This window comes from Paenibacillus silvestris, assembly GCF_009882985.1.
Taxonomy (GTDB): domain Bacteria; phylum Bacillota; class Bacilli; order Paenibacillales; family NBRC-103111; genus Paenibacillus_E; species Paenibacillus_E silvestris.
This window is the reverse complement of record NZ_WTUZ01000037.1, coordinates 1-115,343: the sequence shown is the minus strand read 5'-3', so window position 1 is coordinate 115,343 and position 115,343 is coordinate 1. Positions and strand designations below refer to the sequence as shown.

Here is a 115,343-nt window from a genome sequence, read left to right as displayed (position 1 = left end):
GATATCGCCGGAGCGCTTACGAAAAGGGGACATGAAGTTGAGGTCGTTATACCCAAGACGGCAACGGTAAAATATAACATTCCTTGTAAGTTGACGATTGTTCCGAAGTTGGAACCAGCGCATATTCCTTATGGCGATATCCTTTTGCCCAATTTCTATACAACCTTTCAATCGGCCTTTGAGGCGTGGCCAGAGCAAACCGTTAGATTAAGCCTTGGTTTTGAGCCGCTTTGGGTACCTAACCGTGAAGCAGCTCTATGGACCTACTCCCAAGATGTTCCGATTATTTCCATTTCCAGCTGGTTGGATCAACAAATATTTGATCACGTAGGGCAGCGCAGCACCATTGTGTCTCTCGGTATAGACCCTCGCATATTTCGTCCACAGGGTCCTCGCATTCATCCTCATCCTAGCAAGAAAACAACGAAGGTGATCCTGTACATCGCACGGGATAGGAGAGATTATGCGCTGAAAGGATTTGATGATTTCCATGCTTGTATGGAAATCATCAAGAATGAGTATGTAGGCGATTATATGGTCTATCTGATCTGCCCCGATGGCCAAGTTTCACTCGTGTCGCTTGGCGTTCCAGAGCGCATTTTTTATCCCAAAAATGAATTTGAGATGGCGAAGCTCTTTCGGACTGCAGACGTTTTCGTAGCCTCATCATGGTTCGAAGCCTTCTCGCTGCCGCCACTCGAAGCAATGGCCTGCGGCACAGCTGTCGTGACGACGAATTCAGGCGGAGTGATGGATTTCTGTTCGCATATGGAAAGTGCGTATGTGACCAAACCAAGAGATCCTAGAGACCTGGCACAGGGGATTTGTGCCGTGTTGTCTGATCCCCTGTTGGCGGAGAAACTCGCTCTTGGCGGCAAGGCTAGTGCAGCACGCTTAACCAAAGCCCATTTTGAACGTAATATCGTGAACACATTGGAGGAAATATACAACAAACGTACCTCGCTGAACTAAGAACAAGGTAGGTGTTACCAACGTGAATGCAAATTCGAAAGTCTCCATCGTGATCCCTTTCTATAACTGTGCTTATGTCCAGACAGCGGTTGAAAGTGCGCTGAGCCAAACCTATCCGAATATCGAAGTTATCGTCGTTAATGATGGTTCAACCCAGCACATGGAGAAAATTGTTCCGTATATGGACCGAATTATTTATGTGGAAAAAGAAAATGGAGGTACAGCGAGTGCGCTGAATGCCGGTATCAGGCGCGCTACTGGCGAATATTTCGCATGGCTAAGCTCCGACGACCTATTTGAACCGCACAAAGTAGCTAGACAATTGGCTTTTATGCAGGAAAAAGGGGCGAAAGTCAGCTATACCTCCTATGTTCATATCGATGGACAGGGAGTGATCTTTGGAGGATCTTCAGGCATTGGATGCTCCAGCAAAATGGAGTTTTATAAAATCATGCAAAAAGGCTGCATTATCAACGGCTGTACCGTGATGCTGCATATGGATGTATTTCAGAAGACCGGTTACTTTAATGAAACTCGCAAATATACGCAGGATTATGATTTATGGCTGCGGATTATGAAACGTTATGACTTTTATTATCTCAATGAATGTCTTGTCCGGTACCGTGTGCATCCCGAAATGGGATCCCGCAAGCATGAGAGTGCAATCGTCAAAGAGATCGGCCTGGTTCAATCCACCTATCGGAAACAGCTGGATGGATTGATAGCCAAGGAGAGGATGACGATTACATTTCCTATTATTACGCTCAGCATCGGAGGAGCTCAGAGAATGCTGGCAGAGCTGGTAAATGGGCTTTCGGCAAAAGGTCATGACGTTACTGTTTTAATGCCGCCTGAAGGCACCGTCAATTACACCATTAATGCCAGAATCCTCCGCACGAAACAACACTTTATGATTCATGAGAAAGATTACCCCAAATCGGATATCATTGTATCCAATTTCTACACGCTTGTACCCGGGGCACATCAAGCAAGCTTGAATGGCAAAGGTGTGCACGTCCGCTTGAGCCTTTGTTATGAACCTGCCTTTCTGCCGGAAAATCACATCTCGTTTCCCACGTATCATATTTCGAAGCATATGGTTGTTCTCTCCAATTGGCAAAAGCAGCTCATATCCTTGAATCACGGTCATCAGGCGCATATTGTGCCGGTAGGCGTCGGTACGGCCTTTAAGAACATGCATATTCGCAGTACACAGACACAACTGCACGTATCAGCGATTATGCGGAGGCCAGAAGGCGGCTATTCCTGGCATAGAGAGCAGGATTATTTAATCAGCCAACTTGAAATCGTGCAAGCCAAGTACCCCCATGTCCGTATCAATCTGATGTCTCCTCCAGATGAATTTCGCAGCTCTCCCCAGTTACAGTCGATCAAAGCCAATCATCCCACCTTTCGCTACTTAACTCCTGGGCACGATGGTGCTATGGCCTATCACTATAATGAAACGGATATATTCGTTAACTCTTCTACTTATGATTCTGCCTCTCTACCAGGACTCGAGGCTATGCGCTGCGGGGCAGCTTTGGTCACGACCTACAACGGCGGAAATATGGACTACTGTCGACATGAACAAAATGGACTTATGTCTTATCGCTACGAAAACCGCTTGGCAGCCGATATCGGCCGCTTGATTGAGGATGCCGATTTGCGCAGAAGATTGGCGGCTGCGGGGGAACTCGAGGCATCGAAATGGACATGGGAGCGCAGTGTAGATGCCTTTGAAAGAGTACTATATGACATTCGAGACTCGCGATAGATACCCAGATTTATATTTTTAGGTGATAGTCTAGGACGAGGGTCTACTCCGCTGAGTAGTATAGGAATGTGAAGAGATCCAATTTTTGTTAGTCTATGTAAAAACCTTGGAGGTGCACTATGTCTCATATAACAGAAGACTGTGTGGTTAAGAAAACCACTCGTGTTGTAAAGAAAAAAGACTGCAGCACGAGGAACAAAAGCAAGAAAGGTAAGTGCCATGTATGCAAGAAAAGGGTAGGTAGAAGAACGATCAAAGTCATCTGCAAGCAGCCTAAAGCCCCTATCGTCAATCTGACGACCCCTCCTGCTGAAGTCAACGTGCAAACAAATCCCCCAGAAGTTCATGTTACGACACCAGCTCCAGAGGTTCATATCACAACACCAGCCCCAGAGGTTCATATCACAACACCGCCTCCTATTGTTAACGTAGAGACCCATAAACCTGATGTTCACGTCAAAGTGGAGACACCGAAAACAGAAGTGAAGGTGAAGGTTGATTACCCAGATGAGGGTTGTAACGAAGAGTTGAGAGAGTTATTGCGGGAATATTGGGATACGGAAGTTGAGCTGTTCACATCGAGCGGAGCAGGTTCAGGGGGAGAGCCGCCAAACCGGATCGGAATGGTTGAGAAAATTGGGAAATCGACCTTAGTCCTTCGTCCAACAACGGGGAACGATATGGATCAAATTGTTATTTTCTCAATTTGCCACATCATCGGTTTCAGACCTTATTCAGCGGTTGCGGCCCCATAACGGCAAATCAGATCCTATTACAACCTAATTGAAGGAGGAAGTATTACATGGATGTTGTAGTTATTATTGCTGGTAACAGTTATGCTACGCAGCGTGCCGTTATTAACTGTTATGACGCTACGTTAGATTTTCCCGGACTTGAAGTAGGTGCTAAGTTAACACCTGTGCTTGCCTCATTAATGGAATCAGGATTTTCATTGGTGGATTACGACGGTAACGGTAACGTTACAACGTACTTCATGGTCCGTGAAGCGGTAGTCTCAGCTTGCAATCCGTTAAGTGCAGTTGAGGGCCGTTTAAATACACAGGTTACGATTCAAACAGGCGCAGGAACAGAGAGCGGTACGCTGATTCTCATTGGTTCCGATGTCATTGAAATTCTTGAGCCGTCAGGAGATATTCTCCTTATTCCAGCTTCCAGCATTGAATCAGTGATATAAGGAGGAGAAACTATGTCATTCGCAGAGTTACTGGTGAGTTTTATCGGTAGAACGGTTGAGGTGTACTTCACAAATAATCCGCCTATTATTGGCGAGTTAATTTCGGTTGAAAGTTGTTATTTTACGGTGCAAATCAACAACACGTATTACTATAGTCCACCGGTAGTAGTGACCATCGTGGTGGATCAAATTGACTATATTCGCGTAGTCGCGTAAACGGAAGGGAGGGGATCACGTAGATGGCCGTGTATCTCCTCCATCCCCTCGTGGGAGATCGGTTTGCTCTTTCATCCATGTCATCCAGCCGGCATACTTCTCGGAATGTTGATGCGTAATGCTGGACTTGCGGACTCTCCGATGATAGAGAGGCTCTGGCAGATGCCTTAATTGATGAGAGCGAGACAAGCGGATGATGATTTCGAAATCCTCGTATAACCTACCCTCGTAAGGAGCATTCACCATCCAGCCATGGATGCTGTGAAGGGTCTCAATCCGATAGCATCGCGGTGCTATCGGAAGAGCTCCAGCAAGAAGCGCCTCCGCATGAAACTCAGCGGGTGTTTTGCGTATCCCTCCGTAAATAAGCTGTTGTCGTGCGCCTTCGGTCCATTCATAATAATGTCCGTACAATAGTGAAGTATCTGGTGTAGCTGTATTGGCTGCGTTAAGTAAAATCCGGATGGCATCTGGAGGCAGCCAGTCATCTGCGTCAAGCTCCAGCAGCCAAGGGGCTTCAGCTACAGATAAAGCAACATTTAAACAATGTGACTTGCCATAATTAGAATCGTTGGTATACATACGAATGCGCGGGTCTGCGGGCAAAGATGCCAGTTTCTTCTGCGTGTTGTCGCTGGAGGCATCATCGATAATAATCAATTCCCAATCAGGCCTGCTTTGTGCATAAACGCTTCGAATTGCCCATGGGAGATAATCGGCATTATTGAAAGTACATATTACGATGCTGATGGCGGGAGTTGGCTTAACTTTGGGCAGGAGTGTAGTTGATTCTGCTTCCAGGATAGGTCGAATCAGATCCCATTCTTCCTGGGCTTTTTGCCATTTGGGGTAATGCTTAGCCTGGGGCTGCCACCCGTCACTTTGGATGGTCTCCCACGACCAGTCTTGCTTTAAGTGAAACAGGTTATCATGAAGCAAATAAGCCACAAAGGGCAGTTCATCCTTTTCGAGGAAAAAGGGACGGCCACTGGATCGCACAGCACTTGTTCTCCAAATAAGAGGAGGGGAAGAATAATTGTGCAGGGTAGTTGCTGCCCCGCGTTCATAGATAATGCCAGCACAGTGCTCAGGAAGTACTGCGAGCTGTCTGGTAAGCTCTGAGACAGAGCTGGCGCTCAGTAAGTCTCCCGCATACAGAGTCATAAAGAAGGGTTGATCATAAGCATGTAGATGATCGTTCAAGGCTGCTGCGTCGTAATCACGATCGCACAGTACGGACCAATTCGGAGCAATATGCGATAGATTGGCAATTGTAGCATCTATGTGAACTTTATTGGACGTTCCTAGCACGTAAACCAGCATAGGCGAACAATTCCCCCGATCATCAGCAGGTTTATTGTATTCTATGCGAATGGCAGGGGTGTGGTTCTGCTGCGGGCAAGCTCGCACTAAGAATAGTTGAGCCTATTCCTAGGGACTTGTCCCGAGCAGGACACGGACTTAGCGTGTATAACTCGATTGTGGGGCAATCACGTTATGAACAATGAGATAGTCATAGATTTGAGAGGTAGATGCTTGTAGGGTTTGCTGATTGGACGAAATGACGATTTCGGGTCTACACGGCGGCTCATAAGGTGCTGAAATCCCCGTAAAGTTAGGAATAACGCCTGCCCGCGCTTTCAAATAGAGACCTTTCGGATCTCGTTTCTCGCATATTTGCAGCGGACAATCGATGAAAATCTCGATAAATTCTCCAGCAGCGAATAAAGAGCGAGCTAGTTCCCGATCCGCACGGTAGGGCGAAATGAGAGCGACAATGGTAATCATACCTGCGTCGACAAGCAGTTTGGCCGCTTCGGCCGTCCTGCGGATGTTTTCACTGCGATCATTCGGAGAAAAACCAAGGTTGCCGTTTAAACCATGCCGAAGATTGTCTCCATCGAGTACATAAGAGCGTATGTGTTGAGTGAAAAGCAATCGTTCCATTTCATAAGCAATCGAGGATTTGCCTGAGCCGGACAGCCCTGTGAGCCAAAGCACACAGCTTTTGTGGGAATTCAGGTGGTGCCTCTCGCTCCTGGAAACGTTGGAAGGCTGCCACTGAATGTGTTTATCGGACAAAAGGTTCCCCTCCTTAGCTTGTATTGCTATATGTATATGCTAGAGGAGAATGGGAGGTTCTGGTCTGAAATCCTTATAGGAATCCAAACATACTAGAAGAACTAGATTTTGGAAAATTGGATGAATGGGGAGTATTCCCACTTCCACCTATGCCGCATATGCTAAATGGGAAAGCCTAAGCGCACGAGGAGGGAAATAAACATGCAGGATCAGATTACTTCGATTCTGGAGCATATGGCGAAGTCGCAGCACGAATTGGCGCGTACCCTGGAGGCCAAGCGTGAGGTGATTGCACATATGGCGAAGATGGTTAGTGAAATCCCTGACCAGAATCCTTCCTTCGGAGAAATCGAAGCATTAATGGAACATTCTCTGAGCATTACCAAAGGGTTAACCAGCTATTTAAACAGTCTTGCTGATTTAGAGGATGCCATCGCGGATAATCTTTCGCCGATTGTGAAGGCCATGAAAGAACAGCCCGGTGATGAATAAATGTGGGGCAGGGAGTGGAGACATTGAGCAGAACGGATAGTTACTTATCTTACCTGGATGCTACCGCCAAAATACAATATAATGTAGCACTTATTCTAGAAGCTAAGGCGCTGCATGCCGAGAAGTCGCGCAACTGGATATGCCAGCACCTGTCTACAGCTGCGTACGAAAGCAATGCCGATCATGTGAAGCAAGCGGTAGATATCCATGAACAGCTTATCGAGGTCATCGATGGCATTACCAAGATGGAGGTAGCCTTCGCCAAGAACTTAGGCGTTCTCATTGTGGAAGAAGATAATTCCAGTCTTGGCGGCAGTGCTGGTGGCGGTTTCGGTGATTTGTTCGGAGGTTCTGGCCTTGACTATGCCAAATGAAGATCAATGAAAGAGAGCAGCTAATTAAGCTGGATATACTAGAATCACTCGCAAGGAGCCAGCGGGCCTTGGCACGAATCATAGAGAGTGTCGCCGATTCGGTAGAGAGTTCGCCGCAGCTAGCGGGTCAAATCGCTGACAATCTGACATCTATTGTGGGTTATCAACGGATTCTGGCAAAGAAAATTATAGGATTGCCTATTCGCTTGAAACAAAAAGGAATACCAAGACAGCCATGGTTGAACGCGAGTACGGGCGTTCATCAAGGTAAGCGCAAGTCCCCCTCTTCTTCGAAGGAATAGAAGAGGATGGGGGCTTTTTTTTATTTAAGCCAACAAGTGACCCTGATCTGCTTTTTTCTATAAGCGCTTTCACTAAACGGTAGTAGTCATTAGCCAATTTCTAGCCAAGCTGGGTAAGTGCATATGAATCTGTCCCAAGGCAGTCATACTATAAAAGCAGGTCGAACGTACATGATCCAGTTGCCTTGCGAAGGAAAGGCGATCTGTGATAGATGTCCTATTTTGAGCTAGAGATGATACGGGCTTAAACGGATGCCGTGTCCATCGGGATGGATAAACATACAATGGGTACGAAAACGAATGCACATCACAGTGGGAGGGTGTGGACATGAAACAGCGTGGGCAGCGAAAGTTGTTAATACCCAGGAGGAGAACGAGGCCTGTTTTCAAGCCCATTTCAAATCATGAATCGCCAAAAGTATCTGTCGTCATCCCTGCAATGAACGAAAGGAAAACAATCGCGTCCGTCATTCGTCAAGCCCGATTGGTGCATCCAGCTACAGAAGTCATTGTGGTCGTCAATGGCTCCTACGATGAGACAGAGCGAATCGCCCGCCAGATGGGGGCACGAGTTATTTCATTTAAGGAATCGTTAGGTCATGATGTCCCCCGAGGCATTGGCGCGAGTCATGCGAGAGGGAGCACCATCCTATTCATTGATGCGGATATGGTGATTGCAGCCAAAGATTTGCGGCCCTTCGTGCAGGCGGTGGATCGTGGGGTCGATGTTGCGCTTAACAGCTACTCTGGCAAAACAGATAAGGTGGATGTACATCCTGTTGTGCTAGCCAAACACGCGCTTAACGTGGCACTCTCTCGGCCAGACTTACGAGGAGCTTCGATGACGACAATCCCGCACGCCATTAGTCGTAAAGCGCTAAACGAGATCCAAGCCGCTAATTTAGCCGTACCGCCACTCGCTCAAACGATAGCAAGTGTTAAGGGACTCACGCTCCACAAGGTATACAACGTCAATGTGGGCCGGACGAATCCTCGAAAACGAAGAAAATTTAAGGTGGACCCGCTGCAAAATCTTATTCTTGGAGATCACCTCGAAGCCCTGAATTGGCTGCATGAACAGACGAATGAGCGTGGTCAGCTAACGGATTTAACAAGGGACCGAACCTTTGTGGGGTGAAGCTGTTGAATAAACTAGTGAAGAAGCGTGTGAAACAAAGGCCAAAAGTGAGAACGGTCATCGGCGTACGCCGTATGCGCAGGTCCATCAGACCTACGAGAACGATGGCGATGTCCCTGTTAGCATTAAGAAGAAGAGTACACGCAATTGGTACCCGCTATGCCACAGATCATCCCTTGATAGAGGGGATGGACCCAAGAGCGTATATCAGCTCCCTCTGGTATTGCTTCTATACATCCAGAGAAATTGGAACGATTTCGACGGGGCAGTATCTTCCTGTCTCGCGTGCGTTCCTTGAAGGCTATAGCACGAAGATGGGGATTCCCGTCCCGAATCTCGTACTTGTTCCGACAAGGCAATCCATAGGAGCAGTCATTACAGTATCTAATGAAGAAAAGACGATTGCGCGCGTGCTGAATGCGCTGGAACGATTACCGATTAAGGAAATTATTGTCGTCATTAACGGTTCAACCGATAACAGCGTTCATATCGCTAAGCAGTGCCCTCATGCAACCATCGTTCATTATCCGAATCTTGTTGGCCATGATGTTGGGCGATCTATTGGCGCCAAGCTCACCTCAGCAGACATGGTGTTATTCCTGGATGGCGATATCCCTGTTCAAACCGAGGAGTTGTTGCCCTTCATTCGAGCCATCGACCAAGGATGGGATATTGGTTTGAACAATATTTCCCCTTACCTTGGTCACTTCACGCATCGCGATGGCGTCTCAATGGTCAAACAATTCGTAAACCGTGTCCAGGGTCGACCAGAGCTTAATGCGAACTCCATGACGGCGATTCCCCATATGCTTTCCCGCAAAGCGCTCGAGATCATCGGAAGCGCAGCGTTAATGGTACCTCCTAAAGCGCAGGCGAAGGCAATCCGTTATGGATTGCGTATTTGCGCACCGGCAAGCATCGATGTAGTGACTGCCAACAAACCTACCCGCTTGAATACCGGGACCACGAATCCGGTTTCTAATCTGATTGTAGGCGATCATTTGGAAGCCCTCCATATGCTGCTGCATGAACATGGAAGAAGACTTGAGTTTAGAGATGTTCTTCGTACGCGAACTGCACTGGCGGGGGGATCCATATGAATAGCACAAGTATCATCATCCCATCCTTTAACGAAAGACAGCTGCTTTTAGATTGCATTTATTCAATCCGAGAGCATACACGGACCCCCTATGAAATTATTGTGGTCGACAATGCCTCAACCGACGGGACACTGGATGAGTTGGTTCGTGAGCAGATTCCCTTCGTATCCTTTTCCGAAAACCGTGGTTTTCCAGCAGCCTGTAATGCGGGTATGAAGCTGGCTAGGGGCAGCTCCGTACTCTTGCTGAATAATGACGTCCTGCTTACACCAAATTGGTTGGATCATATGCTCACTTGTCTGTATCACCGTAATGATATTGGGATCGTAGGTCCGATGACCAACTATGCCAGCGGGATCCAACAAATGAAAGAGCCATACACGAATATGTCGGATATGATTCTGAAATTCAATGTGGGAAATAAAGGGATATACACGGAAGTGACGCGTTTGATCGGCTTCTGCTTCTTAATCAAACGAGAAGTGATGGATAAGATCGGTTACCTGGATGAACAATTCAGTCCCGGCCATTACGAGGATGACGATTATTGCTATCGCGCAAGGAAGGCTGGCTACAAGCTGATGCTGACCGAGGACACCTTTATCTTCCATCATGGCAGCGCCAGCTTCGGCAAGAAAAGCGAAAGCCAGCTGCAAGCAATTGTGGAGCGTTCGCGCAAGCTCTTTATAGAAAAGTGGGGCGTGGATCCCCAAGAATTTTTTTGAGAAAGCAATGAGGAAAGGATGTCGTTGCTATGAAGGGAGTCATTCTAGCAGGGGGAACAGGCACACGTCTGCGACCCTTGACGAAAATGATTAACAAACATCTTCTACCCGTCGGTAAATATCCCATGATTTATTATGGGATTGAGAAGCTGAGAGCAGCGGGAATCACCGATGTCCTTCTGATCACGGGTAAACACTCGGTTTCCCTCTATACGGAGTTCTTGGGTAGCGGGAAGGAGTGGGGCGTTAACATTTCTTACAAAATACAGGAAGAGGCTGGCGGTATTGCTGATGCTCTGGAGCTTGCGCAGAACTTCGTGCACCCAGGTGAGAAGCTGTTAGTGCTGCTTGGCGATAACCTGTTCGAAGATTCGCTGGCTGGGTATGTGAAGCAATTTGAAGATCAGTCAGAAGGAGCCAAAGTGTTCTTGAAGGAAGTGGAGGACGCTAGACGATACGGGGTACCGGTTATGGAGGGCGGGCTGATCAAGCGGATTGAAGAAAAGCCCGAGCATCCGCAATCCTCGTATTGTGTCACAGGTATTTATTTGTACGATTCTACTGTGTTCGACTTGATTAAGACGGTAGAGCCTTCTGCGCGTGGCGAGATGGAGATTACCGATGTGAATAACTTATATGCGATGCAAGGCAAGCTCAGCTATCACCTGCTGACAGGGTGGTGGATCGACGCCGGCACATTTCCTTCATGGTTTGAAGCGTTCGATAAGCTGCGCGAGTACTCGCATATCGATTCTGCAGATGCTAAGCCCAGCGCCGGTGATGACAAGTGAGGAAGTACGATTACATCATCATCGGAGCGGGGATTATTGGTTTAACGATTGCGCGTGAGTTGAAGAAAAGAGAGCCGGGAGTGTCCATTTGTATATTGGAAAAAGAGTCCGATGTAGCTGCACATGCAAGTGGGCGTAACAGCGGAGTCCTGCACGCCGGCTTCTATTATTCAGCCAACAGCTTGAAAGCGAAGTTCACGAAAGAAGGCAATCAGGCTATGCGAGCTTATTGTAAGCAGAATGGCCTGCAGCTGAATGAATGCGGCAAGCTGGTCGTCGCCAAAGATGAAACCGAGTTAGCTGGCTTGGAAGAGCTGAAGCTGCGGGCAGACATCAACGGCGTACAACTCATTTGGATGAATGAGCAAGAGATAGCTGCCATTGATCCGAATGCGAAGACATACCGGAAAGCACTGTATTCGCCAACAACGGCGTCGGTTGATCCCATAGAGGTTTGTAGAACCTTGAAGCGTGAAAATACAGAGAACGGTGTAGAGTTTCATTTCCTAACGAAATATCGCAAGCATCGGGGAGATCTCCTTTTTACGAGCTCAGGCACCTTCAAGTATAACTATTTGATCAATTGTGCAGGACTTTATGCTGACAGCATTGCCCATGATTTCGGATTCGGTCAGAAGTATACGATCATTCCGTTCAAAGGCATTTACTTGAAATATACGAAAAACAAAACAGATGTCGTCACGAACATTTATCCCGTCCCCAATTTGAAAAACCCGTTTCTCGGGGTTCATTATACCAAAACAGTGGATGGCAGCATTAAGATCGGGCCTACGGCGATGCCGGCTTTTTGGCGGGAAAATTACCAAGGATTACAGGGCTTTAATCTGAAGGAATTTCTGCAAATTGTCGGCTTTGAGTTGAAGCTGTTTATCACCAATTCGTTTCACTTCAGGCGCTTGGCTTTTCAGGAAATGCGCAAATATATCAAATCCTATTTCGTCGGTCTAGGGATGGGGATGGTAAGGGAGATCGACCCGAAGGGCTTCGGACATTTTCTAAGACCGGGAATTAGAGCGCAGCTGCTCAACGTCGAGACCTTGGAGCTTGTTCAAGACTTTGTGTTCGAAGGTGACAAACGCTCGATGCATGTACTCAATGCGGTCTCACCGGCATTTACATGTTCGATGCCTTTTGCCGCTTATGTCGTGGATCATATTATGAAACAACGAGGAGGAGCCCTTTCATGAAAGTGATTTCGACCAAGCTGCCGGGGGTCTTGGTGCTCGAACCGAAAGTACATGGTGATCATCGTGGTTTTTTTATGGAGAGCTACAACCACCAAACGTTAGCTGGCCTGGGCATTGAACATACCTTTATTCAAGATAACCAATCCTTGTCGGTAGAAGCGGGTGTTCTTCGAGGTCTGCACTACCAATTGGCGCCGAAAGCGCTCACGAAACTCGTTCGAGCTGTATCCGGGGCCGTATATGACGTCGTAGTTGATATTCGCAAAGGTTCCCCAACCTACGGACAGTGGATTGGCGTTATTCTAAGCGCGGAAAACAAACGCCAAATCTTAGTTCCGAAGGGTTTTGCCCATGGCGTATGCACCCTAGTTCCGAATACGCAGCTGCTGTATAAAGTCGATGATTATTATTCGCCTGAGCATGACCGGGGCATCGCGTGGAATGATCCTGACCTCAATATCGATTGGCCTGTATCGAATCCGATCTTGTCCGATAAGGATCGTCAGCAGCCTTCTTTTGCGCTAGCGGACAATAACTTTGTATATGGAGGGGACTTATCATGAAAACCATTATGGTTACGGGAGCGGGCGGCTACATCGGCAGTGTGCTGGTGCCGAAGCTGCTGGATAAAGGCTATGCCGTGAAGGCGGTTGACCGCTTTTTCTTCGGTATCGATAAGCTCCCGCAGCATCCTAATCTGGTAACGATCAAGGAGGACTCCCGCCGTCTGAAGGAGGAAGCCTTTGCTGACGTGTATGCCGTCATTGACTTAGTGGCGATCTCCAACGATCCGAGCGGAGAATTGTTTCAGGAAGCAACACACCAAATTAACCATATTTCCCGTGTAAGTACGGCACATAAGGCGAAGAAACTTGGCGTGAAACGATACATTCTTCCATCTTCCTGCAGCTTATACGGCTTTCAGGCGCCAGACGTCATCGTCGATGAAACTTCTCCAACGAATCCGCTCACGACGTATGCCAAAGCAAACGAAATGGCGGAACATGGCGTACTTCCTTTGGCTGATGGTGCGTTCACCGTCGTTGTCATTCGGCAGGCCACCGTCTACGGCCATTCCCCCCGCATTCGCTTCGATTTGGCCATTAATGGCATGGCATTAGGTGCTTATCAGAATGGGGTTATTCCCTTAATGAGAGACGGTTCTCAGTGGAGACCGTTCGTTCATGTTCAGGACACAACGGATGCCATGTGTTTGCTGCTGGAAGCTGATCCGAAGATTATCAATGGCGAAATATTCAACGTTGGGTCAGGCAGTAACAATTATCAGCTTGGTCAATTAGCACAAGAAATTACCGGAGTAATTCCTAAGCCTGTAACGATTGCTTGGTATGGAGCGCCGGATCACCGTTCCTATCGGGTTAGTTTTGACAAAATCGAGAAGTCTTTAGGATGGCAGGGCAAATGGACGGCTGCGCAGGGTGCGTTGGAGATATACAACGCTTTGGCTGCAGGCGAAGTGCCGAGCATGGATCAAACGATTACGCTGGATTGGTACAGCGAGCTTATCAAATGGCACAAGATTATTAAGGATGCCACCCTGTATGGCGGTATTTTGGATATTCAAGGAACGAGTGAGTAATGAAACGGATTGCGCTGCTAGGCGCCAAAGGTCAGCTAGGCTCCGATATCCATCGGGTATTGCAAGAAAACAGCCAGTTCGAGGTTGTCCCGATTACGCGGGATATGCTGGATGTGGAGAACACGGAAACGATTATCCCCCTTCTTGAGAAGCTTGGCCGCATTGACGTGCTCATTAACTGTACGGCGTTTCATAACACCGAACAGTGTGAAGCCGACCCGCTGAAGGCTCTCCGCATTAACTCTATCGCTGTTCTGCGCATGGCGACTTATTGCAAACAGAATAGCTCGCTCTTCATTCATTTTAGTACGGATTATGTGTTTGACGGCTGCAAGCAAGCGCCATATACGGAAGAAGATCAGGTGAGTCCCTTGAATGCTTACGGCAGCAGCAAAGCAGCAGGAGAGGAAGCCATTGCAGCTTACTTGGATACCTATTTTATTTTTCGTGTATCCTCGTTGTTTGGCGAGGCTGGGGCCAGCGGGAAGGGCGGCAACTTTGTAGAAACCATGATTAGACTTTCGAAGCAAGGGAAGCCCATCTCGGTTGTGCAGGATGTCATCATGTCCCCGACGCACACACAAGATGTTGCCGAAACCGTGCGCGCTTTCCTCGAACAAGAGATTAAAGCGTACGGTGTATATCACTGCTCCGGTGAGGGCGCCTGCAGCTGGTATGAGCTGGCGGTCCAAACGTTCGCGGTTTGCGGCATCACCTGCGAGACTATACCGATTATGAACAGCGCATATGCGGCCAAAGTGCGCAGACCGCTATACAGTGTGCTGGATAACGACAAATTGAATCGTATTTATCCAATGAGAAGCTGGCAAAGCGCCTTGGAGCAGTATTTGCAGCGTAAAGGATACGTCCTTATCCGTGGAGGTGAGATCGAATGAGCGCTTTAAGAGCTGTAAGAGCGAAGAAACTACCGCTCAGATCGCTGAAGAGTCAGCGGCAACGTGTGCGCAGAGTGGTGAAAGTGAGGAAGCAGCCGGCTCCCCGGTCTCGCTACCTGGAAGAGTGGCGTAATGGGAGTGACCAGGGGTATGGAAAAGGCTGGTCACATGGATTTCACATGGGGCGCTGCCAAAGCTTGATGCGGGACATTCCGCAAGAGCGTGGCATTCTTTGGGATCTGAAGGTGATGTTCGTTAGGGCTAACGGACTGCCTTATACGGCGATGGATGAGGGTATCGAGGGCAGCCTGCGGGATATGGTGAGAGAAGTCATTGTCGTTAATCCAGCCGATCCTCTTGTTCAAATTGCGGCGGAGACAAGACCCGACCTTATGCTCGTGCTCGACGCTTTTGGGCAATCATTACCGGGAGATGTCGTGCAAGCGATTAGGGCGCATGGCATTCGTACAGCAATCTGGCTGCCGGATGATCCGTATCACTCAGATCACTCGATGGGACGCGTCCCGCACTTTGATTATGTATTCACACTAGAGAAGAGCTGTGTTAAACCCTATAAGCTGCTTGGCTGCCAGAATGTGCATTATTTGCCGTTCGGTATTAACCCAGATGCGGTTAAGCTGGACTATGTGCCTACGAATTTTCGCAAAGATATTTGTTTCATTGGCACAGCTTTCTGGAATAGAGTCGCCTTCATCGATGAAATGGCCGATTATCTGAAAGACAAGGATGTCATGATTAACGGCTACTGGTGGGATCGGCTAAGCTCGTATGACAAGTTATCCCCCAAAATTCAAGGCTACTGGTTGAGTCCACAAGAAACGATGAAGTATTACCAGGGGGCCAAAATCGTGATTAATCTTCACAGGGCTACCGAAGACAAATCTCATAACAGCAACAGCAGGCAATTCCCCGCTTTCTCGCCTAATCCACGGCTTTTTGATATTACAGCGTCTGGAACCTTGCAGCTAACAGATGTCCGCGACGACCTGACGAATTTCTATAAACCTGGGGAAGAACTCGACATCTTCAGCTCCCCACAAGAGCTTATCCAGAAAATTGAATACTATTTAACACATGAAGAAGAGCGGCAGCATATCGCTTTGCGAGGATTGGCGCGGACACTGAAGGATCACACGTATCGCAAACGATTGAATGAATTGTTAACGATAACGAACAAAGGCGGGTGAACGTATGTTGCCCATAAAAAAGAAACAAAGCGCTAAGAAGTTAGGCAAAGTAATCTCCTTCCGGCGAAGCAAGCTTTCGCGCAAGAGCAAAGGACTTTTTTCTTCTTTCCGCAAAAAGAAGAGACGGCGGAGACTGCGCGTAGCACCGCTGCGCCAGCTCGTGCCGATTGAAACCGTGGCTGTCTACGATCAGGGCTATAATGCCGGATATGACAGAGGCTTCGATAAAGGCTACCGGGATGGGAAGCATGACGGGGGCGATGCGATTGTCGATCGATTGCTGCCAGACTACCAGATCCTGCCGGAAATCACGATTGAGCAAATTGTTGCTGCCGGCGTAGAACATTTGCGTTCGCATATCTATCACCTGCTTACCGCGAGGGACCTAGGGGATCAAATTATTGCTGCACTTGATGCCAAAACCCCATTTTCCCTCGTGCGACTTGGAGATGGTGAGCTGCTGACCTTAGCTCAGGAAACCATTTTACCGATTGAACAGATTAAGCAAGATGGCCCGTTCCTCCCTTATGCTGGGGTAGAAGTGCCAGACCTAGAAATTAAAGCGGAGCTCGTGCAGGCGATTCGCGGAGCTAACGTTGTAGGCATTCCGAAGCTGCGGGTACGCAACTTCCAACCACTCGCGTTCGCTGTGTTTAAAGCGGAACATATTAACTACCATAAGCTTACTTTGACGGATTCACTGGTGAATTATTATATCTATCACGAGGGTTACCTGTCGCGTATTACACAGGGCAGAAGAGTCCTGCTGGTCGGTAATTTGGCGCCTCATTTGGCAGAAGTGCTCCGCGCGCATGGCGTGAATATTGTCGGCGAGATTACGCCGGTCCATGGCGTGAAGGATATCCCGCACATCAAGGAGAGCATCGCCGGCTACGATTTTGATATCGCGCTTGTATCAGCGGGAATCTCGGCCGTCATTATTTCGGAATGGATTGCGTCAAGCATGGGGAAAGTAGCGATCGATTTCGGACATTTGGCGGATTCTATTGTGAAAGGGGAGGCTCCTTACCGATGAGAACAACGACTAAACGGCGTGTCCAGAAAGCCATGGGCAGATCACGCAAGTTTCGCAAGTTTGGCAAACTAGGCAGGCTAGGTAAGCTAGGTAAGGTTGCCCCCCAATCAGGAAGCTATAATCGCGGATACAATGAAGGTTTTAACCTGGCCTATGACAGCGCACACGATCATGCCTACCAGCTTGGCTGGGATGCAGGGATAACTCCTTCGAAGTTTCAGGGAACGAGCATCATTATCGTGACAACGAATGATCAGCGCCAGCATCTTCAGAATTGTATCGACAGCATCTACGAATATACGCCGGAGCCTTTCGAGATCATCGTCATCGACAATGCCTCGACGGATGATACGGCGCAGTACCTGAAATCCCTAACGGGGAAAATCCGCTACAGGATTTTTACATCCAATCTCGGCTTTGCCGGAGGGACGAATCAAGGACTAAGGATGGCGCGCGGCTCCAACCTGCTGTTTTTGAACAATGATACGATAGTGACCAAGGATTGGTTGAAAAATATGTTAACTTGCCTGAACAGTAATGAGAAATTCGGCCTTGTGGGTCCGATGACGAATTACATTAGCGGCGAGCAACTGCTGCAGACGAATTACACATCCACAGAGGAAATGCACCATTTCGCTGTAAACTTTAATCAGTCGAACGCTGCAAAATGGCATGTCACCACGAGATTAACTGGTTTCTGTGTACTTATGCGCCGTGAAGTGTTCGAGCGGCTAGGGTATCTGGATGAAGGGTTTGAGATTGGGAATTGCGAAGATGATGATTTCGGCCTCCGGACGCGGATGATGGGATTAGAACTCGTTATTGCTAAGGATACTTTCATTCATCATGTCGGGAGCGTTTCTATTAAAGCACTGGGTGAACGTCGTTTTGAAGAAGTATATGGCAAGAATCTGGAATTTTACGCTCGCAAATGGGGAGACACCCACAGCTTGTTGGATGAAGTTCAGCAAAAGCTGGGAAGTAAAAATGCAGCGATGCTTGATTTCTATCCGAGTCATGTCGTCGTTCGAGGCGTAACACCGGAGCTTTATTGGATTGAGAATGGTCACCGCCACCCGATTGAAGGGGAAACGCATCACTTCTCTGTGACTCGTGTCTCGCAGGTAGATCTGCGTAACTGGCCGAAGGGGCATTCCCTATCGCAGCTTGACGTACAAAATAAGCTTGCTGCGCTTGCACAGGGAGCTTACATCGACGGGCACTTGCAAGAAGGTGCGCTTGCGCGGACCGAGGATAATGCGGTCTATCAAGTCAAAAACGGCAAGCTCCAGCGCTTCATTAATGAGTGGCCGCTGCGCTATTGGAACTTGGATTTGCGTCACCAATCGACCATTAGCTGGGATGACTATCATCGGTTTGCTCCAGCATTGCCACTTATAGCACCTGCCATTATCGCGGCGAATAATGTTTAAAGGAGTGAGAAATCTATGAAAGTGAAGTCATCTGTACGCAGAAAAGCAAATGGTAAGCTTCTCGGGAAAGCGAAGCCGATTCGCGGTAAGAAAGTGCTTCTGAGAAAGAGAAAAAGCCCTGCCAAAGCGCTCCTTACTCATAGAGGAGGCTTCGATAAGGGCTTTGATAACGGATACGATAGAGGTTATATGGATGGGTTTCACAAAGGCTTTGAACAAGGCTTCGACCATCAATATTCAGCCTCTTAAGCAAGGGGCGGCAGCTTGAACATTCGGCTTGCCTCACTGCCGCCTCCTTTGTTTAGCTAATCAAGGAGATTGTTAACTTTTAACCCTAGCTTAACCCCAGCTTATCCCCAGCGTAAAATAACTCCAGCGTGTGTAAGTCCCCCGCCAAAACCATAGAGCAGAAGGGTATCGCCTGCCTGCACTCTGCCATCTTTTACGCCGAGATCAAGCGCTAGAGGAATAGAGGCAGCAGAGGTGTTGCCGTAATACTCAAGGCTGTATATGGCCTTCTCGAAAGGAATTTCGCTCTTTTCACAAATGGATTGAATGATCCGCAGGTTAGCGCTGTGCGGGATGAACCAATCAATCGCGGAACTCGGCAGACCGCTCTTGGATAGCAATTGCTCGATACCATCCGGTACGGTTGATACTGCAAATTTGTACACTTCGCGGCCATTTTGGACGAGCTTTCCGTCGCCAGTGAGCTGTACGTCCTGCCACTTCTCGGCTAGGCCAGTGCGATAAACGTGCTTGCCGCCGGAGCCGTCAGAGCCGACATGATGAGCTAGGAATGCCGGGTGCTCATCCTCGCGTTCCACAACAACGGCTCCAGCGCCGTCGCCGAACAGAATGCAGGTCGACCGGTCCGTGTAGTCGGTGATTTTGGACATCGAGTCGCCGCCGACCACGAGCACCTTGCGATGCAAGCCTGCCGCGACTAGTCCGCTTGCAGTGTGAACGGCATAGGCGAACCCAGCGCAGGTGGCGTTAAGGTCGTAGGCGCCGACGGCTGGGAGGCCGAAATGAGCTCCAATCATACAAGCTACAGGCGTCGAAGGCAGATCTGGCGTATGCGTAGTGACAATGATCAGCTCCACATCGCTTAGCGATTCTGGGTATCTGTCAAGCATGTTTTGGACGGCTGCTATACATAAATGGCTAGTGAATTCCTCCGCAGCGGCGATTCTGCGTTCCCGCATGCCGGTACGTTGCACGATCCACTCATCGTTTGTTTCCACCATAGTTTCAAGGTCGGCGTTACTTAAAATATGCGAAGGCACGTAGCTGCCTATTGCTGAAATACGGGCGTTCAATGGGTTTGAGACAGGCATGAGAAGCTCGCTCCTTTATTATCAAGTATTAGTACCAGGTACTAAGTTATAAGTAAACTTTACTTGAAAATGTGGTTGCTGTCAATGGTACATGAGCACAATAACAGAGCAGCTAACGATCTTGGAGGAACTAGGGTCCGCTAATCTACAGGAAGGTACCGATTATCACCTTGATTGGGAACTATGGTCCTTTATTCCCCTTACTACAACCTCAATGTAAGGTTATTAGCACAATTAAAACCCTGTAGTTCCGCAACGACCTTCCTATCGCCAAATATCACACAAATAGCGTCCTGTAGCTCCCACTCCTTCGATGCATGCTCAAATATTCATAAAAACACAAAGAATCCCCATTCAGGGGATTCATCTATGTTGTAACGCAATTTCATGCAATAAATTTTCGCTGCTTTGTTCCAGCTTCATAGGGAATAGCTGCGTTTTATCAGGTTGCAACTCCTTCAGTTCGGCAAATACAGCAGCGGAGGCATAAATTTTGTGCGAGTGCTGGAAAGCTTCATTCAATCGTTCAGGTTCGTTCATCCCCACGATCTCAACATGAAGCTGATGAACCCCTGCTTCCCGAATACGGTTAGCCATCCATTCTCCGCCTGTTCTTCCCAGACAAACGAAGGCGACATGTGTGCCTGGCTGCAGCTTGGCGATCTCAAGCAGCTTAGAGGCTTCAAGGATTGCCCCGATGACAATGACTTTACTGTCGAAGCGAGCAAACAATGCTTTGGTTTCTTCGGCATGATTCAAGGTTGTGATGACAACATCGGAACGCATGGCCGCTTCTCTTACAACATCATCACTTAGGGAACTATCATCGAGAAATAAAGTTTCTACTTCCCCCTCGGTTGCTCGTTCGATTTCTTGGCGGTAGAAAGGATAGTCATGTTCTCTGCACTCTACCAGCAAAATTCGCAGCTTGCGGGCAGGGGAGGGTGGCTGCAGCAAGGAATAGGCAAGACCAGCGATGAAAAAGGATGGCAGATCAAATCCCATGGCCGCGGCTTCGCGAATCGTATTATTCAAAAGCTGCTGCATGGGTTTGCGTTCTTCCAGGAGATGCTTGGTCTCGGATCCATCAGCGATCTGCGTACCGCGTCCTTTCTGTATCGTAACAAGACCTTCGTCACGCAGTTGATTGTATACCCAGTTGACTGTATTTCGATTAAGGCCAAGCTCATCCGCCAATTGACTAGCAGTAGGCAGCATATCGCCAGCTTCCATTTGTTCGATTCCGATTAACCATTTAAGTTGTTCTTTGATTTGTGTATTTACGTTAAAGGTCAAATGGGGATTAACCTGAAGGAAATAGTGTTTATCTTCTTCCACAGTAAACGACCTCTTTTCATAGTTGACTAGTTATATTATAACGCTTATTCAAGCAAAATAAAACAAATACTACGGGAATCGATCGATAAAAAACAGTTGACACACCGAAAAATAAATTATATAACTAGTTTACTAGTTCTTTAACGCAAGGTGGTGAGTGACATCAATAAGAATGACGAGGCAGGATTTTGGCAGAAAATGAGAAGCAAAGACAGAAGTCCATTAAAAGTCGTTCCAAAGAATGCGCTGATCGGCTTCATTGGCGGATTCATCGCCATAGCACTATTAGCTTTCTTAACGAATTTGACCGCAAATGCGTGGATCATGGCTCCATTTGGTGCAACCTGCGTGTTGGCTTTTGGTCTCTGGGATGCACCATTGTCCCAGCCGCGCAATATTATCGGGGGGCATTTGATTTCCACCTTGGTAGGACTGCTTTGTTTTCATCTTCTTGGCCGAAGCGCTTGGGTTATGGCCCTTGGAGTTGGCTTAGCCATCGGCTTGATGATGCTGAGCAAAACAACACATCCTCCTGCAGGAGCCGATCCTTTGGTCGTTATCCTGAGCGGCAGCAGTTGGTCTTTTCTGATTACACCGGTATTGATCGGATCGGTGCTTATCGTAGTTGTAGCTTTGATCATTAACAATCTAGACAAAAAACGCAGGTATCCAACATTTTGGCTTTGATTGGAGGGAAGCAGCATGAATGATGTGTTTCATCAAGGAGAGTTGTCCGTTCAGAATTTGGCTGGCGAGGGAGCGGTTGCTGCCCAGAACTCGAAGATGATCAGTTCTCACTTCTCGAACGGGATCGTTAAATTCCTCCAAACGCAACAGTTCGCCGTATTGTCGTCCACGGATCGCAATGGAAACGTATGGGTAACATTTTTGACAGGACAGCCGGGGTTTGCAGAGGTATTAGACGAACAGAGGTTAGCAATCAGGGCCGAATTGCTTGAAGCTGACCCTCTTGCGGAGGAACCGGAGAAAGAGAAACAAATAGGACTGCTCATTATCGATACGAACCGGAGAATCAGGCTTCGAATTAACGGAACGGCCAAGATGGACAAAGAATTCATGGTGACCGCTCAGCAGATTTACGGGAACTGTCCCAAATATATACAGAAAAGATCGTTTCGTCCGGAGAAAGATGCTTCTAGATTATTGAAGTCGGCGCAGCGAAATGAGGCACTGAGCCAGCGGCAACAGGATTGGATCGCTCATGCCGACACGTTTTATATTGGCAGCATGAACGATAAAGGGGAGATGGATGCCTCGCATCGAGGAGGAAATCCGGGCTTTATTCATGTGCTGGATGCGAAGACGATCCTATTTCCTGACTACTTCGGTAATTCAATGTTTAATACATTGGGAAATATTTATTCGAACCCTAGATCAGGGCTTCTATTTATCAACTATGAACACGGACATTCCCTTCATTTAACTGGCTTGGCGGAAATTATTTGGGATGAGGATGAGTCCTCCGTATTTCCTGGTGCAGAAAGATTAGTGCGGTTTGAGATCAGCGAAGTCGTACAGTTGGAGAATGCTAATGATTTGCGATGGGAAGATACAGAATTGTCACCATACAATCCGTAAAGCAAGTTAAACGGTAGGCTCTTTGAGAGGGGGTGAGGGGGACGCCGAGGACGTTCGCATGGATGAAACACGACTATGAATAACCAAAACTTGTACACATGGGAGGAATTTAAGCATGAATACGAATAAATATTTGATCATCATTCAAGCGAATCAGCAGGATATGGGGAAAGCTATGCATGGACTTTTGTACGGTCAAGAATTGCATGAGGCAGGGATGGAAGTTGAACTGTATTTCGATGGAGCAGGAACGCAGTGGCCAAATGAATTTGTCAAAGCGGATCACTCGCTTAATCCCTTGTACAAGCAAGTGATGAAGACTGGGATTATTAAAGGTGGCTGTGGAGCATGCGCTGGAGCTTTTGATGTCGTGGAGGAAGTACAGCAAGCCGGAGTTAAGTTAGTTGGAAGTGACGCTAACAGCGGTCATTTACCTTTTGCACAATATATGAAGGATGGTTTCGTACCTATTATTTTATAAAAATTGACATTCTAAAATTGAAAGAGGTGGATAGCCATGAATATTCAAAAGCTTCCTTGGGCTGGTATACGGGTTGAATTAGAAGGCTTTGCAATTGCCATCGATCCGCTTTATCATTTCCCTGCATCCAGGTTAGGCGAACCTAAAGAGCCGTTTTTTCCTTTGGAGTCGTTCGGTTCAGCAACAGCCGTCTTGATCACGCATCAACATGCGGACCATTTCGATCCGCAAGGCATTATTTCAGCTTATGGCGCCGACGTTTCGGTATTCGTCCCTAAGGAAATTGTGGATTTAGCGACTAGTAGTGGTTTAAACCACGTAACTGGCGCTTCGATCGGCGAAACCTTCAACGTCGGTCCATTCACCATAATCGCGGCTCAATCCGTGGATGGTTCAGGTGACCCGCAAGTTTCCTGGATCGTACGCGGTGATGGCAAGCAAATGATCCATGCTGGAGATACATTATGGCACGGGTACTGGTGGAAGCTGGTTCAAGCTTATGGTGCGTTTGATGCTGCATGTTTGCCCGTGAATGGCGCGGTTTTGCAATTTCCTGGCGTTGCGCCTCACAGTGACCAGCCCATCTGTTTGACACCAGAACAAGCGGTTATGGCTGCACAAATCCTTGGGGCCAAGACACTCATTCCAATCCACTATAAGGCAGCGCATCATCCGCCTGTTTATACGCAGACGCCAGATCTGATGAACCGTTTAACTCAAAGCGCAAAGGATCGCGTTCATTTAAGTATTTTACAAACCAAAGAGATTGTTACGATTTGAGTATAATTCTGAGTTCAGCTGAAAGGTCTAAGGACCACTTGGCCGCTGAAGGTAAAGTTCATCACGTCGCAAAGAGTATGATCACACTTATAGAAGGAGAACATGATGAACAATAATCTTCGCCCTGCTTTTTTGGACGCTCTTGCCGAGGATGTTGTTCTAACTTCAACATTTCTGAAGGGAAGCATTACAGGCCGAGCAGACACCACTAAGATTGTCGAAACGGTGGGCTCTTATTATACATCTTTGTCGCGCAGCTTTCATGAATCCATTGGCAACCGGGAATTTATAGCGTATGACGCCGAGTTGACAGGTGGACTTAAGCTTCAAGGTCTGATTTCTATGATTAAAAATGATGAGGGAGCAATCTCGCAATTATCCGTTACTCAAAGTCCGATCGAATCTGTCATCTGGTTATCAACGGAACTGGGAAAAAGGCTTTCAAAGGACTACGGAGATGACGTTTTTCTATAGATGAGAGTAGCATGATCATACTTTGGAACACGGACGTGAACACTTCAGCGTCCGTGTTTTTATATACATGGAGACAGGATCATTATTGGTCCTATCGTACAAAAGTTATCCTTTCAAACAAAAATGTGCGTACTGTTCAGAACTACGAAGAATTGCTAACCTATGAAAGAAGAAAGGAGGCTTTAAATACAAATAAGTTTATTTCATTGAGTCAGGATCTTGTGGCTGGAAATTTTCCACATATGTCGCCCCAAATTCATATAGCATTTGCAATATTGGCACGGTTTGCAAGCCCAAATCAGAGAGGTAATATTCAACCTTTGGCGGTGCGACTGGATAAACTTTACGGATAACCAATCCATCGCGTTCAAGATCTCTTAATTGCATGGTAAGCATTCGTTGGGTGGCCTCAGGCAGCTGCCTTTGTAATTCGTTAAATCTTAAGGTGCCATTTGATAGCAGATTAAGGATCGGCACTTTCCACTTTCCGCTAATCAAGTGCAGAAAAATTTCAGAAGTGCAGCGATAGTTCACATTATTAAAATGTATCATGAAAAACCATCCTCATTGTTTGTGAATTCATTCTACTACTTACAAATTACAGCAATTATTGCGACGTGGAGGTACTACACATGTTTAATGATAACCAAAGAACGATGCAAAAACCAATTCCTACTAACTTCGGACCAAGAACTACAGCCACAGAAGCATTAGGGGGACAAGATTTAACAGGGAAAGTCGCGATCGTCACAGGTGGTTATTCTGGGCTTGGTTTAGAAGTTACAAGAGTTCTTGTGAAAGCAGGAGCCAAGGTAATCGTGCCTGTTCGAACGCCTGAGAAAGCAAGAATTGCAGTTGAGAGTATTCCAGGCGTTGAACTGGTGAGCTTGGATCTTATGGTGCCAGAGTCGATTGATGTTTTCGCACAAAGGTTCCTTGACTCCAATCGTCCACTGGATATTCTGATTAATGCCGCGGCTATTATGGCGACTCCTCTCACGAGGGACTCGCGCGGTAATGAGTCACAGTTCGCTACGAATCATCTGGGACATTTCCGTTTAACAGCACGCTTGTGGCCCGCTCTGAAGAAAGCTGAACAGGCAAGAATAGTATCTGTCACTTCAAGAATAGGTAAACTCCATCAAATAGATTTGGAAGATCCTAACTTTGAGAAAACAGATTATGAAAAGTGGATGGCCTATGCCAGATCTAAGCTAGCGAGCTCCCTATTCTCTGTTGAGATGGACAAGAGGGGGAAAGCACATGGCGTGCGTGCATTCACCGTTCATCCTGGTACGATCATTACGGACCTCGCACGCAGCTTGTCAGACGATGAACTACGCGTCATGGGAGCTTTGAATGAGAAAGGTGAGCGTGCTTTACCTTATTTTAACGATGAGTTCAAGACGATTGAAGAAGGTGCAGCAACCATCGTTTGGTGCGCTGTAAACCGTCAATTAGACGGAATGGGTGGCCTTTATTGCGAGAATAACGACATCGCAGAAGTGGTTGCTGAAGATAGCAATCCTTTTGAAGCAGGTGTATATCAAAGAACGATTGATCCAGTTTTGGCAGAAAAACTTTGGGAATTAAGCGAGAAGTTAATTGACCTCCAGTTTGCGATATAAAAAAGAGCGTTTAAAGATATAAGTGACAGGGGGGTCTGGAACTTGAATAAGATTTGGATTGTTTATTTACTTGCTTTTGGCTGCTTTGTCATGGCAACATCGGAAATGGTTGTAGCCGGAATTTTAGGTATGATCGCAAAGGATACGAATGTATCAGTAGGTGTCGCTGGTCAATTAGTTACTGTTTATGCGGCTGTTTTTGCAGTTGCTTCACCGCTGCTTTTAGCGCTGGCTTCTAGAATGGAACGAAAGAAGCTTCTGCTTCTATCCTTACTACTTTTTATTGTTGGTAATCTCATTGCCTTCCTTACACCCAATTTCTCGATTTTACTTGTATCGCGGGTTGTTCTCGCAGCAAGCGCAGGTGTATTCACCGTTGTTGCATTGACAGTAGGATCCAATCTCGTGACGCCAGAGAGGCGAGGGAATGCTATTGGCATCATTATTATGGGGTTCAGTACGGCCCTAGTGCTCGGAGTTCCCCTTGGCACTTTGGTAGGTGAATATTGGAATTGGCGCTTAGTTTTTATGTTGATCGCTATTTTATCTATTCTTGCATTTATCGGTATCGCCGCTTTCGTTCCAAGAATGGATACGAAAGATACGGTTTCATTGAAAGCTCAAGCAGCAGCTCTCAAAAATAAACGAATGATTAGTGGATTATTGATTACATTTTTTTGGATCATAGGTTACCAATTCGTATTCACTTATATATCTCCATTTCTACAGCAATCTGCAGGGCTGAACACAACGATGATTAGTGTTGCGCTATTCATATGTGGCATCTTTGCCGTTGTAGGTTCGCGAATAGGAGGGTACGGGGCAGACCGCTGGGGGACGTATCGTACGCTGCTTTTCAGTATCGTATTACATGCTGTAGCATTGATATTGCTCCCATGGGTGGCAACCAGTTTGGTAGGAGCTTTATGCATGCTGGCTATTTGGATTGGAGCTGCCTGGACGACTACACCAGCTCAGCAATATTATCTGGTTTCACTCTCTCCAGAATCCGCTGGATTAGCATTAGGCTTGAATAATTCAGTGCTTCAACTTGGAATCGCCGTGGGAGCGGGTGTTGGTGGATGGGTTGTAAGCCAAACTTCTTACATGCATGTAAGCTGGTTTGGGGCTCTGAGTATCATTTTCAGCTTGTTAGCCGTACTTTACTCATTTTCTTTCACCTCAAGCCGCGTGCACTCGGAGTGAATTTGAATTGTTGAGGATGTCTGGTCTTATGCGAATTATTCATGCAAATGGATAAAATCCAAAAAATAGGTCACTCTAAGGGCTATCGCCCGTGTCGGGCGAATGATACTGACGACGACGGGGAGTGAACCTAAACGCATGTTTCATGGCAAGAAAAAGCATGTCTGGATCATACTAATCTGTATCGCACTGTTCTGCTCTACCTCAACGACCGCTTTTGCCTATGGAAAAGGGGCTAAGGGGCCGGATGTTTATGCAGTTCAAGGGATGCTGAAATCTCTGGGTTACTATAGCGGGCCCATTACAGGCTACTACGGCAATCAAACACAATCCGGTGTTAAAGCGTTTCAAAGCCGATATGGCCTTCCGGTTACCGGGAATGTCGATGATCAGACGCTGCAGTCCATCCTATGGGCATATGGGAATTTGAAAATTCCCAAAAAACAGGCGCCGCCACAGGCACCAACCCCACCGCCTTCCGAGCCTCCACCGCCTTCGACGGAGCCTCCTCCAGCACGAGAAGCTCCGCCGAGCACGGATCTGACGGCAGAGGAACAGCAAATGCTGGATTTGGTGAACAAGGAGCGCGCTGCTGTGGGATTAGCTGCGCTTGTCGCCGATGCGGAGCTGACCAAGACAGCAAGACTCAAAAGCCAGGACATGGTCGATAACAAATATTTCTCCCACGATTCACCGACGTATGGCTCACCTTTTGATATGATGGAGAAATTCGGTATTACCTATAACGCGGCAGGAGAAAATATCGCTTGTAATCAAACAGTGCAAGCCGCCCATGAGGCGCTGATGAATTCGCCTGGTCACAAAGCGAATATTTTGAGCAAGGATTACACGCACATTGGCATCGGTATTGTTGCCGGAGGACCATGCGGCAAAATGTTTACCCAGCAGTTCATCGGTAAGTAAAATATCGATCTAACAGCCTCTGCCTGCAAGAAGGGCAGGGGCTTTTTTGTGTATGCAAAAAATAAAACCCTCCGTAGAAAGTTTCTACAGAGGGTGTATAAGAATTAGTGCGTTTATTAAAATTTAAGTTGCAGAAACCGGCTTAATCGCTTCTGTCCAATCCGTATAAGTCTTAAGAGCAGTTCCTTGCTCGATGGCATGGCGAGCCATGTAGATGCCTTCTTCAATGGAGCCGGCTTTCTGGGATACCCAGAGGCGAACGGCACTGTTCAGCAGCACCATGTTCAAGTAAGGAAGCTCAGCTTCTCCGCGCAAGACGGCCATAGCCGTTTCACCCTGCAGCTGCGCTGTCCATTCAACTTCAGGCACTTCCACCATTAATTCATAGATCTCTGGATCTACAATGAATAATTCACTGGAGCCATTTTGAATCACATAGGTCCTCGTGCGTTTTTCGATGGAAAGATCTTCTGAGCCTTCCATGCCTTGCACAACGATTCCACTCGTGATCCCTAGTTCAATGAGCAAATTCGTAATTTTCTCGAAAACTGTGCCATGGAAGACGCCGACAGCCATGAACGGGGCTTCCGTGAAACGAAGCAGCTTCTCCGCGGTGTTGAACACGGTCCGCAAGCCAAGCTCCTTGCGGAGTTCGCGCAGCTCACCAAGCGGTGCGCACCAGCTTTCCGTCGGCGCGAATAGGAAGCCTGTTCGTGCCGCTGCGGACACCAGCGCTTCGCGTGACGAGGTTAGCGCCGGCACGCCAAGTGCGTCTAGCACATCCGTCAGCGTGACGCCCCATTTGGGCGGCATGCTCGGACTGCCGTGCAGTGTAGTTGGGAGACCGCAAGCCGCAAGCACAAATGCGGTCGGCAGGGTCGCAATGAACGTACGGGTGCGACCATCATAAGGTCCTGCGCAGTCCATGCTGCCAGGTATCGGATAAGTAAAGGTGCGTTTACGCAGTGCGTGGATGAAGGCTTTGATTTCATCCGGCGATTCCATTTTAATCCGTTCAGCCACTAGGAACGCACCCATTTGAGCCTGGGTAGCACCGCCGGTAAGCATAAGTTCTGCTGCTTGGGAAGCCTCTTCATACGTAAGATCTCTCGCTCCGCGTTTTCCGCGGCCTACTTCTTTTAGTAAAGATATCATCGTTTTCGGCCTCCTTGACTTTGATCTCGTAGTATTTGATACACCTTGACGATGGAGGTAGCGACATCTACCATACGTTTACGCTCATTCATGGCTTGTTTGCGCAAAAAGTCGTAGGCCTCTGCTTCGGAGATCCCTTTAATCTCGCATAAGATCCGCTTGGCTTGATCGACCCATTTGCGCTCCTCTAGTTTGGAGAGGAGCTGCTCGCGCTCCTGCTGCCATTCGGTTCGCTGAAAATAGTGATTCACGCCAAGCAGCAGAGCACAGTGAATTTCAAGCGGACTCATCGTTGAACCGATTAAACCATCTATACCTGCATCCATTCTGCATTCATTAGAAGGAAAAGTGTGCGTATCACACCACCAGAAGACGGGAAGGCTGCGTTCTGCCAATACGCGTTTGCGCCATGTCTCCACTTGATCGGGGCTTACACTTAACAATACAGCATCAACTTTAGGAATAATGAAGGAAATTTCTTTGATCGCAGATGCTGTATAGACGCGAAAGCCTAGATCCTTCAACACCTCGTCAGGCAAGGATGCTTGTGTACGATTAGAAGAGCTCATCTCATTGGTGGATGGCGAGGAGGTAGCTGAGCGAGTTTGCTTCAACTCGTCGATCAGTATAAATGATTGCAACATTTGAATACCTCCATCGTTGTAAACTGTTTACTTCATGGTAACTTTATGTGAGGTTTCTTTGATGGAATGAATGATTATACGGCATTACTATAGCATATAAATCGGTTTTTTGTCGATACAGTAGCTGACATGGCATGTTTGAAATTATTTATGTTATGTTTATTGACATACACAAAAAGCCGTACTATAATCAAGTTAGAAATCGGCACAATGATGTGCCCCTAACGCAGGCAATGGCGCCTATCCCCTTACAAATTCGTAACCGGATAGGCTTTTTATGTTTACTTTACGAATAATCATCTAACATGCTGTTCACGATGATGTGGCAGCAGTGGCAAAGAGGCCGACAAACATCCCAGTGTATGTAGGGGTATGTTTGTCGGCCTTTTCTGTCCATGGGTGTCCAGACAGACAGAAATCAGGATAGGGAAAAAAGAAGGCGAAAAGCCTCACAAAAGGAGAGGGAAGCGCATGGTTGATCGGAAAAGTTTTATGCAAGTGGGACACAAAGGGTCTTTGTTCAGTGCATTTTTGTATTTTGACATGAGCTTTATGGTATGGGTGCTTTTAGGACCTCTGGCGGTCGTACTCGCGAATGATTTCCACTTAAACGCTGCTGAAAAAGCGAACCTCGTTGCCTTGCCTACATTAGGCGGAGCGGTGCTTCGACTGGTACTAGGCGTACTAACCGATAAGATAGGTCCTAAGCTTACTGGGCAAATCGGACTGTCGCTAACCTTAATTCCACTATTCTGGGGATGGCAGTTCGCTGACACGATGGGCGATATGTATTTCGTGGCGCTGATGCTCGGTATTGCTGGAGCAAGCTTCGCAGCTGCATTGCCGTTAGCCAGTTCTTGGTACCCACCGCAATATCAAGGTCTGGCGATGGGAATCGCCGGAGCAGGGAACAGCGGGACGATCTTCGCTACGCTCTTTGCTAATCGGATTGCGCAGCATTATGGCGATTGGCATGTAGTTTTCGGCATTGCGATGATTCCAATTGCGATAACATTAGTTGTTTTCAGTATTTTGGCAAAAAACAGTCCGAATAAACCAGCACCCAAAACCGTTGCTGAATACGGCAAAGTTCTGAAGCAGAAGGATTCTTGGTTGTTCTGTATTTTATATAGTGTCACGTTCGGCGGCTTCGTCGGGATGTCCACCTACTTAACCATCTTCTTTAACACCCAATACGGGCTTTCACCTATCCGTGCGGCTGATTTTACAACTCTATGCGTGATTGGTGGTAGTTTCTTCCGACCTGTAGGCGGTTGGTTAGCCGATAAAGTTGGCGGCATTCGGATGCTGATGGGATTGTACGGGGTTGTCGCATTGATGATGGCGGGGATTTCAACACTTCCAGCACTTTCGGTAACAACAGTCTTATTATTCGTCGCTATGATGGCTTTTGGCATGGGGAACGGTTCAGTCTTCCAACTTGTGCCTCAGCGTTTCAAATCAGAAATCGGCGTGGTGACAGGGATTGTCGGCGCTGCCGGCGGTTTAGGCGGATACTTCCTACCTAAGATTCTCGGAAATGTGAAGTTGGCAACGGGTTCTTTCGCGCCTGGCTTCTTAATCTTAAGTGCAATCGCTGTGTGCTGTGTTATTTTGATCGCATCTGTACAAGGACAATGGAAACGCAGCTGGATTGGTGATGGCGGCAAAGTGAAAGTAGCTCCAACAGCAATTGATAGCGTGCATGCTTAAATAATGGGGGAACTGCTGATCCTGTGGTGAGTTAACAGCAGGATCAGCAGCACCTATCAGCAGCACCTTAGTTAGAGTAAAGTGTTTGCTCATGCAGCTTGAGGCATTCCTGCAGGCTATATGAGCAAAGACGTTTACGACTTGCCGTCTTTGGTAGTTCAATCGAGCTACTTAAGCTCCATATCCCATCATTGCCATTTGGGCGTATTCGCATAGACGGCTGCTCCCAAGTGGACCTTTTTCACCAACAGGATATGGATAACTAAATGGGATATAGAGATAGAAACACTAGAGAGGAAGATGAGACCATGACTCAAAAAGAAAAGTTGGTATTAGTCGGAAATGGCATGGCTGGTGTTAACGCAGTTGAACATTTGCTTAAACTGGCTCCGGATAAATATGAGGTAACTATTTTTGGGAGTGAGCCTCATCCGAACTATAATCGGATTTTGCTGTCCTATGTCCTTTCGGGAGATTCCAAAGTTGAGGATATCGTTATTCATCCTTATGAATGGTATAGAAACAACCATATAACCCTTTATACAAACCAAACAGTGACGGGAATCGATACGGCAGCTCAAACAGTCACGAGCGATAAAGGCGTAACGGTGTCCTACGATAAATTGATTTTGGCAACAGGGTCCAATCCTTTTATGATTCCAATGCCTGGCGCAGATAAAGAAGGAGTCATGGCCTACCGGACCATCCGTGATTGTGAAATTATGATGGAATCTGCGAAAAAGTATAAAAAAGCGGTAGTCATCGGCGGAGGTTTGCTAGGACTAGAAGCAGCCAGGGGTTTCCTGAACTTGGGAATGAAAGTAGATGTCGTTCATATCACCGACTCGATCATGGATCGTCAGTTGGATCGCACAGCGTCCAAAATGCTGCAAGCAGCCCTGGAGGAACAAGGGATTAACTTCTTGCTAGCGAAGCAATCCGCAGAAATCGTCGGTCATAAGCGGGTTACTGGTTTAAAATTCAAAGACGGCACGATGACTGAAGCGGATCTGGTCGTCATGGCAGTAGGGATTCGGCCGAATGTAGAACTCGCTAAGAATTCTGGCGTAACGTGCAATCCTGGTATTATTGTAAATGACTACATGCAAACAAATGTTCCTAATGTGTACGCAGTAGGGGAATGTGCGATGCACCGTGGCGTTGCCTACGGGCTGGTTGCGCCGCTCTACGAGCAAGGTGCTGTGTTAGCGAAGCATTTGGCAGGCGTGGAAACAGGTCCTTATGAAGGCTCTGTGCTCTATACGAAGTTGAAAGTATCGGGCGTTGACGTTTTCTCTGGCGGGAAATTCGGTGATGAAGAAGGAACCAAAGCGATTCGCATTCATGATGAGTTCACAGGTGTATATAAGAAGGTCGTCATTAAGGATAACAAAATTGTCGGTGCTGTGCTCTTTGGGGATACGGCGGACGGCACGCGGCTCATGCAAATGATTCGTGAGGAAACCGATGTCAGCGGGATGGCGAAGACAGCGATCTTGACGGATTCAGCAAGCGGTGGCGGAGCAGCTTCTGGTGTTGCTGACATGAAAGACGATGCGATTATTTGCGGATGTAACGGGGTGACCAAAGGGGCGATCTGTTCAGCGATTAAAGATCAGGGCCTAACCTCCGTTGAAGAGGTGAAAAACTGCACGACAGCTTCCCGTTCTTGCGGCGGGTGTAAACCGCTTGTGAGTGATTTGCTAGCCTTTACGCTAGGCTCCTCCTACGACAAAAATGCCGCTAAAGAATCCATTTGCTCTTGTACGGAACATACCCGGGATGAGGTTGTCGAAGCGATTCGCGAAAAAGGCTTGTCGCATGTCCGTGAAGTCATGAGCGTGCTTGATTGGAAAAATGAAGAGGGCTGCTCCAAATGTCGCCCTGCACTTAACTACTACCTGGGCATGATTAGCCCTGAAACATACAAGGATGATAGCACTTCGCGCTTCGTTAACGAGCGTATGCATGCGAATATTCAAAAGGATGGTACGTACTCCGTTGTTCCACGAATTTATGGCGGTGTAACGAATCCGACGGAACTGAAGCGGATTGCTGAAGTAGCAGAGCAATTTAATGTCCCAACTGTGAAGTTCACAGGCGGACAACGACTAGACTTGCTTGGCGTGAAAAAAGAAGACCTTACAGCGATGTGGGAAGCGCTGGATATGCCTTCCGGCTATGCCTACGGCAAAGCTTTACGTACGGTCAAAACATGCGTCGGTGACACGTTCTGCAGGTTCGGTACAGGTGATTCCATGGCGGTGGGCATCGAGCTGGAGAAGCGTTTTGAGCGCTTAAACGCACCAGCCAAAGTGAAGCTGGCGGTATCAGGATGTCCACGGAACTGCGCAGAATCCGGTATTAAGGATCTAGGCATCGTATCCGTAGATGGCGGTTGGGAGCTGTATGCCGGAGGTAACGGCGGTGTGAAGGTACGTGTTGGCGAGCTATTAACAACGGTGAAAACAGAGCAGGACATTATTGAATACACCGAAGCATATCTGCAATATTATCGCGAAACCGGTAAATACGGCGAGCGTACAAGCGAATGGGTACACCGTTTGGGGATCGAACATATCCGTGATGTCGTTGAAAATGAGGAAGAGCGCAAACAACTATGCGACCGGATTGAACAAGCGCTTGCTGTTACGAAGGATCCGTGGAAACAAGCGATCGATAGCAAGAAAATTCAACGTGATCTATACGAAGTCGTCGAGCTTACCTAACTAAATCACTCAGGAGGAGAAGACCATGAAAACACAAGAAGAGCAAATGATTTGGGTTGAGGCCGTATCTTATGAGGATTTAGCGGTGAATACAGGCAGAACGATTCGGTATCAGGGGGAAGAAGTAGCACTTTTCAAGATGAAAAGCGGCAAGCTGACCGCGATTCAGAACCGTTGTCCGCACAAAGCAGGCGTGCTTGCGGAAGGCATTGTCTGTGACGAGCACGTCTTCTGTCCCATGCATGACCGCAGAATTCATCTTTCTACGGGGCTCGTGCAAGCCCCGGATACGGGCTGCGTGCAGACCTATTCGACGAAGGTGCATGATGGAACTGTTTTCATAGGTTTTCCCGTAGGTAAAGAATTGGCTTGTTAAAGGTGGGGAGAACATGAGATCACCATTACTAACTATAGCGAAAGATCAACCCTCCTCGCATTGCTGCTTTTGCAGCATGCAGTGCGGGCTTGAGATTGTCATAAGCGACAAAACATCCGGTCTCATCACCAAACCAAGCCCGAATTTCCCGGTTGCCACTGGTCGTCTCTGTCAAAAGGGGCTGAACGCTTTAGATCATGTTTTTCATGCTGAACGTATTCTCGAGCCTTTGGCAAAGGCAACTAGCGGGTCAGAGCGCTGGCAAAATGTGACATGGGACCACGCCTATGGCGACATTGCGATGCGCATCCAAAGACTGCAAGCGGAACATGGCGCAGATGCAATTGGCGTATACGGCGGCGGGTCTTTAACCAATGAAGTTTGTTATTTGCTCGGCAAGTTCACTCGGGTTGCTTTGAAAAGTAAATATATTGATTACAATGGCCGTTACTGTATGTCCTCTGCAGCAGCGGCTTCCAATCAAGCCTTCGGCATTGACCGAGGGATGTCGATGCCTTTGTCTGAGATTCCGAATGCGAAATACATCATACTAGCTGGTACAAACATTGCTGAATGTCAGCCGACCATGATGCCGTATCTGCTTGAAGCGAAGAAGAAAGGGGCAGTCATTGTTACGATTGACCCACGCAATACCATGACTTCCAAGGTTGCTGATATTCATGTTCGTTTGCAGCCTGGGTTCGACTCTGTGTTTGTTAATGGTCTTCTGCATGTCATGTTGGCAGAGAAGCTCGTTGATGAACATTTCATTCAGGAGCGCACATCGGGCCTCGAGAGCTTGAAGGAAGCGGTGAAATCTTTCACGCCAGAGAGAGTGGAGGAGCTGACAGGTGTTCTAGAGCCTGTGATTCGTACCATTGCTCGCGGCTTCGCCAAGGCGGATACGGGAATCGTTCTAACGGCAAGAGGGCTGGAACAGCAATCGAATGGTGTGGAGAATACGCTTAATTATATTAATTTATCCTTGGTCACGGGCAAAATAGGGCGTCAGGGCTGCGGCTATGGCGCCGTAACCGGTCAAGCAAACGGTCAAGGCGGTCGCGAGCATGGTCAAAAGGCCGATCAATTGCCTGGCTATCGCTCTATTGAAGACCCTGCTGCGCGTGAGCATGTCGCAAGAATATGGGGGATTGATCCCAGCGAACTTCCTGGTAAAGGAGTCTCCGCCTACGAACTGCTGAAGAAGATCGACGAGGGTGAAATCAAAGCGTTACTTGTGCTTGGATCCAATCCCCTAGTCTCAAGTCCGAATAACCGCATGGTGGAACGGGCGCTGCAAAAGCTGGAGTTGCTTGTTGTTGTGGATATGTTTGAAACGGAAACGGCGCGTTATGCTCACTATATCCTGCCTGGCTCTTCCTTCGCAGAAGCGGAAGGTACGATGACCAATCTGGAGGGGCGTGTGTTCCATCGTCCCCAAGCAATGGAGCTGCCAGGTAACAGCAAGCTCGACTATCATATTATTTGCGAGTTGGCAGAAGCATTAGGGCGCGGAATGTACTTTCAATATGAAGGCATCGAAGACGTGTTTCGCGAACTGGCAGCCGCAACCGCAGGCGGGAAAGCTGATTACAGCGGCATCACGTACCAAAGGCTGCAAGCAGAAAAAGGGCTATTCTGGCCATGTCCAACGCCTGATCATCCGGGAACACCGTATTTATTCACCGAACAATTCCATCATCCGGATGGCAGAGCCAAGTTATTCGGCATTCAGCCGAAAATGCCAGCAGAGCCGATCGATAGCGAGTATCCATTCGTTCTGACCACAGGCCGGCTGGCGAACCATTATTTGAGCGGTGTACAAACACGCCGGACGGAAGCTCTGCACAAGAAAGCTCCCGTTCCCGTCGCGGAAATACATCCATGGCTAGCAAAGCGAATCGGGCTTGGCATGGATAGCAAAATCCGCCTTACAAGCCGCCGAGGTTCTCTTGTTTTCGAAGTTAAGGTAACCGAGGGTATCCAGCCTCGTACCGTTTTCGTCCCTTTCCATTGGGGGGATGAGCACTCCATCAATGTGTTGACGAACGATGCGCTCGACCCGACGAGCCGGATGCCGGAATTTAAAATATGTGCTGTACAAGTGGAACGTGCGTAGAGGACCGTATCAGCTTAGTTGGCTAGGCCAAAGAACTAAGCTGGTACGGTCTTTTTCTGCGCCTAGAAACTTAAGAATTTCCTGTTCAGGCGCATCGGAGATACGAACCCCGTTCCAAGTGTCGATAACGATTTTGCGCAGCTGATGTTGTTTAAGCAATTGCCGGAACATGAGCTTGAGCTCGTGAGCAGCCTCCGCCAAGTCGTCATTCTGTGCAGTTAGCTGATAGATGCGTTTCCCGTTATTTTCGATCCAGTACAACCACTCGCTGCCTTTGAGAGCTAAGTAGTTGCCGCTTTTGCGTGAGAAGGAAATATCGGGCTTATCAGGCCAGGGGACAAGCAATCCAAAAGGATTAGCCGGATCGACAGCGCTAACTAACGTGAAGGAAGACGGATGGTCAGAAGCTTGTGCCGCTGGCTGATGCAGCAGACGAATAAAGTCTTTCGTTGCGAATTGGAGCGCATGTAAATCGGCAATGAACAAACCTCGCACGACTAGTCCCCATTCTTCCAATTGACGCAAAGCGGTATGAATCGCTTCCCATGGAAAGGGGCAAAGCGCAGCGACGAGGTCTTTGGTAATGAGACCATAACGCTCCAACAGATGATGCGTCCACTGCATAGATGAAGCTTGTTTATCGAAGGCGGCGTTATGCAGTGTACTTAAGGCATACCAACGGCCAAGTCCGGATTGGAATTTGTCCCCTCTCTTGGAAGAGGAAGTGCTTGTGGCATGAAGCCGCAGCGGCGCGAACTGATCGTTAGCCGCCTGACCCTCCCAGACGAGCTGGAGTAACTCTTCTAATAAAAGGGAGGGGGTCCTGCCAGTTTCAAGGCCAAGCTTACTGAGAAAAACGGCACCTTTGGCTTCCATGAGGCCTAGTAGCTCAGGAGAAGAAGCGGGTCTATGGCGCGTCCCAGCAAGACAGGGTTCGAAAAGTGCGGGGCTTTCTGCGAGAAAGAAAGCGATACGACCTTCTTTTTCACCCTCCTCTTTATGACCCATCCAAAAAATCTCGCCTGATGAACATAACATATCTAAATCCTGTTTCCGGTAGGCTAACTGCCTTGTCGGGAAGAAAACGGACTCCCACAGTGAAACGGGCAGGAAAAAGCCTTGCAAATCCGTGATTATTTGCCGCAGCTGCTCCATTCCTGGAACATCTGTCCGACCTGTAAGCTTGTGCATAAGCGGCATATGGGACAGATAGGTGATCGGAAGAATCGCCGAGCTCTCGCGTCTGAGAATCTGCAGCGACTGGCGTATTAAGCGAGAAGCGACCTTGCTGCTTGTCCAAAGTGACTCCAATTCAGGATCAGCGAAAGGTGCAGACTCCAACAGGCGGGCAGCGACAGCTTCCTCGATCCAGCGTTCAACGATCGAAGCGTCCATTTCGTAGCGATCCGCAAGCTCCTCAGCCGTGAAAGACAGTCTCCCGTCTGCATATCTTTGGAAGATGAACGTTCTGGAGAGAGGATCTATGGTGAGCGAAGCATAGAATTCGACTTCATCGCGGCATATATAACGCGGCTCGCCTGTGAAGGGAGTGGCTGCGGCTTGGCCTTGCTCAAGCAGGGCATTCATCCAGGCCTCAGATGAGGATTCGGTGGTTGAGCCAGCCTTGGCGAGCTCGGAGAGGGAAGCATCCCCGCGTTCTTTTAAATAACGAAAGACAGACTGAGCTGACGTCCACGCTTCTTCCGTCCCGGAAAGCTTGTTCTCTTCGGCTTCGAGGACTTGAGGACTTATGGCATTGCGTACGGTCTCTGCTCCAAAAATATCGGCTGCCATCTGCCGGCTGAAGCCTAGTAATTCGACTTGCAAATCCTGTGATAAGCTATCGGATTCGTATATTTTTTGGGCCACATAGTCAGATTGAAATTGAGCCGCCAGTGGGGAGGGAAAGTGGTTGCGATGAACGGCAAAGTGGATTTCACCGGCATGAATCTCGTCCAGAATACTTTGCAAATGCTCTAAATCTACATGCTCCTCCAAGCATTCACGCATGGCCTCTTGAAAAAGTGGAAATCGCTCCTTGTAGGGCAGTGCTTCTTTCATTAGCTCCTGACCTCGAAGCCGCTTGAGCCAAGCGGGCATCCGCGTGAAACTGCGGGAAAGAAGCAGGGAGGTTTCTGCAAGCCGCTGGAAGGCCGCACCGAACATGCCGGACTCAGCTACTGCTCCGATGACCAAATGTTCCGCTTCATTATAAGAAAGGGACATGATGGCATACAGGGCGGATTCTTGATAGCTTGGAAAAATCAGCTCGATCCCATTATCCTTCGCATTTGTATAGATGGCTGAATGTCCGTTGTTTCCCAGATGCTTTTCTAAGGCCATAAGCCAAGTACGGTTTATTTTGCGCCCAAATAAGCTGTGCAGCACATAGTGGGTTTGGTTCTGCTCATCCGCAAAGGTCTCAATCACAACGGTTTGATCCGTTGGTACGGTATTGACCGCAATTTGGTTGCGAACGAGCCCTATTAGAGAATGACTAGCTTCAGTATCAAAAAAGTACTGCTCCATGAGCCATTCTTGGACAGAGACATCTCCTTCTGTATGAGACTGCGTGTTCAAACGATCGCGCAGCTCGCGCCAAAGCAGTCCTGTCTGAACTCCGAGCTGATAGGATTTTCCGCCAGTTTCCCCGCGCCAGAAGGGGATCTCGCTGTACCGGTTCTCGGCTTCCTGCACATAAATGCGTTCCGGACGCTTGCGGACGATTCGCCACGAAGCCGTGCCCAGCTGGAATACGTCGCCAATCGACGATTCATGAATGAACTCTTCATCGAGCTCGCCCAGATGAAGGCCGGTTTCGTTATGATGCACGGGATAAGCCGTGCTCTGGGGAATCGTGCCCGCGCCGGTCAGCGCGGCCATCTGTGAGGCCGCTACGCGCTGCAAGCGGCCGGTTTCGCGGTCCCATGCGATGAGCGGACGCGCAAAGGGGTAGAGGCCCGCGAGCACCTCCAGCATCGCGAGCCAGCGCTCTTGCGGCAGCTCGCGGAAGGAGTCGCTCTGCGCGAGCAGGCGCGCGAGGAGCGCGACATCCAGCTCGTCGCCCAGCGCTGTCATCGCGACGAGCTGCTGCGCCAGTACATCGAGGCTGCCCCGCGGGATGCGGATGGCCTCGATGTCGCGCGCGGCGATCCGCCGGCTGAGCACGGCGAGCTCCGGCAGCAGGCTGCGGCTGCGCGCGAGCAGCACGCCGCGGCTAATGCTGCCGACGGCATGGCCGGCGCGGCCGATCCGCTGGATGCCTGCGGCAGCGGTGAAAGGCGAGTCGATCTGGATGACCAGATCGACATGGCCGACGTCGATGCCGAGCTCCAGCGACGAGGTAGCGACCAGGCAGCGAAGCTCGCCGGCTTTGAGCTGGCGCTCGACCTCGAGCCGGATCTCGCGGGCTACGCTGCCGTGATGGCTTCGCGCGATCTCATGACCGACATGGTCATTGAGACGCAGGGTTAGCCGCTCGCACAGCCTGCGGCTGTTGGCGAAGATGAGTACCGTGCGGCAGCCTTCCATTAGCTGCAGTACACGTTCTACAAGAGGCGTCCAGATGGCCTCTTTATCCACTCCTGCTCGCGCCGGCTCAGGCATCGTCACCTGCAGGGCGTAGTGCTTTTCGGCTTTGCTCTCGATAATCGCGACAGGGCGCGGCTTGTCCTCTTCCCATCCGCCGAGATAACGTGCGACGCGTTCAATAGGCTTTTGTGTGGCGGAGACGCCGATCCGCTGCACGGAGCGGCCGCACCACAGGTCTAGCCTTTCCAGCGTCAGGGACAAATGCATCCCGCGCTTATCCGCTGCCAGATCGTGAATCTCGTCGATGACGACTTGTTCCACGCTCTTGAGCATTTCTCTTGCGCGCGGCGAGGTAAGCAGCAGGTAGAGTGACTCTGGCGTAGTCACCAGCAGATCAGGCGGATGCTTCAACATAGAAGCTCGCGTACTTTGGGTGGTATCGCCGGTGCGAACGCCGACACGCAGTCCGTGCCAGGCGGTGTCCTTGTCAAAAGAGGCAGCAAGCTCCTCGATCTCCGTCATAAAATGAAACAAATGATCATGAATATCATTATTCAGCGCTTTTAGCGGCGTAACCACCAGCACGCGAACACCCGGTGCGTAGGGCTCACCGTCAGCTTGTTTCTTTTTCACAACACCGTCCATACAAGGCAGTAAGGCTGCTAATGTTTTACCTGAACCCGTAGGAGACGAGATGAGGGTATGCTTTCTGGCGGCAATCTCTTGCCACGCCATCTTCTGTACGTCGGTGGGCTCGCCGAAGCGTGAACGGAACCACTCTTTCAGAATTGGGTGAAAATGAGAGAGAGGTCCCTCTGCATGTGCCTTCATTTCGCTCGCTCCCTTGCTCATAATTTCTTCCAACATAGCATAATGTAGGCGCTTTCGCCAATGACATGCTCCTGCAGGGCCTATAATGAGAAAAAATGAAAGGAAAATAAAAGCCCACCCTCCTAAAAATAACCAATTCAACGAATTGATCTGTTAACTGATACACGCAGTTATCTAAGGTGAAGGAGTGTTGAAGCTTGATGTTCAAAAAAGTAGTCGCGACAGGCCTTGCTTTCGTAACGATCATGGGGAGCAGTACAGCCGTTCTAGCCACTGACAATGGCAATGGTAATGGCAATCGGAAAGATAACGGAAAAGTCGAAATCCATCTCACGTTTAATGATTTGAAAACCGCAGAATGGGCCATACGCTATATCGCAAGTTTAGCATCGAAGCGTGTGTTCGAGGGGTACGAGGATGGTACATTTAAACCGCAAAACACCGTTTCACGCATTGAAGCGATTACAGCAGCCGTTCGTCTCATGGGGCTTCGCAGCCAAGCAGAATCTTCAACCGAAATGAGCACTCATCTCAATTTTAAGGATGCCAATCAAGTTCCAACGTGGGCAGTAGGGTATGTAGCGACTGCGTTAGAAAATGATTTATTTTCCGAAAATGACGACACCGTTCAGCCTCAGAAAGAAGGCGATCGGTTATGGGCGACAACGCTTTTGGTCAAAGCACTGAAGCTGGACGCTCAGGCCAAAGCGAAAATGAACACGACCCTGCCGTTCAAGGATGCGAAGCAAATTCCAGCAGGTTCTGTTGGTTATGTCGCTGTGGCCATTGAAAAAGGCCTAGTCGATGGCTTCGAAGATAATACGTTCAGACCGAATCAGCCGGTTACTCGGGCTCAGCTTGCGGCATTGCTTGATCGTACAGGCGGTCAATTACCGGATCAAGGGAATAATACACTAACGGGAACTGTAAACAGCGTTGTTAACGGAAACACAGTAGTGCTGGCAACTTCAGGTACGACATCAACTTTTACCTTGCATCCAGATGTTTACATTTACAAAAACGGCGTGAAAGTCAGTCCTTCTGACTTACAAGCTGGAGACGTAGTGAGTGTGCGGACTTTTAACAATCAAATTATTTATATGGAAGTCACCAAACCTGTGCAAACCGTCATCTACAGCGGTACCGTCAGCGCAGTGGTTGCCAACAATACTCTGACGCTTACCAAATCGGGTGTTACCTCATCTTTGCAGTTCCATCCGGATGTTGTCGCTTATCGTAATGGTGTGAGAGTGAACCCGTATGAGCTGAAAATTGGGGATGAAATCAACATTCGCACTTCGGATAACAAAGTCATCTATGTTGAAGTTACCAAATCGGTTGTTCCAATATCGAGCAGCGGTACAGTCTCAGCGGTCGTTAGCAACAATGTGCTGAAGCTTACCAAATCAGGAGTTACAACAGACTATACGCTGCATCCAGAAGTCGTTATTTATCGTAATGGGGTAAAAGTTGCTGCCTCTGCCCTGCAGGTTGGCGATGAAGTGAATGTTCGGACATCGGACAATAAAGTGATCTTTATTGAAGTCACACAAACGGCGCAAGCGATTACGAATAGCGGAACAATCACGGCAGCTGTGGCGAATAATGTGATTAAACTCAAGAAGGATAACTACAATTTTGAAATAGCGCTGCATCCTGATGTTGTCGTTTATCGCAATGGCTTGAAAGTGGCTCTAGCTGCACTTCAAGTTGGGGATGAAGTCAACGTTCGCACCTCGGAGAACAAAGTCATTTATATTGAAGTGACCAAAATGGTGCAGCCTATCACGAACAACGGCACCGTTAGCGCTGCAGTCAGCAACAATGAATTGAAGCTCACGAAGTCGGGTGTTACAACCGCTTTTGCTTTGCATCCGGATGTCATCGTCTATCGTGGTGGCGTGAAGGTTAGAGCCATTGACCTTAAAGTAGGCGACGAAGTTGATATTCGCACCTCGGACAATAAAGTTATCTACATTGAAGTTACGAAATTGGTCGACGAGAATTTGCCTTTTGATCTGCAAGGGAAATTAAAAGGAACGACCCTTAATGCGCAAGGCGGTCTTGCCACGATTACGATCGTGCAATCGATTAACGGCAAGGATCAGACGACCGTGTATCAAGTTGCTTCTAGTGTGACTGTTTCCGGCAACTTGGCGCTGTTTAAGGAAGGACGGCTTGTTCAGCTGAAGGGCTCGAATAAGATTGTGACTTCTATAACGGTTAAGTGATAGTGGTGGATTGAGGGAGATAGGGAAAAGGTAGAAAAAGAGAGAGAAGAAAAGTAGGCTGTCCCAAAAGGTTCGAAAAGAGGCGCTCCCTCGGTCATTGGATGACTAGGGGCAGCCTCTTTTTTATGGCGCCACCGAATCGAATAACTGGAAAAACTCCCTGTATTTCAAGTGAGCTCCTGCTAAATATGCCTAATAACTGGAAAAACTCCTGTTAATTCGCTTCTATAACCTGTTTCCAAGCTAAATCGCCCGCATGAACTGGAGAAATTCCATTTATTCATGCCTGTAGTGTGTTTCGCCACGATTTAGCGGTAGAATTTCCAGTTAATTGAAAGAGGCGCGGGAACTATAGTCCTTCATTTCCGCGAAAAGGGGCATTTTCCGCATCGGCATGGGATAAGACCCTGTAGTTCTGCTCAGCGAAGAAACAGCTCGGTTTTCATCAAGTAGAGGACTCAAGTTCCCTAAGAAAACTTTGAGTAAAGCCTTAGCCTGATTCAAGGCTAGGGATTTTGATATTTGTTATTGGCAGTTGAGTGGAAGTTGGCAGTATGGTGAGTGGTGTGATTGGATGGTGGGGGTTAGTGAAGTAGCTAGCACTACAGCATGACGGCGTTTGATCCGTCATGGTTTTCGTATGTGTTCAGCTTTTACATGACATGGGTAAGATAATTTCTCAGAGTGCGTTTGATTGAGAATGCGGACAAGGCTGTCTCAACAATGTGGAGGTTGTGGGCAGGCTGTGAGACATCCGAAAAGTCTGCCTCAAGCACTATTGCCCCCGAAAACGGGGGCAATGCGGCGTGAGCGGTAGAAAAAGGCTCTCTCACGAGCCGGTAAGACGTAGAATTGCTCTGAGACATCCGAAAGGGACGTCTCACTGACGTGCAAGCTGGGTCATTTTCCCGTTGCGCTGTTAGACAGGCTAAACACCCAAACGGAGCTCTCCCCAAAGCTCTCCCAATGCGCTCCTGGACCTCGCAGGCTCCATCCAAAACCCCACACCGTCCTCGCTCCACCTGACATACCGCCAAGCAACAAAAAAGCCCATTAATAATGGGCTAAAATCACAGCAATATCATTATCATTGAATTGGAAGGCGCCTTCCTCTGATTTCGTGAAATGATGGCCCCTTGACTCAATATACTGGCAGAGACGATAAAGAATGCCTGGTTCCACATTCAGGAGTTCTGACAAGGAAAACACATTTTTTTGCTCGGTAATCATTTCGATCATGGATTGAAATAGCCCCCTAAAGGTGTGATGTACTTGTTAGTTATTATCATAGTACATGCCTAAGATCATTTACTGTCGAAACGTTGGGTTAACAAAACGTTCACTTTTTCACGCTGCCCGTAAGCACATAAAAGCCCTCGAATCCTCCAATAGGAGGCCTCGAAGGCTTACATGGATCCCTCTGCTGACGGAATCAGATCTTTAATTCCCCAAGCTTGATCAGTTCTACAACCGCTTGTGAACGACCCTTTACGTTCAGCTTTTGCATGACATTGGAGATATGATTTCTCACAGTTTTTTCACTGATAAAAAGCTGCTGTGCGATATCTTTCGTCGTTTTGTCCTGCACTAATAGTTCGAATACTTCGCGTTCGCGGTTCGTAAGTAGAAATTTGTTTTTGTGGTCGCTGCCCATGGATGTGTGTCACCCCTCCTTGCTCGGGTATTGGGAAATACAAGGTTAAGGGATACAGTCAAAATTAGTTTATGAAGGGCTGCTGCCAATGGTGCGACTATGCGCAAAAATAGGCGATATCTGCTTTTGAGTTTCTATCCGAGGCATGGTAAGCTGAAACGAGGACTATCATTTGGGCAAAGGAGGATGTTCTAATGTTCAAACGTGACTATTTTATGCGGCAGATTGAGCAAATGACTCAGGTACTGCATCGCATTCTTTTTAATAAAGAACATATTCCACTGGCAGATGCCCAGCAGCAGCTGGATGAAGCTAGTCGGCATTTACTGGGGCTCAATGTTCGTTCATTACAAGCTTTATCAAGCAAGGATATCCTAGAGCTGCTTTCTTATAACGGAAATTTGGATACTGCAAAAGCGATGGTCATTGGAGATATGTTCGTTGGCCACGGAGATCTGCTGAAGCAGCATGATCAAACGGATGAGGCATACCGTGCGTATGTAAAATCTCTTGATTTACTGCTCCACTTGTCTCTTTCTCCTGAGGTTAATCCTAAGGATGATGAGAATTTAGAGGTAACTGCTCGCATACAAACCAGTCTGGATCGGCTTAGGGCATGGATGGTTCCGGAGGATATGAAAAGGTTGCTTTTTACCCATTATGACAAACAAGGCGACTACGCGAAGGCTGAGGACGTGCTGTTTCATTATATGGAGGACCATCCGGACCAATCGGAGTTCCTGTGGCAAGGTGTTGCCTTTTATAGAACACTGTTAGATAAGGAAGAAGGTTTGCTCGAAGCTGGCAACTTTAGTCAGGAAGAAGCCGCCGATAGCTTGCGACAGGTACAGCAGAAATTGGACTCTTTTGAAACTCCTAATGATTATAAATAGAATTGCAGGTGATACAATGGCTTGGTATCAGGAAAGCTTTGGGAATGATTATTTATTAGTTTATAAGCATCGGGATATGCAAGGCGCTAAGCATGAAGTGAAAAAAATGATGGATTGGCTTGACCTGAAACAAGGGTCCGAGGTATTGGATTTGTGCTGCGGGATGGGACGTCACTCGTTGGCTTTGGCTGATTTTGGATACGAAATTACAGGTGTTGACTTGTCTGAAGTGCTTTTGAATGAGGCTGTACTATTGGATAAGCAGAAACGTGTGACTTGGGTCCGCGGTGATATGCGGGAAGTGCCCCTGGGGCATCAGTTTGATGCAGTTGTGAACTTATTTACATCATTTGGATATTTTGACGAGGAAGACCAGAATGCTAAGGTTTTTTACGAGATGAATCGTCTTTTAAAAGAGGGCGGTCGTTTTATTATCGATTTCCTGAATCCGATTTATGTTCAAACCCATCTGGTTCCGCAATCACAGCGAGTGGAGGGAGATATTCAAATTCTCGAAACGAGAGCCATTGAAGATGGCTGCGTGCGGAAGCGAATTGTGATATCACAGCAGGGCGGTCCTGAACGGCGGTATCTGGAACAGGTGAAATTATACGATCGAACGGCGTTCGAGGTCATGCTGCAAAAGGCAGGTTTACATATTGATCACGTATACGGCAGTTATGACGGTCATGCTTATGAGGCTGATGTATCGTGCCGGATGATTTTTGTAGGGCATAAGGAAGGATGACTACTCGCAGATGGACATTGTAACTGAACATACAGATGAAATTACGCAAGTGAAGGTGCCGCTGCCTTTTCCGCTGCGCTGGGTGAACGCTTATCTAGTCCGCGGCAGCTTAGGCTACACCGTCATTGATCCGGGACTGCATACCCCGGATGCGGAAGCGCTCTGGCTGCAGGTGCTGCAGGAGCGCGGGATCGGCTTCGAGCACATCGAGCAGATTGTGCTCACCCACCACCATCCCGATCACTACGGGATGGCCGGTTGGTTCCAGGAGCGCACGGGCGCGCCGGTCCTCTTATCGGAGACCGGGTACGCGCAAGTGCAGCTCCTGTGGGGGCCTGAGCAGCCGATGTCGGAGCGGCTGCTGACGCTTTTTGCCCGGCATGGCTTCCCGGAAGCCGGGCTGGCAGAGATGACGAAGCACATGGTGAGCTTCGTCGACTTGGTTTCCCCGCAGCCGCAGGTTACACTGCTGCGAGAGGGCCCTGTGCGCCTCGGGAACCGCGTGTACGAAGCCATTGAGACCCCCGGCCATGCCGCGGGTCACCTGGTCTTCTACGACGCTGAGGCGGAGGTGATTTTTTGCGGCGACCACGTCCTGCCGCAAATATCGCCGAACGTTTCCTTCCTCCCGCAGGTGGAAGAAAACCCGCTCGGCGAGTACTTGCGCAGCCTGCAGGAGATCGGCAGGCTGCAAGTCAAGATGGCTTACCCGGGGCACCGGGAGCCTTGGGCTGGCTTTGGCGCACGCACAGAGGAGCTGGTGCGCCACCATCATGAGCGGCTTGCGCTCATGGAGGATCAGCTAAGCGCGCCGCTTAGCGCTTATGAGGTATGCCGCGCGACCTTCGGAGACCGGCTCAGCGTGCATCAGATGAGGTTCGCGTTGTCGGAGACGATCGCTCACCTCATCCTGCTGGAAGCGGAGGGACGCATCCAGCAGGTCGATCCTGCCGCGGAGCTTGTTCACTACGTGGCAATTAGCCGCTAAATGAATAAAAGCACATCAACTGCGCTTGTTGAGCGAAGGTTGATGTGCTTTTTTTGTCATAGCTCCCTTCATTAAAATTTTTCAATTAAATTTTTTAATCCCCAAGAATATGTGTTAATAGTTTCATTGTCTTTTGTTACGAAAACTAAAGTAACTGGCGTCCCGTCATTGTAAAGAATTTTTTTATCTACTGTACTTTCATATTTGCTTTGACCATCAGATACTTCAATTCGATGATTTGATATAATATCAGATCCGTTATTATCTTGTATATTAGCTTCCGATTGGGGATAAACAAAAATATATGATTTCTCAACCAATGGATTATCTTTTCCAGCACGACCAAAGTATTGATCAACAATGATGATGATTTGCTTACCATCCTTTTTTGCTTCATAGGCATAATAATAGGGACTCGTATGAAGTAAGTCTGTAGAAACTTGTCCAAGCAAATTAACGTTGGAAACCTTAAAATGTTTAGCAATCGTCTGTGTTTTAGGGACAGGTCGTTCCATTTTAGATAATAATAAGTTATATCCAAAAAAACAGATTGCAATTAGTGAGAAAATGGATATCCCTATATTCAATAACTTTTTATTGCTTTGAAACATAGTGATTTCACTTCCTAATTTTAGATTTCCTTTATTATACAAGAAATATTAAAAAAATAGCGATTCATCTCCTTCCGATTAATACAAGGAAGGAGAATTCTCCGCTATATTTATGAGTTTAATTAACTATGATAGCAGTAGCGTAGGTGTAAGCACTTAAACCTGGGATATTTAAATACGCCGTAGTTCCTGAAGCTTGCCAGTGATCGTTAATAGCCATGAAACTGTCAATACCTGTATAATTATAGCCGCCTTTGATGAAAGAATAACTGAATTGATCGACACCTTTTACAGTTACCGTATGAGATCCGTATGGTGCTTGAGTCATGCTCCAGTAAAAGGGTCCATAAGATTGTAACCAACTTAAAACAAAATTAAAATTGTTAGTATTCATATATTGCTCAGGATCATCAGAAGTAGACTGCACAGGCTTCCCTATGGATTCAGCACCTACCTTGAAAATCTGATCGTTATTAGTAGGACCAACGCCACCATTTGCTTCACTAAAGTATGAGGATGCTACTATAGCATTGTAGGCAGTTTGTCTATTAGCATCCGTCATAGTAGGAAATTTATATTTCATGATTTCAAGTGTACTGACTATTGCACAGTCATTACCTAGACTCGACATATAGCTATATCCATTATCTTGATTTATATTTGGTACATTTAACGAATAACCATTCGTATAGGTTGCAGTAAAATTAGTACCTCCATAATAATTTGACATCCAAGCGTATTCATTTGTAATCGTATTATTTCGTGAGGTTCCTTCATTGTTTCCTGCGTACCAACCGTCAAAGATGTTCTTTACATCTGTTTTATTCAACTGACCCCACTTTTTATTTTTCTCTTTCACTTTTTTAACGGTATTGGAATTAGCTTTTTTCTTTACTTCCTGAATATTCAGTTTCTTAAATTGTCCATCTTGAACTTCGTTACTTACGACCGAAAAATGTCCATGCGATACTTCATATAGTTTTTCAGACTTTAATAGATATTCCATATTCGGGGCGTCAAATGAATATTGAACCAGTTCCCCGTTTTCTGCATCAACAATTACATAACCTTCATTAAATACTACCATGATTTCCGATACCGCATCATTTAGATCGTAGATAGGAATAGTATTTTTCAGTGCTAATGTTCCATTTTTAAAAGCAGTAGAGAAAGCATTTGATGAATATTTAGAGACAAGTCCAACTGTTTCCAATAAACCGTATGCAACCCCATTAGTAAACATATCAGTATCAGCTTGACCTTTTTTGAAGAAACTTTTCATTTTTTCAGGAAGCAAGTTGGTAATATCGGCGGGATCGGATTGTGTAATTTTCACATTCGTACTTACACTTGCATCCACTTTTGCATTTGCAACATATCCATAAGAATTTAAAGCTAAACAACCAAGAACAGTACAACACAATACACTTTTTACTAAATTTCTCAATAAACCTACCACCTATCAAAATTGTATTTTTTTACAATTTTGATTATATTCCATAAACTACCAATTAGTAAAGGGATTTAATAATAAGGAAAAACACTCTGTCAAAAATCCATAGATTAAGTGCCTTCTTGAAACTTTTGACTAATATTCTCTTGAAATTAGTTATTCTAATCAAATATCAGCCATCTTCCTCCTACTGGCAGGTTAATCCATATGGTCATATTATAAATGCGTCTGTTTTTTGTTCGTGACATACTAGCGGCGGGTTTGCATTGTTCGACAGTAAGGTTCTTTAATTTATGGGAAGAGAAGTTCAGTACACCATTATTCTCTGTTTTTTAGTGAGGCAGATATTGTGGGAGAGTTTTTTCTATTGCGATCGCCTACTAAATGAAAAAAAGCACATCACATCCACATGTTGAGCGGATGTTGATGTGCTTTTTTTCGTTGGCGACGGCCTTATCCCAATTGGGAGGGAACTATGGTCCGCTATTTGCGCGAGAAACAGTCACTTCGTGGTTTGAAGGGAACTACGATCCGCTATTCTCCTCATTTTAGCTGAAATTCGGCAGTTTGATACAAAATAGCGCCCTGTAGTTCCGCTATCATCCAAAAATCGCTCATTTCCCGTGAATAGCGCCATCTAGTTCCCTTAACCTACTCCTCGTTCGCTCAAACAGCTCTCCACCTTCATCATCCCGGCATTCCGCCAGTTCGCGTTGCGCGGCAGTTTCCGTTTTCATCTTCTGGGCGTCTCCGCCAGTTCGCGTCGCCCGCCAGTCTCTGTCTTCATCTTTCCGGCATCTCCGGAGTTCGCGTTGCGCAGTAGTCTCCGTTTTCATCTTCCCGGCTATCCGCGCCCCCGCCCTTACTTCAAAGGCTTGCTGTAAGTAGGAATATTATTATGCGCTAACCGTCCGCAGGCCGCCGCCACAATGCCGCAAACCATATCGTCGATAAACGTATTGCATTTCCCCTCAGAGTGATCGCTGTCGAGCTCTTTAATAATCCCGATTTTCTCTTTGTCCAAGTAACCGAAATTCGTAAGCGCAATCGTTCCATACATCAGAGGAACAGCGGTTGCGATGCTTTCATCGACCCCGAAAAGTCCTTCATCTTGCCCGACAATATGATTATATTGCGGATTGAATTCGCCGGCTTCGACGGCGGTATCTATTTTGATTGCCAGCTGCAGCGCGTGGAAGGTCTGCTGTTTACGCAGCACGGCGACAATATGCTCTTCACATAGGCTGCGCTCCATGTCCGGATTGTAGGGACGCTGGAGCTGATCTAGAATTTCTACCATATCCTCAAGCTGGACGCCTCTCTCCGCAAGCAGTGCGAGATTGCGCTGCGAATAATCAACTTTTACATTCTCCGAAATGATGACACTTGCTGTTGAAGCGACAATCGCGCAAATCCCTTTTGATATAAACGATTTAGGACGTTTTGTCGGAAAGAAGAAGCGGAATTTACAATCCAAGAAGCCAAAAAGGGAGGCTGCGCCGCTGCCATACAGGCCACAGATGGACATGGCAATGGTGCGATGCACGTTGTAGGCAGGGTCTTTCATGCTCGCTAACAGCTCGGAATCATGTTTGACCTTTTTTTGCAGCTCCATGAGCGTAGTCATCACATTATAGGTCTCGGTTTTGCTCAAAACTCCTAATAAAGTCGTGGTGATCATGTCATAAGGGATTTTTTTGATGCCTTTGATTTCCACAAGCAGGCGGGCAACAGCCTCTTCGATGATGGCTTGCGAATAGTGACTGAAAACTTCATCCCGGAATTCGTTGAAAATGAGCGTTTTATCTTTGAGGAATGTTCTCATCTGTGCGCCTCCAGTTAGATCAAATCTGTCTATTTTTACAAGTATAGCATATCAAGGTAATATGCCGAAAAAGGCAGGGACTCAGCTGAAAAAAAGTGGAGAATTCTCTTTGTCTACTTTTTTGAGCATGTGGACAAAAAGTAGTTATAAATCGGACAAAGCCTCGTATACATAATAATACGAAAAAGCAATGTACAGGCCATACCGAAAAGTAAATAAGCGGCAGATGCTTCAGATGAGGCTTCTGCGAAAACTCGAAGGAGGAAATAAGCAAATGAAACATCAACATTGGATTCGTTCAGCCGCTATCGCGGGGGTGATTGCCTTGCTGACCACAGGATGTTCGGTCCTAGGCACTGGGAAGAAAGCTGACATTGATGCACCTCCGACCACGGGTGCGGAAGCTGACGTTAAGACGACATCAGCCGCGGTCACGATCGATATGATCGATGATAATTCATCTCAGATGACGGTGTATGTGAAGGATGCCAAAGGTTTCGTCGCTCCACTAAGTCTGGGATTGCCGAAATCGGTGTCGGTTGCGAAAACGACGCTTGAGTACATGGTGGATGGAGGTCCGGTCGCAAGCTTGCTCCCATCTGGATTCGAGGCTTTGCTGCCGAAAGGAACGAAAGTTATAAGCTTGAATGTCACTTCAGACAAACGCGCGATCGTTGACTTTTCAAAAGAGTTTCTCACGTATGATCAGCAAAATGAAAGAAAAATATTAGAAGCTATCACTTGGAATTTGACAAACTTCCCAACGGTAGAGAAAGTACAGCTGCGTGTTGATGGCAAGGACCTCAAGGAGATGCCAAAAGGCAAAACACCACTTGATACTCCGCTTGCTCGTTCAATGGGGATTAACCTAGAGAAAGCAGAGGATGCGGAATTCGGTCAATCTACGCCAGTTACGCTCTATTTCCTTAATCAAAATGATCAAAACTACAAATATTATGTACCTGTGACAAGGCTCGTCAAAAGAACGGATAATGTCGCTAAAGCCGTTGTTGATCAACTGATAAAAGGGCCTGATCAAAAGAAAGGGCTGGCTAGCGTTCTCAACGCCGCAACGGAAGTGAAAAGTATTAATCCGGCGGACGCCTTGATTACAGTTGACTTCTCCAATAAGCTGCTTGGCGCTGATCAGAAAGCGCCTGAAGATGCTCTGAAGTCGGTAATTCTTTCCTTGACGGAGAACACAGGCTTCAAGCAAGTTCAGATCAAAGTGGATGGCGCAGTGAAATTTACATCTTCGGATAGTACTCAAAACTATACGAAGCCTGTTGCTAGACCCGCTCATATTAATCCGACCAAGTTATAATCAGCTTGCTTCGCTCCATGGACCTCTATGCAAAGAAATTTTGCATAGGGGTTTTCACTTTTCTCAATCTTATGATCAGCCGGGCATCATTGTTCGTGATGAGGGTGCTTTTCTCCGGCTACTTTGTTACAATGGGGCGAGAGTATTTAGCTTCCCTTGGAAGCGACAGGAGGAGAACACGATTTATGCGAATTGGCGGAAGAACGAATGAAGAGTTGCGCCCAATGAAAATAACCCCCCATTATATAAAACATGCTGAAGGCTCGGTGCTCATTGAGGTCGGGGATACGAAAGTGATTTGCACAGCAACGGTTGAAGAGCGTGTCCCGCCTTTTATGAAAGGACAAGGGAAGGGCTGGGTAACCGCGGAATATTCCATGCTGCCTCGTGCCACGCAAGTTAGAAATCAACGTGAAGCTGCCAAAGGCAAGCTTGGCGGGCGGACGATGGAGATACAGCGTTTGATCGGCCGGGCGCTTCGTTCCGTCGTGAACTTAGAAGCTTTAGGCGAGAGATCCATCACATTAGACTGTGATGTTATCCAAGCAGATGGAGGTACTCGTACCACGTCGATTACTGGTGCTTTCGTAGCCATGGCTTTCGCGATTAATAAGTTAGCAACAGATAAAAACTTGGCTAAGTTTCCGATTAACGACTTTTTGGCTTCTGTTTCTGTTGGCGTTATTGGTGAAACACCGCGTCTGGATCTCAACTATGAAGAGGATTCACAGGCTAAGGTGGATATGAACGTTGTGATGACGGGGCAAGGCCAATTTGTAGAAATCCAAGGAACAGGTGAGGATGCTCCATTTTCACGCAAGGAATTGGATGAGCTGCTTGCTCTAGCGGAAATAGGGATTCATACGATGATTGAAGAACAGTCCAAAGTGTTAGGCCCTATAGCGGATCGTATTCGGGGTGTACAACATGCGGCTACGAAGTAATATCGTTGTGATTGCAACCCGCAATGAAGGGAAAGTCAAGGAGTTTGAATGTCTTTTTGGCGCAAAAGGGTACAAAGTCCGCAGCTTGGCAGATTATACAGACCTTCCCGAGATCGTCGAAAGCGGCAAGACGTTTGCGGAGAATGCGCGGATCAAGGCTCAAATTATTTCGGCGCATCTGCATGTTCCTGTGCTCGCAGATGACTCAGGCTTGTGTGTGAAGGCGCTTGGTGGGGATCCAGGTGTTTACTCGGCCAGATATGCAGGCGAGAACGCAACGGATGCAGCCAACAATAACAAGCTGCTTCAGGCTTTGAGCGATTCATCGCCGGCAGATGCCTTTCCAATGGAATCTGGGCATCCGAAGTTTTTGAGTGAGGCTTCGTTTGTTTGTGCGCTTACGCTTATCGACCCCGTGGCGAATGAAACCATTGAGGCTGAGGATTCTTGTCCGGGTTACATCATAGGGGAACAACGCGGAGAAAGTGGCTTCGGCTACGACCCACTGTTTTATATTCCAGCTCTGGGCAGAACCATGGCGGAGCTCACGGTAGAAGAAAAGAATGAAATCAGTCATCGCGCTAAAGCGTTACGATTGTTCTTGGATAGGCTGCCGGATCAAAATGAATCCTAAGGAAAAAACCTGCTTCCACATCACGGTGGATAGCAGGTTTTTTTATATTAACGGATTGAAATTTTATATTGTCGCAACCACATATCCACTTGGGCCAAATATGCGAACAACTGAGGTCCTGTCATCAACTGGCCGAACCAGGGGAGATCGAAGTCGTTCTTGTCGGAGCTGGCGAGCGCACGTATTTTTTTCACATCAATGAAGGGCAGCAGGGGGGAACTCGGGTCATCCAAAATTTCCAGCACCCATTTACGAACAGCTGTTAAATAATTAGGATTGTGTGTTTTTGGATACGGGCTTTTCTTGCGGGTTAAGACATCATCGGGGAGAACACCTTTCAGTGCTTTTCGTAAAATGCCTTTTTCCCGATCCCCGGATGTTTTTATTTCCCATGGAATATTCCACACATACTCAACAAGACGGTGGTCGCAGAAAGGAACACGCACCTCAAGCCCGACGGCCATACTCATGCGGTCTTTGCGATCGAGAAGAGTTGGCATGAAGCGGGTGATGTTGAGGTAGGACATTTCCCGCATGCGATTCTGCTGCTGTGTTTCTCCTGCTAGCCGCGGTACTTCGCTTAAGGCTTGCTGATACCGATTGCTGACATATTCCACTGGCTTAATCCAATCGATTAAATCAGGTGCCAGCAGATCGACTCTGTTAGGCAATTTAAGCGACCAAGGGAACGTATTGGCTCCGAGAGCTTCTTCGTTGTGGAACCAAGGATACCCGCCAAAGATCTCATCTGCAGCTTCACCCGAGATGGCGACCGTGGCTTCCTTTTTGATTTCACGGCAAAACAAATAAAGGGACCCATCAACATCAGCCATTCCCGGCGTATCCCGGGCGTAAACGGCTGTTTTCAGGGATTCCACTAGTTCAGGCGTGTCGAACTCAATATAATGGTGCTCGGTCCCCAGATGCTCGGTCATCCGCTTGATCCAAGGAGCATCCGAGTTTGGCTGAAATAGGTTGGCTTTGAAGTGCTTGTCATTATCTTTGTAATCGACAGAAAAAGTGTGCAGAGCGCCTTTGCCGCTTTCTTTGTAATGCTCCGCGGCAAGAGAAGTTAAAGCGCTGGAGTCAAGGCCTCCAGAAAGCAATGTACATATAGGTACATCGGAGACTAGCTGCCTCTGGGCTGTGTCGCTCAGCAGTTGCTGAACCTGAAGCGCCGTCGCCGCAACATCATCTGGATGGGGATGGCTTTCCAGCTTCCAGTAGGTTCTGATGGATAAGCCATTGCGGTCAAAAACAGCGCATTGTCCTGGTTTCAACTCCGACATATTGCGATAAATGCCATGTCCAGGTGTGCGCGCAGGACCTACTGCGAAGATTTCTGCCAAGCCTTCTGCGCCGACTTCTGCCTGAAAGTCGGGGTGAGCGAGAATAGCTTTTGGTTCGGAACCGAATAGAAGGACACTGTTCTGATGAGAATAAAAAAGCGGCTTTACGCCAAGCCGGTCTCTGACCAAGTAGAGGGACTGCTCCTGATCGTTCCATGCTGCGAAGGCAAAGATACCATTCAGACGGTCTACACAAGCCCGCCCCCATTCAATAAAGGCTACAAGCAGCACCTCGGTATCACAGGTTGTTCGGAAATGATGTCCGCGCAGTTCGAGCTCTTTTTTCAGCTCGGGGGCATTGTAAAGTTCGCCATTATATACGATCGTATAGGTGTAGTCTCCTTGTTTCCGGATCATAGGCTGAGCGCCGTTTTCCGGATCCATTACACTAAGACGTCGATGGCCGAGGGCACAGTGCTGTGAGATCCAAGTGCCAGAAGCATCTGGTCCACGCAAATGGAGCGTTTCCGTCATATTTTCTAGAATGGACGGGTACCCGGTCAAGTCTTTCCGCCAATCTATCCAACCCGTTATTCCGCACATAGACGTTCCTTCCTTTCTTTATGAAGAGAGCATGATGATAAAGGGTATGCGAAATGGGGATATATAATGTCTGTCCCAGATTGACGTGGCGGCCATCAGTCAGATTTTGTGTTTTAATTTTAAGCCTGTTATTATTACTAACTAAAAAGCGAAGGTGATGGCGATGAAAAAGAAACATTCCAAAGCACAGATCGATTATCTAGCCTCCAGGGAGCATTTTTTGCAAATTAGTAATCAAGCGGATAAACGGATTGCTGATTTGAAAGAGGCAGGCAAAGAAGTCGGACAAGCTGAACTGGAAGAAATCATTGAACGCGTTGGCCTGCACCGTGCCTATAATGAACTGACGCAAGCGGAGAATTTACTGATCAATTGGACACAAGTCGCCATTAAAACAGAACCTGAATTTATTGAAAATCGCAGTAATTTCGAAGAACTCTATGAAAAAGTCAAAACGGATGCAGAAGCAAGAGGTGCTCTTCTAAATTTAGCCATGCGTTTAAATCTTGAGCTCGCGTGACATTCTAAAGGGGTAGTGCCATTCTTTCTTCAGGAGGCGAATGCTCATGGATAGTCATTTCATTAGCAAGCTGCACGACAAGCAGAGGAAAGCCGCGAAGAATTTCAGGACACAAGGTGACGGTCAGCCAGGCAATAACTTGCCTCACAAGAAGCACTAAAGTCTAATGGCATTAACAAGAGCCTGTGGAGTTAAACTCTACAGGCTCACCTTATCTTATAGGAGGGAATTCATCATGGGCAAGAAAAAAAGCATGAAACAAAGAGAGCAGAGCACGATTGATCATTCGAAACAATCTTCACGCGTGCAGTCGAACTTGGATTCAACAGAGCCTGGCCATCATCAGCCGAATCGGCCTTCTGTGTAAGAAACGCAATTTTTTGTATGTTACAATAATGCTTCAAAAAGCCGCAACCATGGGTTGGCGGCTTTTTCTATTTTGTAATTCGATGAAATAGCACAAAATACAGCGTTACTGAGACACTTGGCGGAGGGGGTAACCTCCTACTAGTGTTAAGTTGGTCAACGTTTTGGTCAACGTTACACCCTTGAGGAATTACAGGCCGTTATTCTAGTAAATTCAGCCCGTTTCCGCGTTCAAGCGGAACTACAGGGCTTTATTTGAGCGCCTAATCCCGTTTTCTTTAAGAAAACGGATAAATAGCGGAACACAGTTCCCCTACGCGCGAAAAAGAGCCTATTTCGATGAAATAGCGCCCTGTAGTTCCCTAGGGCAGAGAGGGAGCACTCAATCAATAGCAGTAAATTTCATGGGGTGGAGTGCTCAACACAAAATAAATCAAGCGTAAGCTTTGTTTGCCCCGGAAACACAAAAAAGACCGCGATTTCTCGCGGCCTTCTCTTCTTGCATGACGTCCCAGGAGGGATTCGAACCCCCGACCGCACGCTTAGAAGGCGTGTGCTCTATCCAGCTGAGCTACTGAGACATAGACCTCTTCTTACCTACCAGCGTGTAGCTGTTTGGCGAAGCAAGAGTTATATTATCATATCTTTTTAAGAGAAGTCAACACTTGTTTTAAAAATATTTTGCAATCACCCGAACAATCAAGTAAACTGTCACCAGCGAGACCAAGATTTCTGAGGTGATCCACATAACCGAGCTGTCGATGAACAATGTTATTCTTTTTCCAAAAACAGAGCAATATTACGAAGAGGAACTTACCCGTTTTCTACGAAACGAACAGTATAGTGACGCTCTTCAACTGCTAACCTTCCTGCTTCAATTTCCAGCCGCCCAATCGGATAAGATTGAGCAGTGGGAAGCGCTGCGGATTTGGCTGCAAACCATGTTTCCAGAAGAGTTATTCCCTATGCCAAGTCCATCGGAAGAGGATTTAGAGGGAGAAGAAGATTTATTAAGGCAGTACATAAGCGAGAAGTCATCAGATGACGGCGAATATGCTCTGAAGCTGCTGGACTTACTTAAAGAAGGCACCCTAGAGCAGCAAGTAAACAGTTTGGAGCAATTGGGCTTTATCGATCAACCAGGCATAAGCTCGGCTATCAAGGAATGGCTTAGCGAGAAGCCGCGGCACCCGCATATTCAGTTCAAGGCTCTGCAAGCGCTTAAGCAAATGGGGGAGCAGGGATTCATCGAGTTTCCGAAAAACGGGAAGATGATTGCCGTCCAGATCGAGGAGACGCCGCTATGTCCGGAGGAATTCCCATCCCAAATTCGTGATATGATTCGCAGAATCGGGGATATTAGTGAGATAAGCCAACCGGATTTTGTCTATTTTGCCAAGCAAACCTGGCAGGAATTTCTGGCCTATGCCTACGGAACCTCCATCTACTCAGACTTGCTCAAAGCAGAAGAGGGCGCCGTTGACGTCTGGGCATCCGCTTTGCACGCCATCTTGCAAGAGCGATTATTCGGAACCGTTAATCGAGACGAATTGCTAGATAATTATGGGATTGTAGGGTCGATGGCGCTGCAATGGAAGCGGGCACATCTCGTGCTGCAAGCGTTTGTGAAGCAGTTTAACCCGGATCCTTTTTAGAGGCGAAAGGCCGCCTTGAAATGAATTTGTTATATGTTATAATAGAATGGTTATAATGAGCGTAACGTGAAAATATGTCATCGTACATTTTTGGAAGGGGAAAGCATAAAATGAAAGCAAGTTGGGAAAAAATAGAGAAGAACGTAGGCGTTCTTGAAGTGGAAGTTGGCGCAGAGCGCGTCGCAGATGCATTGGATAAAGCTTTCAAAAAAGTATCCGCGAAAGTAAATGTTCCAGGTTTCCGTAAAGGGAAAGTGCCACGTTCAATCTTTGAAGCTAAATTTGGTGTAGAAAGCCTATACCAAGATGCACTAGACATCATTTTGCCAGAAGTTTACGTACAAGCGATTGAAGAGGTTAAAATCGAGCCTGTTGATCGTCCAGAAGTAGACGTAGAGCAGTTCGGCAAAGGACAAGTGCTGAAATTCAAAGCGAAGGTTACTGTTAAACCAGAAGTAACGCTTGGCGAATACAAAGGCATCGAAGTTGAAGCTGTAGATGCTAACGTAACTGACGAAGAGCTTGACAGCGAGCTTTCCCGTCTGCAACAGCGTCATGCTGAACTGGTTGTTCTTGAAGAAGGACAAGCAGCTAACGGCGACGTAGTTATCCTTGATTTCGAAGGTTTCGTTGATGGCGAAGCATTCGAAGGTGGAAAAGCAGAGAAGTACTCCCTTGAGCTTGGTTCCAACTCCTTCATTCCAGGGTTCGAAGAGCAGCTTGTAGGACTTGGTAAAGACGAAGAGAAAGAAGTTAACGTTTCTTTCCCTGAGAACTACCACTCCGAGGATCTGAAAGGCAAAGCGGCTGTGTTCAAAGTGAAAATTCACGACATCAAACGCAAAAACTTGCCAGAACTTGATGATGAGTTTGCTAAAGACGTGAGCGAGTACGATACGCTTGTTGAGTACAAAGAAGAATTGAAAAACCGCCTTCAAGAGCGCAAAACAAAAGATTCAGAAGCTGCTCTAGAAACAACTGTTGTTGATAAGGCTGCTGCTAACGCTGATGTTGAAATTCCAGCATCCATGGTAGAAGCAGAACTTGACGTAATGGTGAAAGAATTCGAAAGACGTCTTCGCTCCCAAGGCATGACGCTTGAGATTTACTTCCAGTTCTCCGGTCAAAACGAGAGCGTGCTGAAAGATCAAATGAGAGAAGATGCTGAAAAGCGTGTTCGTAACAACCTTGTTCTTGAAGCCATTGCAGCTGCAGAAAACATCACAGTTTCCGACGAAGAAGTTGACGTGGAACTTGAGAAATATGCACCATCCTACCAAAAAACAACGGCAGAACTTCGTGAGCTGTTTGCTTCTAACGGCAGCCTAGAGGGTCTGAGCAATGATCTTGTGATTAGAAAAACGGTTGACTTCTTGCTTGAAAATAGCAAGCATGTTTCCGCAGCAGTATAAATAAGGTAAGTAAAGGCACGTACGTAAGCAACGTGCCTTTCTTTTACCCTATTTTAGCCACAAACTGCCTCAAAACATAAGAATTTCATTGCATACATAGCAGTCTTCCGAAAAAATGACTTTGCTGCTCAAACATGTTAAACTGTTACTGAATCCCAATTTGGAAAACATGGCTTCGGCCACAAAAGGAGTTGGTACAATGAGTCTTATTCCTATGGTTGTTGAACAAGAGGCACGTGGGGAACGCTCTTACGACATCTACTCGCGTCTACTTAAGGACCGCATTATCTTCATCGGGACTGCCATTGATGATGATGTGGCTAATTTGGTCATTGCCCAGCTGCTTTTTTTATCTGCTCAGGATCCCGAAAAGGATATCCACTTATATATCAACTCACCAGGTGGATCTGTAACAGCTGGAATGGGTATCTTCGATACCATGCAATTTATTAAACCGGATGTATCTACGATTTGTGTAGGTATGGCCGCAAGTATGGGGTCTTTGCTGTTAACAGCAGGCGCCAAAGGCAAGCGATACGCGCTGCCGAATGCTGAAGTTATGATTCACCAACCGCTCGGCGGTGTAAGAGGTCAAGCGACCGATATTAAGATTCACGCGGATTGGATTATCAAAACGAAACAAAAACTCAACCAGATTTATGTGGATCGAACGGGACAGCCGCTTGAAAAGATCGAAAGAGACACCGACCGAGATAACTTTATGAGCGCTGATGAAGCGAAGGCATACGGGTTAATCGACGAGGTTATCACTCGAAACGACTTGAAATAAAGGAGTGATCCCATGTTTAAATTTAACGATGAAAAAGGCCAACTCAAATGTTCCTTTTGTGGAAAATCCCAAGACCAAGTTCGCAAACTAGTTGCAGGTCCGGGAGTTTACATTTGTGATGAATGTATAGAGCTTTGCACGGAGATTGTGGAAGAAGAACTAGGTCACGAGGAAGAACTGGATCTGAAGGATGTTCCGAAACCGAAGGAAATCCGCAATATTTTGGACCAGTATGTCATCGGGCAGGAACAAGCTAAGAAATCGCTTGCGGTAGCGGTGTATAACCACTACAAGCGTATCAATTCGCAAAACAAACTAGAAGATGTTGAACTTCAAAAAAGTAACATCGTTCTTCTAGGACCAACAGGAAGCGGTAAAACACTTCTTGCACAAACGCTTGCCAAAATCCTGAATGTTCCATTCGCAATCGCGGATGCAACTTCATTGACAGAAGCAGGGTATGTTGGTGAAGATGTTGAGAACATTTTGCTCAAACTTATTCAAGCTGCAGATTACGATGTGGAAAAAGCAGAACGCGGCATTATCTACATCGATGAGATCGATAAAGTAGCGCGCAAATCCGAGAACCCGTCCATTACAAGAGACGTTTCTGGTGAAGGCGTTCAGCAAGCTTTGCTCAAAATTCTTGAAGGCACGGTTGCCTCGGTTCCTCCGCAAGGCGGACGTAAGCACCCGCACCAAGAGTTTATTCAAATCGACACAACCAACATTCTGTTTATTTGCGGCGGAGCATTCGATGGTCTTGAGCAAATTATCAAACGCAGAATCGGTAAAAAAGTGATTGGCTTCAGCACAGACGGAGCTAAAGTAGATTTGAAACCAGGCGAGTACCTGTCCATGGTACTTCCAGAAGACCTGCTTAGATTCGGATTGATTCCTGAATTCGTAGGCCGTCTGCCGGTTATCTCTACCCTAGAGCCGCTGGATGAAGCAGCGCTTGTTCGTATTCTTTCCGAGCCGAAAAATGCGCTTGTGAAACAATACCAGAAGATGCTTGAGATGGATAACGTTTCACTCGAATTCGACGCGGAGGCGCTTGACGCCATTGCCAAAGAAGCGATTAAACGGAATACCGGTGCTCGTGGTCTGAGAGCAATCATTGAAAGCATTATGCTTGACGTGATGTTTGAAGTCCCTTCAAGAACCGATGTCTCTACTTGTGTAGTCTCCAAGGAGACTGTTCAGAACAAGATCACGCCTGTGCTGACGACGAAAGACGGCTCACAAGCGGCAAGTAAGAAAAAAGAAGAAAGTGCATAACCCATAATTTCATTAACGAACACACAGCCTCCAATCCGGTTTCCTTATGTAGGAAATTGGAGCGGAGGATGTTTGGTGTCATGGGGAGAGAAACCATAATGTTCCATAGAAAAGACACGCGGCCCGTTCGAGTAGGCGATTTGACAATCGGCGGCAGCAATGAAGTCATCATGCAAAGCATGTGTACGACGAAAACAGCGGATGTAAAAGCCACCGTTGCTGAAATTCTTCGTCTGGAAGAAGCAGGCTGTCAACTGGTTCGCGTAACCGTGAACAACAAGGAAGCAGCTGAAGCGATTAAAGAAATTAAGAAACAGATCCATATTCCACTAGTTTCTGATATCCATTTTGACCATCGTTTAGCGCTTGCTGCGATTGAGAATGGGATCGATAAAGTGCGGATTAATCCAGGCAATATCGGCCGCCGCGAGAAGGTTGAAGCTGTTGTTAAGGCCTGTAAAGATCGCGGGATTCCAATTCGCATCGGTGTGAATGCAGGTTCGCTTGAGAACCATCTTCTAGAGAAGTATGGTTATCCGACGCCGGAAGCTATGGTGGAAAGTGCCTTATTTCATATCAACATTCTAGAAGAATTAGATTTTCATGATATTATCGTCTCTCTCAAAGCTTCTGATGTACCGATGGCGATTGCCGCCTATTCACAAGCTGCGAAAGCATTTAACTACCCTCTTCATCTTGGTATTACCGAAGCGGGAACGCTCTTTACGGGCGCAGTGAAAAGTGCCGCGGGTATTGGAACGCTTCTCAACATGGGAATCGGGAACACCCTTCGTATTTCGCTTAGCGCGGATCCGGTTGAAGAGATTAAGGTTGCGCGTGAGCTTCTCAAAACGTTCGGGTTAATTACGAACGCAGCTACGCTCGTATCTTGCCCAACGTGCGGCCGCCTTGACATTGATCTATTCTCGATCGCTAATGAGGTGGAGGACTACATTGCCAAGATTAAGGTGCCAATCAAAGTATCTGTCTTAGGTTGTGCTGTGAACGGGCCTGGAGAGGCTCGTGAGGCAGATATTGGTATTGCAGGTGCTCGTGGTGAAGGTATGCTGTTCCGCTACGGAGAAATGATCCGTAAAGTGCCGGAAGCTGAGCTTCTCAATGAACTGAAGAAAGAAATTGACATCATTGTCAAAGCCTATGAAGAAACAGGTGTTATTCCTGGTCGTAAGCACTAATTTTTCTTTCACATAAACAAAGCCGTTAGGAAGCCCATTAGGGTATCTTAACGGCTTTTTTGTTATTCAGCGCACGCATATTTGCAGCTCAAGAGAAGCATAATGAGAGAACTGGAAAGCTTGCTCAAAAATGCGTAAGTTTTACTAAGGGTGAAGGAGAATGACCATGATTTTGTTAAAAAAAAGCTCCGCAACGCGCCGGATTTCCCTGGCGGTTACTATGGGGATTTCGCTGCTCCTGCTGCCAGTACATTCTGGTGCCGCTGATTACCTGATCCCGAGTCAGCCTGTCGTCGAGACAAAGACGAAAAAGGTAGCCATTGTCATCGATGACTTCGGCAACAATATGGACGGCACAACAGAAATGTTGAATTTACCCATCCCCTTCACAGTGGCTGTGATGCCGTTTCTGCCCTCAACCAAACAGGACGCTCAACTAGCCCATGACAAGGGCCATGAGGTTATTTTACACCTCCCAATGGAGCCTGTGCGCGGTAAGAAGAGTTGGCTTGGCCCGGGAGCCATTACAACGGACTTATCCAGCGAGGAAATTCATAAGCGAATCGTGGCAGCAATCGAGGATGTCCCTTATGCAATAGGCATCAATAATCATATGGGCTCTAAAGCTACTGCGGATGAGAGAGTCATGACAATTCTCGTTGATATTTGCAAAGAGAAGAATCTCATTCTACTGGACAGTCGCACGACGCCGCATAGCCTGATCGGGAAATTAGCGGGACAGAAGGGCGTTCCGTTTTCAGAAAATCAGCTATTTTTTGATGACCTCTATACCTACAGCCACATTAGCAAGCAGATGGTGAAATTTAAGAAATTTGTGAAAGACAGAGACCTGGTCATTGCGATTGGCCATGTTGGCCCGCCTGGGAAGAAAACAGCTCAAGTCATTAAAGAAGCCATTCCTACGATTCAAAGGGAAGCAACCTTCGTTCCACTTTCGCAAACGGTGAATCTTAATGTGAAGTAGAGGGTTCATGAACCATCCCAAAGTATTCATCCACAGCACGGGCGACGGCATCTGCGAGTTTGGCTTGATGATGAGAGCTATTCAGCAGCTTGCGGTCGGATTTATTGGAAATAAAGCCGAACTCCACGATGACAGATGGGCATTTGGTATTTCTGAGCACATAATATTTTTTCCCGAGAATAGGCAGTTCCTTTGAGCCGTACACACGATTAAGTGAGGTTTGCAGCAGATTGGCAAGCAGAATACTTTCGGATCGATTTTGGTGAAAAACAAGAGGTCCTCGTCGATCTGGTTTGCCTGACCAATTAATATGCATGCTTAGCATCATTTTTGGCTTAATCGTGTTGGCTATTCCGGATCGCTGTGCCAGATCTTTGCGATGTCTTCCTCCAAAGGACCATTTATTATCTTGGCTTAAGGCATAATCATCGGTTCGGTTGATAATGACACGGTAGCCTTTTTTCTGAAGCAGCTTGTACGTTTTCTTAGAGATTTCTAAGTTCATATCTTTTTCTTGATATTTGCCGTGTTTAGCTCCAGAGTCAACGCCGCCATGGCCTACGTCAATGATGATATCGGCATAAGGCAGCAGGGGATTTCCTGCATAGGCGTAGGCATCAGAGCCGGCTGCTGCCAGGAGGCAAAGAAAAAGTAGGACAATTGTCAATAAGCGCTTCAAAATGCCACATCCTTTTGCATGAAAGGTCATCTCTTATCCTTCTTCATAAAGGGAGCTAACATACGTCATTCAAAAGTTTGCATGGATTGGATTAACCTTCTTTTACACGGGAATAATGGAAGTTATCGCTAAGGTTTACGAACGTTACGAACGTTTTGCCAAAGCAAAGATGAACTTACGGATGCCGTTTTGCAAAAGGCAAAACGCTAAGGAGGTATGACAAATGAGTCTAAGTATTATTTTAATGGTAATTCAAGTGTTTTTTGCGGTTGTTATCGGGCTGTATTTCTGGAATTTGCTGCGCAACCAACAGACGAATCGTTCTGCTGTCGATAGAGAATCCAGAAAAGAATTGGAGAAGCTCAGAAAGCTTAGATCCATTTCACTGACAAAGCCGTTATCGGAGAAAACAAGACCTTCCTCTATGCAGGATATTGTTGGTCAAGTTGAAGGCTTGAAAGCTTTGAAGGCTGCTCTGTGTGGTGCTAATCCTCAACACGTACTAATTTATGGCCCTCCGGGTGTCGGAAAAACCGCTGCTGCCCGCGTCGTACTGGAGGAAGCTAAGAAAAATCAAGAATCTCCTTTCCGCCCAGATTCCAAGTTCACGGAGATCGATGCAACAACGGCTCGCTTCGATGAGCGTGGAATTGCCGATCCACTGATCGGTTCTGTTCACGATCCCATTTATCAAGGTGCAGGCGCAATGGGGGTTGCGGGGATTCCTCAGCCGAAGCCAGGTGCTGTGACTAAGGCGCATGGAGGCATTCTGTTCATCGATGAAATCGGTGAATTGCACCCAACGCAAATGAACAAATTATTAAAAGTGCTGGAAGACCGTAAAGTATTTCTTGAGAGTGCGTACTACAGCTCCGAGGATACGAATATTCCAGGCTATATTCATGATATATTTCAGAATGGCCTTCCTGCGGATTTCCGTTTAGTGGGGGCTACGACTCGTACGCCGAGCGAGATTCCACCAGCTATTCGTTCACGGTGTTTGGAAATCTTTTTCCGCCCTCTTTTGCCTGAAGAAGTAGGAGAGATTGCACGTAAAGCTTTGGATAAGATTGGTTTTAAAAAATGCGAAGCTGCCGTTGGGGTTGTCATGAGATATGCAACGAACGGTAGGGAAGCTGTGAATGTTATTCAACTTGCTGCTGGTATCGCTTTATCGGATAAAAGAGATGAAATTACGGCCTCCGACATAGAATGGGTTGTAAATTCATCACAAATTCCTCCCAGACCTGAACGCAAAGTCCCTGCCCAGCCGCAAATTGGATTTGTTAATGGGTTAGCCGTTTATGGCCCTAATTTGGGTACTCTACTAGAAATTGAAGTATCCGCAATTCCGGTTGCTGCCGCAGGTACAGGGAAATTCAACATCACAGGTGTGGTGGATGAAGAAGAAATGGGAGGAGGATCACGGACGATTCGTCGAAAAAGTATGGCTCGCGGCTCAGTGGAAAATGTACTGACAGTCCTTCGCAAGCTCGGATTTAACACATCCGATTATGATCTGCATATTAATTTCCCTGGTGGTGTGCCGATCGATGGGCCTTCTGCCGGTATTTCAATGGCAACAGCTATCGCATCTGCGATACATAGGATTCCAGTCGATAACAAACTGGCCATGACGGGTGAAATGAGCATACATGGCAAAGTCAAACCTGTAGGCGGCGTAGTCGCGAAAGTTGAAGCAGCGTTCCAAGCTGGGGCGACCAAAGTGATCATCCCTAAAGAAAATTGGCAGGAGATGTTCGCTGATTTACCTGGTGTTGAGGTCGTTGCCGCGGAGTCCATAGAGGAAGTATTGAGTGTCTCGCTGGGAATTGAGCTTCATGACAATGTGATTCCTTTGCCGTTTGCCGCAGAAAGAACACTTGCTTCATCGACTTTACCGATTCTGCATGCGAATTCACAGCATACGATTGATTCCTAATGCCAAGTTGCCATTACCTTACATGCTGCGTCAGGTGCCAATTGGTGTTTTCTGTGCAGTTTTGATAAAATGTAAAGGGCAACGGATGAATACAATAATGAGAGACTTTGAGCAAGGCTCAAAGCTCCCTATATATGGAGGTGCAGAGGATGGGACCCGGAAAAATCAAGGTGCGCAGATTGCCGCTATTGCCTCTAAGGGGACTGCTGGTTTATCCGAGCATGGTTCTACATCTGGATGTAGGGCGGGAAAAGTCGGTTAAAGCATTAGAGCGGGCAATGGTGGATGACAGCATGATACTCCTCTGCTCTCAATCTGAGATCAACATCGAAGAGCCTTCCAAAGAAGATATTTATCGCATCGGGACGATAGCTAAGGTGCGGCAAATGCTGAAACTGCCGAATGGAACTATTCGTGTGTTAGTAGAAGGCGTGTTGCGTGCTGAGATTGTAGAGTACCTCGTGAATGATGAATACTATGAAGTTACGGCGAGAGAGCTGCCTGAGCAGGAAATAACGGATCCAGAAATTGATGCGCTGATGCGTACCGTTCTGAACCAATTCGAGCATTATATCAATTTATCCAAAAAGGTGACACCAGAGACGCTTGCGGCTGTATCGGATATCGATGAGCCTGGACGTTTAGCTGACGTCATTTGCAGTCATTTGTCGCTCAAAATCAAGGATAAGCAGGACATTCTGGAGACCGTGGATGTGCGTGAACGGCTCGAGAAAATGCTTAACATTCTCAATAATGAGCGAGAAGTGCTTGAGCTGGAGCGCAAAATCAGCCAACGCGTCAAAAAGCAGATGGAAAAGACGCAGAAGGAATATTACCTTCGCGAGCAGATGAAAGCGATCCAGAAGGAGCTTGGCGATAAGGAAGGCCGTGCAGGCGAAGTCGATGAATTGCGGAGCCAGTTAGCCGAAGCTGAGCTGCCTGAGAAGGTGCGCGAGAAGGTCGAGAAAGAAATCGATCGTCTGGAGAAAATGCCTTCAACCTCCGCAGAGGGTGGCGTCATTCGCAATTACATCGATTGGCTGCTCGGACTACCTTGGTCCAAATCGACCGAGGATGACCTTGATTTGAATATCGCGGAAGAAATCCTTAACGAAGATCATTTCGGACTTGAGAAACCGAAGGAACGCGTGCTGGAGTACTTGGCTGTACAGAAGCTGGTTAAGAAGCTGAAAGGTCCTATTCTTTGTCTGGTAGGTCCGCCAGGGGTCGGTAAAACGTCCATCGCCCGCTCGATCGCAAGATCCATGGGCAGACAGTTTATCCGGATCTCGCTCGGTGGTGTGAGAGATGAAGCGGAGATCCGCGGCCATCGTCGCACGTATGTTGGAGCTATGCCCGGCAGGATCATCCAAGGGATGAAAAATGCAGGAGCCAATAATCCCGTTTTCTTATTAGACGAAATCGATAAAATGGCCATGGACTTCCGCGGCGATCCCGCGTCGGCACTGCTGGAAGTTCTGGATCCCGAACAAAATAGCACTTTTAGTGATCATTTCATTGAAGTTCCGTTTGACTTGTCCAATGTCATGTTCGTTACAACCGCTAATGCCGTTCACAATATTCCGCGTCCTTTGCTAGATCGGATGGAGGTTCTCTACATCCCTGGCTACACGGAAATTGAGAAAATGCAGATAGCTAAGAAATATTTGCTGCCTAAGCAAAAGCGAGATCATGGTTTAGAGGAAGATCAGCTCGTAGTTGATGACTCTGCTTTGATGAAAATCGTGCGTGATTACACACGAGAAGCCGGCGTTCGTAATTTAGAGCAGCAAGTTGCTGGGATGAACCGAAAAGCAGCCAAGAAAATCGTATCCGACCCATCTACGCCGGTGCATGTAACGGAAGAGAACCTGAAGGACTACCTGGGTCCTATTAAGTTCCGATACAATGTAGCTGAAGAGAAGGATCAAATCGGGGCGGTCACAGGGCTTGCATGGACAGAAGTCGGTGGAGATACGCTGGTCATTGAAGTGACGGTGATGCAAGGCACAGGCAAGCTGACACTGACAGGTAAGCTCGGAGATGTCATGAAGGAATCTGCACAAGCGGCGTTCAGTTATACGCGAACACGTGCTGATGTGCTTGGGATTGCTCCAGACTTCCACGAGAAGAACGACATCCATATCCACATTCCAGAGGGAGCGATACCGAAAGACGGTCCTTCCGCTGGGATAACGATGGCAACGGCCTTGATTTCGGCTTTGACGAATATCCCGGTTTCCCGTTCGGTAGCGATGACAGGCGAGATTACACTTCGCGGCCGCGTATTGCCAATCGGTGGACTGAAAGAAAAGGCGCTAGCTGCACATCGTGCTGGTATTCGTACCATCCTGCTGCCTCAGGACAATGAGAAAGATATCGTCGAAATTCCAGAAAGTGTCCGCGAAGAGATGACCTTTATACCGGTCAGCCATATGGATCAAGTGCTCGAACATGCACTTGTGAAGAACAGGCCACCAGCTCACGTCGGATAACCATAGAAAGTAGTTGAACATTCTTGAAAGTCAATCAAGCTGAGTTTGTAATCAGTGCGGTTGGACCTAGCCAATATCCAGAGGATGCCTTGCCGGAGATAGCTCTGGCAGGGCGTTCTAATGTCGGGAAATCCTCGCTTATTAACTGCTTGATCTCCCGCAAGAATTTGGCCAGAACCAGCTCCCAACCGGGTAAAACCCAAACACTGAACTATTATAAAGTGAATCAGGACTTATATTTTGTAGATCTTCCCGGTTATGGTTATGCGAAAGTATCCAAAACAAAACGGGAGCAGTGGGGAAAATTCATTGAGAGTTACTTAATGAACCGTGAAACATTGCGTCTCGTCATGCAATTGGTGGATTTAAGACATCCGCCATCCAAGGATGATCAAGCGATGTACGAGTGGCTAAGACATAATGATGTGCCTGTTCTCGTGGTTGCGACGAAGGCGGACAAGATCCCCAGAAGCCAATGGCCCAAACATTTGAAAATCGTGCGAGAAACACTAGGGATGGATAAAGGTGTTCAGCCATTGATGTTCTCTTCCGAGCTTGGACTTGGGAAGGACGAGTTGTGGGGGATTCTGGAGCAAGCTATGGCCTATGGAGAACCCGAAGCGGAAGCAGCTGAAGACGTAACGGAAACAATTGAAACAACCGAAGTAACTAAGTAAGCAAGAGCCGTCCTGATTCAAAGGGCGGTTTTTGTGTATTTAAGAGCAAGATGCCAAAAGAGAGAGGAAATCAAAAAGAAGTGCACGGGAAAGTGAGGTTTCCTAGGGAAATTTTACTGGCATTCCGTAATTCCTTGGTTTTTTCAGAATATTTGGCGGATTATCATGAATTGCACGCAGGAATATTAATGCCGCTTGTAGTATAATAATAAACAAGGTTATTGTTCATTGCTTGAAAACAAAGAATCGAGGGATTTTTATGGCACAAAGGTTAGCGACTGAATATGTCAAGACCTGCCTCCAGTTAACAGAAGCCGAGATGTTCAGATTTTTTCAAATGTTCGTGGACCATCAAGTGACTTTGCAAGTGAAGGTTTTGGAAAATGGCAATCAAGAGGTTGTTTTTCAAGATGGTGCAGGTCAAGAAATCGTCCTTTCATTTGAGAAGAAATCGGGCCTATATGAATGTACAGGATCCTGCAGATTAAGTAATACTTTACTGGCTAATTTAATGCGAAAAGCTGTATCAGAGTTCAAAGGAAGCGCGACGGTAAACCGAATTTATTCTAGCTATACGATGGTTTACTATTATGAGCGCGGCACGGTTGTGAAGATCGAGGAAGTTAAAGGGCAATTGATTACCGTCATTTATGAGTTCAGAGATACCATTGGTCTCATGCAGGAAATGTTCCAAAAGAGAGAAGTCGAACAAGAGATCGAAATGATCTACGACCAAATTAATCATCTTCTCGACTTGCGCAACATGGTGCAGGATCAAGGAGAACATCAACAGATCGACACTCGCCTCAATGAGCTCACACATCGTTTGTTTATTCTGGAGGCTTAACGACCACATATACATGCAAATGGAAGACCCGAAAGGGTCTTTTTTGTGTCCAAATTACGACTTTTTAATTAAAATGAACAAGTTAATCGTCTTCTACATAGATTAGTTATTGCTTGCTTGGATGAGAAGGCCATTGGCAAAAAAAACTATTGCAATTCTCGTCGATAGATGTTATTTTTATTCTCGTTGAAACAATATAGGAACCAGGATTCACTCAGGACATTGAATGTTGCGAGAGATAATACCCTCGGGAAGTGAATGACGTAGGTCCTAGCGGATGAAATTTTTTTCAGACATTTTATTCCTAGGAAGGGGGAACCGAAAGATGGAAACTGAATACTCAACTTTCGGAAGACACGTTGCTGTAGATACTTGGGGGGTAGATTTCGAACTTCTGAACAATGCAGATTGGCTGCAAGCTCAGATGGTAGAAGCTGCCGAGGTATGCGGAGCAACCGTACTATCTGTACAATCCAAGCAATTTGAACCACAAGGAGCAACTGTACTTGTTATGTTGTCCGAGAGTCATCTCTCCATTCACACTTATCCTGAGAGAGGTTTTGCCGCGCTTGACTGTTATACATGCGGTGAGACAGTGGACCCTCAATTAGCAATTGATTTTATGGTATCCGTATTGAAACCAGAAACATTCCATGCGAAGAAGTTAATTCGTGGAATGGGTGAATTGCAAGTAGAAACTCCAGAAATTAAGCTAGCAGAGCTTGTGAAATAAGGTTCTGCACATAACAATAACGATGACCACGGAGAAATCCGTGGTTATTTGTTTGTCCTTGTTCCCATACAATGTTATTGCGACACATGCGCTACATGTCCAATAAGGGAAGCGGGGATATCACACAGTGAGACGAAAAATAACCAGAAAAGCAATTTTGTACAGTCTTGTTCTTTTTCTCATAATCTGGCCCATCTATCAGCTGTCTCAAATGCTTGGCCATCATAAAGAAGAACACGACGCATCCCATCTGTTGTATCAAGTTTCGTTATTCCAGATGGAACTACTAATGAGCTACCTGGAAGAAGCCGCGCAAAGCAAAACGACAGATGAATTGGATGGCAGCCAGCAAGCTTTATACTCCGCAGGTTACACACATGAACGACTTGTACTAGCGGCAGGAGGATCGGATTATCTGACTCCCATGTCCAGTATGATGCAGTTATCCCAGTACCTGCAGCGTCTTCAGATTGGCGGCGAGCGGGCGCTAAAACCCGATGAACTGCAAACCCTGAAGGAAGCCGGGCTGCAATATAAAAGCATGTATGAGGTTTATGAGAAAATCATGGCATCCAATGGGGATATTGTTTCTTCCCAGAACACGAAACTGGCAGAGCTAGATAGCAATTTAACGGCTTTTCTTCGCAAAAAACTGCTGCAATAAATGGGCTTCTTGCCAATTCAGGTATAGCGGGGCCGAATGCTGTTAAAACTAACGAGCATAGCGAAGCATTCATAATTTATTCAAATATTTTGTCGGATTGAATAGTTTGCTGTGCTATAATGTTCATAGAAAATGAAAGAAAGGCAGGTGGTACATTTGCATATTGTAACAGTTGGTCTAAATTATCGGACAGCTCCAGTTGAAATCCGTGAGAAGTTTGCTTTTTCTGAACAAGATTTGCCAATCGCATTGGCTGAATTGAAAGAAACAAAAAGCATCCTAGAGTGTGTAATTGTCGCCACCTGCAATCGCACGGAAATTTACGCCGTTGTGGATCGACCACAGATGTGCAGTCATTATTTAACACATTTTATTGAGCGGTGGTTCCAAGTTCCCAAGGCTCAGTTTCAGAAACATTTATATATGCATGAAAATGAGAAGGCGATTGAACATTTATTCCGTGTAACTAGCGGTTTAGATTCTATGGTGATAGGGGAAACCCAAATTCTAGGACAGGTCAAAGATGCTTTTTTATCGTCTCAAAAAATGAAAGCGACGGGTTCGTATTTCAACACGCTGTTTAAGCAGTCTGTCACACTTGCCAAAAAGGCGCATTCCGAAACGGGCATTAGCAATAATCCGGTTTCTGTTTCCTATGCTGCAGTGGAACTCGGTAAGCGAATTTTTGGTTCATATAACAATAAGACAGTTATGATCATCGGTGCTGGGAAGATGAGCGAGTTAACCGTTAAGCACTTGTATGCGAACGGAGCTAACAAAGTTATCGTTGTTAACCGCACGTTCGAGCGCGCAGCAGAATTAGCTGACAAATTCAATGGCATTCCATGTACCATGGACAAAATGGCTTCGTATTTGCCAGAGGTAGACATTATTATCAGCTCAACAGGAGCTCCGGGGTATGTCCTAACCAAAAATGACATTCAGTCTTATGTTCAAAAGAGAAAATCGCGTCCGCTGTTCATGATGGATATTGCAGTGCCTCGTGATTTGGATCCGCAAATTAGCGAGCTGCCGAATGTGTTCCTGTATGATATCGATGATCTGGAGCATATCGTGGATAAGCATTTGCAGGAGAGAAAGCGAGAAGCCGCCAAGATTGAGACGATGATTGAATCGGAAATCGGTGTGTTTGAACAATGGACAAAAACACTTGGCGTAAGTCCCGTTATTAACGCTCTTCAGGCGAAAGCGAGCCAGATTCACGAAGAGACGATGGATAGCATGCTGAATAAGCTGCCTGATCTCGATGAGCGTGAAATAAAAGTAATTCGCAAATTAACCAAAAGCATCGTGAACCAAGTGCTGCGCGACCCGATCCTGCGTATTAAAGAAATGGCAGGAGAACGCCATGGGGAAGAAGCGCTCGAGCTATTCACGAAATTATTTGCCCTAGAAGAGACATTAGAACAACAAGAGCAAGCCAATCAGTTAGCACAAGAGCTGGAAGCTGGACAGAAAGCTCAAGAAACGAAACAGCTTCTGGAAGAGAAGCTGTCCGTGCGCGGCTTACAAACCGCGGATATTCTGGCAAAATCTTGAGAATAAAGGCGCTAATCGCCTAGGAGAGGTGCCATGGTAACTAGTAGCTGGTTGTTTGATGCGATGATTTATATGTATGCCCTGAGCCTATTGTTTTACTTTTCGGATTTCGCGAATGCGAGCCGAAGCGCGAAACGGATGGGGACGGGGCTCCTTTTATTTGTATGGGTTCTGCAGACTGTGTACCTAGGCATTAATCTATACGGCCATTTGACAGAATGGGCCTTTGCTAGAAGCGACGTCTTGTTTATGTTTTCATGGTTGATAGTGACAATTTCCTTACTGGTCAACCGATTTTTCCGAATCGAATTGTTCGTGTTTTTTGTGAACGTTCTTGGCTTTGCGATCCTCGCTCTGAACATATTTGGAAACCCGCACGTTATGCCAATTAAAGCCGGTTGGGACATCAACGACGAGCTATTATTTATACATATTACCCTGGCGATTGGCAGCTACGCGGCATTTTCCATTGCAGCTATATTCTCATGCATGTATGTGTTTTTGCACAATATGTTAAAGGCTAAGAAGTTTTCCCAAACGGTGATGCGATTGCCTTCGCTTGAGAAGATTGAGCATTATACGTATTTTTCCGTTATCATTGGGGCTCCTTTGCTTCTAATGGCGTTAAGTCTTGGCGTGGTCTGGGTTGTTCTAGAGGGAAATCATAATTTACTTTATGATCCGAAGGTTATCAATTCATTTTTTGTTTTGGCCGCCTATGCGTTCTATTTATTTCAACAGAAGTCGATGCGGATATCCGGCTACAAATTAGCCGCTTGGAACCTTGCAGCTTTTTTCATTGTCGTGCTGAACTTTGTTGTTTCCAATCTCGTTTCCGGATTTCATGACTGGATATGGAGCTAATATGGAGCTAACGAATATGAAGTATCCTTATCCAATTATGGTGAATCTCGCAGGCAGGAAATGCCTGGTAGTTGGCGGTGGGCCAATTGCTGAGCGCAAGGTGATCTCCCTGCTCGAAGCGGGGGCTCACGTAACGCTCATCAGCACGGAATTCACAGAGGGAATAGCTGAATTAGCGAATAACTCGGAAGTAGTTCTGCACAGGCAGACGTTTCATCCGTCTATGATGGCGGTGGACGAATTAATGCCTTACACCCTAGTAGTAGCAGCTACGAATAGCGCTGAGGTGAACGCACAGGTCTATGAGTTTGCAACCGCTCAGGGAAAATTGGTCAACGTGGTGGATCAGCCTGAACTTAGCTCGTATATACAGCCTTCTGTTGTAAGAAGAGGGAAACTGGTTATTGCCGTATCAACTGGGGGAGCAAGTCCTTCTGCAGCGCGCAAAATCGCCCGAGAGCTTGATAACAAATATGGTGAGGAGTACGCCATTTATCTGGATTTCCTTAGTGAAGTGCGTCATCTTGTTCAAAGCAAAATAGCAGATAAACAAGCCAGACAGCGGATGTTCAAAGAAATGCTGGATTGGGATGTGCTGGACAAGATACGCGATGGTTCGTTCGATCATTGGAAGGACAAGCTTTGCTTGGCTATAGAGAGAGGACCTTGGCCGACTGGACCAGCAGGTCAAGTGGAAACAGACCGGCCTTCTTGGTCAGCGATTACAGATTTCGGACAGCGAGTTTAGGAGGCGGGTAGAGATGAGAACGATTATTGTAGGTACTAGACAAAGCGCATTAGCCTTAACGCAAACGGGGCAAGCGGTAGAGCTCTTAAAGCAGCTAGCTGCGGAGCACGGGATTGAGTGTCAATTTGAAATTAAGAAAATTGTCACGAAGGGCGACCGCATTCTGGACGTAACCCTATCCAAGGTAGGCGGTAAAGGGCTGTTCGTCAAGGAGATCGAACAGGCACTCGTAGACGGCGATATCGACATGGCCGTTCACAGCATGAAAGATATGCCCTTCGAGCTTCCAGAAGGGCTCGTGGTTGGAGCGATACCGAAGCGTGAGGACCCGCGCGATGCGCTCATCACACGCGGATATGGCTCCCTCCAAGAGCTGCCGCAAGGCGCTCTTGTGGGTACCAGCTCGCTGCGCCGTGCCAGCCAGCTGCAGCATCTCCGCCCGGACCTCCGCATCGAGTCGGTCCGTGGAAACATTGATTCGAGGCTGCGCAAGCTCGATGAAGAGAACTTCGATGCGATTATGTTGGCCGCAGCCGGTTTGCACCGGATCGGCTGGCAGGATCGCATCAGCGCGTACTTGCCGCCCGAAGAGTGCCTCCCTGCCGTAGGGCAGGGGGCGCTCTGCATCGAGTGCCGGGGCGGCGATGCCTTCATGCTGGACTTGCTGGGCAAGTTCCAGCATGAGCCTACTGCGCTCGCGGTGCGAGCGGAGCGGGCTTTCCTTGGCAGACTCAACGGAGGCTGCCAGGTGCCGCTCGGCGCTTACGCGAGCGTAAGCGAGGAAGGCAGCGGTTCTGAAGCGCCGCTGCTCACGCTGACTGGCATGGTCGGAACGCCGGATGGCGTGACCATGCTGAAAGAAACGGCTTCCGGGCGTGATCCGGAAGCGCTTGGCGAGCTTATTGCGAACAAGCTCGTTGAACAGGGCGCTGAACGTATCCTAGCTGAGGTAAGGGAGTGAGCCACTTGAACAAGGGAAGAGTTTATCTCGTCGGCGCGGGTCCTGGCGACCCTAAGCTGATCTCAGTTCGTGGTTTGGAAGCTATTCAGAAAGCAGATGTCATTGTATATGATCGTCTGGCGAATCCTCGATTACTAAAGCATCGCAGACCGGACGCTGAGCTGATCTTTGTCGGCAAGCTCCCGGACAAGCATATTTTAAAGCAAGAAGAAATCAATCATTTGCTTGTAGATCTAGCTTTGCAAGGCAAAGTCGTAACGCGTCTAAAGGGCGGCGATCCCAGCGTCTTCGGACGTGTAGGCGAGGAAGCGGAACTGCTCGCAGAGCACGATGTGACTTTCGACATCATTCCGGGCATTACGTCATCGATTGCCGTTCCAGCTTATGCGGGAATTCCGGTAACACATCGTAATTTCACGTCGTCTTTCGCGATTATTACAGGTCACGAGTATCCCAATAAAACGTACTCCGGACTGGACTGGGAGAATCTGGCCAAAGCTATCGGCACGATGGTCTTCCTAATGGGTGTTGCGAATATCGAACAAATCAGCCGCGAATTAATACGCTGCGGCAAACCTCCAGAAACGCCTGTTGCTTTGGTTAGATGGGGCACTTGGGCAGACCAGGCAACCATCACAGGAACGCTCTCCGACATTACAGAGAAGGTGAGAGAAGCTGAATTCAAATCACCGGCTGTCATTATTGTCGGTGAGGTTGTCAAGCTGCGCGAGAAGCTGGCTTGGGTCGAGAAGAAGCCGCTGTTTGGTCGCCGAATTCTGGTGACCCGCGCTAGAAGCCAGGCGAGTGAGCTGGTTGATCTGATCGATGATTTCGGCGGAGAAGCTGTTGAGTTCCCTGTGATCAGGCTGCAGCCGCCAAGTCAGCCGGAAGCTCAACAAGCTTTGGATGAAGCCTTAGATAAACTGCCTACTTACGATTGGATTTTATTGACTAGTGTGAACGGGGTGGAGTTTTTCTTCAATCGTTTGCGCCAGCGAGGGATCGATGTTCGCAGCATGGGGAATGCCCGAATTGCAGCAGTTGGCCCCAAAACGGCTGAGGCGCTTGCTGAGCGAGGTATTATCGCTGATGTACTTCCGAGCAAATACCAAGGGGAAGGCATGCTGGAGGCCATTCAAGGCGATCTGAGAGCGGGTCAGAAGGTCCTTTTACCTACAGCTGATTTGGCGCGTGATTATTTACCCGCTAAGCTGCGGGAGCTTGGTTTGCAAGTTACCGAAGTTGATGTGTATGAGAATGTACTCACCACAGACGACGGGGACGAAGTCATTCATTTGCTTCAAAATCAGAGCATTCATATTATTACTTTTACGAGCTCATCCACCGTTACGAATCTGATTGAAGCCTTGAAGCAGCTCGGAATTGAAGAACCTTTATCCCTGCTGCAAGGTGTTGAAATTGCTTGTATCGGACCCAAAACCGCAGAAACGGTACGTCAATATGGACTGCCGATTACGTATATGGCCGAAGAGGCCACTGTTCGTTCACTTGTTCAAAGCATGATTCAACCTAAATAAATGGCATTAAATAAGGAGGCGGAATCCTCATGAGTTTCCCCATTGTTCGTAATCGCCGCTTGCGCGGTAATGCAGCTATTCGTAATTTAGTTCGCGAAAATCAGGTAACAGTTAGTGATCTGGTACAGCCTATTTTTGTAACCCACGGGACTAACGTCAAGTCCGAAATTGCTTCCATGCCTGGCGTTTATCATCTGTCACTAGATATGCTAAAAGCCGAGATTGATGAAATTACATCGCTGGGTATCCAAGCCATTCTCCTGTTCGGAGTTCCGGATTACAAGGATGCAAAAGGTACATCTGCTTATATGGACGAAGGTATCGTGCAGCAAGCTGCTCGTTTCATCAAAGAGTTGAGCCCGAACTTGCTCATTATTGCAGATACTTGTCTGTGCCAGTTTACGGATACAGGCCACTGCGGCGTCATTCATCATCACCCAATTACTGGCGCTGCTGACGTTGCGAACGATGCATCTCTTGAGCTTCTGGTGAAAACTGCCGTTTCTCAAGCGAAAGCTGGCGCGGACATTATTGCTCCATCGAATATGATGGATGGTTATGTACATGCTATTCGTTCTGGTTTAGATGAAGCAGGCTACGAAAATACGCCAATCATGGCGTACTCAGTGAAGTATGCATCCGCTTATTACGGTCCATTCCGGGATGCTGCCCATTCCACGCCGCAATTCGGTGATCGCAAGACGTACCAGATGGATCCTGCCAATGGAAGAGAAGCACTGCGCGAAGCAGAAAGCGACGTTGTAGAAGGTGCAGATTTCTTAATGGTGAAGCCGGCTCTTGCTTACATGGACATCATCCGCATGCTCAAAGATAATTTCGACCTGCCGGTCGTGGCCTATAATGTGAGTGCTGAATACTCCATGATTAAAGCTGCTGCCCTGCAAGGATGGGTTAATGAAGAGGCAATTGTTATGGAAACTATGCTAAGCTTCAAGCGCGCTGGTGCTGACATTATCCTGACGTACTTTGCCAAAGATATTGCCCGCTATTTGAAAAACAGCTAATTTTAAAAGTCAGAACCATTCACCCTAGAAGGCGCAGCCGAGCAGTTTCCCGTGGAAATTGAACCGCTGTCACATCTAGATGCGGATGGTTCTTTTGTCATACATTTGTCGCAAAACGTAAGCTTACGTCGGTTGTGACAGGGGTATAATTAGGGCATAATGAATGAGAATAGATGGAAACCAGAGGAAGGTGCCTCATGAGCTACAACGATAATTTTATTAAAGCGTGCCGGAAAGAACAGGTAGATACACTGCCGGTATGGTATATGCGTCAAGCGGGTCGCTACGATCCGGCTTATCGGAAAATTAAAGAAAAGTTTACCTTGCTCGAAATTTGCAAACAGCCGGAGCTTGCTGCAGAAGTTACAATGCTGCCTATTAAGAAGCTTGGTGTTGATGCGGCAATTCTCTATTCAGACATCATGAATCCCGTTGCTTCGCTTGGGATTGATTTTGATATTGTCAAAGATGTTGGTCCTGTTATTCATACGCCGGTTCGGACAGCACAGGACGTTGAACGTTTGCGTCCGATTGATGTGGACAAGGATTTGTCCCATATTATTGAGACGATTCGCATATTGGATAAAGAACTTGAAGTTCCTCTTATTTCATTCGCGGGTGCGCCGTTTACGATCGCCAGCTACTTGATTGAAGGCAAGCCGTCCAAGAGCTATATTCGTACGAAACAGCTTATGTATTCCGAGCCTGCCGTTTGGTTTGCCTTGATGGACAAACTGGGTGACATGGTGATTACTTATTTGAAATCCCATATTGCCGCAGGTGCGAAGGCTGTTCAAGTGTTTGATAGCTGGGTAGGCGCGCTGTCTCCTGCAGATTTCCAATTGTATGTATTGCCCACAATGGAGCGGATTTTCAAGGAACTTTCCCACTTGAAGGAACCGAAAATTTATTTCCCTGGGGTAAGCTCAGGCGAATTGCTCCCTTATTTGCATAATTTGCAAGCGGATGTCATTGGTTTGGATTGGCGGATTCCGATCTCGGTAGGACGTGAGCGAGTAGGTGAACGATTCGCGGTGCAGGGCAACTTGGATCCTTATATTTTAACGGCACCTATGCACGTTATTGAGCAGCAGGCGAAAGCTATCATGGATGATGGCATGAAGAAGCCCGGTTATATTTTCAATCTTGGACATGGGCTATTCCCGGAGGCGTCGCTGGAAAAGCTCAAAGATTTGACGGCATTCATTCATGCGTACTCGCATTCCGTGTTAACTCAACAAGCAGAAAAGAGTGGTGTTTAGGATGACCAAACGTCGCGTTGGTGTATTAGTTATGTCCTACGGGACGCCGGAAAGCCTTGATCAGGTGGAAGCGTATTACACGCATATTAGACGTGGGCATCCGCCAACACCTGAGCAGCTGCACGAATTAACTGCGCGGTATGAAGCAATTGTAGGCGGATTCTTTCCGCTGCGTGAAAATACGAATAAGCAGGTAAAAGGTCTCGAGGACACTTTGCGCGCCGAGCATCCGGAAGTTGAATTTGTGTGCTATCAAGGCCTGAAGCACGCTCAGCCATATGTAGAAGACGGTGTAGAGCAAATGGTCAAGGATGGGATTACAGAGGCTGTAGGTGTCGTTCTGGCGCCTCACTACTCGACAATGAGCGTTGGCGGCTATGTGAAAAGAGCGAAGGACAAGGCAGAGGCGCTGGGACTTAGCATGAGCTTCGTACTGGATTACCACCTGCATGCTAAATTGATCGATGCTTTAAGCACTCGGGTAGATAAGGCTCTCACGAAGTTCGCTAATGTAGATAAAGGTGACGTACGTGTTATTTTCACGGCGCACAGTTTACCTGAGAAGATTCTAGAAATGAAAGATCCTTACCCGGACCAATTGCTCGCGACATCCAAGGTTATTGCTGAACGTGTAGGATTGACGAATTGGCAATTCGGCTGGCAGAGCGCGGGCCAAACGGCAATGCCATGGCTGGGGCCTGACATCTTGGATGTGCTTAAGCAAATTCATAAAGAAGAAGGCGTGAAGAACGTTCTGCTATGCCCAATCGGATTTGTTTCCGATCATTTGGAGGTTCTTTACGATATCGATATTGAAGCGCAAGCTTTGGCCAAGGAGCTGGGCCTGCATTTAGAACGAACGGAATCACTCAATACGGACCCTTTATATATGCAAACATTAAGCGATGTTGTCTACACCAAATGGCAGGAAGCAAGTGAACAGTCATGAGCTCCCATACACCTCACTACATGATCGTTGGCGGGGGGATAACTGGGCTTAGCGCAGCTTTTTATTTAAAGAAACGGTTGGAAGCAGAGGGTGTTCCCTTTCGTATTTCTGTGGTGGAGAAATCACCGGCGTTTGGCGGGAAAATTCATACGATTGAGAAAGAGGGCTTTGTCATCGAAAAGGGGCCAGACTCCTTTCTTGCTCGGAAGCGGCCTATTATCGATCTAGCCTATGATCTCGGACTTGAACAGGAGCTTACAGGCACGAACCCTAAGGCCAAAAAGACTTATATTGTGCGTCAAGGGAAGCTGCATCGTATGCCTCCGGGTTTAGTGCTTGGTATTCCCACACAAATGACACCGTTCATGAAGACAGGCCTTATCTCTCCGCTCGGCAAAATACGGGCAGCCTTAGATCTGGTCTTACCTAAACGTGAAATCACGAATGATGAGTCTTTAGGACACTTTCTGGAACGCCGATTAGGCAAAGAAGTATTGGAGCGTATTGTGGAACCGCTGTTAGCGGGAATTTATGCGGGCGATACGTTCAATCTCAGCTTGAAATCAACGTTCCCTCAATTCCGAATGATGGAGCAGAAACATCGAAGTTTGATCCTGGGGATGATGGCGAGCCGCAAAAATGTTCCCGAAGAAACGGCACACTTACCCGCAGCGATTCGAAGTTCAGTTTTCGTCACGTTCAAGAAAGGGCTCAAAACGCTCGTTTCTGGCCTAGTGTCAGCACTGGATTCAGCGGATCTGCGCACGGGGTTGGGCGTTGCTTCTGTTCGTCAGAGGGGGCAGCAAGCAGAGGTCACATTTGAAGATGGGAGCAGCGAAATCGTCGATGGCGTGATTCTAACGTCGCCGACCTATCAGGCTGCCCAAATGTTAGCTGATTTCCCAGCAGCAAGCGAGCTGAAGAAAATTGATTATATCTCTGTGGCGAATGTGATCATGGCGTTTGACCGGAAAGATATTCCGTTTGAACTGGATGCCTCGGGATTCCTAGTTCCGAGGAATGAGGGCAGCACGATCACAGCGTGTACGCTAACCTCTGCCAAATGGCTGCACACGGCGCCAGAAGGGAAGGTACTGCTGCGTTGCTATATCGGCCGTTCAGGCGAGCAGGAGTGGCCTGCGTGGTCAGATGAGCAGCTGATCAGCAAAGCGCGTCATGATCTGCGCAGCTTGCTCGGTTTAACGGCAGAGCCGCTATTTACAGAGGTGACGCGTCTTAACCATTCGATGCCCCAATATCCGGTAGGGCATCTGGAGCAGATCGCGCGCTTCCGCGAAGAGCTGTCGGCCGCAATGCCGCAGGTTTTGGTAACGGGCGCAGGTTTCCATGGCGTTGGCCTACCTGACTGCATCAGGCAGGGGAAAGAGGTTGCCTGGCAGCTTGCAGACCGTATCGTTGATCAATCCACTAAGGAGTCAGCTGTAACTACAGCCTCCGTCTAACGAAGCTTGGCCAGATCCAACTTGAAGTCAGAAGGGGAGATGGCCAAGATTTGTTTTTCCTCTAAATCACGAATGACTTGCATGAGGATCACTTTTTGCACGCCGGCAAGCTGTGAAATTTCATCGAAATTGAGCACGAGCTTGATGATAATCTTATTGTCTGAGCGAATGCCATGCTTATTAGCCATTGTAATTAAGCTTTTGATGACCCGCGTTCTAGCATCTAAAAAGGTCAAATCATATACCTGCTGATTCGTATCGCGCAGCCGGTTGCTAAGTTCTTGCATAATGACTAAAGTAATGTCAAAATGATTGCGCAGCAGCTCAAGGAAGTTCTGTGCTGTCATGGAGAGCAGTACACAGCTTTCCAAGGTTTGCGCCGAGGCTGAACGCGGCTTGCCGTCGATCAGTGACAGCTCGCCAAAGCTCTCCCCTGATTTGCAGATGGACAGTATTTTCTCCTCGCCGGAGCTGCCGGTTGTGAAGATTTTGACGGATCCGCTGACAACCATATAAAAAACGTTGCCGATTTCTTTTTCGGAAAAAAGGACGGTATTCGCATGGTAAGAGCGTCTTATGCAAATCTGTGCCAGCGCATTCTGCTGATTTTCATTTAACCGAGCGAATAAAGGGACTCTTTTAATATAATCAAGCATGGTAGGTACCGCCTTTTATTGGTATAATGTCAACATTTTAGCACAGAAAGTTTAACGGGGGGTATTAAATTATGGAAAATTCGAGCAGAATCGACACGCGTTCTTCAGCCGCTTTTCAAGAATCCAAGAAGGTCATTCCCGGTGGCGTCAACAGTCCTGTTCGCGCCTTTAAATCGGTTGGACTCACTCCGTTGTTTATGGACAAAGGGTTCGGATCCCGCGTTACGGATATCGACGGCAACACGTTTATTGATTACGTAGGCTCTTGGGGACCGCTTATTGTAGGACATGCACATCCTGTCGTGCTAGAAGCCATTAAAACGACGGCCGAAAAGGGGACGAGCTTTGGTGCTCCGACGCTGTTGGAGACGCAGATGGCGCAGCTGGTCATCGACCGAGTACCCTCCATCGACATGGTTCGGATGGTGAACTCAGGCACAGAAGCGACGATGAGCGCCTTGCGATTGGCTCGGGGCTTTACGAAGCGCGACAAGATTGTTAAGTTCGAGGGAAGCTACCATGGGCATGCAGATGCGCTGCTGATCAAAGCCGGTTCCGGTGTGGCTACCTTGGGCTTGCCTGATAGTCCAGGTGTCCCTAGCAGTGTGGCTAGCAATACGATTACAGTGCCATATAATGATCTGGCTTCTGTACAGTTGGTATTTGAGAAGTTCGGCGAAGAAATCGCCGCTCTGATCGTTGAACCGATCGCTGGGAACATGGGCGTTGTACCTCCTGCCCCGGGGTTCTTGGAAGGACTACGTGAAATTACGAAGCAATACGGATCTTTGCTTATCTTTGATGAAGTGATGACAGGCTTCCGCGTGCACAAGAACTGCGCACAAGGGCTGTACGGCGTTACACCGGACTTAACCTGTCTGGGTAAGGTAATCGGAGGTGGACTCCCTGTAGGCGCTTATGGAGGCCGTCTGGACATTATGGAGCAAATGGCTCCGGCTGGTCCGATCTACCAAGCGGGCACTCTGTCCGGAAATCCGCTGGCGATGGCAGCAGGTTATGCCACATTGTCGCTATTAGGCGAGCCGAATGCCTATGAGGAGCTGGAGCGCAAATCCGCGATGCTTGAAGCAGGATTCACACGCAATGCGGCTGAATTCGGTGTAGCAAGCACGATTAATCGCGTAGGATCGATGATTTGCCCGTTCTTTACAGAGACGAAGGTTACGAATTATGAAACAGCGAAAACGTCCGATTTGGCTAAATTTAATGCGTACTTTGGTCATTTACTTGATTTAGGTGTTTCGGTTGCGCCTTCGCAGTTTGAAGGGATGTTCGTATCCACGGCTCATACGGATGAAGATATCGCGGCGACGATTGATGCTCATCGCGAGGCCTTGAAGAGATTGTAAGCTGGCGATGCCCGTTCAAGGGGAAGGGATTGACCCAAAGGTCGCAAGACCTAGAGGCAGCCCCTTCCCTTTTCTGTAAATAAGATTCTTTAGGGACTCCTATCTGCGCAGAAAGCGTTGTTTTTCATAAATAGGAGTCTCTAAAGACTTTTATCTATGGTGAAACAAGCAATTCACCCCCCATACACGGAGCGATAAGAGTCTTTTGAGGCTCTTATCTGCGCGCAAAAAATGGTGGTTTTTCGTATATAGAAGTCTTTAGAGACTCTTATTGGTAAGCGGCACGGGTAAGTGGCCATTGCAGAAATAAAAGGCCACTTACTTCCCTAATAGAAAAAAGAGGCTGTATCTGAGTCATCTACGATCGATGACTTCGGATACAGCCTCTTTTGCGGTCCTATGTAACCCTAGCCTAGCTTATTTCACTGGAGGGCTGCTAGTCACGGGCTGAGAAGGAGTTGCTCCATTTGCCCCATTGCTGCTGCCCTGCTGGCCTTGCGTACTGTTCGAGCTCGGCGTTGGTGTCGCGCTCGGTTTTGGTGTTGCGGAAGCTCCTGTTGAGGAGCCTCCGGAACCTGTTGTGCCGCCGCCTGTTCCCGGTGTAGGAGTCGGGGTTGCCGATGACGCTGGTGGGGTCGGCGTTGGTGTTGATGTTGGTGTTGTCGTCGGTGAAGTTTGCGGTTTCCCCGTCGAACTTGGTTTGCCAGAACCGTTATCTGATTCTGAAGGGTTCTGTGTTGTTCCGCCATTCTTGACTGGATCATTGCTGGATTCAGGCTTTTGGGACGGTGTTGGCGTTGCTGTTGGTTTCGGTGTTGCTTTTGGCGGCTTCGCTTTGATCTCAGCCTGCTCTTTCAAGAAATCAGGGTGATCATAAGCACCGCCTGGATCGATGTTTGTAAGTCCTGCCCAAACGTTTTTGACTTTTACTTCATCTGGATGATCGAAAACAAGGAAAGCTGACGGCAGTCGGCGCTCACCATAACGGCTGGAAGGCTTCGTGATCAACTCGTCGTTGTAGACCATCTCGGAAGATGCTCCGCCATCCAAGAAACCTGCGTTAATAACGCCATCTGCCAGAAACATATCCTGTACTTCCTTCAGTGTTGCACCCACACTTTGCGTTTGGCGGCCGTCGATGACGATGAAAATAACGGTACCGTCCGCTTTTTGACCTACGGCTGTACGAGGAGCACGTCCCCAGCCGCCATCACCGCTTGTAATGAGCGGTTTGCCGTTCGCGATAACACGCGGATAGAACGAAACGGCATCTGTAACGCCAAGCTTCAATAGATCGTCAATCGTATATTTTCCGATAATAAGCGTACCTTCTTTGGTAAACCCAACAATATGCTGAGGAATGCTGCCTTCTTGGTCGGTATAAAGAATTTCTCCGCCGGACATAATAGCTCCAATTGGGGCAAATCCGTTGCCTAGACCGTCCGGATCGTTAAATCCGCCGCCGTTGACACCTGCGACAGCGCCTGTGCGCTGAACCATCGAGGTGATTCTCTCGCCTTCGCCTTGCTTAGCAGGAACGACTACGCGAATGGTTCGCGGATCGTAGACATACATCTTTTTACCTTTCCAGAACTGACCGGAGATATCTTCGACTTTCACGAGACTTTCAATGGAACGATTCGTATTAAACTGAACGGCTTGCAAGTCTTGTTTTTCTACCGAGTTGACCTCAGTTAAATTTTGCATTTCAAGAACCATTTGGTCTCTACGCTGTGCCCCTACGAAAATCCAGGCCCAGTCTCGATGCTGCGTGGTGATGACCGTCTTGGCCAAATATTCACGAATAAATGTTCCAGGCGGCGTCAGAAATAAAAAGCTTGAACTCAGGAATGTACATACTGCTATAACAAGTAAAATACGCTTTAACCAACTGTAGCTGCGAAAATGTTCTATTATTGAACTACCCAAGTTGTTCCTCTCCTGCTCTAGTATTCTATTTGATGATTCAATGTCGAAAAAAATCAATACTAGACTTATATTATCATATTTTTGCATGCAATTGATATTGGTAATTGTTAAAATAAAATGTACGTCATCCAATATTCTTAAGGAGTTATTGATATATGAAACGCTACTACTTTTTTGATTTTCCGATAGATTTAATGGCTTTGACTCTCGTTTTCCTGCTTATTTTACTTGCGATCGTATTTTCTTTTCATAGAGGGACACGTTCATGACCGTATGGAAACGCAGTGGGGAGTGGCTGGAACTTCCTCTTCCGAATGAGACATGGAAACCTTTGAAGCCAGGTGGCGTAGATGAAATTGCAGCTTTGCTGCCGGTTCCGCGCAAGTACTTTCTGCGCTTAGCCTCTCAGGGGCGTATCCGCGTACAAGACAATCTGGTAAGACTGCATGTGTTTCCGAACGAAGAGGCTGCCTTCAAAGCTGAACGCCAAGCGGTTGACGTCTTGTTTGAGGACGATTTCTGCCTTGTCGTCAATAAACCGGCAGGCATGTCTGTACATCCTTCGGAAGTTGGTCAAGGCGGTACGCTGGCTTCTGCCGTCGCCTATTATTATGAATCGACCGGTCAAGCCTGCGCCGTGCGACATATCCATCGTCTAGATCAAGATACGACTGGTGCTGTTTTATATGCCAAAAATGAATGGGTGCATGTGTTGCTTGATGAAGCGATGCGGGATAAGCGGATTGATCGTCGGTATGTTGCTCTAGCAGAAGGAGTTTTCAAAGAAAAGCAAGGAACAATTGATGCGCCTATGGGCAAAGACCGCCATCATTCCGGTAAGCGCAGAGTAACAGTTGGCGGCGATCAAGCTATGACGCACTATCGTGTGCTGCGCCAATTGAAGCAGGCTGCGCTTGTGGAGCTGGAACTGGAAACAGGCCGCACCCATCAGATACGGGTGCACTTAAGCCACTTAGGGCATCCACTAATAGGCGACGTCTTGTACGGCGGTTCTGCCCGTATGTTTCATCGCCAAGCCCTGCATGGGGAGAGACTTACGTTCGAGCACCCTGTTACACACGAGCTGATTGAGGTTCATGCCCCGTTGCCGCTTGATTTCCAGCAATTGCTGGACAAAGCCGAGGCGACTACAAAAATGTAGTCATGCCTCGCCCTTACCACCCATATACTTAGAAAGACAAACAAGTAAATGGACCAGCAATCCGAGAATGCCTTCGGCATCCGGGTTTGATGGAAGGGAGGATTATTCCGGTGTCTGAACAACAACCAGGTCTGAGATTCGATATTTACGAGCGTGTTCATTTGCAGGAGGATTTGGCGGGGATACAAGAGTTGAATGATGTAGAATTGGTTCCTCACATTCAGGTACTTACTTTGGATGATCAGGCGATACTTAAAGGGAATTTGCTCCTTACGGGCAATTATGCCAGCGAAGAGGGGGGAGCCCCCAGACTACTTGAGCATTTGATTCCTGTAGAGATCACATTACCCCTGAATCGCATTCATCGTGTAGAAGACATTCAAGTGGATATTGAGAATTTTGACATTGATTTATTATCAGCGCGGAGTTTGAATGTGACCGGCGTGTTATCCCTGCAGGGCGTCGAAATTGTTTCGGCTCCGGTGGAGAGCTGGCGGGAGGAAGAGGAAGTTACGTTCGTGCATGAGCTTAATTTCCCGCGGTACGAGCCGCCTGCTACCTATCCGGTTCAGCCTATTCAAGAGAATCCGACGATTCAACCGATTCCAATGCCCTATATGCAGCCGACTCCCCAGTTTCAGCAGCCAACGGTTCAACCGATGCCGACTCCGATGCCTACGCCTGTGACACAAATGCCTACACCGATGCCAATGCAAATGGAAATGAATGAAGAGCCCGCACCTGCGCCTTCTTTGCAGCAGGTACCTTCGTCTTTGCAGGAAGATGACTGGGATGATGGCGGCTCAGCAGTCGTAGAAATTGAGCAAACTGAATTGAAGGTGAGCCCCCATTCGGACAGCACGGTGGTTACGGAAGAGAAAAAGGATCTCAAAGTTGCGTTCGGTAAGAAGGCCAATGAGGCTGTCGATCTCAACCCGTATGGCCTCAAGTCACTACTCTCGAAAGCGGGCTCTTACCTTACGGACAAGAGGCGGGCTGAGGAAGAAGCGCAAGCTGCTCTTGCCGAGGAGTCGCGCATAGATGCCGTTGAATGGAAGCGTCTGTTTCTTCAGAACCAAACGAATTCTCAAGAATTTAGAAAACTGAAAATGTGCATCGTTCAAAAAGAAGAAACGTTAGAGTCGATTGCCAAGCGTTATCAGCTCAACCCTCGTGAGCTGCAGTTATTGAACAGACTCGGCGATCAAGAGATTTCAGCAGGGCAGGTTATTTATCTTCCCAGATAATTGACTGGATACATAGGCAAGAGCCTCTGGCCATTTTCACGGCTGGGGGCTCTTAATCTATTCCGGAACATCTTTTTTGAAAGCGGCATATTTTACATATAAACGGTAATACTTGAATGATATATTGACTCTATTTCAAATGTTCGTTATCATATGATGTAAACCTTTTTGAGTAATATTGGAAACGTTGATAGGGAGTAGTAGGCGGAATGCCCTTCAGAGAGTGGAACTGCAGCGCTGAAAGGTTCCATAGGAAGCAACCGAACGAAGTCGCCCTGGAGTTGTGAATGTGACGGTAAGCGCCCGCGATCCGCGGAGGAGCTCACTTAGCATTTGCCGGCCGCAGCCGTTATCTGTTTGAGAGCCACGCGCTTCAATTTTTTGAAGCTGCGCGGAATAAAGGTGGTACCACGGAAGCAAGCCTTTCGTCCTTTGCGGGCGGAGGGCTTTTTTTGTTTGATTTAACCAAGTAAATGAGCTTAATTACAGGCCTCATAAGCCTATTTAACAGAGATAAAAGTAATGGAGGTAATCTTATGACCGAAACGAATGAAACCAAAGAGCAACTTCAAATGCCTACCACGTACGACCCCAAAGAAGCGGAGCGAAAGTGGTACGATTACTGGATTAAAAATGAGTTTTTCAAAGCAGGCGGTCGTCCAGAGGCGGAAACTTACACGATTGTGATTCCTCCTCCTAACGTAACGGGTATGCTGCATATCGGGCATGCGCTTGATTTTACGCTGCAGGATATCTTGGTTCGTACGAAACGGATGCAGGGCTTTGACACGCTTTGGCTGCCTGGCTCTGACCATGCGGGTATTGCGACACAAACCAAAGTTGAACAGAAGCTCCGCGAGGGTGGCCAATCCCGCTATGATCTGGGACGCGAGAAATTCCTTGAGAAAGTATGGGAATGGAAAGAGCAATATGCGAACACGATCCGCGAGCAATGGGCCAAAATGGGCTTTTCCTTGGACTATTCCCGTGAGCGTTTTACGCTCGATGAGGGGTTGTCACAAGCCGTTCGTGAAGTTTTCGTTAGCTTGTATGAAAAAGGACTTATTTACCGCGGAAACTATATTATTAACTGGGATCCGGCGGCTCGTACAGCGCTATCGGACATTGAAGTTGAATATAAAGAGGTTCAAGGCGCGCTTTATCATTTGTCTTACAAAACGACAGACGGACTGGATTCCATCGTTGTTGCTACAACGCGTCCAGAGACGATGCTTGGAGATACGGCGGTTGCTGTACATCCGAAGGATGAGCGTTACAAGCATTTGATCGGCAAGAAATTGCTGCTTCCAATTGTAAACCGCGAGATTCCGGTTATTGCAGACGAGTATGTTGAGAAAGAATTCGGAAGCGGCGCTGTGAAAATTACACCTGCCCACGATCCGAACGATTTCGAAGTAGGGAAGCGTCATGATCTGCCACAAATTCTTGTGATGGATGAAACCGGCACGATGAATGCGAATGCGGGTCCTTATCAAGGCAAAGATCGTTTCGAATGCCGCAAGCAAATCGTTGCTGATCTGAAAGAACAAGGCGTTCTGATCAAAATTGAAGAGCATGTTCACCAAGTAGGTCACAGTGAGCGCAGCGGTGCCGTCATCGAGCCGTACTTGTCCACACAGTGGTTCGTAAAAATGCAGCCGCTTGCCGATCAAGCGATCGATGCGCAGAAATCAGGCAAAGGCGTTAACTTCGTACCAGACCGTTTTGAGAAGATTTATTTGAACTGGATTGAAAATGTTCGTGACTGGTGTATTTCCCGTCAGCTCTGGTGGGGACACCGCATTCCAGCTTGGCACTGCGCAGACTGCGGCCAAATTACGGTATCCCGTGAAGACGCTTCAGCTTGCACACATTGCCAAAGCACGAACCTTAACCAAGATAACGACGTTCTTGATACATGGTTCAGTTCCGCTCTATGGCCATTCTCCACATTGGGCTGGCCGAATGATACGGAAGACCTTAAACGCTTCTACCCTACGAATGTTCTAGTAACGGGATATGATATTATCTATTTCTGGGTAGCCAGAATGATCTTCACTGCCCTTGAATTTACGGATCAAATTCCGTTCAAAGACGTATTGATGCATGGACTTGTACGTGACTCCGAAGGCCGTAAAATGTCCAAATCGCTTGGCAACGGTGTAGACCCGTTAGAAATCATTGAGAAATATGGCGCAGATGCTATGCGCTACATGATATCTACAAGCAGCACGCCAGGGCAGGATCTCCGCTTCCGACTAGAGAGAGTGGAGCAGGCTCGGAATTTTGCCAATAAGATCTGGAATGCCTCGCGCTTTGCGCTTATGAATCTCGAAGGCGTTAAAGCCGAAGATATCGATCTAACAGGTCACCTTGGCACAGCAGACCGCTGGATTCTGCATCGTTTGAACGAAACGGTTCGCGATGTAACTCGCCTAATCGACAGCTATGAATTCGGTGAAACTGGCCGCCTGCTGTATAATTTCATCTGGGATGATCTTTGTGATTGGTACATTGAGTTTAGTAAATTGAGCTTATACGGCACAGATGCAGACGCGAAGAAGAAGACGCAATCGGTGCTGGCTTACGTGCTTGATCACACACAGCGCTTGATTCATCCGTTCATGCCGTTCATTTCTGAAGAAATTTGGCAGCATTTGCCGCATGAAGGTGAAACAATTACGCTTGCTTCTTGGCCGACGGAGAACCCGGCGTTCGAATCACCGGATGCTGTTCGTGAGATGGAGCTTCTGATGGATGCAATCCGATCCGTTCGTAACATCCGCTCCGAGGTTAATGTTCCGATGAGCAAAAAGGTTGAGCTGCTGATCAAACCGGCTAGCAGTGAAACACAAAGCATTCTTCAGCGGAACGAAGAGTATCTGAAGCGTTTCTGCAACACATCCTTGCTGCAAATCGATGCTGAAATGACCGCGCCAGAGAAAGCGATGACAGCGATCATCACAGGAGCAGAGTTGTTCTTGCCGCTGGCCGGGCTGATCGATATTGCCCAAGAACTCGTGAGGCTGGATAAAGAGTTGCAATCCCTGCATGGCGAAGTTGAACGTATTGAGAAAAAGCTGGGCAATGAGGGCTTTGTGGCCAAGGCGCCTGCGAAGGTGATCGAGGAAGAGAAGGCTAAACTTGCTGACTATGCGGATAAGCGGGATAAAGTGATTGCTCGTTTAGCGGAATTAAAGGGTTAATTTCGATAAAATCAACGATTGCCTAGTTACGTATACAAGGTTATTCATATAGTAAATGAGGATGAGATCGATGAACGAATTCAAAGACAACCATCCGGTTGCTTTCCAAAGTGCGCAAGAAGCGATTGCTTGGATTGTTGGACGGATGGAGAAACACGGGATCAAACCGGGACTAAAGCGGATGCAGATGTTGATGGAGAAACTCGGTCACCCCGAACGCAGATTGAAATTCATTCATGTGGCGGGAACGAATGGCAAGGGCTCCACATGCGCTTATTTAACTTCTGTTTTGCGGGCATGCGGTTATGATGTGGGGACGTTCACGTCCCCGTATTTGGAAAAGTATACGAATCGTATCCAAGTGAACGGTGAGGACATTCCAGACGCAGATCTGCTGAGACTAGTGAATGACATGTTGCCTGTTATTGACGAGATTGCCGAAACAGAACTCGGCGCTCCGTCGATGTTTGAAATTTCTACGGCGCTAGCTATTATGTACTTCGGCAAGGTGGCTTATCCTGATTATGTAGTATGGGAAACGGGCCTGGGGGGAAGGCTGGATAGCACGAATATCGTGAATCCGGTCGTAACCGTCATTACCAATGTGGGTCATGACCATATGGACATCCTTGGAGATACCATCGAAAAAGTAGCCGCGGAGAAAGCCGGTATTATTAAAGCCGGTGTTCCAATTATTACAGCGGCCCAGCCTCATGAGGGCTGGAGCGTTATTGAACAAACGGCGAAAGCCAAGAAAGCGACACTTTACACGCTTGGAGATCAATTCGAAATCGCGAATGTGACAAGTGAATTGGATCTTCAAACCTTTGATTTCAAGGGGCCATTCCGGCCGATCCCTGGCGTGCCCATTTCGCTGAATGGTGAACATCAGCTGAAGAATGCCGCTGTAGCTGTGATGACGCTGGAAGTACTTCGTCAATACTATGCGTGCATCGTAGATGATGAAGACTTGTACAAAGGGTTAAGAGAGACGCGCTGGCCTGGCCGGCTTGAGATGATTTCGAACGAGCCTCGAGTTTTGCTTGATGGTGCGCATAATCCTGAAGGTGCTGCGACACTTGCGGCTGCGCTCCAAACCGTCTATAGTTACCGAAAGCTGAATCTGATGATGGGAATGCTTTCGACAAAGAATCATACGGGCTATCTCAGGCATATACTACCATTGGTGGATACACTTATCATTACGGAACCCGATTTTCATAAAAAAGGGGATGCCGAGATGCTTGCCGAGCTGGCACGTGAACTTATTCATGATATGAACCTTCAGGTGGATATCGTGGTCGAACGTGAATGGAAGCGGGCATTAGAAATCCTTACAAGCAGAACTGAGCAGGATGATCTGGCGGTCGTATCCGGCACGCTGTATTTAATCTCTGATGTTCGTTCTTGGATTACCTATCAAACCGATTCTGAAAAAGGATGGTGAGAACGGCGTGAGTCAAGCAGAACACGTACATTTTATTGGTATCGGCGGATACGGCATGAGTGCAATTGCCAAAGTCATGCTTGAGATGGGTTACCGGATTTCCGGTTCCGACCTAGCACACCAAGAGTTAACGGAAAAGCTAAAAGCGAAGGGTGCGCAAGTTTTCATAGGGCATGAAGCTCGTAATGTTTCAGGTGCTGATTTGGTCGTTTACTCGACAGCCTTATCCAAAGATAATGTGGAGATGCAAGCGGCGGAAGAATTAAATATCCCTGTTATTCACCGTTCACAGATGCTGGCAAGACTTATGAATGAACGCAAAGGCATTGCGGTTGCAGGAGCTCACGGCAAAACGACGACCTCCTCGATGATTGCTCTGGTTATGGAAATTTGCGGTATAGACCCGACTTATATTATCGGCGGCGAAATCATGAATGTGGGCAGCAATGCCAAAGCAGGCAAAGGTGAATTCGTTGTAGCGGAAGCCGATGAAAGCGATGGTACTTTCCTTCAATATCATCCAACGCTTGCGCTAGTAAATAACATTGAAGCGGATCACTTAGAGAATTATAACGGTGATTTCGAGAACTTAAAGCAAGCTTACAAGCAATTCCTCAGCCAAGTGAGACCTGGTGGTAAAGCGATTGTTTGTCAGGATGATATGTTCTTACGCGAAATGATTCCGAACATACAAAGCGAAGTCATCACGTATGGAATAGATAATAACGCTGATTATGTAGCCAGCGATATTTCGTTAGGCGACCGTAAGGTTACGTTTAACGTTCACAGCAAAGGTGCGCTGCTTGGGCAGGTTAGCTTGTCTGTACCAGGGAAGCACAACGTTTATAACGCATTAGCGACATTAATCACTTGCTTGGAAGCAGGACTGCCTTTTGAGAAGATTGCTGAGGCTATTCAAGAGTTCCGGGGTGCGAAGCGTAGATTCCAGGTGCTTGGAGAAGTAGAAAACATCCTGGTCATTGATGACTATGCGCATCATCCGACAGAGATTCAAGCTACGATTTCTGCTGCCAAAGCAACAGGCAAACGAATCATTGCTGTCTTCCAACCTCAACGCTATACGCGTACCTATTATCTTTTTGAGCAATTTAGCCGCTCTTTTGATGAGGCGGATGAGGTTATCATTACCGATATTTATTCTCCTGCAGGCGAGAAGCGGATAGAAGGAGTAGATTCAGCTAAACTAGTTGAATTGATCAAGAGCAATAGCAATCCTAATGTTCAGCACATTGCCACAAGGGAAGAAGTTCTGAGCTATTTAATCGAACATGTGCAGCCAGGTGATTTGGTGCTGACCATGGGTGCCGGAGATATCTGGAAAGCGGCCGACGGTTTAGCGAAGTCGCTGCGCAAGAAATACGAGACGAACGGTTAGAGGAAAGATCGCTGTAAGCCAATTGGCTTGAGGCGGTCTTTTTTTGTTCAACCAAACATATTTCAATTCTCTCAATCATAATCTAGTAACAGAAGATTTGGACAAGATGACGGCGAGTCCGTTTCCAAATACATTTTATGAGGAGTGAATGGCATGAGTAAAGCAAGAATCACGTATCGTTTCGACTCCAAGGAGCCGACAGAATCCACCCGTAAAGCCTCGCGAGTATCGGGTCCTGAAGAAAAGGTGATTCCACTCTATCAGGAAGAGTATAAAGTAGTACCGAATTCTCCCAATGATGGACCAAACTCAGAAGAGATAACACCCTATCAACAAGCTGAGAGAGAGCAAGTAGAAAGTCTGTTTGAGCCGCATGCGCTGAATACGTTCACGACCGACTTTGGCAGTTGGAATAGCCAGATTGAAACGGAAGGCGAAAGAGTCGAACGAATTATTCGCGAGTCTCAAGCCATCCGGGAGCAACAAGCGAGCAGAGAGGTTCCTGTCCAAAGACCTGAGCCAATAACGGAGCGGAACCGCGATGAATGGTCGAGCTGGACGCACAAGGGGCCTTATGTAGAACCGGAAACAGGTGCTAGATATGCCAAGTCAAACGGTGCGCCATGGATCCGCATTGCAACCTCGGTAGCAGGTGCTGTCGTAACGGGAGTCGCTTTTGGATTTTTTGTTCTCTCTATGTTTTCACCATCGGATCGTACCCCGACGGATACAGCGTCCGGTAAAAATACAATCGCTGTACCTTCAGCAAATGTAGCGGCTGTCCCATCCAAAGCACCGGGCGGTGCGACGAAAACAGGCACAGATCAAGCAGTTGGCGTTCCTGCAACGGCTGGTGCTGTAACACCGGTTCAAATTCCGGCTAAATCCTACACGTTCCTGCAAAACGGGGTATTCAGCTCCTTGCAGGGAGCTCAGGCTATCCAGGATACGCTGAAGAAGAAAGGCTTGGCATCCGCACTCGACAGTTCGGATAAGCTCACGGTGTTTGTAGGTTTTGCCAATAACAAGGATGATGCTACGACCCTTAGACAACAAGTCCAAACCGTGGATAAAACAATTGAAGTGTATATCAAAAGTTTAGACATTCCGGCAGCAACAGGAATCCGTTGGGGCGGTCAAAAGCCCGATTCGGTACCTGCTTTCTTAGCAGAAGGAAATAAGCTTGTGAATACGATTAATGAATTAGCTCTTATTCATCTAGCTGAAACGACGCCGAGCGCGCTTTCCGATAGTTCCCTGCAAACGATTCACGCCTCTCATCAATCACTGACGATGTTATCTACGGCGCTGAATGAAGGCTTAAGCGACGACTCCAAGCCTATTGTCCAGAAGATGACATCAGCGCTGAACAGTGCTGTACAGTCGATGGATGAGTACAAGAAAAGTCCTTCCACAGCGATGCTCTGGCAAGCTCAAACGTCCATGATGCAGTACATCCTTGCACAGAAAGATCTACTCAAGAAAATAAGCGTATCTTAACCTGAAAAAAAGCAGGTGTCTTCAAGGCTCATCTGAGCTTTTGAAAACACACTGCTTTTTATTTTGTGTAATAACGATCTAATAGGGCAGCAATCTCTGCGCGCGTCATCGTTTGCTCCGGTTTGAACGAAGTATCCGTGATGCCGTTAATTATGCCTTTCTGTTTCAACGCATAAATCGCGTTGGCACTCCATAAGCTCGCTGGCACATCGTCAAATGTTACTTTAAGAGCTGGGCTTTGCCCACCGCTTTTTGTGGATAGCTGGATGAGGCGGTCGAAGAGATAGGCGACCTCGCCACGGGTGATCGGCTGTTCAGGGCGAATTGTTCCATCGGCATACCCCTGAAGCAGATTTAATTTTTGCGCCTTGGCGAATACAGGGCTTGCCCAGTAGGAATCGGGCAGGTCTTTGTACGTGCGATCAGCCGCCTGGCAGCTGTATACCGCAGATGTGACGGTTCCACTCGGCGTACAAGCTGATTCTAGTTTGTCGAATGAAAATACGCGATCCATCAAAGTAAGGAATTCGGCTCTTTTCAAAGCGCGATCCGGTTCATAGCGATTAGCAATGCCATCAATGATGCCTTTATTTTTCATGCGAAGAATGGATTCCCTTGCCCAATGCCCTAAGGAATCTGTGAATAAAGGCGGTGTATAAGCCGCAATGCCGTTCGCAATGCCAACGGCCATTTTCGCTCGAATAGCATCATTCGCAAGCAAAGCTGCATCGCTGGATTGGCTTAGGAAAGCTGTTTCCACAAGAATACTTGGAATGCTGCCCATTCTGGCTACGTAAACCGCGCTTGGGACCAAGCCCAAATTTTTGGTGCCAGCTGCCGATACCAAGGAATCCAATACATGCTGGGCCAAATCTTTGCTGTATGGTGTTAATTGTTTCATCTTGTCGCTTGCGGGATAATCCTCTTGGGGGTAGTCGTTGTCGTAGTACAGCACCATGCTGCCTTTGGTAGTGCCATTCGGATGCGCATTAGCGTGGACGGATACGAATAGATCCGCTTGCAAGGCATCTGTAAAATTTACGCGCTCAGCGAGTGACCAATACGTGTCATCGGTTCTTGTCATGACGACCTCGTAACCTCGCTTCGTTAGCTCGTCCCGCAGCTTTTGCGTGATGTCGAGGTTGACATCTTTTTCCTTCAAACCGTTCACGCCCGAGGCACCGGGGTCGCTCCCGCCATGTCCGGCGTCGAGAACGATTTTGTAGGCAAAAGCTTGATAAGGAAACGCTATCGTAAGTATAAAGGTGAGTAGAACAAGTCTTTTAAGTAGAGTCATAGTTGAAGTACCTCCAATAATCTATCTTACTAGGATCAGCTAAGGATGTAAGCAGGTAAGAATCACCATCTGGCTACATTTTTCATGGAAAAAATTAGAGCGTGCCCGTATAATAATGCTTGTACATAGACGAGAGGATGACAGCGATGAAAAAAAACACGTTTACATTAGTCATATTTTTAATCATCGGATTGATAACCGGGATTATAGTCGGCCAGCTGCTGGCTCCTGTTCCTGCTCTATCTTTTTTAACCAAATCGGCCTCGATTACTTGGGATCCAAAGGCAGATCTGCAAGTTGTGAAATATGAGCTGCATCTTTTGGTGAGACTAAATTTGTGCAGTATTCTTGGATTAGTGGGGGCTTTCCTCCTGTATCGCAAGCTGTAATCGGCATGGAATCCTATTCGGACATGATCATAAACTAGGAGTTGTTTCTTTTGAGCAAATCACCAAACGATGGACAAAGATTAATCCTTGCTTCATCCTCGCCGCGGAGGCAGGAGCTGATTCAAGGACTTGGACTACCCTATATCATTCGGGTGAGCGACGCGGATGAGACCGTAGAAGGGAAAATTACTCCTGCCGAACTAGTAGAAGTTCTTTCCATTCGCAAAGCGTCAACCGTTCGCGAGATGCTGGAGTCCAGTGAAAAGCACGGGATTATCGTTGGTTCTGATACGGTCGTTGTTCTTCAAAATGAAGTTCTTGGAAAACCAGCAGACGAACAGGATTCCTTCCGGATGTTGAAAGGTCTGCAAGGCACGACGCATCAGGTGTACAGCGGGGTCGCTTGCATTGACGCAGCTACTGGGAAGCATGTGGTTTCGCATAGTGTAACGAATGTGAAGATGAAAGCTATGTCAGATGAGCAAATTCGTCGATATATCGCAACAGGGGAGCCTAAGGATAAAGCCGGCTCATACGCGATTCAAGGGATTGGCGCTACCATCGTCGAATCCATTGAAGGGGACTATTTTACAGTTGTTGGCTTACCGCTTTCCTTGCTTAGTGATTTGCTGCTGAACTTCGATATTCAAGTCCTGTAATCGCTTCTTTCCAGTCGTTCACACATTGACTGTGTAATCTGTAACGGTTACAATGACAGTAAGCAACATGATATCGCACTCTTCAGGGAGGATTGGCCATGAACAGCGAATTTACAATAGCCGTCCACAGTCTCGTATTTCTTGCAAATTTGCCTGATCATATGGCAACCAGTGAAGAAATTGCTACGAATGTATCTACACACTCTGCTCGTATACGCAAAGTTATGGGTTTTCTGCGAAAAGCAGGTTACGTTACAACCAAAGAAGGCATCGGGGGCGGATTCATTTTCTGCCGTAATCCGGATGATGTGACACTCGGTGAAATTTACCGCTTAACCTGTCACGGCTCTTTGAAGCCAAGCTGGTGCTCCGGCGATGAGAAGAATAACGAGTGCATCATTTCATCCAAGATGGATAAGCTGATGGGCAACGTTTTCGCTGACGCCGAAAAGCAGATGGAATTGTACTTCGATGGATATACCATCGGTGGTATGCTGGAACGAATCAAAGCCTATGGATGCCCAGAATTGAATAATGAGCAGTTATCCTAGAAGCCCTCGGATCTTATAATCCGGGGGTTTTGTGTCGTTTTGGGACCCTTATCGCGAATGAATGGGATACGGATAAGTAACACAACCTACAGATGGAAAGAGGGGAATTGATGGAATTGATGGAAGTTACAAGTTTAATGCTGCGGGAAGTGCCGACGGAGGAAAGGCCTAGAGAGAGGATGCTCCAATATGGAGCAGGTGCCTTAAGTCATGCCGAACTCTTAGCGATTATTCTTCGAACAGGAACGGTTTCGGAATCAGCGGTTCGTCTGGCAAGCCGGATCTTAAGCGAGTCTGGGGGCTTGCGCAGCCTTGTGGACATGAGCAAAGATCAGCTTACGCAAATAAAAGGGATTGGTGATGCCAAAGCACTGCAAATTTTGGCTGGTATCGAGCTCGGGCGGCGAATTGCCAAGAGTACATTCTCAGAACGGATTACGATTCGTTCACCGAAGGATATCGCTAATTTAATGAGCGAGGAGCTTCGTTATTTGCAGAAGGAGCATTTCGTTTGTTTATTTTTGAATACGAAAAATCATGTGCTTGCACAAGAAACACTCTCCATGGGCAGCTTGAACGCGTCCATCGTCCACCCCCGCGAAGTTTTCCGTGCAGCCATAAAGAGGAGCAGCGCGTCTATTGTTTGTGTACATAATCATCCTAGTGGGGATCCCACGCCAAGTCCGGAAGATATACAGCTAACCCACCGTTTGGTGGAAGCAGGAACTATTATTGGTATTGAAGTGTTGGATCATGTTATCATAGGTGATCAGAGATTCATAAGTTTGAAGGAAGAAGGCTTTATGTAATATAATAGGTTGGCAATAGGAAAGGAGTAACTGCCATGTTTGGAGGCTTTACGAAAGATCTAGGGATTGACTTAGGAACAGCGAATACATTGGTATATGTAAAAGGCAGAGGAATAATCGTTAGAGAACCATCGGTGGTTGCTCTACGTACGGATACGAAAACAATCGAGGCTGTCGGAGATGCAGCGAAAAAAATGATCGGCCGCACACCAGGCAACATTCGTGCGATTCGCCCCATGAAAGATGGCGTTATTGCTGATTTTGAAACAACGGCAACGATGATTCGCTACTTTTTGAGACAAGCTCAAAAACAGCGCTGGTTATTCCAACGGCACCCGAATGTGATGGTATGCGTACCTTCTGGCATCACGGCTGTTGAGAAACGAGCGGTGGAAGACGCTACGAAACAAGCTGGGGCGCGTGAGGCCTATACGATTGAAGAGCCGTTTGCGGCAGCGATCGGTGCAGATCTTCCGGTATGGGAACCAACAGGAAGCATGGTTGTTGATATCGGAGGGGGCACCACAGAGGTAGCGGTTATCTCGCTTGGAGGCATTGTAACGAGCCGTTCCATCCGTATTGCCGGCGATGAAATGGACGAGGCCATCATTCAATACATTAAACGTACATACAATCTGATGATTGGGGAACGTACATCCGAGACGCTCAAGATGGAGATCGGTTCTGCACTTCCGATGGAGCAACCGGAGACACTAGAAATCCGTGGACGTGACCTTGTTTCTGGTCTGCCGAAGACCATGAGTGTAACCTCGGATGAGATTACAGAATCATTGATGGATACGGTTAATGCGATTGTTGAAGCGGTGAAAGTCACGCTGGAGAAGTGTCCGCCCGAATTGTCAGCGGATATTATGGACCGCGGGATTGTGTTGACCGGCGGTGGTGGTTTATTGCGCAACCTGGACCGCTTGCTTGCTAGAGAAACCGGCATGCCCGTTCTAGTTGCAGAGAATCCGCTTGATTGCGTGGCGATTGGGACAGGCCGCGCCTTGGAGAATATTCATTTATTTAAGAATAAATCAGGTTCAGGATCGCGCTATAAGCGTTAATATTCGTCAGAATTCGTTAGAAGGTGCTCAATTTGTTCAAATTCATGGGAAACAAGAGGCTGATTTTCCTGATGTTCGGGCTAGTCTGCTTCTTTATATTGATGGGATTAACGCTGGGAAACCGGGGACCGATGACATGGCCGGAGAAATTTGTTAAAGACTCGGTATCGTGGACGCAAGGACTGTTCTACAAGCCCGCTGCGCAGGTAGCGGGTTTCTTTGAAGACATTCGGCAGCTCCGAGTCATCTATGAAGAAAATAAGACGCTGAAACTGACCTTGACACAGTATGCGCGAGATACACAGCGTCTGAACGAGCTGGAATCACAGAACAAGCGCCTGATGGAATCGCTGGGCTTTACAGAACGACAGCGCCAAGCCAATGTGTACACGTATCGGATTGCTGAGGTTGTTACGGTGGATAACGATCCATACAACAGCACGGTGACGATTAATTTGGGTGACAAGGATGGCATCAAAGAGAATATGGCGGTCATGACCGTCGATGGATTAGTCGGCAGAGTGAGTAAAGTGTTCGGCTTTCATTCCAATGTGCAGCTGTTGAAAGAGATTACGGATTCCGACAACAACTCCAAGGCGATAGCGGTCACCGTAAAAGGAAATGAGAGTCAACCATTCGGCATGATTGAGTCTTACGACAGCAATACCGGGGAACTCGTAATGAACAAAGTGGAACATGCGGATGACATGAAAGTCGGGGATACGATTATTACATCAGGCTTGGGGCAAGTATTCCCTAAGGGGATTGAAGTAGGGACAATCTCTTCCATCGGGCCAGGGGAATTCGGGATCACCTACAAAGTTATGGTGAAGCCTAAAGCATCGTTTAACCGCATTCGTGAAGTATTCGTAGTCGAAGTTCCGGAAGTGAAATGAGGTGAGCCGTTACGTGAATCGACATTATCTGTGGCTCATTCTATTAGGCTTGTTTATCCTGCAAGGCACCATTGTGGTATGGCTGATCCCATCCGCATGGCAAGCTAGCGTGCATGTTACCCCCCATTTTACACTGGTCTTTATCTTGTTCATTGGACTTTTTCATCATCGACATTCAGCACTGATTTATGGGCTTTTGTTCGGTCTCCTGCATGATTTTAACTATTATGGCTCGATGCTCGGCGTGTATTCCTTCGGGATGGGACTTACCGGGTACTTGGCAGGACTGGCGCAGCGCAGGCAGCCTAACCTCATCTTTTATAATCTGCTCATTACGGGCGTCGGTCTACTGTTGTTTGAGTTCATCGATTACGGCATTAACCGCCTGTTTAAGCTGATTGACATTGAGCTGAAATTTGCTCTCACCCATTACATGCTCCCAAGTGTGCTGTTTAATTTGCTTTTCGCCTTGATTTGCTACGTACCGATTCGCAAGCTGCTTGAAGGAAAGCGGATCGTACCTGCGAATACCGAAGATTAATTTTCCAGGCGGTTAGCAGGAGAATCCACGACAAGAGCCGAAATGTATAGGTTGGGAGGTCGGCATTCAATTATGTCTGTAGCTAAGCACCATGTGATGATAAAAGGGGTCAAAGATGGCCTTGTTTTTTTACTGAACGATGCATGCGATTGGCAAGATTTGCTGAAAGAGCTGCAGCATAAGCTGGAGAAAACTCATCAGCAAATACTGACCGGACCGATTATTCATGTGCACGTTAAATTAGGCAGCAGGGAAGCAACGGAGGAGCAGAAAGAAGAGATCAGATCTGTCATTAAGCAAAAGGGCAATCTGCTCATTCAATCGATCGAAAGTGAGCCCCGCAAAGAAGTTGTTATGGAGCCTACTGCAAGAATGTCAACACTTAAAGGCATGATTCGTTCGGGACAAACCCTCCATCATGAGGGGGATTTACTATTTTTAGGCGATGTTAATCCAGGCGGAACAATTACCTCTACCGGGAACATTTATATTATGGGCTCGCTTCGCGGGATGGCGCATGCCGGGATTGACGGTGATGATAAAGCGATTATTGCTGCTTCTCATATGCGTCCGACCCAACTTCGGATCGCTGGAATTATTAGCCGTTCTCCGGATGAATGGGGAATTGAAGAGGCTTTTATGGAGTTTGCTTATGTGAAAGATGGTAAAATGGAAATCGATAAGCTGCATCAGCTTCATCGGATCTGGCCTGATTCGAATTTTAAATTATAGACTTATATACGTTATCGAAAATAGCGCGTGGGGTGAGAACATATGGGAGAGGCAATCGTTGTTACTTCGGGAAAAGGCGGCGTTGGCAAAACAACGACTTCAGCAAATCTTGGAACAGCATTGGCGCTTTTAGGGAAGAAAGTATGCATGGTGGACACCGACATTGGACTGCGCAATTTGGACGTTGTCATGGGACTCGAGAATCGGATTATTTATGACCTTGTGGATGTCGCGGAAGGACGCTGCCGTTTACCGCAAGCCTTAATCAAAGATAAGCGCTTCGATGAGCTGTATCTATTGCCTGCTGCTCAGACGAAGGACAAGCATGCGGTATCTCCGGAGCAGGTGCGAGATATTATTCTTGAGCTTAAAAAAGATTTCGAATTCGTTATCATTGACTGTCCGGCAGGCATTGAGCAAGGTTTCAAAAATGCGGTAGCGGGCGCAGACAAAGCAATCGTTGTCACTACCCCGGAGAACGCTGCTGTACGTGATGCGGATCGCATTATCGGATTGCTGGAGAATGAGAAAATTTCTTCGCCGAAGCTCATTATTAACCGGATTCGTCCGATGATGATGAAAAAAGGCGAGATGCTGGATATTGACGAAATCTGCTCGGTGCTAGCCATTGATCTGCTCGGTATTGTGCCAGATGACGAACATGTCATTAAGGCGGCCAACGCAGGTGAGCCGACCGTGATGAACCCATCGTCCCGCGCTGCGATTGCTTATCGTAACGTGGCTCGCCGGATCTTGGGCGACACGGTGCCTCTCATGCAGCTCGAAGACAAGACTGGATGGGTCAAACGTATGAAAAAGTTTATCGGAATAGGATGATCTTGCTGTGCTCGCAAAACTGAAAAACATCGATATTCCTATTGTTGTCATTTTGTTCGCCTTCATGGTTATCAGTACGATGACGGTCTATAGTGCATCCGTAGACCATCCATCCATTGTCATCTCGATTTCCAAAATTCTCATTCTCTATGCTGTCGGTTTAATTGCCTTTCTAGCCTGCAGCCTTTTTGATTATCGCGTGCTTATCCGTATTGCCCCATTTTTGTATGGCATAGGTATTGTATCCTTGATTGCTGTTTATTTTTTCGGGAAAAAAATTCACGGCGCACGCGGTTGGTTTGAGCTTCCGGGAGGCTTGACCTTCCAGCCAGCTGAGCTTGTGAAGCTGATTCTGATCATCTGCGTGACAGCACTTCTGGCCAAACGCGGCGGCGATTTGCTGCAAATCAAAAACGATCTAATCCCTGTATGCGCAGCTGTTCTGCTGCCGTTTATTCTCGTTTTGATTCAGCCGGATTTGGGGAATGCGATTATTTTTGTCATTATCCTGCTCGGTATGCTTTGGATCGGTAATATTAAATACACGCATGTCTTACTGAGTATAGTGATCTTAGCAGGCTTAGGTTTCCTGCTCCTCACCCTTTATAAGACGTTTCACGAAAGTTTGTTCGAGGTGCTCAAAGGGTATGGCTTCAGCCATTGGATGGACCGTATCGACACCTATCTATATCCGCAAGATGTAACAGAAGATGACAGTTATCAAGTAAAAAATGCGATTAGAGCAATCGGATCAGGTGGTCTCGAAGGCGAAGGTTTTCTAAAGGGGACCTCTGTCCACAGTAACTTCATACCTTTTGCTTATTCGGACTCTATTTTTGTTGTGGTAGGGGAAGAATTCGGCTTTAGGGGTTCAGCAGTTCTGCTGCTTATCTATTTCTTGCTTATCTACCGCATGATTCTGATCTCCATTCAAAGCACTCAGCTTAGCGGAGCTTATATCGTGGTTGGTGTTGTCTCCATGTTCGTCTTTCAAATTTTTGAAAATGTCGGCATGATGATCGGCATTATGCCTTTAACGGGAATTACCCTTCCATTCGTTAGCTATGGAGGGACCTCGCTCTTGATCAATATGCTTTCACTTGGTCTGGTCATGAGCGTTAAGCTGCATCAAGAACGTGAACCGGAATTGTTTTAAAATGATAAGTTCCTGACCATCGGTCAGGGGCTTTTTTTTCTGTCCATTTGGAGGCGATTCATTGCGGATTATCACATAATCTTGTCCTTCTTCTCATAGGCTGTACTATGCGAGATTAGCTAGTACGACGATATGAAGATTGTTTTCCTACAGGAAAACGTTTGGGAGGGGCTTCCATGGAAGTCAGAGATAAAGTGAAACAACGGCGATTAGAACGACTACGCCATTTGCGCGAAGCATCTGAGAATACGAACGTCAATGGGAGCCCAGCAAGAGCAACTAGACTGATGGAGCATGTGCCTGTGCCGCCAAATCAGCAGCATGTAGAACTGCCGCTTTATGTGGATGCAGACTGGAAACGGCGTATGGAAGATCCTGAATATGCCTGGCAGCAGAAAATCTTGATGGACAAGACGTTTAGTGGCGGCGGCTCACCGGTTGATGGAGAAAGAGGGCTGTTTGCACCGCCTTCGCCACGCAAGATAGCGATCAAGCTATTGGTTAGCGGTGTGCTGTTCGCCTCCCTGTACGGCATGTTTCAGATCAATCAGCCATGGGCGAATAAAGGCAAGCAGTTCGTTGCTGCCTCGTTAACGCAGTCCTATGATTTCACCGCGGTATCGGCTTGGTACACGAATCAATTCGGGGGTTCGCCTTCCTTTATTCCGAGTTTTAATCGTGTTGGCGATGAAGCTGTAAAGGTAAGTACTTCAAGACGCACCCTCTATGTTCCTGTAAAAGGAAGTATCATCAAGCCGTTCGACGGGACTAACCAACTAGGCGTCACGCTTAATACGGCGGAGTATGCGCCTGTTTATGCGCTTGACACGGGACAAGTCGTTTTCTCCGGAGTTTCGACGGAAACAGGTACAACGGTTATCATTCGTCACCCAGGAGGAATGCAGTCCCTGTACGGAGGGTTAAGCGAGGTTAGCGTAGAAGTGGGAGATTGGATGAAGGTAGGCGAACCCATCGGCAAAACCTCCAAGAAAGATCCAGCCAAAGGTACGCTTTATGTTGCTTTTACGAGAGATGGACGCCCTGTGAACCCGACGGATGTGATCTCCTTTGATTAAATTGGCCGGAACGACCTATCGGTTCCACCCTTTATTTACGCTTATTTTAATTGGATCTGCATTTACAGGCTATTTTCTTGAGGCCATTACCTTATTCGGTATCGTACTCGTTCATGAACTTGGTCATCTGGCTGCTGCGGGCGGCTTTGGCTGGCGAGTGAGGGAGGTCCAACTACTCCCCTTCGGCGGAGTGCTGGTTGTGGATGAGTTAGGAAGTGTACCGAGCTGGGAAGAGCTCGTGGTTTCTTTGGCCGGTCCACTGCAGCATGTATGGCTGATTGCTCTGGGACTTCTTATGAAATGGCTGGACGTTGGGACAGCGAGTTGGTGGGATTATTTTATCGAAGCTAACCTCATGATCGGGCTATTCAATCTTCTTCCGGTGATGCCGCTGGATGGCGGTAAAGTGATGCAGTCCCTATTAGGGTATCTACTGTCGTACCACAACACGATTCTATATTCGGTTTGGATATCTATGTTCTTAAGTCTTGGCATCATTGTAATGGCCATATTACAGCTGATTAGCGGGCAGCTTCCGCTGAACATATTAGTGATCGGCATCTTTCTCCTAGTGTCAAATTGGTATGCGTACCGGCAGCTGCCGTATCACTTTTTTCGCTTTCTGATTGGCCGCGGCAGTCGGGTAAGCGTGCTATTGAGCCGCGGCACTTTGGCTCAGCCGATCGTCATCACGAAGCATCGGACAATGGCTGACACTTTGAAGCTTTTTATGAGGGAAAAATACCATTTAATTTACATTGTCAACGAGGCAGGACGCATTCAAGCTATATTGCCTGAACAGCAGCTGGTCAGCGGTTATTTGGATGGAAAAAAACCGGGGAGTGCAGTTTCCGATCTTTTCATGTAAAATAACTGGTGAGGTGAACGTGTATGAAGCAACTTATAATTCACTGCGCACCGGAGCTTACACAAGCGGCATTGCTGGAAGAAGGTCGCCTTGTTGAGTATGATTCGCAGTATCCGCTTGATTCCCAAAGAGCAGGCAGCATCTACATGGGTCGCATCGTCAATGTACTTCCCGGCATGCAGGCGGCATTTGTCGATATTGGACTTGCGAAAAATGCCTTTCTTTATATAGACGATCTCCTCCCTGTCCATTTGGACAAGCAACCTAAGATTAAACCTTCGATAACGGAGCTTGCTGAAGTAGGCCAGCTACTCATGGTACAAGTGTCCAAAGATCCGCAAGGCACCAAAGGCGCAAGAGTAACGACACATGTTTCTATTCCTGGCCGCTGGATTGTGTACATGCCAGGCGCCGATTACATTGCAATCTCCCGTAAAATTGATTTAGAAGCCGAAAGGCAGCGCCTCAAGCAGCTAGCAGAAGGAAATTTGCTTCCAGGTGAAGGTGTTATCCTGCGTACGGGTTCGCTTGGTCAAAGTGAAGAAGCGATCCGTGATGATTTGCAAAATTTGCGGGAATTGTGGCAGATGATTCAATCCAAAGCACAGGGAGCAGAGGCCCCGGCGCAGCTTTATCAAGATCTTGATCTGCTGCCGCGATTAGCCCGAGATGTGATTACTTCGGAAGTAAACGAAGTTTGGCTCAATGATTCCAAAGTGTTCGAAGAGATGAGACAACTGCTTCGCAAGCAGCACCCGAGTTGGCGAGGGCGAATCGCCTTCTACGACCGGAAGACTCCGCTGTTCGATCAGTTTGGCGTAACGGAAGAGCTGAATGTAAGTTTTAGACGGAAGATTTGGCTGCCAAGCGGCGGATACTTGATCATTGATCAGACCGAAGCGTTGACCGTTATTGATGTAAATACAGGCAGATATACCGGATCCATTAATTTGGAGCAGACGGTCACAGATATTAATCGGGAAGCAGCGAGTGAGATTCCAAGGCTTTTGCGCCTGCGGAATATTAGAGGCATTATAATCGTTGATTTTATTGATATGATTTCGGAAGTAAACCGTGCGGCGGTTATGGAGAACATTACCCAGGCCGTGCGTAAGGATCGTTCCAAAACAATAATCGTTGGATGGACGAAGCTTGGCCTACTGGAAATGACGCGAAAACGCAAATAAAACATTGCATATCAAAATGTTTCTGTGATATAATACTCGGAGTGTGTTGTTTAGGCATGCTGTAACCGCGCGAAACGGGTTGAAGTACGGTATTTGGATATTCATCCAGACCGTCACCTGGACAAGGCGAGTCTGAGACATGAGGAGGTCATGAAAATGTACGCAATTATTGAAACTGGTGGTAAACAGTACAAAGTTCAAGAGGGCGATGTTCTTTACATCGAGAAATTGAACGCAGCTGAAGGTGAAGTTGTTTCTTTTGATCGTGTGCTTATGGTATCCAAAGAGAGCGGCGTAGTTGTAGGTGCTCCATTGGTATCCGGTGCTGCAGTTTCCGCGAAAGTGGAGAAACACGGCAAAGGCGCGAAAGTTATCGTGTATAAGTACAAACCGAAAAAGAACTACCACAAAAAGCAAGGTCATCGTCAACCATACACAAGAGTTGTAGTTGAGAAAATCCAAGCGTAAGAGGCGAGCTTATGATCTACGTGACCATAAAGCGTCTAGTACCGGATTCACCTCAAATTGTATCTTTTGTAGTGGAAGGCCATGCTGAATTTGACGTACCAGGCAAAGACTTAGTCTGTGCTGCAGTATCGGCGGTTACGTTCGGTACATATAATTCGATTGAAACCTTAACGGGTGTCATTCCAATTCACGAGATGGAACGAGGCTTTATGGATATTACGATACCAGATAGCGCTCGAACTGTACCTGAGAAATGGAGCCAGATCCAAGTGATTCTGGAGTCGATGGTCGTCATGCTACAAACTATTGCAGACAATTACGGTGACTATATAACGATTAAAACAATCTATAACAAAGGAGGATAACATCATGTTGAAATTGGATCTTCAGTTTTTCGCTTCCAAGAAGGGTGTAGGTTCCACGAAGAACGGACGTGACTCCCACTCTAAGCGCCTTGGCGCTAAACGTGCAGACGGTCAAACCGTTACTGCAGGAAGCATTCTCTATCGCCAACGCGGTACGAAAATTCACCCAGGAACGAACGTAGGTATTGGTTCGGATGATACACTTTTCGCTTTGGTACAAGGCGTAGTGAAATTCGAGCGTTTTGGCCGCGATCGCAAAAAAGTGAGTGTATACCCAGTTGATGTAGCTCCTGTGGCTGCAGCTCTAGAAGCGTAATGAGAATCCCTGGCGAGCGATAAGCCCGTCAGGGATTTTTTCCTAATATGAAGCAAACCTCTAAACGTGGTCACTCATTGTGGGATGGCCAAGGGCAGAGGTTTTCTCATTTGTTTGGTGACGTTTGCAAGATGGCCATGCTATACTGGATAAACGGCTAGAAAGCAGGGAGAACGGAGCGGACGAGGAATGAAACGAGTGAGCAGCGCACAGGTTTATTTATTGGCACTTGTGCTCATTGGATTAACGGGAATGTTATTTGTTGACCCCTGGATTGTGAGGGTGGCATTACTCCTAATCATCGTCATTTGCGGTTACACGGCTTTTAAATTGCAGGAAAGCATCGTTCAAGAGAAACGGAACCAGGAGCTTCAGAAGCAGGAAGAGCTCGCTCAGAAAAATTTGATTCAGGTCATCAACAGATTGCGTCATGATTGGATGAACGATACCCAGATTTTATTTGGTTATATTCAGTTGAAGAAGTTTGATAATTTGCAGCCTTATATGGAAAAAATAAAAATGACTATGCAGCAGGAAAGCAATCTCTCCAAGCTGGGTATCCCCTCTTTAATTGCTTACTTGCTGTTGTTTCGAGTCCAGTCTAAGTCCTTGGAACTCGAAGTTGCCTTAGATGAAGAGATCAACTTGGGACAGCTTCCTTTGCGAAGCGGGCTGATTGAAAGATTGGTTAAGCAAACAGCTGAATGCGTGCAAGCGCATGCGGCAACAGGTGACGATGAGAGCGGCAAACTAAGCTTGGAATTCGAGCTTCAAGAAGATGGCTTACTGCTTGATTTCGTATATCAAGGTCCGTATCAGAAGGACCAGCTAGAAAACGCAGTGAAGGAGATGTTGCGCTCTCATGCGCATTCATCGTCACTCGAGGATAGCGATTGGCAAGAGGAAGAAGCGGTTATTACAGTACGACTGCCGTTTCTTACATAACAGAGGGATTTTGGACTGTAGAGACCGAAGTCTCATCTTAGTTGAGGTGTAGAAATGTTTGTAGATAAAGCGAAGGTATTTGTAAAAGGCGGCGACGGCGGCGATGGTTTGGTTGCGTTCCGGCGCGAGAAATATGTACCGGAAGGCGGTCCAGCCGGTGGTGACGGAGGCAACGGCGGCGATGTGATTTTTCGCGTCGACGAGGGTTTGCGTACGCTCATGGATTTCCGCTATCAGAAGCACTTTAAGGCTGAACGCGGTGAAAAGGGTCGCAATAAGTCCATGCACGGCGCTAACGCGGAGGACATGATCGTTCGTATTCCGCCAGGCACGACCGTGATTGACGATGATACGCAAGAAATCATCGCAGACTTAACGCGTCACGGCCAGGAAGTTGTTATTGCCAAAGGCGGCCGCGGCGGACGTGGCAACACGCGTTTCGTCACACAGCGCATCACAGCGCCAGAGATTGCCGAGAACGGTGAAGAAGGTGTAGAGCGCTGGGTTGTGCTGGAGATGAAAGTGATGGCTGACGTCGGCTTAGTCGGCTTCCCTAGCGTAGGGAAATCTACGCTGCTATCGGTTGTCTCTGCGGCAAAGCCCAAAATCGCAGCGTACCACTTTACAACCCTTACCCCGAATCTTGGGGTTGTCGATGTTGGTGACGGACGCAGCTTCGTCATGGCGGACCTTCCTGGTTTGATCGAAGGCGCACACGAAGGCGTGGGTCTTGGTCATGAGTTTCTACGACACGTTGAACGGACGCGAGTTATCGTGCATGTTGTGGACATGTCCGCAGCAGACGGACGCGATCCTTATCAAGATTTCCTGATGATTAATGAGGAAATCAAGCTATATAACGCCAAATTGGAGCAGCGCCCACAAATCGTTGTTGCTAATAAAATGGACATGCCGGAGTCCGAGGATAACCTTGCCTTGTTCAAAGAGCAGCTTGCCGAAAGTGGCAGAGAGCTCGAAGTGTATCCCATCTCCGCGTTAACCCGTGGCGGTGTGCAGGAGCTTCTCTATAAGATTTCTGACATTGTTGAGAGCATTCCGCATGCCCCTGAAGTGGAAGGCGTAGCCGGGCAAGAAGAGCGTAAAGTGTATCGCTTCGAGAAGCAAGAAGAGAATGATTACACGATTCGCCGTGTAAATGATGTCTTCGTCATCGAAAGTCCTTCGATTGAGAAGCTGATCAAACGTACGAACTTCAGCACACAGGATGGCGTCGCGCGATTTGCTCGCATTTTGCGTAACATGGGGATTGATCAAGATTTGCGCAGCCGCGGTGCTGTGCACGGGCAGACGATTCAGATTGGTGATTTTGATTTCGAATTTGATGAAAAGAGTTAATGGGAGCACTCATCCTTTGGGATGGGTGTTTTTTTGTTGTTTAAAGGCATCCTTATGAAAAGTCAGGTAAGCTTTGATGTCAATATGGCTTGTGTAATAGGAAGTAACTACCATGTACCATCATGGGAGTCCCGATTAATGTCATAATACTTGACATATAAACTGGAAAGTATTACGATTTCTCTATACAAATGCTTATGATGTTATTAAATATAACATTAATTAAATGACCGGAGTTCAATAAGAAAGGAGGATGAACGATGAAAAGATGGATTCAAGCTATTGGCTCGGGCCAGCAGGGGAACACCCGTGATCTAACATACGAAGAAGCTCTGGAAGCAGCGCATGAGATGGCTAAAGGAGACTCTACAGACGCGCAATGTGCCGCTTTTTTGATGGCGCTTTGCATGAAAGGTGAAGCTGATGAAGAGATGAGGGCATTTATTGACGTTTTCCGCAGCTACTCTTTAAATTATCATGCATTTGCGGATTCGCTCAATTGTGCAGGCCCTACGGAAGGTCGGCAATTTTTTCCTATTACACTACCGGTTAGTCTCTTGCTCGCCTCGGTGGGTTTCTCTCAAGTGCTGCACGGAGGCGATTCCATCCCTTCCAAACAGGGTACAGCTATGCAAGAAATTTTGGAAAGCTTCGGCGTTGCCATGGATTTATCAGCAAAAGCATGGGAGACCATGCTGTTTCACTTGCACATAGGCTTCCTGCATACCGATCAACTCTGTCCGCCGCTTGGGAGGCTGAAGCAGGTTCGTGAGCAGATTGGGCTGCGCACAGTTATCGATATGATTGAGAAAGTGATGAATCCTGTACATTCCATGAACATGATTATCGGCGTCAATCAGCGGAAAACGATGGAGTCGCTCATTCCCATTTCTATGAGATCCGGCGTACAAAGTATCTATTTGGTGAACGGTATCGAAGGTTCTGAGGATTTGCCTATTTACCAAAATAGCATAATCCGCATTGTCACCCCTTGGGGAGACGAGTCGCGCGTGGTGGAACCGCAGAAATTCGGCTTTTTGAGCGGACCCTTGCAGCCCATGGACAAGGCAGAACAGCTTTCATCGCTGCGTCGTATTATCGGCGGTGAGAATTCGGAGGAGCTAAAGCGGGAGCGTGATCATGTCATTTTTAATGCGGGACTGCGGTTGACGTGGTTCGATAAAGTGGGAAGCTATGAAGAAGGCTTTCAATTAGCGGAGTCCTTACTGCAAAGGAGAGAGGCTCAGAAAGTGATGCAAAAATGGGTAGATCAGAGTCACCGCTTTACATTACAAGATTATCCTCACAATGATTCTTCTGCAAAAATTGGTTAGAAAGGCCATCCTGCCTGCTGTTATCTGGCAAAGATGGTCTTTTTTTGTTAGTACCCTCTGAAACATGTCTCTCGATGCGAAATGATATAACAGGCAGTGCCTTTCGGTGCCGGATAGCCTGGCATAAGCAAGATCACGAAAGTCGGTGCACTATGTGAAAAGCAGAACGCTATGGAGGCATACAACATGAAGAAACAAATACTCACCCTAGCGCTGGTTCCAGCACTTATTTTTGGCGCAATTACCGTCCCGTTACCCAAGGAGGCTTCGGCTGCTACTTCAACCGGGCAGATTATAAGTTCCGTCAGTTTACGTCAAGGTGCAGATGTGGATGCCGCACGTATTCGTTATTTAAAACCAGGCGAGAAAGTGACCATCTTGTCCAAAGTGAACAATTGGTGGTACAAAGTAAGAGCATCCGATGGTCGGGAAGGTTATATCAGCACAGATTCCAAATACATAACAACTTCAGGTGAAACATCGCCAGGAGATTCGAACAATAACAGCGGTTCAACGTCAACTGGACAAATCGTAAGCTCCGTCAGTTTACGCCAGGGTGCAAGTACGGATGCTGCACGTATTCGTTACTTGAAGGCAGGCGAGAAAGTGACCATCCTGTCCAAAGTGAACAGTTATTGGTACAAAGTAAAAACATCCGATGGTCAGGAAGGTTATATCAGCACGGATTCCAAATACATAAAAACTTCAGGCGTGACATCGCCGGGAGATTCGAACAATAACGGTGGTACAAGTGGTGGATCAGCTAGCGAACAAGCGCAAAAAGTCATTGCCGCTGGTAAAAAATATTTAGGAACGCCTTATGAATATGGCTCTAGTCGTGATAATACCAGCACGTTTGACTGTTCTGACTTCGTTCGTCAAGCCTTCTTGGATGGGATTGGCTTGAAGCTGCCAAGCGACTCCAGAGGACAAGGGAGTTATGTGAAGTCAAAGGGGAATGCCAAAACCGATTGGCATGACTTGAAACCTGGTGATCTCATGTTTTTCATGGACTACAAAGGGACAAGCAAGTCGAACTACAGCGGTATCAATAAAGCGACTCAAACGATCTCACACGTGGCCATTTATCTAGGCAATGGCCAGATTTTATCGACATATTCCAAGGAAAGCGGCGGAGTTCGCATTGATTCCTTTGAAAACCGTCACTGGGAGTACCGTTTCTTATATGGCGGAAGTGCCCTTTAAAGACCAAAAAGCAGACTTCGAGAAATGAAGTGACCCCTTAAAGTTAGACAAATGTTTTATGCAACCTGTTGGGCATGAGCTCGGTACTGTACCGGGCTCATGCCTTTTAGTTTTGATTTGATACGTTTGTGATTGTAATAATCTATGTAT

At 47.3% G+C, this 115,343-nt stretch carries 110 protein-coding genes, 1 tRNA gene and 1 other annotated feature (1 of these 112 running past the window's edge); of the genes, 90 read left to right on the top strand and 21 right to left on the bottom strand.

The window, feature by feature from the left end; all coding sequences use genetic code 11:
* The 5 genes from GQF01_RS28345 to GQF01_RS28320 all read left to right on the top strand — a co-directional run.
* A protein-coding gene (locus GQF01_RS28345) for a glycosyltransferase family 4 protein (protein ID WP_161410303.1) crosses the window boundary here: on the top strand, positions 1–972 show its 3' portion. 60 nt of this gene lie to the left of the window's left edge; only the last 972 of its 1,032 coding nucleotides appear in the window; the start codon falls outside the window, past its left edge; its stop codon occupies positions 970–972.
* 22 nt (positions 973–994) lie between these two features.
* A complete protein-coding gene (locus tag GQF01_RS36940; RefSeq protein ID WP_328803552.1) occupies positions 995–2,749 on the top strand; it encodes a glycosyltransferase in 1,755 nt (584 codons plus the stop codon).
* 119 nt (positions 2,750–2,868) lie between these two features.
* The gene (locus tag GQF01_RS28330; protein WP_161410302.1) at positions 2,869–3,504 is read left to right on the top strand and encodes a superantigen-like protein SSL4; all 636 of its coding nucleotides are present in this window, start codon (positions 2,869–2,871) and stop codon (positions 3,502–3,504) included.
* Between the two features lie 47 nt (positions 3,505–3,551).
* Entirely contained in the window at positions 3,552–3,944 is a 393-nt protein-coding gene (locus GQF01_RS28325; protein ID WP_161410301.1) for a hypothetical protein, read from the top strand.
* Positions 3,945–3,956: 12 nt separating this feature from the next.
* Positions 3,957–4,160 (top strand): hypothetical protein, encoded by a 204-nt coding sequence (locus GQF01_RS28320; protein ID WP_161410300.1) that lies wholly within the window; start codon positions 3,957–3,959, stop codon positions 4,158–4,160.
* A gap of 15 nt (positions 4,161–4,175) precedes the next feature.
* On the opposite strand, the gene GQF01_RS28315 is transcribed toward GQF01_RS28320, so the two are convergent.
* The gene (locus GQF01_RS28315; protein WP_161410299.1) at positions 4,176–5,483 is read right to left on the bottom strand and encodes a glycosyltransferase family 2 protein; all 1,308 of its coding nucleotides are present in this window, start codon (positions 5,481–5,483) and stop codon (positions 4,176–4,178) included.
* Between the two features lie 138 nt (positions 5,484–5,621).
* Positions 5,622–6,242: an adenylyl-sulfate kinase gene (gene cysC, locus GQF01_RS28310; protein ID WP_161410298.1), complete on the bottom strand. Its 621-nt coding sequence runs from the start codon at positions 6,240–6,242 to the stop codon at positions 5,622–5,624.
* 201 nt (positions 6,243–6,443) lie between these two features.
* Between cysC and GQF01_RS28305 the strand changes: the two genes are divergently transcribed.
* From GQF01_RS28305 to GQF01_RS28235, 15 genes are all read left to right on the top strand, one after another.
* Complete coding sequence (locus GQF01_RS28305; RefSeq protein WP_161410297.1) at positions 6,444–6,734, top strand: hypothetical protein; 291 nt, start codon at positions 6,444–6,446, stop codon at positions 6,732–6,734.
* A gap of 23 nt (positions 6,735–6,757) precedes the next feature.
* On the top strand, positions 6,758–7,108 hold the full coding sequence (locus tag GQF01_RS28300; RefSeq protein ID WP_161410296.1) for a restriction endonuclease subunit S: 351 nt from the start codon (positions 6,758–6,760) through the stop codon (positions 7,106–7,108).
* Positions 7,109–7,176: 68 nt separating this feature from the next.
* The gene (locus GQF01_RS28295) at positions 7,177–7,410 is read left to right on the top strand and encodes a hypothetical protein (protein ID WP_235960594.1); all 234 of its coding nucleotides are present in this window, start codon (positions 7,177–7,179) and stop codon (positions 7,408–7,410) included.
* Positions 7,411–7,738: 328 nt separating this feature from the next.
* The gene (locus GQF01_RS28290; RefSeq protein WP_161410294.1) at positions 7,739–8,548 is read left to right on the top strand and encodes a glycosyltransferase family 2 protein; all 810 of its coding nucleotides are present in this window, start codon (positions 7,739–7,741) and stop codon (positions 8,546–8,548) included.
* 29 nt (positions 8,549–8,577) lie between these two features.
* Positions 8,578–9,648, top strand: coding sequence for a glycosyltransferase family 2 protein (locus tag GQF01_RS28285; RefSeq protein ID WP_328803551.1), 1,071 nt, complete (start codon positions 8,578–8,580; stop codon positions 9,646–9,648).
* A complete protein-coding gene (locus GQF01_RS28280; RefSeq protein WP_161410292.1) occupies positions 9,645–10,373 on the top strand; it encodes a glycosyltransferase family 2 protein in 729 nt (242 codons plus the stop codon). Before GQF01_RS28285 ends, GQF01_RS28280 begins: the two co-directional genes overlap by 4 nt.
* A gap of 29 nt (positions 10,374–10,402) precedes the next feature.
* Positions 10,403–11,164: a sugar phosphate nucleotidyltransferase gene (locus GQF01_RS28275; protein ID WP_161410291.1), complete on the top strand. Its 762-nt coding sequence runs from the start codon at positions 10,403–10,405 to the stop codon at positions 11,162–11,164.
* On the top strand, positions 11,161–12,372 hold the full coding sequence (gene lhgO / locus GQF01_RS28270; RefSeq protein ID WP_161410290.1) for an L-2-hydroxyglutarate oxidase: 1,212 nt from the start codon (positions 11,161–11,163) through the stop codon (positions 12,370–12,372). Before GQF01_RS28275 ends, lhgO begins: the two co-directional genes overlap by 4 nt.
* Entirely contained in the window at positions 12,369–12,935 is a 567-nt protein-coding gene (gene rfbC, locus GQF01_RS28265; RefSeq protein WP_161410289.1) for a dTDP-4-dehydrorhamnose 3,5-epimerase, read from the top strand. Before lhgO ends, rfbC begins: the two co-directional genes overlap by 4 nt.
* Positions 12,932–13,972 carry an NAD-dependent epimerase/dehydratase family protein gene (locus tag GQF01_RS28260; RefSeq protein WP_161410288.1) on the top strand — a complete coding sequence of 347 codons (1,041 nt, stop codon included), beginning with the start codon at positions 12,932–12,934 and terminating at the stop codon, positions 13,970–13,972. The genes rfbC and GQF01_RS28260 overlap by 4 nt, the downstream gene beginning before the upstream one ends.
* Positions 13,972–14,868, top strand: coding sequence for a dTDP-4-dehydrorhamnose reductase (gene rfbD, locus GQF01_RS28255; protein WP_161410287.1), 897 nt, complete (start codon positions 13,972–13,974; stop codon positions 14,866–14,868). Before GQF01_RS28260 ends, rfbD begins: the two co-directional genes overlap by 1 nt.
* Positions 14,865–16,076, top strand: a complete 1,212-nt coding sequence (locus GQF01_RS28250; protein WP_161410286.1) for a CgeB family protein — start codon at positions 14,865–14,867, stop codon at positions 16,074–16,076. The genes rfbD and GQF01_RS28250 overlap by 4 nt, the downstream gene beginning before the upstream one ends.
* A gap of 4 nt (positions 16,077–16,080) precedes the next feature.
* The gene (locus tag GQF01_RS28245; RefSeq protein WP_161410285.1) at positions 16,081–17,112 is read left to right on the top strand and encodes a GT-D fold domain-containing protein; all 1,032 of its coding nucleotides are present in this window, start codon (positions 16,081–16,083) and stop codon (positions 17,110–17,112) included.
* The gene (locus tag GQF01_RS28240; protein WP_161410284.1) at positions 17,109–18,545 is read left to right on the top strand and encodes a glycosyltransferase family 2 protein; all 1,437 of its coding nucleotides are present in this window, start codon (positions 17,109–17,111) and stop codon (positions 18,543–18,545) included. The genes GQF01_RS28245 and GQF01_RS28240 overlap by 4 nt, the downstream gene beginning before the upstream one ends.
* Positions 18,546–18,560: 15 nt before the next feature.
* A complete protein-coding gene (locus GQF01_RS28235; RefSeq protein ID WP_161410283.1) occupies positions 18,561–18,794 on the top strand; it encodes a hypothetical protein in 234 nt (77 codons plus the stop codon).
* A gap of 101 nt (positions 18,795–18,895) precedes the next feature.
* Here the strand turns inward: GQF01_RS28235 and GQF01_RS28230 are convergent, their stop codons facing one another.
* Together GQF01_RS28230 and GQF01_RS28225 are read right to left on the bottom strand one after the other, a co-directional pair.
* Positions 18,896–19,885: a ketoacyl-ACP synthase III gene (locus GQF01_RS28230; protein WP_161410282.1), complete on the bottom strand. Its 990-nt coding sequence runs from the start codon at positions 19,883–19,885 to the stop codon at positions 18,896–18,898.
* 363 nt (positions 19,886–20,248) lie between these two features.
* Positions 20,249–21,223, bottom strand: coding sequence for a GntR family transcriptional regulator (locus tag GQF01_RS28225; protein WP_161410281.1), 975 nt, complete (start codon positions 21,221–21,223; stop codon positions 20,249–20,251).
* Positions 21,224–21,421: 198 nt separating this feature from the next.
* Between GQF01_RS28225 and GQF01_RS28220 the strand changes: the two genes are divergently transcribed.
* From GQF01_RS28220 to GQF01_RS28200, 5 genes are all read left to right on the top strand, one after another.
* The gene (locus GQF01_RS28220; protein ID WP_161410280.1) at positions 21,422–21,910 is read left to right on the top strand and encodes an HPP family protein; all 489 of its coding nucleotides are present in this window, start codon (positions 21,422–21,424) and stop codon (positions 21,908–21,910) included.
* 15 nt (positions 21,911–21,925) lie between these two features.
* Positions 21,926–22,822, top strand: a complete 897-nt coding sequence (locus GQF01_RS28215; RefSeq protein ID WP_161410279.1) for a pyridoxamine 5'-phosphate oxidase family protein — start codon at positions 21,926–21,928, stop codon at positions 22,820–22,822.
* Between the two features lie 115 nt (positions 22,823–22,937).
* Positions 22,938–23,303 carry a DsrE family protein gene (locus tag GQF01_RS28210; RefSeq protein WP_161410278.1) on the top strand — a complete coding sequence of 122 codons (366 nt, stop codon included), beginning with the start codon at positions 22,938–22,940 and terminating at the stop codon, positions 23,301–23,303.
* Between the two features lie 36 nt (positions 23,304–23,339).
* Entirely contained in the window at positions 23,340–24,083 is a 744-nt protein-coding gene (locus GQF01_RS28205; protein ID WP_161410277.1) for an MBL fold metallo-hydrolase, read from the top strand.
* Positions 24,084–24,185: 102 nt separating this feature from the next.
* Positions 24,186–24,557: a hypothetical protein gene (locus GQF01_RS28200; protein ID WP_161410276.1), complete on the top strand. Its 372-nt coding sequence runs from the start codon at positions 24,186–24,188 to the stop codon at positions 24,555–24,557.
* Between the two features lie 198 nt (positions 24,558–24,755).
* Here the strand turns inward: GQF01_RS28200 and GQF01_RS28195 are convergent, their stop codons facing one another.
* Complete coding sequence (locus tag GQF01_RS28195; protein ID WP_161410275.1) at positions 24,756–25,109, bottom strand: winged helix-turn-helix transcriptional regulator; 354 nt, start codon at positions 25,107–25,109, stop codon at positions 24,756–24,758.
* Positions 25,110–25,189: 80 nt separating this feature from the next.
* Between GQF01_RS28195 and GQF01_RS28190 the strand changes: the two genes are divergently transcribed.
* The 3 genes from GQF01_RS28190 to GQF01_RS28180 all read left to right on the top strand — a co-directional run bounded on the left by GQF01_RS28190 (position 25,190) and on the right by GQF01_RS28180 (position 28,315).
* Positions 25,190–26,185 (top strand): SDR family NAD(P)-dependent oxidoreductase, encoded by a 996-nt coding sequence (locus tag GQF01_RS28190; protein WP_161410274.1) that lies wholly within the window; start codon positions 25,190–25,192, stop codon positions 26,183–26,185.
* 42 nt (positions 26,186–26,227) lie between these two features.
* The gene (locus GQF01_RS28185; RefSeq protein ID WP_161410273.1) at positions 26,228–27,391 is read left to right on the top strand and encodes an MFS transporter; all 1,164 of its coding nucleotides are present in this window, start codon (positions 26,228–26,230) and stop codon (positions 27,389–27,391) included.
* 102 nt (positions 27,392–27,493) lie between these two features.
* Positions 27,494–28,315, top strand: a complete 822-nt coding sequence (locus GQF01_RS28180) for a peptidoglycan-binding protein (RefSeq protein WP_235960592.1) — start codon at positions 27,494–27,496, stop codon at positions 28,313–28,315.
* 123 nt (positions 28,316–28,438) lie between these two features.
* Here GQF01_RS28180 and GQF01_RS28175 read toward each other — a convergent pair whose 3' ends face one another.
* Positions 28,439–29,470, bottom strand: coding sequence for an anthranilate phosphoribosyltransferase (locus GQF01_RS28175; protein WP_161410272.1), 1,032 nt, complete (start codon positions 29,468–29,470; stop codon positions 28,439–28,441).
* On the bottom strand, positions 29,467–30,114 hold the full coding sequence (locus GQF01_RS28170) for an ANTAR domain-containing response regulator (protein WP_235960590.1): 648 nt from the start codon (positions 30,112–30,114) through the stop codon (positions 29,467–29,469). The genes GQF01_RS28175 and GQF01_RS28170 overlap by 4 nt, the downstream gene beginning before the upstream one ends.
* A 471-nt stretch (positions 30,115–30,585) precedes the next feature.
* Here GQF01_RS28170 and GQF01_RS28165 point away from each other — a divergent pair, with 471 nt between their 5' ends.
* From GQF01_RS28165 to GQF01_RS28150, 4 genes are all read left to right on the top strand, one after another.
* Entirely contained in the window at positions 30,586–31,827 is a 1,242-nt protein-coding gene (locus tag GQF01_RS28165; protein WP_161410271.1) for a nitrate/nitrite transporter, read from the top strand.
* 308 nt (positions 31,828–32,135) lie between these two features.
* A complete protein-coding gene (nirB, locus tag GQF01_RS28160; RefSeq protein WP_161410270.1) occupies positions 32,136–34,556 on the top strand; it encodes a nitrite reductase large subunit NirB in 2,421 nt (806 codons plus the stop codon).
* Positions 34,557–34,581: 25 nt separating this feature from the next.
* Entirely contained in the window at positions 34,582–34,932 is a 351-nt protein-coding gene (gene nirD / locus GQF01_RS28155; RefSeq protein WP_235960587.1) for a nitrite reductase small subunit NirD, read from the top strand.
* A gap of 13 nt (positions 34,933–34,945) precedes the next feature.
* A complete protein-coding gene (locus GQF01_RS28150; protein ID WP_161410269.1) occupies positions 34,946–37,051 on the top strand; it encodes a molybdopterin oxidoreductase family protein in 2,106 nt (701 codons plus the stop codon).
* Positions 37,052–37,060: 9 nt separating this feature from the next.
* On the opposite strand, the gene GQF01_RS28145 is transcribed toward GQF01_RS28150, so the two are convergent.
* Entirely contained in the window at positions 37,061–41,413 is a 4,353-nt protein-coding gene (locus tag GQF01_RS28145) for a DEAD/DEAH box helicase (protein ID WP_161410268.1), read from the bottom strand.
* A 200-nt stretch (positions 41,414–41,613) separates the two neighbouring features.
* Between GQF01_RS28145 and GQF01_RS28140 the strand changes: the two genes are divergently transcribed.
* Complete coding sequence (locus GQF01_RS28140; protein WP_161410267.1) at positions 41,614–43,644, top strand: S-layer homology domain-containing protein; 2,031 nt, start codon at positions 41,614–41,616, stop codon at positions 43,642–43,644.
* 1,053 nt (positions 43,645–44,697) lie between these two features.
* Here GQF01_RS28140 and GQF01_RS28135 read toward each other — a convergent pair.
* Positions 44,698–44,883 carry a hypothetical protein gene (locus GQF01_RS28135; protein WP_161410266.1) on the bottom strand — a complete coding sequence of 62 codons (186 nt, stop codon included), beginning with the start codon at positions 44,881–44,883 and terminating at the stop codon, positions 44,698–44,700.
* Positions 44,884–45,076: 193 nt separating this feature from the next.
* The gene (locus GQF01_RS28130) at positions 45,077–45,298 is read right to left on the bottom strand and encodes a helix-turn-helix domain-containing protein (protein ID WP_028556998.1); all 222 of its coding nucleotides are present in this window, start codon (positions 45,296–45,298) and stop codon (positions 45,077–45,079) included.
* A gap of 194 nt (positions 45,299–45,492) precedes the next feature.
* Between GQF01_RS28130 and GQF01_RS28125 the strand changes: the two genes are divergently transcribed.
* Genes GQF01_RS28125 through GQF01_RS28115 form a run of 3 tightly spaced genes read left to right on the top strand, consistent with a single transcriptional unit; the run spans position 45,493 to position 47,927 of the window.
* Positions 45,493–46,191, top strand: a complete 699-nt coding sequence (locus tag GQF01_RS28125; protein ID WP_161410265.1) for a DUF6483 family protein — start codon at positions 45,493–45,495, stop codon at positions 46,189–46,191.
* Complete coding sequence (locus GQF01_RS28120; RefSeq protein ID WP_235960584.1) at positions 46,178–46,939, top strand: class I SAM-dependent methyltransferase; 762 nt, start codon at positions 46,178–46,180, stop codon at positions 46,937–46,939. The genes GQF01_RS28125 and GQF01_RS28120 overlap by 14 nt, the downstream gene beginning before the upstream one ends.
* A 10-nt stretch (positions 46,940–46,949) precedes the next feature.
* A complete protein-coding gene (locus GQF01_RS28115; protein ID WP_161410264.1) occupies positions 46,950–47,927 on the top strand; it encodes an MBL fold metallo-hydrolase in 978 nt (325 codons plus the stop codon).
* Positions 47,928–47,998: 71 nt separating this feature from the next.
* On the opposite strand, the gene GQF01_RS28110 is transcribed toward GQF01_RS28115, so the two are convergent.
* The 4 genes from GQF01_RS28110 to GQF01_RS28095 all read right to left on the bottom strand — a co-directional run bounded on the left by GQF01_RS28110 (position 47,999) and on the right by GQF01_RS28095 (position 51,816).
* Positions 47,999–48,580 (bottom strand): hypothetical protein, encoded by a 582-nt coding sequence (locus GQF01_RS28110; RefSeq protein WP_161410263.1) that lies wholly within the window; start codon positions 48,578–48,580, stop codon positions 47,999–48,001.
* A 76-nt stretch (positions 48,581–48,656) separates the two neighbouring features.
* On the bottom strand, positions 48,657–49,985 hold the full coding sequence (locus GQF01_RS28105) for a hypothetical protein (protein ID WP_161410262.1): 1,329 nt from the start codon (positions 49,983–49,985) through the stop codon (positions 48,657–48,659).
* Positions 49,986–50,605: 620 nt separating this feature from the next.
* Positions 50,606–50,827 (bottom strand): hypothetical protein, encoded by a 222-nt coding sequence (locus GQF01_RS28100; protein WP_161410261.1) that lies wholly within the window; start codon positions 50,825–50,827, stop codon positions 50,606–50,608.
* A gap of 26 nt (positions 50,828–50,853) precedes the next feature.
* Positions 50,854–51,816 carry a phosphatidylglycerophosphatase A family protein gene (locus tag GQF01_RS28095; RefSeq protein ID WP_161410260.1) on the bottom strand — a complete coding sequence of 321 codons (963 nt, stop codon included), beginning with the start codon at positions 51,814–51,816 and terminating at the stop codon, positions 50,854–50,856.
* A 274-nt stretch (positions 51,817–52,090) separates the two neighbouring features.
* Here GQF01_RS28095 and GQF01_RS28090 point away from each other — a divergent pair, with 274 nt between their 5' ends.
* The 3 genes from GQF01_RS28090 (at position 52,091) to GQF01_RS28080 (ending at position 54,718) form a co-directional block, all read left to right on the top strand.
* Positions 52,091–53,140 carry a GerMN domain-containing protein gene (locus GQF01_RS28090; RefSeq protein ID WP_161410259.1) on the top strand — a complete coding sequence of 350 codons (1,050 nt, stop codon included), beginning with the start codon at positions 52,091–52,093 and terminating at the stop codon, positions 53,138–53,140.
* 185 nt (positions 53,141–53,325) lie between these two features.
* Positions 53,326–54,084: a ribonuclease PH gene (rph, locus tag GQF01_RS28085; protein WP_161410258.1), complete on the top strand. Its 759-nt coding sequence runs from the start codon at positions 53,326–53,328 to the stop codon at positions 54,082–54,084.
* On the top strand, positions 54,068–54,718 hold the full coding sequence (locus tag GQF01_RS28080; protein WP_161410257.1) for an XTP/dITP diphosphatase: 651 nt from the start codon (positions 54,068–54,070) through the stop codon (positions 54,716–54,718). The genes rph and GQF01_RS28080 overlap by 17 nt, the downstream gene beginning before the upstream one ends.
* Before the next feature lie 47 nt (positions 54,719–54,765).
* On the opposite strand, the gene asnB is transcribed toward GQF01_RS28080, so the two are convergent.
* Positions 54,766–56,610 (bottom strand): asparagine synthase (glutamine-hydrolyzing), encoded by a 1,845-nt coding sequence (gene asnB / locus GQF01_RS28075; RefSeq protein WP_161410256.1) that lies wholly within the window; start codon positions 56,608–56,610, stop codon positions 54,766–54,768.
* 163 nt (positions 56,611–56,773) lie between these two features.
* On the opposite strand from asnB, the gene GQF01_RS28070 reads away from it, so the two are divergent.
* From GQF01_RS28070 to GQF01_RS36730, 3 genes are all read left to right on the top strand, one after another.
* On the top strand, positions 56,774–57,130 hold the full coding sequence (locus GQF01_RS28070) for a hypothetical protein (protein ID WP_161410255.1): 357 nt from the start codon (positions 56,774–56,776) through the stop codon (positions 57,128–57,130).
* Positions 57,131–57,176: 46 nt separating this feature from the next.
* Positions 57,177–57,290, top strand: a complete 114-nt coding sequence (locus tag GQF01_RS28065) for a DUF4023 family protein (RefSeq protein ID WP_145661609.1) — start codon at positions 57,177–57,179, stop codon at positions 57,288–57,290.
* 75 nt (positions 57,291–57,365) lie between these two features.
* Positions 57,366–57,497: a hypothetical protein gene (locus GQF01_RS36730; RefSeq protein WP_268894400.1), complete on the top strand. Its 132-nt coding sequence runs from the start codon at positions 57,366–57,368 to the stop codon at positions 57,495–57,497.
* Between the two features lie 506 nt (positions 57,498–58,003).
* On the opposite strand, the gene GQF01_RS28060 is transcribed toward GQF01_RS36730, so the two are convergent.
* Positions 58,004–58,077 (bottom strand) — tRNA-Arg (locus tag GQF01_RS28060).
* A gap of 180 nt (positions 58,078–58,257) precedes the next feature.
* Between GQF01_RS28060 and GQF01_RS28055 the strand changes: the two genes are divergently transcribed.
* The 6 genes from GQF01_RS28055 (at position 58,258) to GQF01_RS28030 (ending at position 64,815) form a co-directional block, all read left to right on the top strand.
* Positions 58,258–59,151: a hypothetical protein gene (locus tag GQF01_RS28055; RefSeq protein WP_161410254.1), complete on the top strand. Its 894-nt coding sequence runs from the start codon at positions 58,258–58,260 to the stop codon at positions 59,149–59,151.
* 110 nt (positions 59,152–59,261) lie between these two features.
* Complete coding sequence (gene tig, locus GQF01_RS28050) at positions 59,262–60,563, top strand: trigger factor (protein ID WP_161410253.1); 1,302 nt, start codon at positions 59,262–59,264, stop codon at positions 60,561–60,563.
* 199 nt (positions 60,564–60,762) lie between these two features.
* Entirely contained in the window at positions 60,763–61,353 is a 591-nt protein-coding gene (clpP, locus tag GQF01_RS28045) for an ATP-dependent Clp endopeptidase proteolytic subunit ClpP (RefSeq protein ID WP_145661597.1), read from the top strand.
* Positions 61,354–61,365: 12 nt separating this feature from the next.
* Complete coding sequence (clpX, locus tag GQF01_RS28040) at positions 61,366–62,634, top strand: ATP-dependent protease ATP-binding subunit ClpX (protein ID WP_161410252.1); 1,269 nt, start codon at positions 61,366–61,368, stop codon at positions 62,632–62,634.
* 98 nt (positions 62,635–62,732) lie between these two features.
* Positions 62,733–63,830 carry a flavodoxin-dependent (E)-4-hydroxy-3-methylbut-2-enyl-diphosphate synthase gene (gene ispG, locus GQF01_RS28035; RefSeq protein ID WP_161410251.1) on the top strand — a complete coding sequence of 366 codons (1,098 nt, stop codon included), beginning with the start codon at positions 62,733–62,735 and terminating at the stop codon, positions 63,828–63,830.
* Positions 63,831–63,996: 166 nt separating this feature from the next.
* On the top strand, positions 63,997–64,815 hold the full coding sequence (locus tag GQF01_RS28030; RefSeq protein ID WP_407945431.1) for a divergent polysaccharide deacetylase family protein: 819 nt from the start codon (positions 63,997–63,999) through the stop codon (positions 64,813–64,815).
* Here the strand turns inward: GQF01_RS28030 and GQF01_RS28025 are convergent.
* Entirely contained in the window at positions 64,802–65,494 is a 693-nt protein-coding gene (locus tag GQF01_RS28025; RefSeq protein WP_161410249.1) for an N-acetylmuramoyl-L-alanine amidase family protein, read from the bottom strand. The genes GQF01_RS28030 and GQF01_RS28025 overlap by 14 nt on opposite strands.
* 223 nt (positions 65,495–65,717) lie before the next feature.
* Between GQF01_RS28025 and lonB the strand changes: the two genes are divergently transcribed.
* The 15 genes from lonB to hemG all read left to right on the top strand — a co-directional run bounded on the left by lonB (position 65,718) and on the right by hemG (position 83,222).
* Entirely contained in the window at positions 65,718–67,436 is a 1,719-nt protein-coding gene (lonB, locus tag GQF01_RS28020; protein WP_161410248.1) for an ATP-dependent protease LonB, read from the top strand.
* A gap of 149 nt (positions 67,437–67,585) precedes the next feature.
* The gene (lon, locus tag GQF01_RS28015; protein WP_161410247.1) at positions 67,586–69,931 is read left to right on the top strand and encodes an endopeptidase La; all 2,346 of its coding nucleotides are present in this window, start codon (positions 67,586–67,588) and stop codon (positions 69,929–69,931) included.
* Positions 69,932–69,954: 23 nt separating this feature from the next.
* Positions 69,955–70,608: a ribosome biogenesis GTP-binding protein YihA/YsxC gene (yihA, locus tag GQF01_RS28010; RefSeq protein ID WP_161410246.1), complete on the top strand. Its 654-nt coding sequence runs from the start codon at positions 69,955–69,957 to the stop codon at positions 70,606–70,608.
* 259 nt (positions 70,609–70,867) lie between these two features.
* Complete coding sequence (locus GQF01_RS28005; RefSeq protein ID WP_127455281.1) at positions 70,868–71,455, top strand: non-ribosomal peptide synthetase module; 588 nt, start codon at positions 70,868–70,870, stop codon at positions 71,453–71,455.
* Between the two features lie 325 nt (positions 71,456–71,780).
* The gene (gene speD, locus GQF01_RS28000) at positions 71,781–72,188 is read left to right on the top strand and encodes an adenosylmethionine decarboxylase (RefSeq protein ID WP_161410245.1); all 408 of its coding nucleotides are present in this window, start codon (positions 71,781–71,783) and stop codon (positions 72,186–72,188) included.
* A 127-nt stretch (positions 72,189–72,315) separates the two neighbouring features.
* Positions 72,316–72,852, top strand: coding sequence for an S-adenosylmethionine decarboxylase (locus GQF01_RS27995; RefSeq protein WP_161410244.1), 537 nt, complete (start codon positions 72,316–72,318; stop codon positions 72,850–72,852).
* Between the two features lie 156 nt (positions 72,853–73,008).
* Positions 73,009–74,412: a glutamyl-tRNA reductase gene (hemA, locus tag GQF01_RS27990; RefSeq protein WP_161410355.1), complete on the top strand. Its 1,404-nt coding sequence runs from the start codon at positions 73,009–73,011 to the stop codon at positions 74,410–74,412.
* Positions 74,413–74,445: 33 nt separating this feature from the next.
* Positions 74,446–75,276 carry a cytochrome C assembly family protein gene (locus GQF01_RS27985; RefSeq protein ID WP_161410243.1) on the top strand — a complete coding sequence of 277 codons (831 nt, stop codon included), beginning with the start codon at positions 74,446–74,448 and terminating at the stop codon, positions 75,274–75,276.
* A 16-nt stretch (positions 75,277–75,292) separates the two neighbouring features.
* Positions 75,293–76,024, top strand: a complete 732-nt coding sequence (locus tag GQF01_RS27980) for a precorrin-2 dehydrogenase/sirohydrochlorin ferrochelatase family protein (RefSeq protein ID WP_161410242.1) — start codon at positions 75,293–75,295, stop codon at positions 76,022–76,024.
* A 13-nt stretch (positions 76,025–76,037) separates the two neighbouring features.
* Positions 76,038–76,985, top strand: a complete 948-nt coding sequence (gene hemC / locus GQF01_RS27975; RefSeq protein ID WP_161410241.1) for a hydroxymethylbilane synthase — start codon at positions 76,038–76,040, stop codon at positions 76,983–76,985.
* Positions 76,986–76,990: 5 nt separating this feature from the next.
* Positions 76,991–78,523: a uroporphyrinogen-III C-methyltransferase gene (cobA, locus tag GQF01_RS27970; RefSeq protein WP_161410240.1), complete on the top strand. Its 1,533-nt coding sequence runs from the start codon at positions 76,991–76,993 to the stop codon at positions 78,521–78,523.
* 29 nt (positions 78,524–78,552) lie between these two features.
* Positions 78,553–79,548 carry a porphobilinogen synthase gene (gene hemB, locus GQF01_RS27965; RefSeq protein WP_161410239.1) on the top strand — a complete coding sequence of 332 codons (996 nt, stop codon included), beginning with the start codon at positions 78,553–78,555 and terminating at the stop codon, positions 79,546–79,548.
* A gap of 197 nt (positions 79,549–79,745) precedes the next feature.
* The gene (gene hemE / locus GQF01_RS27960; RefSeq protein WP_161410238.1) at positions 79,746–80,810 is read left to right on the top strand and encodes a uroporphyrinogen decarboxylase; all 1,065 of its coding nucleotides are present in this window, start codon (positions 79,746–79,748) and stop codon (positions 80,808–80,810) included.
* Position 80,811: 1 nt separating this feature from the next.
* Entirely contained in the window at positions 80,812–81,759 is a 948-nt protein-coding gene (hemH, locus tag GQF01_RS27955; RefSeq protein ID WP_161410237.1) for a ferrochelatase, read from the top strand.
* A complete protein-coding gene (hemG, locus tag GQF01_RS27950) occupies positions 81,756–83,222 on the top strand; it encodes a protoporphyrinogen oxidase (protein WP_161410236.1) in 1,467 nt (488 codons plus the stop codon). Before hemH ends, hemG begins: the two co-directional genes overlap by 4 nt.
* Here hemG and GQF01_RS27945 read toward each other — a convergent pair.
* On the bottom strand, positions 83,219–83,878 hold the full coding sequence (locus GQF01_RS27945) for a Crp/Fnr family transcriptional regulator (RefSeq protein ID WP_161410235.1): 660 nt from the start codon (positions 83,876–83,878) through the stop codon (positions 83,219–83,221). The two genes, hemG and GQF01_RS27945, sit on opposite strands and share 4 nt — an antisense overlap.
* Before the next feature lie 71 nt (positions 83,879–83,949).
* On the opposite strand from GQF01_RS27945, the gene hemL reads away from it, so the two are divergent.
* Positions 83,950–85,248 carry a glutamate-1-semialdehyde 2,1-aminomutase gene (gene hemL, locus GQF01_RS27940; protein ID WP_161410234.1) on the top strand — a complete coding sequence of 433 codons (1,299 nt, stop codon included), beginning with the start codon at positions 83,950–83,952 and terminating at the stop codon, positions 85,246–85,248.
* 417 nt (positions 85,249–85,665) lie between these two features.
* On the opposite strand, the gene GQF01_RS27935 is transcribed toward hemL, so the two are convergent.
* Positions 85,666–87,177, bottom strand: coding sequence for a phosphodiester glycosidase family protein (locus GQF01_RS27935; RefSeq protein ID WP_235960583.1), 1,512 nt, complete (start codon positions 87,175–87,177; stop codon positions 85,666–85,668).
* A gap of 265 nt (positions 87,178–87,442) precedes the next feature.
* Here GQF01_RS27935 and GQF01_RS27930 point away from each other — a divergent pair, with 265 nt between their 5' ends.
* The 6 genes from GQF01_RS27930 to GQF01_RS27905 all read left to right on the top strand — a co-directional run bounded on the left by GQF01_RS27930 (position 87,443) and on the right by GQF01_RS27905 (position 97,135).
* Positions 87,443–88,339, top strand: a complete 897-nt coding sequence (locus GQF01_RS27930; protein ID WP_161410233.1) for an RluA family pseudouridine synthase — start codon at positions 87,443–87,445, stop codon at positions 88,337–88,339.
* A gap of 110 nt (positions 88,340–88,449) precedes the next feature.
* Positions 88,450–89,586 carry a LysM peptidoglycan-binding domain-containing protein gene (locus GQF01_RS27925; RefSeq protein ID WP_161410232.1) on the top strand — a complete coding sequence of 379 codons (1,137 nt, stop codon included), beginning with the start codon at positions 88,450–88,452 and terminating at the stop codon, positions 89,584–89,586.
* 536 nt (positions 89,587–90,122) lie between these two features.
* Complete coding sequence (locus GQF01_RS27920; protein WP_161410231.1) at positions 90,123–92,792, top strand: valine--tRNA ligase; 2,670 nt, start codon at positions 90,123–90,125, stop codon at positions 92,790–92,792.
* Positions 92,793–92,853: 61 nt separating this feature from the next.
* Positions 92,854–94,239 (top strand): bifunctional folylpolyglutamate synthase/dihydrofolate synthase, encoded by a 1,386-nt coding sequence (locus tag GQF01_RS27915; RefSeq protein ID WP_161410230.1) that lies wholly within the window; start codon positions 92,854–92,856, stop codon positions 94,237–94,239.
* Positions 94,190–95,635 carry a UDP-N-acetylmuramate--L-alanine ligase gene (murC, locus tag GQF01_RS27910; protein WP_202556753.1) on the top strand — a complete coding sequence of 482 codons (1,446 nt, stop codon included), beginning with the start codon at positions 94,190–94,192 and terminating at the stop codon, positions 95,633–95,635. Before GQF01_RS27915 ends, murC begins: the two co-directional genes overlap by 50 nt.
* Before the next feature lie 153 nt (positions 95,636–95,788).
* On the top strand, positions 95,789–97,135 hold the full coding sequence (locus GQF01_RS27905) for an SPOR domain-containing protein (RefSeq protein ID WP_161410229.1): 1,347 nt from the start codon (positions 95,789–95,791) through the stop codon (positions 97,133–97,135).
* Positions 97,136–97,193: 58 nt separating this feature from the next.
* Here the strand turns inward: GQF01_RS27905 and GQF01_RS27900 are convergent, their stop codons facing one another.
* Complete coding sequence (locus GQF01_RS27900) at positions 97,194–98,432, bottom strand: N-acetylmuramoyl-L-alanine amidase (protein WP_161410228.1); 1,239 nt, start codon at positions 98,430–98,432, stop codon at positions 97,194–97,196.
* 146 nt (positions 98,433–98,578) lie between these two features.
* On the opposite strand from GQF01_RS27900, the gene GQF01_RS27895 reads away from it, so the two are divergent.
* The 20 genes from GQF01_RS27895 (at position 98,579) to GQF01_RS27800 (ending at position 115,193) form a co-directional block, all read left to right on the top strand.
* The gene (locus GQF01_RS27895) at positions 98,579–98,821 is read left to right on the top strand and encodes a DUF4321 domain-containing protein (RefSeq protein ID WP_161410227.1); all 243 of its coding nucleotides are present in this window, start codon (positions 98,579–98,581) and stop codon (positions 98,819–98,821) included.
* A gap of 50 nt (positions 98,822–98,871) precedes the next feature.
* Positions 98,872–99,480, top strand: a complete 609-nt coding sequence (locus GQF01_RS27890; protein WP_161410226.1) for a Maf family protein — start codon at positions 98,872–98,874, stop codon at positions 99,478–99,480.
* A 98-nt stretch (positions 99,481–99,578) separates the two neighbouring features.
* Positions 99,579–100,031 carry an RrF2 family transcriptional regulator gene (locus GQF01_RS27885; protein WP_161410225.1) on the top strand — a complete coding sequence of 151 codons (453 nt, stop codon included), beginning with the start codon at positions 99,579–99,581 and terminating at the stop codon, positions 100,029–100,031.
* Between the two features lie 119 nt (positions 100,032–100,150).
* Positions 100,151–100,840, top strand: coding sequence for a RadC family protein (radC, locus tag GQF01_RS27880; protein WP_161410352.1), 690 nt, complete (start codon positions 100,151–100,153; stop codon positions 100,838–100,840).
* A gap of 35 nt (positions 100,841–100,875) precedes the next feature.
* Entirely contained in the window at positions 100,876–101,910 is a 1,035-nt protein-coding gene (locus GQF01_RS27875) for a rod shape-determining protein (protein ID WP_161410224.1), read from the top strand.
* Between the two features lie 44 nt (positions 101,911–101,954).
* On the top strand, positions 101,955–102,806 hold the full coding sequence (gene mreC / locus GQF01_RS27870; RefSeq protein WP_161410223.1) for a rod shape-determining protein MreC: 852 nt from the start codon (positions 101,955–101,957) through the stop codon (positions 102,804–102,806).
* A 13-nt stretch (positions 102,807–102,819) separates the two neighbouring features.
* Positions 102,820–103,347: a rod shape-determining protein MreD gene (mreD, locus tag GQF01_RS27865; RefSeq protein ID WP_161410222.1), complete on the top strand. Its 528-nt coding sequence runs from the start codon at positions 102,820–102,822 to the stop codon at positions 103,345–103,347.
* 72 nt (positions 103,348–103,419) lie between these two features.
* The gene (gene minC, locus GQF01_RS27860; protein WP_161410221.1) at positions 103,420–104,079 is read left to right on the top strand and encodes a septum site-determining protein MinC; all 660 of its coding nucleotides are present in this window, start codon (positions 103,420–103,422) and stop codon (positions 104,077–104,079) included.
* Between the two features lie 42 nt (positions 104,080–104,121).
* Positions 104,122–104,916, top strand: coding sequence for a septum site-determining protein MinD (gene minD, locus GQF01_RS27855; RefSeq protein WP_161410220.1), 795 nt, complete (start codon positions 104,122–104,124; stop codon positions 104,914–104,916).
* Between the two features lie 7 nt (positions 104,917–104,923).
* Complete coding sequence (locus tag GQF01_RS27850) at positions 104,924–106,072, top strand: FtsW/RodA/SpoVE family cell cycle protein (RefSeq protein WP_161410219.1); 1,149 nt, start codon at positions 104,924–104,926, stop codon at positions 106,070–106,072.
* 176 nt (positions 106,073–106,248) lie between these two features.
* Positions 106,249–107,148 carry a M23 family metallopeptidase gene (locus tag GQF01_RS27845; RefSeq protein WP_161410218.1) on the top strand — a complete coding sequence of 300 codons (900 nt, stop codon included), beginning with the start codon at positions 106,249–106,251 and terminating at the stop codon, positions 107,146–107,148.
* On the top strand, positions 107,141–108,016 hold the full coding sequence (locus GQF01_RS27840) for a M50 family metallopeptidase (RefSeq protein ID WP_161410217.1): 876 nt from the start codon (positions 107,141–107,143) through the stop codon (positions 108,014–108,016). Before GQF01_RS27845 ends, GQF01_RS27840 begins: the two co-directional genes overlap by 8 nt.
* Positions 108,017–108,039: 23 nt before the next feature.
* Positions 108,040–109,203: an Rne/Rng family ribonuclease gene (locus GQF01_RS27835; protein WP_161410216.1), complete on the top strand. Its 1,164-nt coding sequence runs from the start codon at positions 108,040–108,042 to the stop codon at positions 109,201–109,203.
* A 53-nt stretch (positions 109,204–109,256) separates the two neighbouring features.
* Positions 109,257–109,347 (top strand) — a sequence feature (ribosomal protein L21 leader region).
* Between the two features lie 12 nt (positions 109,348–109,359).
* Positions 109,360–109,671: a 50S ribosomal protein L21 gene (gene rplU, locus GQF01_RS27830; protein WP_127455312.1), complete on the top strand. Its 312-nt coding sequence runs from the start codon at positions 109,360–109,362 to the stop codon at positions 109,669–109,671.
* Between the two features lie 11 nt (positions 109,672–109,682).
* Complete coding sequence (locus GQF01_RS27825; RefSeq protein WP_161410215.1) at positions 109,683–110,036, top strand: ribosomal-processing cysteine protease Prp; 354 nt, start codon at positions 109,683–109,685, stop codon at positions 110,034–110,036.
* Positions 110,037–110,040: 4 nt separating this feature from the next.
* A complete protein-coding gene (gene rpmA / locus GQF01_RS27820) occupies positions 110,041–110,352 on the top strand; it encodes a 50S ribosomal protein L27 (RefSeq protein ID WP_145661470.1) in 312 nt (103 codons plus the stop codon).
* A 189-nt stretch (positions 110,353–110,541) separates the two neighbouring features.
* Positions 110,542–111,297: a Spo0B domain-containing protein gene (locus GQF01_RS27815; RefSeq protein ID WP_161410214.1), complete on the top strand. Its 756-nt coding sequence runs from the start codon at positions 110,542–110,544 to the stop codon at positions 111,295–111,297.
* Positions 111,298–111,351: 54 nt separating this feature from the next.
* On the top strand, positions 111,352–112,653 hold the full coding sequence (gene obgE, locus GQF01_RS27810) for a GTPase ObgE (protein ID WP_161410213.1): 1,302 nt from the start codon (positions 111,352–111,354) through the stop codon (positions 112,651–112,653).
* A gap of 260 nt (positions 112,654–112,913) precedes the next feature.
* Entirely contained in the window at positions 112,914–113,987 is a 1,074-nt protein-coding gene (locus GQF01_RS27805) for an anthranilate phosphoribosyltransferase (RefSeq protein ID WP_161410212.1), read from the top strand.
* Between the two features lie 186 nt (positions 113,988–114,173).
* Positions 114,174–115,193 carry a C40 family peptidase gene (locus GQF01_RS27800; RefSeq protein WP_161410211.1) on the top strand — a complete coding sequence of 340 codons (1,020 nt, stop codon included), beginning with the start codon at positions 114,174–114,176 and terminating at the stop codon, positions 115,191–115,193.
* 56 nt (positions 115,194–115,249) lie between these two features.
* Here the strand turns inward: GQF01_RS27800 and GQF01_RS27795 are convergent.
* The coding region (locus GQF01_RS27795; RefSeq protein ID WP_161410210.1) for an IS3 family transposase at positions 115,250–115,343 on the bottom strand (94 nt) is incomplete at its 5' end.

Excerpts from the sequence above, each read along its gene's own strand:
- GQF01_RS28330 (WP_161410302.1), top strand. The coding sequence starts at position 2,869 with ATGTCTCATATAACAGAAGACTGTGTGGTTAAGAAAACCACTCGTGTT.
- GQF01_RS28325 (WP_161410301.1), top strand. The coding sequence starts at position 3,552 with ATGGATGTTGTAGTTATTATTGCTGGTAACAGTTATGCTACGCAGCGT.
- GQF01_RS28320 (WP_161410300.1), top strand. The coding sequence starts at position 3,957 with ATGTCATTCGCAGAGTTACTGGTGAGTTTTATCGGTAGAACGGTTGAG.
- GQF01_RS28315 (WP_161410299.1), bottom strand. The coding sequence starts at position 5,483 with ATGCTGGTTTACGTGCTAGGAACGTCCAATAAAGTTCACATAGATGCT.
- GQF01_RS28305 (WP_161410297.1), top strand. The coding sequence starts at position 6,444 with ATGCAGGATCAGATTACTTCGATTCTGGAGCATATGGCGAAGTCGCAG.
- GQF01_RS28290 (WP_161410294.1), top strand. The coding sequence starts at position 7,739 with ATGAAACAGCGTGGGCAGCGAAAGTTGTTAATACCCAGGAGGAGAACG.
- GQF01_RS28280 (WP_161410292.1), top strand. The coding sequence starts at position 9,645 with ATGAATAGCACAAGTATCATCATCCCATCCTTTAACGAAAGACAGCTG.
- GQF01_RS28275 (WP_161410291.1), top strand. The coding sequence starts at position 10,403 with ATGAAGGGAGTCATTCTAGCAGGGGGAACAGGCACACGTCTGCGACCC.
- rfbC (WP_161410289.1), top strand. The coding sequence starts at position 12,369 with ATGAAAGTGATTTCGACCAAGCTGCCGGGGGTCTTGGTGCTCGAACCG.
- GQF01_RS28260 (WP_161410288.1), top strand. The coding sequence starts at position 12,932 with ATGAAAACCATTATGGTTACGGGAGCGGGCGGCTACATCGGCAGTGTG.
- rfbD (WP_161410287.1), top strand. The coding sequence starts at position 13,972 with ATGAAACGGATTGCGCTGCTAGGCGCCAAAGGTCAGCTAGGCTCCGAT.
- GQF01_RS28250 (WP_161410286.1), top strand. The coding sequence starts at position 14,865 with ATGAGCGCTTTAAGAGCTGTAAGAGCGAAGAAACTACCGCTCAGATCG.
- GQF01_RS28245 (WP_161410285.1), top strand. The coding sequence starts at position 16,081 with ATGTTGCCCATAAAAAAGAAACAAAGCGCTAAGAAGTTAGGCAAAGTA.
- GQF01_RS28240 (WP_161410284.1), top strand. The coding sequence starts at position 17,109 with ATGAGAACAACGACTAAACGGCGTGTCCAGAAAGCCATGGGCAGATCA.
- GQF01_RS28235 (WP_161410283.1), top strand. The coding sequence starts at position 18,561 with ATGAAAGTGAAGTCATCTGTACGCAGAAAAGCAAATGGTAAGCTTCTC.
- GQF01_RS28230 (WP_161410282.1), bottom strand. The coding sequence starts at position 19,885 with ATGCCTGTCTCAAACCCATTGAACGCCCGTATTTCAGCAATAGGCAGC.
- GQF01_RS28220 (WP_161410280.1), top strand. The coding sequence starts at position 21,422 with ATGAGAAGCAAAGACAGAAGTCCATTAAAAGTCGTTCCAAAGAATGCG.
- GQF01_RS28215 (WP_161410279.1), top strand. The coding sequence starts at position 21,926 with ATGAATGATGTGTTTCATCAAGGAGAGTTGTCCGTTCAGAATTTGGCT.
- GQF01_RS28210 (WP_161410278.1), top strand. The coding sequence starts at position 22,938 with ATGAATACGAATAAATATTTGATCATCATTCAAGCGAATCAGCAGGAT.
- GQF01_RS28205 (WP_161410277.1), top strand. The coding sequence starts at position 23,340 with ATGAATATTCAAAAGCTTCCTTGGGCTGGTATACGGGTTGAATTAGAA.
- GQF01_RS28200 (WP_161410276.1), top strand. The coding sequence starts at position 24,186 with ATGATGAACAATAATCTTCGCCCTGCTTTTTTGGACGCTCTTGCCGAG.
- GQF01_RS28195 (WP_161410275.1), bottom strand. The coding sequence starts at position 25,109 with ATGATACATTTTAATAATGTGAACTATCGCTGCACTTCTGAAATTTTT.
- GQF01_RS28190 (WP_161410274.1), top strand. The coding sequence starts at position 25,190 with ATGTTTAATGATAACCAAAGAACGATGCAAAAACCAATTCCTACTAAC.
- GQF01_RS28180 (WP_235960592.1), top strand. The coding sequence starts at position 27,494 with ATGATACTGACGACGACGGGGAGTGAACCTAAACGCATGTTTCATGGC.
- GQF01_RS28175 (WP_161410272.1), bottom strand. The coding sequence starts at position 29,470 with ATGATATCTTTACTAAAAGAAGTAGGCCGCGGAAAACGCGGAGCGAGA.
- GQF01_RS28170 (WP_235960590.1), bottom strand. The coding sequence starts at position 30,114 with ATGTTGCAATCATTTATACTGATCGACGAGTTGAAGCAAACTCGCTCA.
- GQF01_RS28165 (WP_161410271.1), top strand. The coding sequence starts at position 30,586 with ATGGTTGATCGGAAAAGTTTTATGCAAGTGGGACACAAAGGGTCTTTG.
- nirB (WP_161410270.1), top strand. The coding sequence starts at position 32,136 with ATGACTCAAAAAGAAAAGTTGGTATTAGTCGGAAATGGCATGGCTGGT.
- nirD (WP_235960587.1), top strand. The coding sequence starts at position 34,582 with ATGAAAACACAAGAAGAGCAAATGATTTGGGTTGAGGCCGTATCTTAT.
- GQF01_RS28150 (WP_161410269.1), top strand. The coding sequence starts at position 34,946 with ATGAGATCACCATTACTAACTATAGCGAAAGATCAACCCTCCTCGCAT.
- GQF01_RS28145 (WP_161410268.1), bottom strand. The coding sequence starts at position 41,413 with ATGAAGGCACATGCAGAGGGACCTCTCTCTCATTTTCACCCAATTCTG.
- GQF01_RS28140 (WP_161410267.1), top strand. The coding sequence starts at position 41,614 with ATGTTCAAAAAAGTAGTCGCGACAGGCCTTGCTTTCGTAACGATCATG.
- GQF01_RS28135 (WP_161410266.1), bottom strand. The coding sequence starts at position 44,883 with ATGATCGAAATGATTACCGAGCAAAAAAATGTGTTTTCCTTGTCAGAA.
- GQF01_RS28130 (WP_028556998.1), bottom strand. The coding sequence starts at position 45,298 with ATGGGCAGCGACCACAAAAACAAATTTCTACTTACGAACCGCGAACGC.
- GQF01_RS28125 (WP_161410265.1), top strand. The coding sequence starts at position 45,493 with ATGTTCAAACGTGACTATTTTATGCGGCAGATTGAGCAAATGACTCAG.
- GQF01_RS28120 (WP_235960584.1), top strand. The coding sequence starts at position 46,178 with ATGATTATAAATAGAATTGCAGGTGATACAATGGCTTGGTATCAGGAA.
- GQF01_RS28115 (WP_161410264.1), top strand. The coding sequence starts at position 46,950 with ATGGACATTGTAACTGAACATACAGATGAAATTACGCAAGTGAAGGTG.
- GQF01_RS28100 (WP_161410261.1), bottom strand. The coding sequence starts at position 50,827 with ATGAAAACGGAGACTACTGCGCAACGCGAACTCCGGAGATGCCGGAAA.
- GQF01_RS28095 (WP_161410260.1), bottom strand. The coding sequence starts at position 51,816 with ATGAGAACATTCCTCAAAGATAAAACGCTCATTTTCAACGAATTCCGG.
- GQF01_RS28090 (WP_161410259.1), top strand. The coding sequence starts at position 52,091 with ATGAAACATCAACATTGGATTCGTTCAGCCGCTATCGCGGGGGTGATT.
- rph (WP_161410258.1), top strand. The coding sequence starts at position 53,326 with ATGCGAATTGGCGGAAGAACGAATGAAGAGTTGCGCCCAATGAAAATA.
- GQF01_RS28080 (WP_161410257.1), top strand. The coding sequence starts at position 54,068 with ATGCGGCTACGAAGTAATATCGTTGTGATTGCAACCCGCAATGAAGGG.
- asnB (WP_161410256.1), bottom strand. The coding sequence starts at position 56,610 with ATGTGCGGAATAACGGGTTGGATAGATTGGCGGAAAGACTTGACCGGG.
- GQF01_RS28070 (WP_161410255.1), top strand. The coding sequence starts at position 56,774 with ATGAAAAAGAAACATTCCAAAGCACAGATCGATTATCTAGCCTCCAGG.
- GQF01_RS28065 (WP_145661609.1), top strand. The coding sequence starts at position 57,177 with ATGGATAGTCATTTCATTAGCAAGCTGCACGACAAGCAGAGGAAAGCC.
- GQF01_RS36730 (WP_268894400.1), top strand. The coding sequence starts at position 57,366 with ATGGGCAAGAAAAAAAGCATGAAACAAAGAGAGCAGAGCACGATTGAT.
- GQF01_RS28055 (WP_161410254.1), top strand. The coding sequence starts at position 58,258 with ATGAACAATGTTATTCTTTTTCCAAAAACAGAGCAATATTACGAAGAG.
- tig (WP_161410253.1), top strand. The coding sequence starts at position 59,262 with ATGAAAGCAAGTTGGGAAAAAATAGAGAAGAACGTAGGCGTTCTTGAA.
- clpP (WP_145661597.1), top strand. The coding sequence starts at position 60,763 with ATGAGTCTTATTCCTATGGTTGTTGAACAAGAGGCACGTGGGGAACGC.
- clpX (WP_161410252.1), top strand. The coding sequence starts at position 61,366 with ATGTTTAAATTTAACGATGAAAAAGGCCAACTCAAATGTTCCTTTTGT.
- ispG (WP_161410251.1), top strand. The coding sequence starts at position 62,733 with ATGTTCCATAGAAAAGACACGCGGCCCGTTCGAGTAGGCGATTTGACA.
- GQF01_RS28030 (WP_407945431.1), top strand. The coding sequence starts at position 63,997 with ATGATTTTGTTAAAAAAAAGCTCCGCAACGCGCCGGATTTCCCTGGCG.
- lonB (WP_161410248.1), top strand. The coding sequence starts at position 65,718 with ATGAGTCTAAGTATTATTTTAATGGTAATTCAAGTGTTTTTTGCGGTT.
- lon (WP_161410247.1), top strand. The coding sequence starts at position 67,586 with ATGGGACCCGGAAAAATCAAGGTGCGCAGATTGCCGCTATTGCCTCTA.
- GQF01_RS28005 (WP_127455281.1), top strand. The coding sequence starts at position 70,868 with ATGGCACAAAGGTTAGCGACTGAATATGTCAAGACCTGCCTCCAGTTA.
- speD (WP_161410245.1), top strand. The coding sequence starts at position 71,781 with ATGGAAACTGAATACTCAACTTTCGGAAGACACGTTGCTGTAGATACT.
- GQF01_RS27985 (WP_161410243.1), top strand. The coding sequence starts at position 74,446 with ATGGTAACTAGTAGCTGGTTGTTTGATGCGATGATTTATATGTATGCC.
- GQF01_RS27980 (WP_161410242.1), top strand. The coding sequence starts at position 75,293 with ATGAAGTATCCTTATCCAATTATGGTGAATCTCGCAGGCAGGAAATGC.
- hemC (WP_161410241.1), top strand. The coding sequence starts at position 76,038 with ATGAGAACGATTATTGTAGGTACTAGACAAAGCGCATTAGCCTTAACG.
- hemB (WP_161410239.1), top strand. The coding sequence starts at position 78,553 with ATGAGTTTCCCCATTGTTCGTAATCGCCGCTTGCGCGGTAATGCAGCT.
- hemE (WP_161410238.1), top strand. The coding sequence starts at position 79,746 with ATGAGCTACAACGATAATTTTATTAAAGCGTGCCGGAAAGAACAGGTA.
- hemH (WP_161410237.1), top strand. The coding sequence starts at position 80,812 with ATGACCAAACGTCGCGTTGGTGTATTAGTTATGTCCTACGGGACGCCG.
- hemG (WP_161410236.1), top strand. The coding sequence starts at position 81,756 with ATGAGCTCCCATACACCTCACTACATGATCGTTGGCGGGGGGATAACT.
- GQF01_RS27945 (WP_161410235.1), bottom strand. The coding sequence starts at position 83,878 with ATGCTTGATTATATTAAAAGAGTCCCTTTATTCGCTCGGTTAAATGAA.
- hemL (WP_161410234.1), top strand. The coding sequence starts at position 83,950 with ATGGAAAATTCGAGCAGAATCGACACGCGTTCTTCAGCCGCTTTTCAA.
- GQF01_RS27930 (WP_161410233.1), top strand. The coding sequence starts at position 87,443 with ATGACCGTATGGAAACGCAGTGGGGAGTGGCTGGAACTTCCTCTTCCG.
- GQF01_RS27920 (WP_161410231.1), top strand. The coding sequence starts at position 90,123 with ATGACCGAAACGAATGAAACCAAAGAGCAACTTCAAATGCCTACCACG.
- GQF01_RS27915 (WP_161410230.1), top strand. The coding sequence starts at position 92,854 with ATGAGATCGATGAACGAATTCAAAGACAACCATCCGGTTGCTTTCCAA.
- murC (WP_202556753.1), top strand. The coding sequence starts at position 94,190 with ATGTTCGTTCTTGGATTACCTATCAAACCGATTCTGAAAAAGGATGGT.
- GQF01_RS27905 (WP_161410229.1), top strand. The coding sequence starts at position 95,789 with ATGAGTAAAGCAAGAATCACGTATCGTTTCGACTCCAAGGAGCCGACA.
- GQF01_RS27900 (WP_161410228.1), bottom strand. The coding sequence starts at position 98,432 with ATGACTCTACTTAAAAGACTTGTTCTACTCACCTTTATACTTACGATA.
- GQF01_RS27895 (WP_161410227.1), top strand. The coding sequence starts at position 98,579 with ATGAAAAAAAACACGTTTACATTAGTCATATTTTTAATCATCGGATTG.
- GQF01_RS27885 (WP_161410225.1), top strand. The coding sequence starts at position 99,579 with ATGAACAGCGAATTTACAATAGCCGTCCACAGTCTCGTATTTCTTGCA.
- radC (WP_161410352.1), top strand. The coding sequence starts at position 100,151 with ATGGAAGTTACAAGTTTAATGCTGCGGGAAGTGCCGACGGAGGAAAGG.
- GQF01_RS27875 (WP_161410224.1), top strand. The coding sequence starts at position 100,876 with ATGTTTGGAGGCTTTACGAAAGATCTAGGGATTGACTTAGGAACAGCG.
- mreC (WP_161410223.1), top strand. The coding sequence starts at position 101,955 with ATGGGAAACAAGAGGCTGATTTTCCTGATGTTCGGGCTAGTCTGCTTC.
- minC (WP_161410221.1), top strand. The coding sequence starts at position 103,420 with ATGTCTGTAGCTAAGCACCATGTGATGATAAAAGGGGTCAAAGATGGC.
- minD (WP_161410220.1), top strand. The coding sequence starts at position 104,122 with ATGGGAGAGGCAATCGTTGTTACTTCGGGAAAAGGCGGCGTTGGCAAA.
- GQF01_RS27845 (WP_161410218.1), top strand. The coding sequence starts at position 106,249 with ATGGAAGTCAGAGATAAAGTGAAACAACGGCGATTAGAACGACTACGC.
- GQF01_RS27835 (WP_161410216.1), top strand. The coding sequence starts at position 108,040 with ATGAAGCAACTTATAATTCACTGCGCACCGGAGCTTACACAAGCGGCA.
- rplU (WP_127455312.1), top strand. The coding sequence starts at position 109,360 with ATGTACGCAATTATTGAAACTGGTGGTAAACAGTACAAAGTTCAAGAG.
- GQF01_RS27825 (WP_161410215.1), top strand. The coding sequence starts at position 109,683 with ATGATCTACGTGACCATAAAGCGTCTAGTACCGGATTCACCTCAAATT.
- rpmA (WP_145661470.1), top strand. The coding sequence starts at position 110,041 with ATGTTGAAATTGGATCTTCAGTTTTTCGCTTCCAAGAAGGGTGTAGGT.
- GQF01_RS27815 (WP_161410214.1), top strand. The coding sequence starts at position 110,542 with ATGAAACGAGTGAGCAGCGCACAGGTTTATTTATTGGCACTTGTGCTC.
- obgE (WP_161410213.1), top strand. The coding sequence starts at position 111,352 with ATGTTTGTAGATAAAGCGAAGGTATTTGTAAAAGGCGGCGACGGCGGC.
- GQF01_RS27805 (WP_161410212.1), top strand. The coding sequence starts at position 112,914 with ATGAAAAGATGGATTCAAGCTATTGGCTCGGGCCAGCAGGGGAACACC.
- GQF01_RS27800 (WP_161410211.1), top strand. The coding sequence starts at position 114,174 with ATGAAGAAACAAATACTCACCCTAGCGCTGGTTCCAGCACTTATTTTT.